General features: G+C 56.6%; 78 protein-coding genes, 1 tRNA gene and 2 pseudogenes (1 of these 81 cut by a window edge). 44 read left to right on the forward strand and 37 right to left on the reverse strand.

Annotated elements, in window-relative coordinates:
- The 6 genes from ACEN2J_RS08870 to ACEN2J_RS08895 form a co-directional block, all read right to left on the reverse strand.
- On the reverse strand, window positions 1–289 hold the start of the coding sequence (locus ACEN2J_RS08870) for a glycosyltransferase (protein ID WP_442105079.1). The gene continues 941 nt to the left of window position 1, outside the view; the window shows 289 of its 1,230 coding nt (coding positions 1–289); it begins with the start codon at window positions 287–289; the stop codon falls past the left edge of the window.
- 9 nt (window positions 290–298) lie between these two features.
- Complete coding sequence (locus tag ACEN2J_RS08875; RefSeq protein WP_442105080.1) at window positions 299–1,897, reverse strand: ABC transporter ATP-binding protein; 1,599 nt, start codon at window positions 1,895–1,897, stop codon at window positions 299–301.
- On the reverse strand, window positions 1,894–2,994 hold the full coding sequence (locus tag ACEN2J_RS08880) for an ABC transporter permease (RefSeq protein ID WP_442105082.1): 1,101 nt from the start codon (window positions 2,992–2,994) through the stop codon (window positions 1,894–1,896). Before ACEN2J_RS08880 ends, ACEN2J_RS08875 begins: the two co-directional genes overlap by 4 nt.
- Window positions 2,994–4,070, reverse strand: coding sequence for a microcin C ABC transporter permease YejB (locus ACEN2J_RS08885; protein ID WP_442105084.1), 1,077 nt, complete (start codon window positions 4,068–4,070; stop codon window positions 2,994–2,996). Before ACEN2J_RS08885 ends, ACEN2J_RS08880 begins: the two co-directional genes overlap by 1 nt.
- Before the next feature lie 25 nt (window positions 4,071–4,095).
- Entirely contained in the window at window positions 4,096–5,997 is a 1,902-nt protein-coding gene (locus ACEN2J_RS08890; protein ID WP_442105086.1) for an extracellular solute-binding protein, read from the reverse strand.
- Between the two features lie 190 nt (window positions 5,998–6,187).
- Window positions 6,188–6,706, reverse strand: coding sequence for a c-type cytochrome (locus tag ACEN2J_RS08895; protein WP_442105087.1), 519 nt, complete (start codon window positions 6,704–6,706; stop codon window positions 6,188–6,190).
- 120 nt (window positions 6,707–6,826) lie between these two features.
- Between ACEN2J_RS08895 and ACEN2J_RS08900 the strand changes: the two genes are divergently transcribed.
- On the forward strand, window positions 6,827–7,657 hold the full coding sequence (locus tag ACEN2J_RS08900; RefSeq protein ID WP_442105089.1) for a prephenate dehydratase: 831 nt from the start codon (window positions 6,827–6,829) through the stop codon (window positions 7,655–7,657).
- 66 nt (window positions 7,658–7,723) lie between these two features.
- Here ACEN2J_RS08900 and ACEN2J_RS08905 read toward each other — a convergent pair whose 3' ends face one another.
- The gene (locus ACEN2J_RS08905; RefSeq protein WP_442105090.1) at window positions 7,724–8,734 is read right to left on the reverse strand and encodes a helix-turn-helix transcriptional regulator; all 1,011 of its coding nucleotides are present in this window, start codon (window positions 8,732–8,734) and stop codon (window positions 7,724–7,726) included.
- Between the two features lie 140 nt (window positions 8,735–8,874).
- On the opposite strand from ACEN2J_RS08905, the gene ACEN2J_RS08910 reads away from it, so the two are divergent.
- Window positions 8,875–9,897 (forward strand): alpha/beta hydrolase family protein, encoded by a 1,023-nt coding sequence (locus ACEN2J_RS08910; protein WP_442105092.1) that lies wholly within the window; start codon window positions 8,875–8,877, stop codon window positions 9,895–9,897.
- Between the two features lie 42 nt (window positions 9,898–9,939).
- Here the strand turns inward: ACEN2J_RS08910 and ACEN2J_RS08915 are convergent, their stop codons facing one another.
- Both ACEN2J_RS08915 and nudC read right to left on the reverse strand, forming a co-directional pair.
- Complete coding sequence (locus ACEN2J_RS08915) at window positions 9,940–10,413, reverse strand: SRPBCC family protein (protein WP_442105094.1); 474 nt, start codon at window positions 10,411–10,413, stop codon at window positions 9,940–9,942.
- Between the two features lie 135 nt (window positions 10,414–10,548).
- A complete protein-coding gene (nudC, locus tag ACEN2J_RS08920; protein WP_442105095.1) occupies window positions 10,549–11,508 on the reverse strand; it encodes an NAD(+) diphosphatase in 960 nt (319 codons plus the stop codon).
- 252 nt (window positions 11,509–11,760) lie between these two features.
- Between nudC and ACEN2J_RS08925 the strand changes: the two genes are divergently transcribed.
- Window positions 11,761–13,668, forward strand: coding sequence for a bifunctional 2',3'-cyclic-nucleotide 2'-phosphodiesterase/3'-nucleotidase (locus ACEN2J_RS08925; RefSeq protein WP_442105097.1), 1,908 nt, complete (start codon window positions 11,761–11,763; stop codon window positions 13,666–13,668).
- Window positions 13,669–13,722: 54 nt separating this feature from the next.
- Here ACEN2J_RS08925 and amt read toward each other — a convergent pair whose 3' ends face one another.
- Together amt and ACEN2J_RS08935 are read right to left on the reverse strand one after the other, a co-directional pair.
- A complete protein-coding gene (gene amt / locus ACEN2J_RS08930; RefSeq protein ID WP_442105099.1) occupies window positions 13,723–15,039 on the reverse strand; it encodes an ammonium transporter in 1,317 nt (438 codons plus the stop codon).
- Between the two features lie 22 nt (window positions 15,040–15,061).
- Window positions 15,062–15,400, reverse strand: a complete 339-nt coding sequence (locus ACEN2J_RS08935; RefSeq protein ID WP_442105101.1) for a P-II family nitrogen regulator — start codon at window positions 15,398–15,400, stop codon at window positions 15,062–15,064.
- A 267-nt stretch (window positions 15,401–15,667) separates the two neighbouring features.
- On the opposite strand from ACEN2J_RS08935, the gene ACEN2J_RS08940 reads away from it, so the two are divergent.
- The 5 genes from ACEN2J_RS08940 to ACEN2J_RS08960 all read left to right on the forward strand — a co-directional run bounded on the left by ACEN2J_RS08940 (window position 15,668) and on the right by ACEN2J_RS08960 (window position 21,184).
- On the forward strand, window positions 15,668–17,875 hold the full coding sequence (locus ACEN2J_RS08940; protein ID WP_442105102.1) for a transglycosylase domain-containing protein: 2,208 nt from the start codon (window positions 15,668–15,670) through the stop codon (window positions 17,873–17,875).
- A gap of 420 nt (window positions 17,876–18,295) precedes the next feature.
- Window positions 18,296–18,757 carry a RidA family protein gene (locus ACEN2J_RS08945; protein ID WP_442105104.1) on the forward strand — a complete coding sequence of 154 codons (462 nt, stop codon included), beginning with the start codon at window positions 18,296–18,298 and terminating at the stop codon, window positions 18,755–18,757.
- 113 nt (window positions 18,758–18,870) lie between these two features.
- Complete coding sequence (locus ACEN2J_RS08950) at window positions 18,871–19,641, forward strand: glycerophosphodiester phosphodiesterase family protein (protein WP_442105106.1); 771 nt, start codon at window positions 18,871–18,873, stop codon at window positions 19,639–19,641.
- Window positions 19,642–19,698: 57 nt separating this feature from the next.
- On the forward strand, window positions 19,699–20,871 hold the full coding sequence (locus ACEN2J_RS08955; protein WP_442105108.1) for a GNAT family N-acetyltransferase: 1,173 nt from the start codon (window positions 19,699–19,701) through the stop codon (window positions 20,869–20,871).
- A gap of 10 nt (window positions 20,872–20,881) precedes the next feature.
- Entirely contained in the window at window positions 20,882–21,184 is a 303-nt protein-coding gene (locus tag ACEN2J_RS08960) for a 4a-hydroxytetrahydrobiopterin dehydratase (protein ID WP_442105110.1), read from the forward strand.
- Between the two features lie 42 nt (window positions 21,185–21,226).
- Here the strand turns inward: ACEN2J_RS08960 and rnd are convergent, their stop codons facing one another.
- Both rnd and ACEN2J_RS08970 read right to left on the reverse strand, forming a co-directional pair.
- A complete protein-coding gene (rnd, locus tag ACEN2J_RS08965) occupies window positions 21,227–22,384 on the reverse strand; it encodes a ribonuclease D (RefSeq protein ID WP_442105111.1) in 1,158 nt (385 codons plus the stop codon).
- A gap of 129 nt (window positions 22,385–22,513) precedes the next feature.
- On the reverse strand, window positions 22,514–23,002 hold the full coding sequence (locus tag ACEN2J_RS08970; protein ID WP_442105113.1) for a peroxiredoxin: 489 nt from the start codon (window positions 23,000–23,002) through the stop codon (window positions 22,514–22,516).
- A gap of 105 nt (window positions 23,003–23,107) precedes the next feature.
- Between ACEN2J_RS08970 and ACEN2J_RS08975 the strand changes: the two genes are divergently transcribed.
- Genes ACEN2J_RS08975 through ACEN2J_RS08985 form a run of 3 tightly spaced genes read left to right on the forward strand, consistent with a single transcriptional unit; the run spans window position 23,108 to window position 25,573 of the window.
- The gene (locus ACEN2J_RS08975; protein WP_442105115.1) at window positions 23,108–24,310 is read left to right on the forward strand and encodes an NAD(P)/FAD-dependent oxidoreductase; all 1,203 of its coding nucleotides are present in this window, start codon (window positions 23,108–23,110) and stop codon (window positions 24,308–24,310) included.
- Complete coding sequence (gene rsmD / locus ACEN2J_RS08980) at window positions 24,310–24,882, forward strand: 16S rRNA (guanine(966)-N(2))-methyltransferase RsmD (RefSeq protein WP_442105117.1); 573 nt, start codon at window positions 24,310–24,312, stop codon at window positions 24,880–24,882. Before ACEN2J_RS08975 ends, rsmD begins: the two co-directional genes overlap by 1 nt.
- 37 nt (window positions 24,883–24,919) lie before the next feature.
- The gene (locus ACEN2J_RS08985; protein ID WP_442105118.1) at window positions 24,920–25,573 is read left to right on the forward strand and encodes an HAD family hydrolase; all 654 of its coding nucleotides are present in this window, start codon (window positions 24,920–24,922) and stop codon (window positions 25,571–25,573) included.
- 59 nt (window positions 25,574–25,632) lie between these two features.
- Here the strand turns inward: ACEN2J_RS08985 and ACEN2J_RS08990 are convergent, their stop codons facing one another.
- Window positions 25,633–26,535 carry a porin gene (locus ACEN2J_RS08990; protein WP_442105120.1) on the reverse strand — a complete coding sequence of 301 codons (903 nt, stop codon included), beginning with the start codon at window positions 26,533–26,535 and terminating at the stop codon, window positions 25,633–25,635.
- A gap of 153 nt (window positions 26,536–26,688) precedes the next feature.
- Window positions 26,689–27,573 carry a type I methionyl aminopeptidase gene (map, locus tag ACEN2J_RS08995; RefSeq protein WP_442105121.1) on the reverse strand — a complete coding sequence of 295 codons (885 nt, stop codon included), beginning with the start codon at window positions 27,571–27,573 and terminating at the stop codon, window positions 26,689–26,691.
- A gap of 139 nt (window positions 27,574–27,712) precedes the next feature.
- Here map and ACEN2J_RS09000 point away from each other — a divergent pair, with 139 nt between their 5' ends.
- From ACEN2J_RS09000 to ACEN2J_RS09010, 3 genes are read left to right on the forward strand one after another with little or no spacing between them, the layout of a single operon-like run.
- Window positions 27,713–28,435, forward strand: a complete 723-nt coding sequence (locus ACEN2J_RS09000) for a competence/damage-inducible protein A (protein WP_442105122.1) — start codon at window positions 27,713–27,715, stop codon at window positions 28,433–28,435.
- Window positions 28,432–29,166: a GNAT family N-acetyltransferase gene (locus ACEN2J_RS09005; RefSeq protein ID WP_442105124.1), complete on the forward strand. Its 735-nt coding sequence runs from the start codon at window positions 28,432–28,434 to the stop codon at window positions 29,164–29,166. The genes ACEN2J_RS09000 and ACEN2J_RS09005 overlap by 4 nt, the downstream gene beginning before the upstream one ends.
- Window positions 29,163–30,200, forward strand: coding sequence for an OmpA family protein (locus tag ACEN2J_RS09010; protein WP_442105126.1), 1,038 nt, complete (start codon window positions 29,163–29,165; stop codon window positions 30,198–30,200). Before ACEN2J_RS09005 ends, ACEN2J_RS09010 begins: the two co-directional genes overlap by 4 nt.
- Window positions 30,201–30,350: 150 nt before the next feature.
- On the opposite strand, the gene fliP is transcribed toward ACEN2J_RS09010, so the two are convergent.
- The 4 genes from fliP to fliF are packed head-to-tail and all read right to left on the reverse strand — an operon-like array spanning window position 30,351 to window position 33,550.
- Window positions 30,351–31,070, reverse strand: coding sequence for a flagellar type III secretion system pore protein FliP (gene fliP / locus ACEN2J_RS09015; protein WP_442105127.1), 720 nt, complete (start codon window positions 31,068–31,070; stop codon window positions 30,351–30,353).
- A complete protein-coding gene (locus ACEN2J_RS09020) occupies window positions 31,067–31,339 on the reverse strand; it encodes a FliM/FliN family flagellar motor switch protein (protein WP_442105128.1) in 273 nt (90 codons plus the stop codon). Before ACEN2J_RS09020 ends, fliP begins: the two co-directional genes overlap by 4 nt.
- Complete coding sequence (locus ACEN2J_RS09025) at window positions 31,332–31,928, reverse strand: flagellar biosynthesis protein (protein ID WP_442105130.1); 597 nt, start codon at window positions 31,926–31,928, stop codon at window positions 31,332–31,334. The genes ACEN2J_RS09020 and ACEN2J_RS09025 overlap by 8 nt, the downstream gene beginning before the upstream one ends.
- On the reverse strand, window positions 31,928–33,550 hold the full coding sequence (fliF, locus tag ACEN2J_RS09030; RefSeq protein WP_442105131.1) for a flagellar basal-body MS-ring/collar protein FliF: 1,623 nt from the start codon (window positions 33,548–33,550) through the stop codon (window positions 31,928–31,930). The genes ACEN2J_RS09025 and fliF overlap by 1 nt, the downstream gene beginning before the upstream one ends.
- 121 nt (window positions 33,551–33,671) lie before the next feature.
- On the opposite strand from fliF, the gene ACEN2J_RS09035 reads away from it, so the two are divergent.
- The 5 genes from ACEN2J_RS09035 (at window position 33,672) to ACEN2J_RS09055 (ending at window position 38,290) form a co-directional block, all read left to right on the forward strand.
- Window positions 33,672–34,154: a flagellar basal body-associated FliL family protein gene (locus ACEN2J_RS09035; RefSeq protein WP_442105133.1), complete on the forward strand. Its 483-nt coding sequence runs from the start codon at window positions 33,672–33,674 to the stop codon at window positions 34,152–34,154.
- A gap of 13 nt (window positions 34,155–34,167) precedes the next feature.
- Window positions 34,168–34,551, forward strand: coding sequence for a hypothetical protein (locus tag ACEN2J_RS09040; RefSeq protein WP_442105135.1), 384 nt, complete (start codon window positions 34,168–34,170; stop codon window positions 34,549–34,551).
- Complete coding sequence (locus ACEN2J_RS09045; protein ID WP_442105137.1) at window positions 34,548–35,144, forward strand: MotE family protein; 597 nt, start codon at window positions 34,548–34,550, stop codon at window positions 35,142–35,144. The genes ACEN2J_RS09040 and ACEN2J_RS09045 overlap by 4 nt, the downstream gene beginning before the upstream one ends.
- A gap of 66 nt (window positions 35,145–35,210) precedes the next feature.
- Entirely contained in the window at window positions 35,211–36,080 is an 870-nt protein-coding gene (gene motA, locus ACEN2J_RS09050) for a flagellar motor stator protein MotA (protein ID WP_442105139.1), read from the forward strand.
- A complete protein-coding gene (locus tag ACEN2J_RS09055) occupies window positions 36,077–38,290 on the forward strand; it encodes a hypothetical protein (protein WP_442105141.1) in 2,214 nt (737 codons plus the stop codon). Before motA ends, ACEN2J_RS09055 begins: the two co-directional genes overlap by 4 nt.
- Before the next feature lie 324 nt (window positions 38,291–38,614).
- On the opposite strand, the gene ACEN2J_RS09060 is transcribed toward ACEN2J_RS09055, so the two are convergent.
- The 5 genes and pseudogenes from ACEN2J_RS09060 to ACEN2J_RS09080 all read right to left on the reverse strand — a co-directional run bounded on the left by ACEN2J_RS09060 (window position 38,615) and on the right by ACEN2J_RS09080 (window position 61,739).
- A complete protein-coding gene (locus ACEN2J_RS09060) occupies window positions 38,615–40,273 on the reverse strand; it encodes a ShlB/FhaC/HecB family hemolysin secretion/activation protein (protein ID WP_442105143.1) in 1,659 nt (552 codons plus the stop codon).
- A gap of 72 nt (window positions 40,274–40,345) precedes the next feature.
- Window positions 40,346–53,251, reverse strand: coding sequence for a hypothetical protein (locus ACEN2J_RS09065; RefSeq protein WP_442105223.1), 12,906 nt, complete (start codon window positions 53,249–53,251; stop codon window positions 40,346–40,348).
- A gap of 672 nt (window positions 53,252–53,923) precedes the next feature.
- Window positions 53,924–60,187 (reverse strand): annotated as a pseudogene (locus ACEN2J_RS09070) (leukotoxin LktA family filamentous adhesin); the annotation flags it as partial.
- Window positions 60,187–60,870 (reverse strand): hypothetical protein, encoded by a 684-nt coding sequence (locus tag ACEN2J_RS09075; RefSeq protein WP_442105145.1) that lies wholly within the window; start codon window positions 60,868–60,870, stop codon window positions 60,187–60,189. The gene ACEN2J_RS09075 and the pseudogene ACEN2J_RS09070, both read right to left, overlap by 1 nt.
- A gap of 116 nt (window positions 60,871–60,986) precedes the next feature.
- Complete coding sequence (locus tag ACEN2J_RS09080; RefSeq protein WP_442105147.1) at window positions 60,987–61,739, reverse strand: SapC family protein; 753 nt, start codon at window positions 61,737–61,739, stop codon at window positions 60,987–60,989.
- A 557-nt stretch (window positions 61,740–62,296) separates the two neighbouring features.
- Here ACEN2J_RS09080 and ACEN2J_RS09085 point away from each other — a divergent pair.
- Window positions 62,297–62,962: a hypothetical protein gene (locus tag ACEN2J_RS09085; RefSeq protein ID WP_442105149.1), complete on the forward strand. Its 666-nt coding sequence runs from the start codon at window positions 62,297–62,299 to the stop codon at window positions 62,960–62,962.
- Window positions 62,963–63,042: 80 nt separating this feature from the next.
- Here ACEN2J_RS09085 and ACEN2J_RS09090 read toward each other — a convergent pair whose 3' ends face one another.
- The 5 genes from ACEN2J_RS09090 to ACEN2J_RS09110 all read right to left on the reverse strand — a co-directional run bounded on the left by ACEN2J_RS09090 (window position 63,043) and on the right by ACEN2J_RS09110 (window position 71,118).
- On the reverse strand, window positions 63,043–64,524 hold the full coding sequence (locus ACEN2J_RS09090; RefSeq protein WP_442105151.1) for a tetratricopeptide repeat protein: 1,482 nt from the start codon (window positions 64,522–64,524) through the stop codon (window positions 63,043–63,045).
- The gene (locus tag ACEN2J_RS09095; protein WP_442105153.1) at window positions 64,521–65,645 is read right to left on the reverse strand and encodes a glycosyl hydrolase family 8; all 1,125 of its coding nucleotides are present in this window, start codon (window positions 65,643–65,645) and stop codon (window positions 64,521–64,523) included. Before ACEN2J_RS09095 ends, ACEN2J_RS09090 begins: the two co-directional genes overlap by 4 nt.
- Complete coding sequence (locus ACEN2J_RS09100; protein ID WP_442105155.1) at window positions 65,642–67,981, reverse strand: cellulose biosynthesis cyclic di-GMP-binding regulatory protein BcsB; 2,340 nt, start codon at window positions 67,979–67,981, stop codon at window positions 65,642–65,644. The genes ACEN2J_RS09095 and ACEN2J_RS09100 overlap by 4 nt, the downstream gene beginning before the upstream one ends.
- The gene (gene bcsA / locus ACEN2J_RS09105) at window positions 67,978–70,365 is read right to left on the reverse strand and encodes a UDP-forming cellulose synthase catalytic subunit (protein ID WP_442105157.1); all 2,388 of its coding nucleotides are present in this window, start codon (window positions 70,363–70,365) and stop codon (window positions 67,978–67,980) included. Before bcsA ends, ACEN2J_RS09100 begins: the two co-directional genes overlap by 4 nt.
- An 81-nt stretch (window positions 70,366–70,446) precedes the next feature.
- A complete protein-coding gene (locus tag ACEN2J_RS09110; RefSeq protein ID WP_442105159.1) occupies window positions 70,447–71,118 on the reverse strand; it encodes a hypothetical protein in 672 nt (223 codons plus the stop codon).
- Between the two features lie 453 nt (window positions 71,119–71,571).
- On the opposite strand from ACEN2J_RS09110, the gene ACEN2J_RS09115 reads away from it, so the two are divergent.
- The 15 genes from ACEN2J_RS09115 to urtE all read left to right on the forward strand — a co-directional run bounded on the left by ACEN2J_RS09115 (window position 71,572) and on the right by urtE (window position 86,319).
- Window positions 71,572–72,462 carry a GGDEF domain-containing protein gene (locus tag ACEN2J_RS09115; protein ID WP_442105161.1) on the forward strand — a complete coding sequence of 297 codons (891 nt, stop codon included), beginning with the start codon at window positions 71,572–71,574 and terminating at the stop codon, window positions 72,460–72,462.
- A gap of 48 nt (window positions 72,463–72,510) precedes the next feature.
- On the forward strand, window positions 72,511–74,748 hold the full coding sequence (locus ACEN2J_RS09120; RefSeq protein ID WP_442105163.1) for an EAL domain-containing protein: 2,238 nt from the start codon (window positions 72,511–72,513) through the stop codon (window positions 74,746–74,748).
- 160 nt (window positions 74,749–74,908) lie between these two features.
- Entirely contained in the window at window positions 74,909–75,730 is an 822-nt protein-coding gene (locus ACEN2J_RS09125; RefSeq protein WP_442105165.1) for an urease accessory protein UreD, read from the forward strand.
- A 9-nt stretch (window positions 75,731–75,739) separates the two neighbouring features.
- On the forward strand, window positions 75,740–76,042 hold the full coding sequence (locus ACEN2J_RS09130; protein WP_442105167.1) for an urease subunit gamma: 303 nt from the start codon (window positions 75,740–75,742) through the stop codon (window positions 76,040–76,042).
- Window positions 76,043–76,052: 10 nt separating this feature from the next.
- Window positions 76,053–76,241, forward strand: coding sequence for a HupE/UreJ family protein (locus ACEN2J_RS09135; RefSeq protein ID WP_442105169.1), 189 nt, complete (start codon window positions 76,053–76,055; stop codon window positions 76,239–76,241).
- Window positions 76,238–76,543: an urease subunit beta gene (locus tag ACEN2J_RS09140; protein ID WP_442105171.1), complete on the forward strand. Its 306-nt coding sequence runs from the start codon at window positions 76,238–76,240 to the stop codon at window positions 76,541–76,543. Before ACEN2J_RS09135 ends, ACEN2J_RS09140 begins: the two co-directional genes overlap by 4 nt.
- Complete coding sequence (gene ureC, locus ACEN2J_RS09145) at window positions 76,544–78,247, forward strand: urease subunit alpha (protein ID WP_442105173.1); 1,704 nt, start codon at window positions 76,544–76,546, stop codon at window positions 78,245–78,247. It begins immediately after the preceding gene.
- 9 nt (window positions 78,248–78,256) lie between these two features.
- Window positions 78,257–78,757: an urease accessory protein UreE gene (locus tag ACEN2J_RS09150; RefSeq protein WP_442105175.1), complete on the forward strand. Its 501-nt coding sequence runs from the start codon at window positions 78,257–78,259 to the stop codon at window positions 78,755–78,757.
- Window positions 78,738–79,391 (forward strand): urease accessory protein UreF, encoded by a 654-nt coding sequence (locus ACEN2J_RS09155; protein WP_442105177.1) that lies wholly within the window; start codon window positions 78,738–78,740, stop codon window positions 79,389–79,391. Before ACEN2J_RS09150 ends, ACEN2J_RS09155 begins: the two co-directional genes overlap by 20 nt.
- Window positions 79,388–80,017 carry an urease accessory protein UreG gene (gene ureG / locus ACEN2J_RS09160; RefSeq protein ID WP_442105179.1) on the forward strand — a complete coding sequence of 210 codons (630 nt, stop codon included), beginning with the start codon at window positions 79,388–79,390 and terminating at the stop codon, window positions 80,015–80,017. Before ACEN2J_RS09155 ends, ureG begins: the two co-directional genes overlap by 4 nt.
- Before the next feature lie 324 nt (window positions 80,018–80,341).
- Window positions 80,342–81,628 (forward strand): urea ABC transporter substrate-binding protein, encoded by a 1,287-nt coding sequence (urtA, locus tag ACEN2J_RS09165; RefSeq protein ID WP_442105181.1) that lies wholly within the window; start codon window positions 80,342–80,344, stop codon window positions 81,626–81,628.
- A gap of 66 nt (window positions 81,629–81,694) precedes the next feature.
- Window positions 81,695–83,638: an urea ABC transporter permease subunit UrtB gene (gene urtB / locus ACEN2J_RS09170; protein WP_442105225.1), complete on the forward strand. Its 1,944-nt coding sequence runs from the start codon at window positions 81,695–81,697 to the stop codon at window positions 83,636–83,638.
- A gap of 2 nt (window positions 83,639–83,640) precedes the next feature.
- A complete protein-coding gene (gene urtC / locus ACEN2J_RS09175; protein WP_442105183.1) occupies window positions 83,641–84,864 on the forward strand; it encodes an urea ABC transporter permease subunit UrtC in 1,224 nt (407 codons plus the stop codon).
- Window positions 84,861–85,607: an urea ABC transporter ATP-binding protein UrtD gene (urtD, locus tag ACEN2J_RS09180; protein ID WP_442105185.1), complete on the forward strand. Its 747-nt coding sequence runs from the start codon at window positions 84,861–84,863 to the stop codon at window positions 85,605–85,607. Before urtC ends, urtD begins: the two co-directional genes overlap by 4 nt.
- 16 nt (window positions 85,608–85,623) lie before the next feature.
- On the forward strand, window positions 85,624–86,319 hold the full coding sequence (urtE, locus tag ACEN2J_RS09185; protein WP_442105187.1) for an urea ABC transporter ATP-binding subunit UrtE: 696 nt from the start codon (window positions 85,624–85,626) through the stop codon (window positions 86,317–86,319).
- 6 nt (window positions 86,320–86,325) lie between these two features.
- On the opposite strand, the gene ACEN2J_RS09190 is transcribed toward urtE, so the two are convergent.
- The 5 genes and pseudogenes from ACEN2J_RS09190 to ACEN2J_RS09210 form a co-directional block, all read right to left on the reverse strand.
- Window positions 86,326–86,457 carry a hypothetical protein gene (locus ACEN2J_RS09190; RefSeq protein WP_442105227.1) on the reverse strand — a complete coding sequence of 44 codons (132 nt, stop codon included), beginning with the start codon at window positions 86,455–86,457 and terminating at the stop codon, window positions 86,326–86,328.
- Window positions 86,458–86,585: 128 nt separating this feature from the next.
- Window positions 86,586–86,831: pseudogene (locus ACEN2J_RS09195) on the reverse strand (multidrug ABC transporter ATP-binding protein); the annotation flags it as partial.
- Window positions 86,723–87,790 (reverse strand): ABC transporter transmembrane domain-containing protein, encoded by a 1,068-nt coding sequence (locus ACEN2J_RS09200; protein WP_442105189.1) that lies wholly within the window; start codon window positions 87,788–87,790, stop codon window positions 86,723–86,725. The gene ACEN2J_RS09200 and the pseudogene ACEN2J_RS09195, both read right to left, overlap by 109 nt.
- A 109-nt stretch (window positions 87,791–87,899) precedes the next feature.
- Window positions 87,900–89,126 carry a D-mannonate dehydratase ManD gene (gene manD, locus ACEN2J_RS09205; RefSeq protein WP_442105191.1) on the reverse strand — a complete coding sequence of 409 codons (1,227 nt, stop codon included), beginning with the start codon at window positions 89,124–89,126 and terminating at the stop codon, window positions 87,900–87,902.
- Window positions 89,127–89,135: 9 nt separating this feature from the next.
- Window positions 89,136–90,278: a Gfo/Idh/MocA family protein gene (locus ACEN2J_RS09210; RefSeq protein WP_442105193.1), complete on the reverse strand. Its 1,143-nt coding sequence runs from the start codon at window positions 90,276–90,278 to the stop codon at window positions 89,136–89,138.
- A 317-nt stretch (window positions 90,279–90,595) separates the two neighbouring features.
- Between ACEN2J_RS09210 and ACEN2J_RS09215 the strand changes: the two genes are divergently transcribed.
- The 7 genes from ACEN2J_RS09215 to ACEN2J_RS09245 all read left to right on the forward strand — a co-directional run bounded on the left by ACEN2J_RS09215 (window position 90,596) and on the right by ACEN2J_RS09245 (window position 98,670).
- Window positions 90,596–90,670, forward strand: a tRNA-Asn gene (locus ACEN2J_RS09215).
- 441 nt (window positions 90,671–91,111) lie between these two features.
- Window positions 91,112–91,591, forward strand: a complete 480-nt coding sequence (locus ACEN2J_RS09220; protein ID WP_442105195.1) for a YHS domain-containing (seleno)protein — start codon at window positions 91,112–91,114, stop codon at window positions 91,589–91,591.
- 17 nt (window positions 91,592–91,608) lie between these two features.
- Window positions 91,609–92,871: a CaiB/BaiF CoA transferase family protein gene (locus ACEN2J_RS09225; RefSeq protein ID WP_442105197.1), complete on the forward strand. Its 1,263-nt coding sequence runs from the start codon at window positions 91,609–91,611 to the stop codon at window positions 92,869–92,871.
- Complete coding sequence (locus ACEN2J_RS09230; protein WP_442105199.1) at window positions 92,868–94,487, forward strand: thiamine pyrophosphate-binding protein; 1,620 nt, start codon at window positions 92,868–92,870, stop codon at window positions 94,485–94,487. Before ACEN2J_RS09225 ends, ACEN2J_RS09230 begins: the two co-directional genes overlap by 4 nt.
- Before the next feature lie 154 nt (window positions 94,488–94,641).
- Window positions 94,642–95,979 carry a tetratricopeptide repeat protein gene (locus ACEN2J_RS09235; RefSeq protein ID WP_442105201.1) on the forward strand — a complete coding sequence of 446 codons (1,338 nt, stop codon included), beginning with the start codon at window positions 94,642–94,644 and terminating at the stop codon, window positions 95,977–95,979.
- A 1-nt stretch (window position 95,980) separates the two neighbouring features.
- On the forward strand, window positions 95,981–97,141 hold the full coding sequence (locus tag ACEN2J_RS09240) for an OpgC family protein (protein WP_442105203.1): 1,161 nt from the start codon (window positions 95,981–95,983) through the stop codon (window positions 97,139–97,141).
- The gene (locus tag ACEN2J_RS09245; RefSeq protein WP_442105205.1) at window positions 97,138–98,670 is read left to right on the forward strand and encodes a glucan biosynthesis protein; all 1,533 of its coding nucleotides are present in this window, start codon (window positions 97,138–97,140) and stop codon (window positions 98,668–98,670) included. The genes ACEN2J_RS09240 and ACEN2J_RS09245 overlap by 4 nt, the downstream gene beginning before the upstream one ends.
- 228 nt (window positions 98,671–98,898) lie before the next feature.
- On the opposite strand, the gene ACEN2J_RS09250 is transcribed toward ACEN2J_RS09245, so the two are convergent.
- The 3 genes from ACEN2J_RS09250 to ACEN2J_RS09260 all read right to left on the reverse strand — a co-directional run bounded on the left by ACEN2J_RS09250 (window position 98,899) and on the right by ACEN2J_RS09260 (window position 101,033).
- The gene (locus ACEN2J_RS09250; RefSeq protein ID WP_442105207.1) at window positions 98,899–99,534 is read right to left on the reverse strand and encodes an NrsF family protein; all 636 of its coding nucleotides are present in this window, start codon (window positions 99,532–99,534) and stop codon (window positions 98,899–98,901) included.
- Window positions 99,531–100,064: a sigma factor-like helix-turn-helix DNA-binding protein gene (locus ACEN2J_RS09255; protein WP_442105209.1), complete on the reverse strand. Its 534-nt coding sequence runs from the start codon at window positions 100,062–100,064 to the stop codon at window positions 99,531–99,533. The genes ACEN2J_RS09250 and ACEN2J_RS09255 overlap by 4 nt, the downstream gene beginning before the upstream one ends.
- Window positions 100,065–100,835: 771 nt before the next feature.
- Entirely contained in the window at window positions 100,836–101,033 is a 198-nt protein-coding gene (locus ACEN2J_RS09260) for a hypothetical protein (protein ID WP_442105229.1), read from the reverse strand.
- On the opposite strand from ACEN2J_RS09260, the gene ACEN2J_RS09265 reads away from it, so the two are divergent.
- Window positions 101,018–101,128, forward strand: coding sequence for a DUF4260 family protein (locus ACEN2J_RS09265; protein ID WP_442105211.1), 111 nt, complete (start codon window positions 101,018–101,020; stop codon window positions 101,126–101,128). The genes ACEN2J_RS09260 and ACEN2J_RS09265 overlap by 16 nt on opposite strands.
- 134 nt (window positions 101,129–101,262) lie before the next feature.
- A complete protein-coding gene (locus tag ACEN2J_RS09270; protein ID WP_442105213.1) occupies window positions 101,263–101,484 on the forward strand; it encodes a MerR family DNA-binding transcriptional regulator in 222 nt (73 codons plus the stop codon).
- Window positions 101,485–101,526 lie beyond the last annotated feature (42 nt).

Here is a 101,526-nt window from a genome sequence, read left to right on the forward strand (position 1 = left end):
AATGGCCAAAGATCACATCGGGCGTATAGCCGTGCTTATCGCGCAGTTGCAGGCAGGCACGCGCAGCCGTGACGCCACGGTCGGTCATTTGGATAAAGTTCCGCCCCAGCCGCGTGGCCTTGGGGTCCGGCAGCGGCACCTCATGGCGATAGCGCAACACAGGGATTTTGCTTGCGCGTTTATTGGTGGCATCGGTCAGGGCCCGGCAGTCATGCCCACGGGCCTGCAAGGCGGGGGCCAAGTACAAAAACTGGCCCGGAAAGTTTTGGTGAACGAAGAGTATCTTCATTAAACCGCCTTAAGCGTTGCCCTGCCCGAATGCCGCCGCCATCAGCGCCTTTGTATAGTCGCTTTGCGGGTTGTCAAACACCTGCGCGCCGATGCCTTGTTCTACCACATCGCCTTGTTTCATCACGATAACCTTATGCGCCAAGGCCCTAACAACCCGTAAATCATGGCTGATAAACAGATAGGCAAGCCCCTGTTTGCGCTGCAAATTGCGCAGCAACTCGACGATTTGCACCTGTACTGTCATGTCCAGCGCGCTGGTGGGTTCATCCAGCAGCACCAGTTGTGGCCGCAAGATCATCGCGCGCGCAATCGCCACACGCTGGCGTTGCCCACCCGAAAACTCATGTGGATAGCGGCCCATCGTGGCGGGGTCCAACCCCACCTCAACCATAATATCGGCAACCATTTGGCGGTGGTCCATACCTTTGGCGGTGCCATGCACGCCCAAACCTTCAGCGATGATCTGCTCAATGGTCATACGCGGCGACAGGCTACCATAGGGATCTTGGAACACCACTTGCATTTGCTGACGCAGGTCGCGCATTTGCTTGGCGGGCCAGTTCTGCACATTCTGGCCCATGAACACGATCGGCCCCTCGGACGCGATCAACCGCAAAATCGCCAGCGCCAGCGTGGTCTTTCCCGACCCGCTTTCGCCCACAATGCCCAGCGTTTCGCCCGCGTTGATCGACAGGCTGGCGGCATTCACCGCCTTTACGTGCCCCGTCACCTTGCGCAGAAAACCGCGATGAATAGGAAACCAGACGCGCAGGTTTTCGGTGCGCACAATCTCGGCCCCGCCTGTCGGGGCGGGTTCGGGGCGGCCTTGGGGTTCGGCCTCGAGCAGGGTTTTGGTATAGGGGTGCTGCGGGTTTGCAAAAATCTCGGCCGTAGGGCCGTGTTCCACAATTTCGCCCCCCTTCATCACGCAAACGCGGTCGGCGATGCGGCGCACAATCCCAAGGTCATGGGTGATGAACAACAGGCTCAACCCCTCGGCCCGTTTCAGCTCGGCCAGCAGTTCCAGAATTTGCGCCTGAATGGTCACGTCCAGCGCGGTTGTCGGTTCATCCGCGATCAGCAGATCTGGCCCGTTGGCCAGCGCCATCGCGATCATCACCCGCTGCCGTTGCCCGCCAGACAGCTGATGCGGATAGGCCCCAAGCCGACTTTCTGCGTCGCGAATACCCACCTTTTCCAGCAGTTCCAAAATCCGCGCGCGCGCCGCCTTGCCGTCAAGTCCTTGGTGCAGCTCCAAACTCTCGGCCAACTGCTTTTCAATCGTGTGCAGCGGGTTCAGGCTGGTCATCGGCTCTTGGAAAATAAAGCTGATATCGTTGCCACGCACGCGGCGCAAATCGGCCTCGGGCGCGCCGACCATCTGGGTGCCGTTATAGGTGACCGAACCCGAAACCTCGGCACTGGCGGGCAGCAACGACACGGTGGAAAGGGCTGTCACCGACTTGCCCGACCCGCTTTCGCCGACCAAGGCGACGGTTTCACCCTTGGCCACGGTAAAGGACACGCCTTTGACCGCTTGGACAAGCCGGCCATCCTGACGAAAGCCGATGGTCAGATTTTCAACGGCAAGAACGGTATCGGTCATTGAAAGGTCTTTCGCGGGTCAAAGGCATCGCGCACGCCTTCAAAGATGAACACCAGCAGCGACAGCATCGTCGCAAACACGCCAAAGGCTGTAAAGGCGAGCCATGGGGCCTGTAGATTTTGCTTGGCTTGCAGCGTCAGCTCGCCCAAGGATGGGGCCGAGGCAGGCAGACCAAAGCCAAGAAAATCAAGCACGGCGAGCGAGCCAATAGTGCCAGTGATGATAAACGGCAGCATGGTCAGTGTGGCAACCATCGCGTTGGGCAGCACATGACGAAACATGATCACGCGGTCTGAAACACCCAGCGCACGGGCGGCACGGACATATTCGAAATTCCGTGCGCGCAGAAATTCGGCCCGCACCACGCCGACAAGTGACGTCCAGCCAAACAAGACCATCAACCCGACCAACAGCCAGAAATTCATCCGCCAAATCGCGGCAACGATGATGATGATGTAAAGACTGGGGGTCGAGCCCCAAATCTCCAAAACCCGTTGAAAAATCAGGTCAACCCAACCGCCGAAATAGCCCTGTACCGCCCCTGCCGCCACCCCGATGACCGAGGTGAGGAACGTCACGATCAGCGCAAACGAAACGGACAGCCGGAAGCCATAGATCACCCGCGCCGTCACATCACGGGCCGTGTCATCGGTGCCAAGCCAGTGGTTGGCATCGGGCGGGCTGGGGGCGGCGCGGCCAATATCGTTGATGGTGTTAAAGCTGTAGGGGATTGGCGGCCATAGCACCCACCCCTTTTGCGCGCCCTCTAACGTGCCCGCATCAAGGGCGGCAAGCGAGGTATCAGGGTCGTCCAAACAGGCCTCTACCCCGCCCGATCGGATCAGGCAGCGCACCTCGGGGTCGCGGTATTTCGCCTCGGTTCGGAAATCGCCACCAAAGGCGGTTTCGGGGTAGAACTGCAAAAACGGCGCGCGAACTTCGCCGCGATAGCTGACGAGCAACGGTTTGTCATTCGCCAACACCTCGGCAAACATCGACAGCCCGTAGAGCACCAAAAGCAGCCAGAATGACCAAAACGCACGGCGGTTGGCCTTGAAATTGCGCCAGCGGCGCTGGTTTAGCGGGGAAAGAGCCATTATCCGCGCCCCTCAAAATCAATGCGTGGGTCGATCCAAACATACATCAGGTCAGACACGATCCCTACTAGCAAGCCCATGATACCAAAGGCATAAAGCGTGCCAAACATCACAGGGTAATCGCGTTCGACCACCGCTTTGAACCCCATCTGCCCCAAACCATCCAGCGAAAAGATCGTCTCAATAATCAGGCTTTGACCGAAAAAGATCGACACAAAGGCCGCCGGAAAACCTGCAATCACGATCAGCATCGCGTTGCGAAAGACGTGACCATAAAGGACGCGGCTTTCCGAAAGCCCCTTGGCCTTGGCGGTCATCACATATTGCTTGCCGATCTCATCCAGAAAGCTGTTTTTGGTCAGCAAGGTCAACGTGGCAAAGCTGGCAATGGTCGAAGCAAGAATTGGCAGCGCCATATGCCACATATAATCCAAAGCCTTACCCATCAGCGACAGATCCGAAAACCCCTCGGACGTCAGCCCCCGCAGCGGGAAAATCTTGTAATAAGACCCGCCCGCGAAGAGTACCAACAGCAAAATGGCGAACAAAAACCCAGGGATCGCATAGGCCACGATGATCGCAGCCGAGGTCCATGTATCAAACGCCGTGCCATCACGCACCGCCTTACGAATGCCCAGAGGAATAGACACGAGATAGGCAATCAACGTGGACCACAGGCCCAAACTGATGGACACCGGCATTTTTTCCAGCACCAAATCCGTCACAGAAATAGACCGAAAATAGCTTTCGCCAAAGTCGAACCGCGCATAATTCCACAGCATATCAAGGAAGCGCTGCAACGGCGGCTTGTCAAACCCGAACTGCTTTTCCAGCTCGGCGATGAATTCAGGCGGCAGACCGCGCGCGCCCAAGTATTCACTATTACCCGCGTTTTCGGAACCGGCATCGCCGCCGCCCGAAATCCCTTGCAGCGCGTCGCCGCCACCATCCAGTCGCGCCAAAACCTGCTCAATCGGGCCGCCGGGCACGAATTGAATCATCGCAAAGTTGATAATCATAATCCCAAGCAAGGTTGGAATGATCAGCAACAACCGCCGAAGGATATAGGCACCCATACTGCTTACCTGCCGTTTTTTATTGTTATTTCAACACGCCCGCAGCCTTTAGCGCGGCTGCTTTATCGGCGTTGTACCACCAGAACGTCAACTCGCCCAGCGCATAGGGCGGCAAGGTATCGGGGTGTTCAAATATATCGTAATAGGCGACGGTATGCTTGGCCTTGAACCACTGAAAAATGGCAAAACGTTCTGCCCGCATCACACGGTCAAGCGCCTTGGTCGCCGTGGTCAGGCTTGCCAAACTATCGGCGGCCAGCACCACATCTGTCATCCGGTCCACAGCAGGGCTTTTCAGGCCCATCGCGTTGAACGACGACACATCGGCCGTTTCTGACCCGTAATATTGCTTCAGTTCCGACCCCGAGAAATAGCCTGTCTGGTTGTGGGTTGTGATAATGTCGAAGTCATATTTCGGCGGGCGGCTGCGGTCTTCCATTTGGGCGTTATCCACCCGCGTCAACAAAGCATCGACGCCCAGCCCGCGCAGGTTTTCAACAAACGGGTTCACCACACGGTCAAAGCTGGGGCTGTCTTCCAAAAACTCTACCCGCAACTGTTCACCTTTGGCATTGCGACGAATGCCATCGTCACCCACGATCCAGCCCGCATCGGCCAACAGGGCCGAGGCCTTACGCAGATTGCCACGGTCAAGCTGGCGATCACCGGAAACCGGCGACATCACCGCCTCATCCGTCAGGATTGACGCATCGAGAAGCCCGTCATCAACAAGCGGCTGCAACAGAGCCACTTCCTCGGGCGACGGCGTGCCTTTGGCCTCCATAAAGCTGTTGCCCCAATAAGAATTGATCCGATCATAAATCCCGTAAAACAGGGTTTTGTTTGACCATTCAAAGTTGAACATCAAGCCAATCGCCTCCCGCACGCGGGGATCTTGGAACTTTTCACGGCGCAGGTTGAAGATGAACGATTGGCCGTTGGATTTGGACCCGTCGTCCAGCTCGGCCTTGATCACCTGCCCGCTTTGCACTGTAGGGAAGTCATAGCCCGTCGCCCATTTGATCGAGGACGCCTCGTTGCGGAAGGTATAGCTGCCGCCTTTGAACCCCTCAAACGCGGCATCGTAATCGGAAAAATATTCGATTCGGATTTTATCAAAGTTATTGGTACCCACGCGCAATGGATGCGCCGCGCCCCAATAGTCGGGGTTGCGCTTATACGTTATCGATTCGCCAACCCGCATGGAATCGAGCACATAGGCGCCGGTGCCGACAAACGGCGTCATGCTGCTTTCGGCAAGGTCCAGCCCTTCGGCCTCATACTGCGCTTTGGACAGAATCGGCATGCCGCCCACATCTTGCGGCAAATCACGCGTGGGAATGCCTGTTTTAAAGGTGTATTTCACGCGATGCGCATTCAGCGCCTCAACGGATTCGACCTTGGTCGCAAGGATAGTGCGAAAATCTGTCAGGCCTTTGGTCAGGAAAATATTGAACGAAAACACGACATCATCCGCGGTCATCGGGGTGCCATCCGAAAACTTTACATCGTCGCGCAGGTTGAAAATCACCCAAGAACGATCTTCGGGGTATTCGAGGCTGGAACACAGCAGGCAATAGCTCGCGCCGATCTCATCATCCGTACCTTCTAAAATCGCCTCAAACGCGGCTGAGGACAAGGCAGCAGACCGGCCCTTGATCGAATAGGGGTTCATGCTGTCAAACCCACCCGAGGTCCATTCCGAAATCTCGCCGCCTTTGGGCGCATCGGGGTTCACATAATCCAGATGCTTAAAATCGGCAGGATAATTCAGCTCGCCAAAGGTCGAAATCCCATGCGCGGTAATGGTCTCCGACCGCACGGCCACGGTCGAGGCCGCCAGAGCGAGGATAATCGCCCCGCCCATCAGAGCCGCCTTCACAAACGCCGGTTCGGCCTTGGCCACTGTTGTTTTCGCCTGCATCATCGTCTTCCTCCTGCGCGCCCCGATGGTTTCGGGGTCGTGGCATAGGGGGCCCCCAGCCACAGTGATCTTATAGCTTAGGGTCATGCTAGAATGTATTGACGGGCGGCAACAAGTTGCGATTGCGTGATCGTGCGCTCGAAATGCAAAAGGCCGCCCAAATGGACGGCCTTTCCAGGAATTTCGTGCCGAATTACGGCTGCGTTGCCAACCAAGCAATCAGGTTTGCGCGGTCGGTATCTTTTGGCAAGCCGGCAAAGCTCATCTTGGTGCCGGGCGCGTATTTCTTGGGATTGGCCAAAAATGCGTCCAGCTTGGCAGGCTCCCACTTTTCGGAAGACATAGCCATCAAGGCGTCAGAATAGCCAAAGCCTTCGACATGCGCTTTATCACGATCAACCACGCCGTTCAAATGCGGGCCGGTGCCGTTGCTGCCATCAACCTTGTGGCAAGCCTTGCACTTGGCGAACACTTTTTCACCTGCGGCAGCATCGGCCGATGCATACAGCTCTTCAAACGTTGGGCCTGCTGGTGCATCTCCCGCGGGTTCGGCTGCTGCGGTTTCAATTGTATAGGCTTGGGCTGCTTCGCCGCCATGGCCACCACCACCTGTGGTATAGAGCGCAGATGCGGCCCAGCCCCCAAGAAGGAATACCAGAAGCGAGCCACAGCCGGCCCCAACTACTTTGGTCATTGTCATCGTGTCGAACATGTCGCGCCTCGCATCAGCGTTCACTTTGATCGCTTCTAACCGCTTCCCCTGCCAAGTTTCAAGGTATAGTAGCGCGACCAAATGCCCTGATATCGAATTAATCGACGGAGATTGCCTAAAATGACCGGACGTATCGCCTTTCAGGGGGAATTGGGCGCCTATTCGCACGAAGCATGCCGTCAGGCCCGCCCAGACATGGAGGCCGTTCCCTGCCGCACCTTTGAAGACGCTATTGATGCCTGCCGGTCAGGTGAGGTTGATCTGGCGATGCTGCCCGTCGAAAACTCGACCTACGGGCGCGTGGCCGATATTCACACGCTTTTGCCCGGTTCGGGCCTGAGGATCATAGATGAGGCCTTTGTTCGGGTGCATATCAGCTTGCTCGCCATTCCGGGGGCCAAGATTTCCGACGTAAAGCGCGCGATGAGCCACACGGTTTTGTTGGGCCAATGCCGCGACTTTTTGAAAAGCCATTCTATCACGGCCGTGACGGGTGCCGATACCGCCGGTTCAGCCAAGATTGTGGCCGAGAAGGGCGAACCTTCGATGGGGGCGCTGGCGTCTGAACTGGCGGGCGAGATTTACGGTTTGGATGTTTTGGCCAGCAAAATCGAAGACCAATCGAATAACACGACCCGATTCCTTGTGATGTCACGCGAGGCCGATCATTCGCGCCGCGCGAGCAAAATGATGACGACCTTCACATTCCGCGTTCGCAACATTCCGGCAGCGCTGTACAAAGCGATGGGTGGGTTTGCGACGAATGGCGTGAACATGACCAAGCTGGAAAGCTATATGGTTGGCGGCTCGTTCACCGCGACCGAATTTTATGCTGATATCGAGGGCCACCCCGAGGACCCGAACGTAAAGCTGGCGCTGGATGAGTTGAAGTATTTCACCTCTGAACGTGACATTTTGGGGGTTTATCCTGCCGATCCACGACGGGATTGAACGGCGGGATTGATCTGTCGTCACGCGCCAGAGCCTCAATCACTGATCAAAAACGGGTGAAGACGCTTAGGTTGGGCCATGCGTATCGGGTGGCGCCTGCCGATAGGCCGCTGGCGATTTTCCGTATCTGCGTTGAAATTCGCGGTAAAAATTGGAGCGTGTCAAAAAGCCGGATTGGGTGGCGATATCGGTCACGCTGGTTTGCGACTCGCGCAAGAGTTTTGCCGCATGATCGAGCCGAAAGCCGTTCACATATTGCGAGATATTCATGCCCTTGCTTTGGTTGATCGCCGCCGACAGGTTGCGCATCGGCACATGCAGCCGTTTGGCAAGGCGCTCGATAGTCAGGCCAGTATCAAGATAAAGCTGCGATTCGATTAGAAAATCATGCGCGGCCTGTTCAAGTTGGTTTTCGTCGCTGGGGCTTGCGGCTTGGGGGGCTGGTCGTGCCTGCGCCAGCGACCCTGCGGTGACAATCGCCGCAATCATCAGCGCGATCAGCCCGACAGACCCATAGGAAATAATCTGCACCGCCTCCTCATTCCGGCGCAGGGCAAAGCTGACTGCAATGGTGGTATCAATCAGCAACATCGCGATCAGAAAGCCCGCAGCCCAGAGCATCCAGCGGTGCAGGCTGGGGGCAAGTTCCAGCCGCGCATGGATGAGGTGGTTCGGGCCTTTGCGCCAAAGCCAAAGGATGGCAGCGCTATAGCACGCATAGCTGGCCGCGATGGTACCGTCGAGCAAGCTCCAGCCAAAGGTTTGCATGGCAATTGCAAGCCCTGCGGCAAAGCCGAGGTGTAGTGGGATTTGGTGTTTGGCCGCTGGTGTCAGGCTGGCAAAGCCAAGATACAACAGCGGGCCGCCAAACAGCGGCAGCGCCCGTTGCAGCGGGATCAGCGCATGGATGCCATAGCCAAAGCGCAGCCCCACCAGCAAAGCACCCACCGCAACAATGCCGAAAAAGCCCGCAAACAGGTGGCGCGCGCGCGGTTGCCCAAAATCAACCCGCCACAGCAGCGCGCCTGCAACGGTGGCCAGCAAAAAGGTCAGGATCGGCAGCGGAAAAACCATCATTTCGGGGACAACCCTGTCCTATATCCGGTTTGACCTGTCCTTGATCCTGTTTCAGGACAGCCAAACAGGAGCCAACCTGTTGTTTTGTTTGGGGTACTGAAGGATGTGAAAGCCATAGACACACAATCGGAGCTACCGACATGAAATACAAGATGGCAATTACAAGTTTGGCGCTAATGGGGTTTGGCAATGTGCTTTGGGCCGCAGATCCCGAGCATACAGGCATGGCAGATTTTCAGATCGCGGGCGACAGGCCCTTGGATGGCTATGTCTGGTATCCAACTGCACAGGCCGATGGGGCCGTGGGCGCACATGGCAACCAGGTGTGGCAAGACCTGTCGGTCATAAAAGACGCACCGATCGTGGCGGGGCCGCACCCGCTGGTGGTATTTTCGCATGGGATGTTTGGCAATGCCAACAATCAGGCGTGGCTGGCGCAGGCGCTGGTGGCCAAGGGCTATGTTGTGGCGGCGGTGAATCATCCTGGCACGTCGAGTTTCAACAAAGACCCTGATCAGCGGCGGATGCTGTGGGAACGGCCAAAAGACATCTCACGCGTGATCGATTTTGTGCTGGGTGGCGCAGGCATTGGGGCGGCCGTTGAACCGGAGCATATTTTCATGGCGGGCCATAGCTTGGGCGGGTTTACAGCGATGGAACTGGCAGGCGCACGATTTGATTCCGCAACGTTCGATGCGTTTTGTACGGGGCATGTGGACGAGTTGGTGTGCGGAATTTTCGACGGCTGGGATGTGGCCAAAACGCCGGACGATCGGGCGCAGATGCAGGCCGATTTGTCGGACCCACGGATCGCGGGGTTTGCGGTGTTCGACTTGGGCGGCACGCAAAGCTTTTCAGCGGCCAGCCTTGCGGCGATCGCGCGGCCTTTATTGGTCATTGGCGCACCGGATAACATCCACGGGCTGGATCTGGATGTGGAATCGCGGGCGTTGGTGGCCAAACTGCCCAAAGGCACGCCGTATCTGGAACCCGCCAGCCTTGCGCATTTCGACTTTTTGGGGCTGTGCACCGCGCAAGGGTTGGAGCTGTTAAAGGAAGAAGAACCCGATGATGCCTTTGTGTGCGAAAAGGGCTTAGAAGAGCGCGCCGCCGACCATGCTTTGGTCGCAGATGCGGTTGATGCCTTTTTCGCAGGGCTATAAGACGTGTCGGGGTGGAGAAAGCCCTCCCCCCCGACAGCCCGTTTAGGCCTTGGTCTCTTGGCGGTAACGATCTTCGATATCTGCGCTGGTTTGGGCCAAACGAATTGCAAACCGTCGGGTCACCTTGCCTTTGGCCAGCTTTAGAGATTGCAAAAACAATCGCGCGGCCATGGTGCGGGGCTTTATCTCTAGATGAACCGACACGCGGGTGCGGTGAGGGCCCATTTCGGCCAGTTCAATGCCCAGAATCCCCTCGGCAGGCTGGGCCATGCAATCAAATTCCAAAGCGTGTTCTGGCTCAAACTTCAACAGCTTAAGCTCGACGCTACGCTTTTTGCTGTGATACAGAAAACCTATGCGCCACTCCATCCCCGCGCCGGGCTGGCGCATATGATCAAGCCGCACGACCTCTGCGCCGCGCCGCATCGCCGAGCGTTCCCAGAATTCAAAATCCGTCAGGTAGGCGTTCACAAAACCAACCGGGGCCTCGATATTTTCATGCGCGGTTAGTTTCATGCAAGTTCCTTTTCGTTTGACCGCACGCCAGCGTTGCAGGCGATTTTTAGAGGCTTACCGCCCGCAGTACAGCTTTTTCACGTCACATCGACCGCCGATGTGACGCATTGCACAGTTTTTATACAGTATGGCCCATTACTCTATTTTTCCAGCAAGCCAAAGGGTAATCAAATGATGCGCAATCGCGCCTTTACGGGCGGGGTTTATCGTGGGGTGCAGGCCCGCCATTACATCCATCATCTCTTCACGCGTAACCCACAGCGCGGATTCAAGCTCATGCGGGTCGATGGTAATTTTGTCACTGGTAGCGTCACCAATCAGGCCCATCATCAAAGACGCAGGAAAGGGCCACGGCTGGCTGGCAACATAGCGCACATCGCCAACACTGACGCCAGTTTCCTCTAACACTTCGCGGCGCACTGCGGCCTCAACCGTTTCGCCGGGTTCAATAAAACCCGCAAGGCAGGAATACATCCCCTCGGGCCACGCAGGCGAGCGGCCAAGCAGCACCGAATTGCCGTGCTGGATAAGCATGATGACAACCGGATCGGTGCGCGGGAAATGCTGGGCGGCGCAGGTGCCGCAGGCGCGTTGCCAGCCTGCGTTGATCGGGGCGGATTGCGCGCCACAAACGGCGCAAAAGCGGTGGCTGCGGTGCCAATGCAAAACCGCTTTGGCCGTCGCCACCAATTCCGCCGCGCGCGGGGAAAGCTGAGTCATAATGCCGCGAAGTTCCACAAAGGCGTGGGTGTCGGGCAGGCTGGGGTGAAATTGAGCCGAGCCATCAAAGAAGCCCGCCTCGACGGCTTCGGCCCCAGCCTCGGGTGACCAATCCGAAATATCTTGGGCAAAGCGGGCGATACCCTCATCAAGCCCTAAAAACACAGGCTCTGCCCCATGCGCCAAAACCGGATGCCCCGCAGGCATCCAACCCAGATCGGCGCCATTTACAACCAAAGGCTTGCCACGCCACACAGGCAGAACTTGGCCACCATTGGCCAAAAGCTGCGCCATTTTGTCGGCGTCACTGCGCAGCTCGGCGGCACGGTTCAAACCAGAGCCTGCAAAGGCCATTTCAACATCTGCGTGGGTCATATTTTCGCCTTGTAACATCGGTTTGACCAAAGGATCGGCCCGTTTACGACTTGATGCCATGTGTCGGCTGTCTAGGCAATCATTAGACTTTGGGCGATGGAATTGAGCGCGCATCGGCAAAAACAACTCAGGGGCGAATTAAAATTGAACGCACCGTCAGTTTTTGGCAGATCACCCTTGCAAATGTATGACATTTTTCTATTCAAGTCCAAAGACTAACACGGCAAACTGACGAAAACTGGAATACTAGTATTGATTGAATCACCTCGTTTATCAGGCCTCCCCTCGGCAGGAGTAGCGCAACTACGCATTTTGCAGACGACAGATTTGCACGCCCAAATTGTCCCATATGATTATTATGCTGACCGCACGGTTGAGGGTGTCGGCCTTGCACGGACGGCGGCGCTGGTCGATGCCTTGCGCGCCGGGGCCGACAATACGGTTTTGCTTGACAATGGTGACTGGCTGCAAGGCAGCGCCTTGGGCGACTATATGGCCTATGATCGCGGACTACGGGATGGTGATTTACACCCGATTGTCGCCGCGATGAACGCGTTGCAGTATGATGCAGCAGCGATTGGCAACCATGAGTTCAATTATGGCCTGCCGTTTTTGATGGCCGCCCTTGGGCGCAGCAACTTCCCCTTTGTTTGCGCCAATGCATTGGTAAAAAAAGGGCCTGATGCCCGCCGCGACACGCGGTTGTTGCCGCCCTATGTCATGCTGGACCGCAAGATACGTGACGGGGCGGGCGTGTACCACGCCATTCGGATTGGGGTGCTGGGGCTGTTGCCGCCGCAGATCGTGACTTGGGATGCGTCGGTTTTACGCGGGGCAATTCAATCGCGTGACATGGTTGAAACGGCGGCCGCCCTGATCCCCGAGATGAAAGAGGCGGGGGCAGATATTATCGTGGCGCTGGCCCACACAGGCATTGCCGAGGCACAGCATTATGACGGCATGGAAAACGCGGCCCGCCCTTTGGCACGATTGGCAGGGATTGATGCGCTGGTGACAGGGCATATGCATATGCTGTTTCCATCGCCCAAATTCGCGGGCATGGTGGGCGTGGATGCTGTGCGCGGCACGATTGACGGCACACCCGCGACAATGGCAGGCACTGGCGGATCGCACCTTGGGGTGATTGATCTGACCTTGCAGCGCGAGGGCGGCGCGTGGGTGGTGCTGGATGGGCAGTCGCAGGTTCTACCGATTGCAAAAGCCGATGCTGCGGGGGTCCACCCCTTGGTGAAATCGGTGCCGCGCATTTTGAATGTGGTGCGCAATGACCATGAGGCAACGCTAGATTATATGCGCTTTGCCGTGGGGCAAACCCGCGCGCCACTGCACAGCTATTTCGCATTGATCAAGGATTGCCCCTCGGTGCAGCTGATCTGCGAGGCCCAGCGCCGGTTCATGGCAACAAGGCTGGAAGGCACCGAACATGCCGCGCTGCCCCTGCTATCGGCGGCAGCGCCGTTTAAGGTAGGGGGCTGGGCGGGGCCGAACAACTATACAAATATCGCGGCTGGCCCGATGTATCAGCGTTCGGTCGCGGATATGTATTGCTTTCCCAACACGATCTGCGCTGTGCGCGTCAGCGGCGCCGACATCGTGGAATGGTTAGAGCGATCGGCGGCGCTGTTTCACCGCGTAGAGCTGGGCAAGCACGATCAGCCTTTGTTGAATGAGAGCTTTCCGTCCTATCAATTCGATATAATCCTTGGTCTGACCTATGAAATAGACCCGACGCAACCTGCCCGCTATTCCACCGCAGCAGAGCTGCAAGACCCAAAGGCACAGCGCATTCGCAACCTGCGCTATAACGGTGACCCTGTGGATATGGCGGCCGAGTTTATTGTCGCCACGAACAATTATCGCGCCAGCTTGAATGCCGCGTTAAGCGCGCAGCGGGTTTTGCAAATGGTCTATGAAGCGCCGGTCACGATCCGCAACATTTTGTTGAACGAGATCGCAAGCGCCTCGCCGTTGGATCCCAAGCCAGTGCAAAACTGGCGGTTGGCGTCGATGCCAGATACCAGCTTTGTGTTTGAAACCTCGCCCGAGGCGGTGCAGTTCTTGCGCGATCTGGGGGATGTTTCGGTAGAGCCTTTGGGCATAACCGAAACTGGGTTTGGCCAGTATCGGCTGCACGGCTAACATGCAAAAAGCCCGGGCATTGCGGCCCGGGCTTTTCGTGTTTTTAGCGCAAGATCAGGCGCGGAACTCGGGGTAGGCTTCCAGGCCCAGCTCGGCTTTGTCCAAGCCCATGATCTCATCTTCTTCGCTTGGGCGCAGACCCATGGTCACCTTCAGCACAGTCCAAACGATGGCCGAGACAACGAACATGAAGCCGGCAACTGCTGCAAAACCAAGGGCTTGTGCCGCAAAGGTTGTGCCTTCGGTGTAGAATGGCACCGCCATAGTACCCCAGAAACCTGCAACCAAGTGAACGGGAATAGCGCCGACCACGTCATCGATTTTGGCTTTGTCGAGCATGGGCACAACAACCACAGCGATGATACCGCCGATAGCACCGATCCAGATTGCACCAAACAGTGTTGGGTCAAGCGGGCCTGCGGTGATAGCAACCAAGCCAGCCAAAGCACCGTTCAGCAGCATGGTCAAATCGACCTTTTTGTACATGATTTGGGTCAGGACCATCGCAGCGATAGCACCGGCAGCAGCTGCCATGTTGGTGTTTGCAAAGATGATCGCAACAGCATTGGCATCGGCTTCGGTGCCCAAAGCAAGCTGGGACGCGCCGTTAAAGCCGAACCAACCCAACCACAGAACGAATGTCCCCAAGGTGGCAAGCGGCAAGTTGGAACCGGGCATTGGGTGAACACGGCCGTCTTTGCCGAATTTACCGATACGTGGGCCCAGGATCAAAGCACCTGCCAAGGCGGCTGCACCACCTGCGGCGTGAACCAGTGTCGAGCCTGCAAAGTCGCTAAAGCCTGCAGCCGACAACCAGCCGCCGCCCCACTGCCAAGATGCCTCGATAGGGTACATCAGGCCGGTCAGAACCACGGTAAAGATCATGAAAGGCCACAGTTTGATACGCTCGGCCAAAGTGCCCGAAACGATCGAAGCGGTGGTCGCGCAGAACATCAACTGAAAGAAGAAATCCGAACCGGTGGCATAGGCTGCATCGGCCGGGATATCGCCTTGAATGACAGCGGGGCTAAAGCCACCGATCACACCTGCAACGGTCCAAGCATCGCCCGGGTACATCAAGTTGTAGCCAACCAGCCAGTACATCAAAGACGCCACAGCAAAGAGCGCGATGTTTTTGGTCAACTGCATGGTCACGTTTTTCGAGCGGACAAGGCCAGCTTCCAGCATGGCAAAGCCTGCGGCCATCCAGAACACCAAAAAGCCGCCAATCAGGAACAGCAAAGTGTTAAAGATAAACGCGTTGTTAACGACTGGAGCCGCCTCGACGACCGCTGCCGCCTCTTGTGCCCAAACAGGCACGGCCGCCACAGTGCCAAGCACTGCTAGACCAAGAATTGATTTCTTATTCATCATGATTTCCTTCCCCCGCTGCTTAAAGCGCGTCATCATTGGTTTCGCCGGTGCGCACGCGCAGGGCTTGGCTGACGTCCAGCACAAAAATTTTGCCATCACCGATTTTGCCGGTTTTCGCCGTTGTCGCGATCGTTTCCACGGCGGCATCGGCAAGGTTGTCTGGCACGACAATTTCAAGCCGCATTTTCGGCACGAAGTTCACGGCATATTCGGCGCCACGGTAAATCTCGGTATGGCCGGACTGCGAGCCAAAGCCTTTTATTTCAGTCACCATCATGCCCCGAACGCCCAGAGTGGTCAGCGCCTCGCGGACCTCCTCAAGCTTGAACGGTTTGATTGCTGCGATAATCAGTTTCACGCGTTTCCCCTTTTCCTTGTACCTACCCGGCAAGCGCCCGGCTTTCTCTGGTTCCAAGGGCCTTATTTTGCAGGTGCAGCACAAGGTTCCACGCTGCCTTTTACAGGGCAGATTCAACAATATTGCACAATTTTTGCACTTTATTTAATATTTGCCCAAATAATGGGCGGAAATGGAGTCAGGTAAGGCCGCGTTAAGGCTTTCACAATGAGTCTTAGGCAGGCTATTCTATCGCCAATAAAACGTGAAAACGCGGAAGCAGTGCAGATGAGTAAATCAGGCAAACGGCCCTCTCCCTTGGTGGCGGATAGACGCTATAAGACACCTGCTGAGGGTAAAAAGGCGGCACCACCTCCGAAAACCAAGGCTGCACGCAAACCGGCGGCGCGACAAAGGACAGCGCGACGCGGCATTTCTGGTTGGATTGCGGCGCTTATTAGCCTGATCTGGCGCATGATCTGGGGTTTTGCTTGGCGGATTGGGGCGGTGGGCGCCCTTATTTTGGCACTGGTCGTGTTTTACTTTTACGCGCAACTGCCGCCTGTGGGCGATATGTTGGATGCGCGGGCGCGTGGGTCTGTTACCTTGCTGGACCGCAATGAAAAGGTATTTGCCTGGCGCGGCGAAACCTTTGGCGGATCGACAACGGCGGAAACCGTATCGAAATACTTGCATGACGCAGTTGTCGCGACCGAGGACAAGCGGTTCTACGGGCACTTCGGCCTGTCGCCGCGCGGCATCGCCTCGGCCATTCGCATTAACTTACGCGAAGGGCGCGGGCCTTTGTCGGGTAACGGCGGGTCAACAATCACGCAGCAGGTGGCGAAACTGCTGTGCCTCGGCGTGCCATATGACGCGACCACGTGGAAAACCGAGGCCGATTACGAGAGCGACTGTCGCCAAGGTGGCATCGTGCGCAAAATCCGCGAGGTGCCCTTCGCGCTGGCGCTTGAGGTGAAATATACCAAGGAAGAGATCCTGACGATCTACTTTAACCGCGCCTATCTGGGTGCAGGCGCGCGCGGGTTTGAGGCCGCGGCCCAACGCTATTTCGGCAAATCCGCGAATGTGGTGGACGCCGCCGAGGGCGCTATGCTGGCAGGGCTGTTGAAGGCCCCATCAACCTATGCGCCGACCAACAACCTGAAGCGCGCCCAAGACCGGGCAGCGGTGGTGTTGGACCTGATGCAAGAGCAAGGCTATCTGACGATGGCCGAGCATGAGGCCGCTTTGCGCAACCCGGCCACGCTATCCAAGGCCGCCGAGGCCCGCGCTGGCGGTTATTTCGCCGATTGGGTGATGGGCGAAGGCCCGAATTTCCTGACCAAGGACACCACCGAAGATGTGATTATGCGCACCACGCTGGACCAAAAGCTGCAAGCCGCAGCCGAGTCGGCGATGCATGCGGTGTTGGACAACAAGCTGCGGGATGGATCAAAAACCGAAGCCGCCGTGATTGTGATGTCGGCGGATGGCGCGGTTCGGGCTATGGTTGGCGGTCGGCACGCGGCCCCTCCCGGCAGCTTCAACCGCGCAACGATGGCCAAGCGTCAAACCGGCTCGGCATTCAAGCCCTTTGTCTATGCCGCCGCGATGGACATGGGCTATAGCCCCGCCGATTACGTTGAGGACACACCTTTGACGATCAATATCAAAGGGTCGGGGCCATATTCGCCGCAAAACTATACCAAGAAATATCTAGGCCTGATTACCCTAACCAAAGCGTTAGAGGAATCGGTGAACACGGCAGCCGTGCGGATATCCGAGGCGATGGGCCGCGATGTCGTGCGCAAAGTGGCGTCCGAGTTCGGGATTGAAAGCGATTTGGCGGCAGGCCCTGCCCTTGCACTGGGTGCGTCGGAATCGACCTTGTTAGAGATGACCGGCGCCTATGCGGGCATTTTGAACGGCGGGTCTTCGGTGCGGCCTTATGGATTGCTCGACTTGCGGCTGCAGGGTGATAATGTGCCCTTGCTGGGCCAAGATGGCGGCATTGGCGAGCGCGTGATTTCGCAGCAAGCCGCAGAATACCTGACCTATATGATGTATATGGTGGTGCAAGAAGGCACTGGCGGGCGGGCCAAACTGGGCAGCCGGCAGGCGGCTGGCAAAACCGGTACAACCTCGGCCGCGCGGGATGCATGGTTCATTGGCTTCACGGCCGATTATGTGGCCGGCGTGTGGATGGGCTATGATGATAACACCCCGCTGGCAGGTGTGACGGGCGGCGGTTTACCTGCCGAAATTTGGCATGAGGTGATGCTGCGCGTCCATGAGGGCCTGCCCGAACGCCCGCTACCGATGCTGATCCCAGAGCCACGACTGCCCCCCGGCACCGAAACACAAGCGCCCGACCCCAGCTACTACCAGCCGCAGCCCCAAGATACACAGCCCTCGGGCGCGGTGTCATCCCCACAAGACCCGCTTGCCGAGCGCATTTTGCAAGAGGTTTTGGGCATTTTTGGCGGGAACTAACCTACGGCGAAGGGGTGCCTCAGGACTAATCAAAAGACATGGCAGCGTTAGCGCTTTTGAAAGCCTTTGGCCCCGATTTGAGGACCGGACAATCACCGGCACCGGCACCGCGCGCACCGACACCGCGCGCCAAGCGGAACCGGAACGCCAGGCCGTGACGCCCCCAAGACAACTGCGCTGGCCTACCTGTTAAAGTCACTTCGTGGCCATTTCGGACTGGCCTTCTGCGTACTCTGAAGTCGGCAAAAGTTGCTGCCAACAAAAAGAGCCACACCAAAACCATGGATATACCCCGCACGCGGGCAAGCCCCGATCAAAGATACCATCGGAAAACGGGGCCAAAATGAGACCCGATGCATTTTGCGTTTCACCATGCGGTAAAAAACGGATAGGTTCGCCTAAACACTGAAAGGACCCTGCATGACGATTTTGTCCCGCCTCGCCGAACGCGGCATCACTTTACCAAACGCCCCAGCCCCTGCCGCAAATTACGTGCCCTATGTTTTGGATGGGACCACGCTTTATGTATCGGGCCAAATCAGCCAAGGCCCTGATGGCCTGATCAAAGGCCGCCTAGGCGATACGATGACAGCCGAAGACGGTGCCGCAGCCGCACAGCGCTGTGCCATCTCCTTGCTTGCGCAGGTGAATGCGGCCTGTGGCGGCGATCTTTCGCGCCTCAAGCGGGTGATAAAACTGACCGGCTTTGTCAATTCGACCGCTGACTTCATCGATCAACCCAAGGTCATCAACGGGGCCTCTGATTTCCTCGTTGATATTTTGGGCGATGCAGGCCGCCACGCGCGCTCGGCCGTCTCGGCAGCCTCCTTGCCTCTGGGCGTTGCTGTAGAGATCGAAGGTATCTTTGAGATCTCGGCCTGATCGCTACGGCATCATCTGTTTAAAAATATCCTCGGGGGGGAAGGTTTTGGCGACGCCAAAACCGTATTGGGGGCAGACAGCCCCCCTCCCCTGTCGACAAAAAGCGAAATCTCATGTCAACTTCTCTACACCCCGACTTTTTGACCAAACCAATCGCCCACCGTGCTTTGCATGATGTCACAGATGGCCGTCCAGAAAATTCACGCGCAGCCATTCGCGCGGCGATTGACGCGGGTTACGCCATAGAGATCGACCTGCAGCTTTCGCGCGATGGGCATGCCATGGTGTTTCACGACGACACACTTGACCGGCTGACGATGGAAACTGGCCCAATCAGCCAGCGCTCGTCAACCGAGCTATCCTACATCCCTTTGCGGGGCGGGCGGGAAAACATTCCCAGCCTAAAGCAAGTGTTAAAGCTGGTTGCAGGCCGCGTCCCATTGTTGATCGAGCTGAAGGACCAACAAGGCGAGCTTGGCCCGACCGATGGCAAACTTGAACACGCCACCGCGCAGGCTTTGGCCGATTACGACGGGCCAGTGGCGATCATGTCATTCAACCCTAACTCGGTGATCGTGATGGCGCGGCTCATGCCCAACGTGCCGCGCGGCATCACGACCTCGTCTTTTGACCCCGCCGATTGGCAGCCGATCGCCCCTGCGGTCTGTGACCGTTTGCGCGAAATTCCCGATTACGACCACGCCAAAGCCTGCTTTATCTCACATGAGGCGCAAGATTTGGACCGTCCGCGCGTGGCCGAATTGCGCAATCAAGGGGCCGCGATACTGTGTTGGACCATCACGTCACCCGAGGCCGAGGCCGCAGCCCGGGCGCATGCGAATAACATAACGTTTGAACAGTACCTCGCCCCCTTTCCAGCTTGAAACTTGGGCCAACGGCCTTAGGTGAATTCTGGTGTATTACCTATGCAGGACTGTGCCATGGCCGAGATTGAGATAACACTGCATGCCAGTTTTGCCGAAATCCCGGCGCAGGAATGGGATGCGCTGGCCTGCCCAGAGGCCACAAGCGGTCGCCCGATTGACCCGTTCACCACGCATAGTTTTTTTGTAGCCTTGGAAAGCTCGGGGTCAATTGGCGCGCGCTCGGGCTGGCAAGCGCGGCCGCTGCTGGCGCGCAAAGACGGCCAAGCCATTGCTGCCATGCCGATGTTCGCCAAATCACATTCACAAGGCGAATACATTTTTGACCAAGCCTGGGCGCAAGCGTTCGAACGTGCGGGCGGCGATTACTACCCCAAGCTTCAGGTCGCCGTGCCCTTTACCCCTGCTACGGGCCGCCGTTTTCTAACGCTATCCGGCTATGAAGCCGAAGGCACCGCCGCGCTGATTTCAGGCGCCACTCAAGTGGCCGAACAAAACAATCTGTCCTCGCTCCATATTACATTTTGCACCGAGGACGAGGCCACGCGCGGAGAGGGCATGGGGTTGCTGCACCGTATTACGCAGCAATATCACTGGCATAACAATGGGTATGCAGACTTTGACGGATTTCTGGCCGACTTGTCTTCGCGCAAACGCAAAGCTATTCGCAAAGAGCGCCAAACCGCCAACGGCGCGGGGCTTGAGATCAAAACCCTGACGGGCGACGATATTCAGCCCGCGCATTGGGAGGCGTTTTGGCAGTTTTACCAAGATACCGGTGCGCGCAAATGGGGCACGCCGTACCTGACCCGCGCCGCCTTTGACGCGTTTCACGACACGATGCGCAATGATATCTTACTGGTTCTGGCCTATGACGGGACCACGCCCATTGCCGGCGCGCTAAACTTCATTGGGCGCGATGTGCTCTTCGGGCGGTATTGGGGTTGTACCGCCGATTACCCCTGCCTGCATTTTGAACTGTGCTATTACCGCGCGATCGACTGGGCCATCGCCAATGGATTGCAAAAGGTCGAGGCGGGCGCCCAAGGCGACCACAAGCTCGCCCGTGGCTATTTGCCTGTGCCTGTGCATTCCCTGCATTGGATCGCGAATGAAGGTTTCGCCCGCGCTGTGGGTGAATATCTTACGGCTGAACGCAATGCTGTGACCGAAGATATCGACGTTCTGACCAGCTATGGCCCCTTTCGCCATATCCAATCCGAAGATTAAAGAGGCATAGATGAGCAAAACCCCCACCCTGAAATTACAAGACCGCAGCGTACTTACGCCTCTGTTGGCCAGCGGTTGGGCACTGCACCCCACCCGTGACGCCATCACAAAAACCTTTCAGTTTCGCAATTTTATCGAGGCGTTTGGCTTTATGACACGCGCAGCGCTGTGGGCCGAAAAATGGGACCACCATCCTGAATGGTCCAACGTTTACAAAACGGTAAGAGTCACGCTTATCACGCATGATGTAGATGGTTTATCCGATTTGGACATCAAGCTGGCAACCAAAATGGACGGCCTAGCATCCAGCTAGCCCCGCCATTTCATCTTGGCTTAAATACCTAAGAGCATTGGCTTACAGGCGCACAACTTTGATGTTGCTGCCTTTAGCCGACAGGGCAATTTCACCGCGGCACAGGCGCAAAGCATCTTCGCCAAAGGCTTCATTCCGCCAGCCCGCCAACGCCGGAACCTTGCGCTGCCCCGCGGCAATCAGATCAAGATCTGCGGCCGAGGCAATCAGTTTCGCCGCGACGCCCAGCTCCTCAGACTTTGCTTTCAGCAGCACGCGCAGCAAATCGGCCAGTGCGGGGTTTACCTGCACTTGGTCCTTTTTGGTATCGGGTTTGGGTTGGTCTTCGGGCTTGGCCTCTACCCCGGCTTTTACCGCCGCAAGCAGACCATCCGCGATTTCTCCACGCCGCGCCTCACGCAACAGCAACCGCGAGCGGCCCAACTCTTCGACATTGGTCGGCTTGGTCGAGGCCAGCTCCAACAGCGCGTCATCTTTGACCACACGGCTGCGTGGCACGTTATTGCCTTGGGCGTATTCCTCACGAAACTTTGCCAATTCTTTAACAATCGCCAAGAATCGGCCCGAGTTGGTACGGGTTTTGATCCGCTGCCACGCTTCATGCGGGCGCACGGTATAAGTTTCGGGGTCGGTCAGCACGCCCAGCTCTTCCTCAACCCATTTCTGGCGGTCGCTTTCGGCAAGCTGTTTGGCCAGAAATTCATAGATCACGCGCAGATGGGTCACATCGGCCAGCGCATAGGTTTTTTGCGCCTCGGTCAGCGGGCGGCGCGACCAATCGGTAAAGCGGCTGGTTTTATCAAGCGGTTGATGCGCGATTTTGCGAACCAAAGTTTCATACCCAACTTGTTCACCAAAACCGCAAACCATCGCAGCGACCTGGGTATCAAACAGTGGCGTTGGAAAGCAGTTGCCTTCGACAAAGAAAATTTCCAGATCTTGCCGCGCGGCGTGGAACACTTTGACCGTCGCCTCATGGCGAAACAGGTCATACAGCGGTTCCATTGACATGTCCGGCCCATCAATCGGATCGATCAATACCGCATCGCCCTTGTCGCCGGGCAGGGCCATTTGAATCAAACACAGCTTGGACCAATAGGTGCGTTCGCGCAAAAACTCGGTGTCGATTGTTACATAGGGTTCAAGTTTGGCGGCCTCACAAAAGGTGGCCAGCTCGTCTGTCGTTGTAATCGTGCGCATCGTGTTCCTGCTGAAAGCTATTGGCACGGGGTCATCCCGCAACTTTGCTATAGGGGGCCAATGCAGCAAAAGAAAGCCCTGCAACGCAAAGTCGCAGGGCTATCCTGTCATCAAACTATTATTTTAGCCTTAGATCGCGGCCAAAAGCGCCTCACCACCCGAGATTTCGCAAGCGCCAGGGCTTTCTTCAAGGTGCAGAACCTTTACCACGCCGTTTTCGGCAAGCAGCGCATAGCGTTTCGAGCGTGCCAGCAAGCCTGCTGGCGGCGCGTCAAACGCCATATCAAGTGCGGCGGTAAAGGCCCCTGCCCCATCGGCCAGCATGGTAATACCAGCAGAGGTAGCGCCCGTCACGTCGCCCCAGGCCTTCATCACAAAGGGGTCGTTTACCGACACGCAGATCACCTCATCCACGCCTTTTGCGGCAAAGGCGTCTTTGGTGCGGATAAAGCTGGGCACATGCGACGAATGGCAGGTAGGGGTATAGGCGCCCGGCACAGCAAAAATCACCACTTTGCGGCCTTTTGTCAGATCCGCTACGCTAACTTGTTCAGGCCCTGCGTCGCCCAAACGCAGCAAATTTGCTTCTGGTAGTGTATCGCCTACAGAAATCGTCATGTTGTTAAACCTCGTGCGTTGCGTTTCCATCACTGGCAGATATAGGCTGCCAGCGGTTGCCCGACCAGTGTTTATCTGCGCGGGTGCAGCGGTAAAGGGCCAAGAATGAAGCATACAGTTGTGATTGGGGCCGGTCAGGCCGGCGCGTCTTTGGTCGCCAAACTACGGGCCTTGGGCGATACGGGGGTGATCACGCTAATCGGCGCGGAACACCTGCCACCCTATCAGCGCCCGCCCTTGTCCAAGGCCTATTTGCTGGGCGATATGCCGGTTGAGCGGCTGTTTCTGCGCCCCGAGGCATTTTATGCCGAACACAACATCACTTTGCGGATGGGGCAACCCGTTGATGCGATTGATACCGCCGCACAGACGCTTCGCCTGGGCGATGAGGTGCTAGCCTATGATGATTTGGTGCTGACCACAGGGTCGGTGCCGCGCCGCCTGCCCGCCAGCATTGGCGGCGATTTGGCGGGCGTATTTACCTTGCGCGACCTATCGGATGTTGACGCGATGCAGCCCTATTTCACTGCAGGCAAACGTGTGGTGATTGTCGGGGGCGGGTATATCGGGCTGGAAGGCGCTGCCGTTGCGGCCAAGCTGGGGCTGGATGTGACGGTGGTTGAAATGGCCCCGCGGATTTTGCAGCGCGTGGCCTCGGCCGAAACCTCGGATTTTTTCCGTGATTTGCACGCCGCGCATGGGGTTAAGATTATAGAGGCAACGGGGTTAGAGCGGCTGATCGGCGAGGACCATGTGACCGCCGCACGCCTGACCGATGGCCGCGAATTGCCTGCCGATTTCGTGATTGTCGGTGTGGGCATTACGCCTGCCACCAACTTGGCACAGGCGGCGGGCATTGCGATTGACAACGGGATTGCGACCGATGCTTTTGGCCGCACCTCGGCCCCGCATGTCTGGGCGGCAGGGGATTGCGCCAGTTTTCCTACGCATGCTGGGCGGATGCGGCTGGAATCGGTGCCCAACGCAATTGACCAAGCCGAGTGTATCGCCGCCAATATTTTGGGCGCGGATAAGGCCTATATGCCCGAACCGTGGTTTTGGTCGGATCAGTTTGACATCAAGCTGCAAATTGCAGGGCTGAATACCGGATATGACAGTATCGTCACGCGGCGCACGGATGGCGCGGTGTCGTTCTGGTATTACAAAGGCGCGCAGTTGCTGGCCGTAGATGCGATGAACGACCCGCGCGCCTTTATGGTGGCCAAGCGCTTGCTTGCCATGGGAAAATCGCCCGATACTGCGCTGGTTGCCGACCCTGAAACCGAGCTGAAGGCGCTGTTGAAATAATGCGGATTATTGGCGGCAGCAATCGCGGCACCCATCTGGCCGATATTGGCAAGGGCGATGCAGAGGCGCATTTGCGCCCCACCTCTGACCGCGTGCGTGAGGCAGTGTTTAACCTGCTGATCAACGGGCGGCTGGATGGCGGGCCGAACCCTGTGACAGGCGCGCGGGTGCTGGATTTGTTTGCAGGCACGGGCGCGCTGGCGCTTGAGGCGTTAAGCCGAGGCGCGGCCCATGCAACACTGGTCGATGATGGCAAGGCGGCATTGGCCTTGATAAAGCGCAACCTTGAGATCACCCGCCTTTCCGCCACCGTTCTACGCCAGAATGCTACAAAACTGCCGCCCAATACTGCCGCACCTTTTACGCTTGTCTTCCTTGACCCGCCCTATAGCAAACAGCTGGGTGAGGCCGCGCTAAGTACTGCAATCAAAGGCAATTGGATTGCGCCCGGCGCGGTTGTGGTGTGGGAGGAAAACACCGCCATTACCCCGCCAGCGGAATTTGCAAAGCTGGATGCGCGCAAATACGGCGATACCACTATCACCATTCTTAGGGCACCCCATCATGCGTGAGGCGGCCCCAAATGAACCAATGGCGAAAGGCCACAACATGACCCCCAAAGCCATATTGTTTGATTGTGACGGTGTACTGGTCGATAGCGAGGCCACCGCTTTTGATCTGCTGGCCGAAGATCTGGCCGCGCATGGCCTGCACCTGACCCGCGCCGAGATGGAGCAAAAATTCCTTGGCGGCACAATAGGCGGGCTGTTTACAGCGGCACGCGGGCTTGGCGCCGATTTACCCGACAACTGGGTCGATGATTTCTACGCGCGGATGTATGCGCGGCTGGCGCAAGGCACAGCGCTGATTGATGGCGTGGTTGACGTGCTGGACACCTTGGATTCGGCAGGGATCACCTATGCGGTGGGGTCAAATGGATCAGACCAAAAGATGCAGATTACCTTGGGCCAGCATCCTGATGTTATGGCGCGGTTGCGGGGGCATCTTTATTCTGGCCAAGCGCTGGGGTGCCCGAAACCCGATCCGGGGTTGTGGCTGCATGCCGCCCGCGCGCTTGGCGTTGAACCTGCCGACTGTGTGGTGATTGATGACAGCCCGACAGGTTGCACAGGGGCGGCCCGCGCGGGTATGCGCTGCCTTGGGCTGGCCGAGCATGACGATGGCGCGCGCCTGGCGGCCACAGGTGCCGAAGTGATCCGGTCTTTGCGCGACATTCCCGCTAAAATCGGGCTGATTACCTAAGAAAAAGGCCCGCAAGCAAAAAGCTTCGGGCCAATTTCAAATTTCAGCTAATTTAGCACTTAGAACGCCGACAAGATTGCCGAGCTAAGCGCGTTATGCCGTGGGTTCATCGCCGTATCGGCAACGCTGTTCAGCGGAATCGCGTTCGAGCTAGAGCCAATCGGAACGCTGAGGCCAACGCGCAGCGAGTTCATATGGCCTGCACCCGTCACATTGCTGCGGGCAAGCTCTACCGACACGTTGGTGCCTTCGCTCATATGGGACGACATATCAAAGCTTGCGCCAAGGCCAAAGGTTGTGACGCTACCCAGAGTGCTAAGGTTGCTATCGGTCAGGCCACCAAACACAGTCACGCTTTGGCCCATGCGGTAGGCCCCTGCAATACCAACAAAATCCAGATCAGCCGAGGAACCGCTGCCCGAAACCGTGCTGCGCGCCAAGCTCCCGCCAAGTGTCAGTTGGTCAGACGCAGTGAAACGGCCCATGATGCCGTAATCTTTCATTTTAGAGCCAGCCGCCAAGGCCTTGCTGGTTTTGCTATTGCCAAAAAAGGCGGAAACCTTTGTCGTTTCGACATCGTAGCCGCCCATCAGACCAATGGAATTGACCGAACGATTGCCCGCCAGACCCGTCACATCCACGCTGGCACGTTCACCATAAGCGCCCAGATTGAAGCCATTGGAAAACTGGTATTTGCCGTTCACACCGCCGACAAGTGCGCTGACTTTGCCGGTAAGGCCGTTGGCGCTGCCGCGAAGGCCCGAGATATCGCCACCAAAGTGCAAGGCGTTGCCATTGTCATAGTCGAAACGGCCATCAATGCTGGGGGTGTGAATGTTCGATCCGCCCATCACGTCGTTGTAACCATAGCCAACCGTAGCCGTACCGTTCAACGCTTGCGCTGCGACCATGGCAGGCAAAGCCATCGCCACAGCGGCGGTGGAAATTAGGATGCTCTTCATTTTACGCGCCTCAAGATGTTATTCTTTTTATGCTGAAATAGTCTCATACGACACGAAACGAAACAAGAGTCTGCGCGAACACAAATGCTTCAAACCGACTAAAAGTGCCTATTTTAACACGCGCTTAACCCGCCCAAAGGGCGCGCGCGGGCCTTAAGCCTCAAACGCAGCCTTATAGACTCCACCCGGTGAATTCGTGAAAATCTCGGCGCCGGTGGCAGTGACACCGATAGAATGTTCATACTGGGCGCTTAGTTTCCCATCGCGCGTAACCGCAGTCCATTCATCCGACAGTACCTCGGTTTCGGGGCGGCCCATGTTGATCATTGGCTCGATGGTGAAAATCATACCCTCTTCCAGCACGGCAGTCCTGTCTTCGACCGAACGGCGCAGGGTTGAAATTTTGTTGCCCTGCGCATCTTTGCGGAAATTGGCGTAATGCAGCACGTTTGGCGGCGCATGGAACACGCGGCCAAGGCCGTGGCCACAGAAATCACGCACCACCGACAGGCCATTCTTTTCCGCATAAGACTGGATCGCATAGCCGATATCGCCAAAGGTATTGCCCGGCTTTACCGCCTCAATCCCCAGCATCAGGCTGTCATGCGTCACCTTCATCAGGCGTTGGGCAAAGGGTTTTGCGGTGCCTGCCACATACATCCGACTGGTATCGCCGAACCAACCGTCCAGAATAACCGTAACGTCGATATTCAAAATATCACCGTCCTTCAGCACATCATTGGCCCGCTTGGGAATTTTCGCCCCCGGAATGCCATGGCACACCACATGGTTCACCGAAATACAGGACGCATGTTGATAGCCCCGATACCCGATCGTGGCCGAGGTAACACCGCGACGCTCGACTTCGGCGTTAATGAACGCATCTAGCGCACCGGTGGTTGCACCGGGCACAACCAAAGGGCCGACCATATCCAAAATCTCGGCGGCAACCTGACCCGCCGCGCGCATGCCTGCGAAATCCGCATCTTCATAGATGCGAATGCCGTCTTTTGTCATCCGTCCGCGTGTATCGTCCAAAACCCGTGCCTCATCTTGATATATTTACACTAAAATAGGCTTATCGGGACAAAATGGCCAGAGGGTGTGGCAAACTGAGTTTGAAACCGCCCTACCCGCGCCTTATATCAAGAGGGGAACAACCCCAGAGGAGCCGAAAATGCCCAACCCGACTGCCGCGATGCTGGTCATCGGAGATGAGATTTTGTCGGGGCGCACCCGTGACAGCAACACGCATTTTCTAGCCGGAGAGCTGACACGCCACGGCATTACATTGGCCGAGGTGCGGGTCGTCTCGGATGATCGGGGCGCGATTATTGCGGCGGTGAATGCGCTGCGGGCGGGGGTGGATCATCTGTTCACCTCGGGCGGAATCGGGCCGACTCATGACGATATCACCGCCGAGGCAATTGCGGCGGCCTTTGACGTGCCGATCAGCAAGCGGGCCGATGCCATGGCGCTGTTGGCCGCGCATTACGACCGCGCGGGTATGCCGTTTAACGAGGCGCGGCAACGCATGGCGCGTATTCCTGATGGGGCCACGCTGATCGATAACCCGATCTCTATCGCCCCCGGATTTACGCTGGGCAATGTACATGTCATGGCCGGCGTGCCTAATATTTTCCAAGCCATGGTTGCCAGCGTTTTGCCCAACCTGACCGGCGGCGCGCCATTGCTTAGCCAATCCTTGCGGGTTCATCGCGGCGAAGGCGAGGTGGCCGAACCATTTGGCGCACTTGCGGCCGCCTATCCCGATCTGTCGATGGGGTCGTATCCCTTCACCCAAAATGGCGCGCATGGCACGAATTTGGTCATTCGCGGCACCGATGCTGGCCAGATTGACGCTGCGATGATCCAGCTTGCGGCGCTATTTCCCGCATGACGCCCGCGCAAATCTATGACGTGCTAGAGCATACTTGGCCTGCTGCCAGTTTGCGCAGCACTGGCCCATGGATGATCCGAGAGGGTGCTGGCGGTGGGCAGCGCGTTTCAGCAGCGACGGCCGAGGCGGCTGTGACAGATAACGATATTGCAGGGGCCGAGGCCGCCATGCAAGCTCTTGGCCAAGATGCCCTGTTCATGATCCGGCATAGCGATATTGCGTTAGACCTGTTGCTGGCCGCGCGGGGCTATGTGCTGCATGATCCGGTGGTTGTCTATGCGGCCCCTGTCGCGGCGTTGGCGCTGCCGGCACCTACCGCTATGTCGGCCTTTGCCACTTGGCCTCCCCTTAGCATTGCCGCCCAGATTTGGGCAGATGCGGGCATTGGGCCAGGCAGGCTGGCCGTGATGGACCGTGCGAAAGGACCAAAAACCACAATTTTGGGGCGTGTGAATGATCGGGCATCAGGCGTGGCTTTTGTGGCTTGCCATGCGAATGCGGCGATGCTGCACGCGCTAGAGGTGTGCCCGAGCCAACGACGGCAAGGTTCCGCCAACAACATCATGCGGATGGCGGCAGGCTGGGCACAAGATCAAGGTGCGGAAATGCTTTGCCTTGCTGTCACGCAGGCAAATACGGTGGCCCGTTCGCTCTATGCTTCCCTTGGAATGGAAGCTGTGGGACAATACCACTACCGGAAAAAGCAACCCAAAGAGGCACCGGAGCAGTGACACGCCTAAAGGCCCTAACGAAACGAATTGCGCCGTTCGCCCCAGCTTGGGCGTGGGCTTCTATCGCGTGCTGGTTCCTCGGCACGGCGGCAGCGCCGGCCTTTACGCTTGAATTTCCGGGCCCCGCAACGCCGACCTTTGGCCCGACCACCACGCGCGACAGTTATGCAATGCCGACAAGCGCTTGGAGCCCCCAAGCGTTTTCGACGCAGAGCATTGACGGAATGGTCGAACGCGCAGCCTGGCAAGTGGACACACCCAAGCTAAGCAGTCTTGATCTGATGCAACCTTTGCGCGCACAACTGTTGGACGCCGGATTCAAACCGGTTTTTGAATGTGAGACGATGGTTTGCGGCGGGTTTGATTTTCGCTTTGCAATCGATGTGTTGCCGGAACCGCAGATGCATGTTGATCTGGGCGATTTTCGCTTTCTGTCGGCCGAGCGTCAGGTCGCTGGCGAAACCGAGGCGGTTGGCGTGATCGTCAGCCGTTCGGCCAACAAGGGCTTTGTTCAGGTCACGCGGGCGATGGCGGATGCAGGCCCGCCCCTCTTTGCCGCGACGAACGGCATGGGCGAAGGGTTCGAGCCTTTGACCGGCGAAACAGTAAACCTTACCGCCCCAAACCAGCCCCCCCTTATTCCCCCAGCCGATGGTGCATCGGATGGATTGCAATTCGTGACCAAAGGCTCGTTGGTTCTGGACGGGTTGGATTTTGGCAGCGGCGCCGCAGATCTGACCGAGGGGCGCTATGCATCACTGGCCGCTTTGGCAGAGTGGCTGAAGGACAATCCGAACAAGATCATAGCGCTCGTCGGCCATACCGATACCTCGGGTGGGCTTGATAGCAATCTCCTTATATCTAAACGCCGCGCCGCCTCGGTTCGCGCCCGGCTGATTGAGGCATATGGCATTCCGCCCAGCCAAATTGAGGCCCAAGGCGTTGGGTATCTTTCGCCGATCGCCAGCAACCTGACCGAGGAAGGCCGCCGGATCAACCGACGGGTTGAGGCTGTTTTAACCTCGGTTCAGTAACCGATTCTTGCTTTCGAAGTCGCGTGAATACTCTCACATTTTAGGATAGCACTTCGGCGCGCGACCCGCATTTTCCTAAGCTTTGTATACCCCCTAATTGCCTCCTAAACGAGCACCGAGGGCGGCACGAAAACGGGACAGGTCCAGATTTCATGAAAAGCTCCTTACCAAAGCGCTGGAAACCAAAGCCCAGCCATCAGCAACCACAAAGAACGCGAGCTTAAATGGCATTGAGACGACCGCTGGGGGAACCATCATCATTCCCATCGACATAAGTACGGCAGCTACAACGAGATCAATAATCAAAAAAGGTAAGTATATCAAAAAGCCAATTTCAAAGGCTCTTTGGATTTCAGACAACAAAAAAGATGGCACCAAAAGCGAGAGAGATGCATCGACCGGTGCCGAGACTTGCACCGGCCGCATCGCTTGCATGGTAGAAAAGGTTTCAGGATCCATTCTCGCAGCCATGAAAACACGAAATGGTGCGATTGTTGACGTCATAGCCTCTTCGATTGGGATCTTATTTTCAGTAAGCGGCTGAATGCCTTTTACCCAAGCTTCTGTGAAAACCGGTTCCATCACAAACCAAGTTAGGAACAGCGCGAGGCTAATGATCATCATGTTTGGTGGCGATTGTTGCAGACCAATAGCTTGCCGTAGAATTGACAGAACCGTAACGATAAACGGAAAACAGGTAACCATAACCGCAATTCCGGGGACCAAACTTAGTACTGTGACCAATGAAAAGAGCTGCACAACCCGCCCTGAGAGGCTAGGGCCTTCGCCAAGTTCCAGTGTAAACTGCTGGGCCAACGCCGGAGATGCAAACAGCAAGAGCGCCAGCGCTACGCCCAGCAACCTTGTCATGATAAACCTCCGCGCAGGTTTGCCACCTCGGTCAGGCGAACGGCCAAACGACCTGCATTTTCGCCTTCCATTTCTTCGAGTTCACCGCGTGCGATCAAACGATCCCCGACCCAAAGCTCTACCGGGTCATCAACGCGGCGATCTAATGCCAGCACGGCATCTTTCTGAAGTTTCAACAGCTCTCGAACCTGCGGACGGGCGCGGCCGACCGAAATTGTGATTTCAATCGGCACTTGGCTAAACGGGTTTGCCTCTGAAAGATCATCCACTTTTTGTATCCTTTGTCATAAGCTTGAAAAAATCCTGCAAGGCTGATTTTGCTTCTGTGATTGCCCCGTCAAGATCGACCCGGGTTTCATTTTCGCCAAGCAGCAAGAACACCTGCCCTTCACCAAGGGTGGGCTCTTCTACGAGGGAAAGAGGGGGGCAGTTTGCCTGCTGGATGAGCGGTTCGATTGCATCGCGGCTTGCGGGATTGAATAAAATTTTAATCGGGGTGTCTGCGGCGCTTTCAGCCAGTGGCAACAAGGCCTGAAGAACCGTAGCTCCCAAGGCTGTTCTTGCTACTTCTGGCAAGAACTGACCAACGAGTTCGGTCAAGAGAGGTTCGAGCGCACGCAGAACATGCACGCGCGCCTCGTGGTAGGTGAAGCTAAGAGATTGCAAATTATGTGCTAAATCAGCAGCAAGTTGACTTTTCTCTTCGTTCTGCGCCGAAACTGAATCGTCCCATCCTGCAGCATAGCCTTGCTCGTATGATACAAGCCTGGCCTCATCGAGCGCATCCAAATCTTGCTGCTCTGCCTCAACTTTAGGGGTGCCAGCGGCCTCGAATACCTCAAGCTGTAGCGGCGGCATTATGCTTGTTCCTCTTCTTCTGTCTCCATCCAGCCACGCAGAATCTCGACAGTCTCGCTTTGCCGCTCATCAATCAAGCGGCGCAGACGATCCATCGGGTCTGACGGTTTTCCATCTGCATCAAAATCTTTCGATACAACTGGCAAATCTGGCAAATCATTGTCGTCAATTTCACCGGTCAAAACACGTGGGGTACTTGTTTCACGCGATTCAGCCGTCACCTCTTTTGAAGGCAGGGCCAAAGCGCGATCAGCGCCGATTGAACTTTCGGCGGGCTTGGCTGTTGCCGTAAGAAGGGGGCGCACGACGAACAAGCCCAATATCAGCGCGACTACGGCCAAAACTGCCACCTGAATTATGGATAAAAGATCTAGCGGCCCAAATATGGACAGCATACTGGCTTCAGCAACGGAGCCGACATCGGACAGGGGTTCAAACTCCAGCGATTTCAAGACAAGAGCATCCCCTCTTGCCTCGTCCAACCCCGCCGCCGATGTCACCAATTCGCGCAAAACCGAAAGTTCTTCTTCACTGCGAGGTTGCCATGACGTTGTACCATCCGCCGCGGTGACTTGGGCACCATCAACAAGTACCGCAACCGAAATTCGGCGCAATGCACCAGGGCTTTTCAGAATTTCCCGCTGCGTTTCGGAAACCTCAAAGTTTACGCGCTCGCGGGTCTCTGTCGAATTGCTTTTGCCTTCCCCCCCATTCGCCGCATCACCTGTCGGCAGATTTGACGCAACAGTGACATCGCCAGCAGGTTGCGTCGCAGAATTGCTGCGCTGTTCCGAGTCTGATGATATTGCGACCCGACCTTGGGGATCGAACTTGCGCTCTGTAATTTGTTCACGATCTGTCTCAACCTCGACAGAAACCTCGACCACAGCTTTGCCAGGGCCAACCCGTGCAACCAAAAGTCGTTCAATATTTCTTTTCAGCTCTTCCGCACGAGAATCAGCACCAAAGCTTGGGCTAGTTGCGCCTTCGCCCGAGGCGATAAAACCCGCAACGCTATCAATGACCGACACGTCACTTGGCTGCATCCCCGAGACAGCTGCCGCAACGAGGTGGCGTATGGCATTCGCTTGCGTCTCAGAGAGGGTGCCGGAAGTCGATGTAACTGTCACGCTCGCCGTCGGCTGGCGATCACGCTGAAATGGCTGCGATTGCGACTGGGCGATATGGACGCGCGCCGTACGAATCGCTGGGGCGGCAACAATGGTTCGGGCAAGTTCACCTTCTTTTGCCCGCCAATAAGCGGCATCAAACATCTGCGAGGTTGTGCCAAAGCCGGTCAGCCCGTCAAGCAGCTCATAGCCAGCAGCGCCCGTAGCAGGAAGGCCATCGGCGGCCAAGACCATCCTCAACGAATCTCTTTGGGTCGCATCAACCCGAATCGTATCGCCAACAACTTCATACGCCACACCGCGCTGATCCAACGCGCGAATGACCTCACCCGATGCACTGTTATCGAGGCCCGCATACAGCAATGCCATTCCGGGCGTTGCGGCCATACGTGAAAGGCCAAAAATAGCCAAAAACATAGCGAGGGTAGCACCAACAATAACAATGCGGCGGCGCAGATTGAGGGATGACCAAAGCGAAATCAGGTTTTGCATACGAGTTATTTCCTTTCAGGGCTTCTGCCCCTGTCGCATTCAGGTTTCGCGGATTGGTCTTAACAATCGGTTAGTGAACATCGGTTTATATGGAATTTAGATTTAATTGACGGAGACACCGATGGCAGACGCCAAAACCCCAAGTGAAGACGAACCACCAAAGAAGAAATCAAAGCTGCCGATCCTCATTGGTTTGGTTTTGGCGCTGGTTCTTGGCGGCGGCGGATTTTATGCAACTTGGTCCGGCATGATTCTCGGCGAGTCACATGAAGAACCGGTAGCCGAGCCAATCGGGCCACTGCCTAACATTGCCTTTGTGCCAGTCGACCCCATTGTAATTTCGCTGGGGCCGGGTGCTACGGCGCGGCACCTTCGGTTCACGTCTCAGCTTGAGGTAAACAAACCTGCGACCGAAGATGTCACGCTTCTCATGCCGCGGATTCTAGATGTCTTGAATGGGTATCTTAGAGCAATCGACGTGGCCCAACTGGAAGATCCGTCAGCTCTGGTTCGCATTCGCGCGCACATGTTGCGCCGCATTCAAATCGTGACCGGTGAAGGCCGGGTGCGCGATATTCTAATCACCGAATTCGTTTTGAATTAAGTTAGGAAAGAGCATGCAATTTATAGCAGATATTCTTTTGGCGTCAGGCGCCTTTGGGGCCGCAATCTACTGCTACATTCTGGCGCAGCGTCTTAAAAAACTCCAGACGCTTGAAACCGGAATGGGGGGCGCAATTGCTGTGCTATCCGCTCAGGTGGATGACATGACGCGCGCGCTGGAAACGGCACGTGGGGCTGCGGATCGGCAGGTAAAATCACTTGAAACAATGACCCAGCGGGGCGAGGACGTTGCCGGGCGGCTTGAGTTATTGTTGGCATCAATGCACGACTTGCCCGAAGAACAAAAAGCCCCCCCTCCCCCAGAAGCCGAGCCTGAAAAGCGATTGCGTTTTGTACGCCGCAAATCAGCGCAGGACAACTTGGAGGCGGCAGAATGAGTATGGGATCCAATCCTAAGACTGCGCGCCGTAGTGGCCGAGGAACGCTCTTTATCCTTGCTATGCTGTTGGCATTCTCTGGCGCGTTGCGTTTGGGTGATGGAATTGGAATTGCCATTGCGCGGGCGACAACCCCCGAAAACGGCGCGCAAGCCGAACACTCGATGCCGGCTTTGGATTGCCCCCTGCCTCCGGCCGCCTTGGCAGAAGCCCTTTCCGAGCGAGAAGCACGTGTTTCAGCCAAAGAAACCGCATTAGAGGATCGCCTAGCAGCGCTTGCTTTGGCGGACCAAGCCATTGATATTAGGATGAAAGCTCTTGCCGCGGCAGAAGATCAGTTGAGTGAAACTTTGGCCCGTGCGGATGGGGCATCGGAAGAGGACCTGACGCGCCTTACAGAAGTGTATCAGTCAATGAAGCCGAAAGAGGCCGCAGCCCTGTTTTCAGCTATGGCACCAGAGTTTGCAGCAGGTTTCCTAGGCCGAATGCGCCCAGAGGCTTCGGCGGCAATTTTGTCGGGAATGACTCCTGACGATGCCTACGCGATCAGTGTTATTTTAGCTGGTCGAAACGCAAACGTGCCCAAGAACTAACGCATCATCAGGCTTTATTAACCCGTCTCTGTCACCCTGAAATCAGATAAAAATCAGGAGCGTGCAATGTTTGGCATAATAGGTCTCGTCGTCATATTTGTGATGGTTTTTGGCGGGTATATGCTCGCCGGAGGGAAGCTGGGAATCATTCTTAAGGCTATGCCATTTGAGATGGTGATGATCGGCGGGGCGGCGCTCGGAACGTTCTTGCTTTCGAATGACTTGCCTTCGGTTAAACAAACCGCAAAAGATATTGGTAAGGTTTTTAAAGGCCCAAAGTGGAAGCCCGCCGATTACCGAGATCTATTGTGTTTGCTTTTTGAGTTGGTCCGCATCGCCAGAACCAACCCCGTCGCTCTAGAGGAGCACATTGAAAACCCCTCAGAATCTGCTGTCTTCAGTCGCTACCCCAAGATTCAACATGACCACGAATCTGTCGAACTGATCTGCGATACATTGCGCGCAGCGTCGATGAACTATGATGACCCGCACCAAGTGGAAGAGGTGTTGGACAAGCGCATGGAAACCAATCAGCATCATGCAATGCATTCAAGCCATGCACTGCAAAGCGTAGCTGACGCCCTGCCCGCGCTCGGGATCGTTGCGGCCGTTCTTGGGATCATCAAGACAATGGGTGCATTGGACCAGCCACCCGAGATTCTAGGTAAAATGATCGGTGGCGCATTGGTTGGAACGTTTCTAGGTGTTTTTCTCGCCTACGGCATCGTGGGTCCGTTCGCTACGCGTGTCAAAACGGTGACTGAAGAAGACAACCACTTCCACATACTGATTCGAGAGGTGCTGATCGCAAACCTTTACAGCCACCCGCCAAACATATGCATTGAGGTTGGGCGCCAAAACGCGCCACACCATGTCCGTCCAACTTTTGGCGACTTGGAAGAAGCGATGCGCGCACTAAAGCAAGACGCGGCATGAAAGCTTTCCTTATACTCTTCTTCGTGTGGTTCGCGACCGCATCTAATTCACAAACTGTCGTTGTACGTTCTGGTGAACATGATGGGTTTACGAGGTTGGTTGCTTCTTGGCCAAGCAACAAAGAATGGCGCTTGTTTCGAACCCGTGAAGGGTATGATCTCGTTATTGACAGCAAAGACGTCCAGTACGATCTTGCTGACGCCTTTAAGCGCATAACGAAACGACGCATTGCAGAAATGAATGCGCAAGCTGATACACTTCATATAATGCTGTCGTGCGAATGCTATGCCGCGCCAATTGCATTGCAAGCTGGTGTGCTGGTTGTCGATATTGTAGACGGCTCCCCGCCTGATGGATCAGCCTTTGAACTGGACAGAGATGGGCGGACTGCAGCTCCCCTGTCTAGCTTAGAAATTGCGCCAGAAACGACTAGAACAACGGACAATCCCGAAGAAAAACAACTATCAACAGACGTCGCCAGCGCAATTAAAAACGCTGCGCGGCACACACCCAGTCTGCCTCCGACTCGCATTTTGGCGGCAGAACCATCTCTAGACCATGTAAGAAACGAACTGTTACTGCAACTTAGTAAAGGCGTTGCGGCTGGCGTAGTTGATGCCGTCGACAAGATAAAAAGTGATGAGCAGGATCGCGAAGGACATGCGTTGGAAAAAAACATTAGAATCAAACGCGAAATGGGATTGGTCGCTGGCGCCAGCAGACCGAGCGAGGATGAGATGACTGCCGCAGGGAATGCTTGCATACCAGATGACAAACTCAATATTGGCAACTGGGCAGATCCTTCAAATGTGGCGGCTGAATTTGCAAATAATACCACAGGGCTCGTAGGAGAATTCGATCACCCCGAGGCTGATGCGATTTCTAGGGCTATGCGATACTATTTATCTCTTGGATTTGGGGCCGAAGCTCGTCAAATAGCAAGTGGGTTCAAGAGCTCCCCAGCGCAGCGTGCTCTACTCGAAACGCTTTCATATATCATTGACCTTGAGATCCCACCCGGCTCGGAATTCGCAGGTATGGAAAATTGTGACACCAATGCCGCCATTTGGGCTGTCCTTGCGAAACAAGAGCTAAAGCCACTCAACCACATTGCGATCCCTGCAATGCTAAGAGCGTTTTCTGCATTTCCCACCCATTTGCGCCGTCAGCTTGGCCCAGGATTGGCCGAACGATTTTTAGCTGCCGAAGACTATCCAACCGCAATGGCCGTTAGGGATGCAATGATGCGTACGGCGCAAGAAAACGATCCGCCGCAAGCTATGCTCAATGCCCGCATTCAATTGGCTGAAGGAGACATAGCATCGGCTGAGGTGCAGCTTTCGCAATTGGCAGGAGCTTCGACCCCAACCGGTATCGCAGCCACAATTGCGCTAATTGAAACACACGTTAATGAAGGGAGAGAAGTAACGCTCGACCTGGCAGTAACCGCCGAAGCCCTGCTGAAAGAGGCACAAGGAGGCACAAACGAGACTGGGCTGCGCGAAGCTCTTGCACTTGCTTATGCTTCACAGGATCGTTTTATTGACGCATTTAAACAGGTTGATAAATACGATCCAAAAGCAAAGCAAGTCTGGGAAGTGCTTGCCAACCATGGCTCGAATGACGCAATTTTAACGATTGCCACTTTACAAGCTGAACAAGAAAAACCTCAAATTACAGATCAGACCCGTCAAAAAATTTCTCGCCGCTTGTTAGATTTAGGTTTTCCAGACAAAGCCCTGCTATGGCTAGAGGCAGGATCAGAACGAAACGACGAAGGCCTGGTGTTGGCGGCCGAAGCACAGCTATTACTCGGTAATAATTTGGAAGTACTTAGCCTGCTCGAAGGACAAGAAAATGAGAATAGCAATAAATTAAGGGCACGCGCGTTAGCCAAGATGCAGACGGCCGATGCAGTTGACCAGCTCGCACAATCTGGCCAAGAAAATGAGGCCAGCATCGCTGCACGACAAAAGCGCGATTGGCCAGAGCTTATGACGTTGAACGAGAGTGGAATCTGGCGCGATGCTGCGGCGCTAACAGAAGCATCACCAAAAGTCGACGTTTCTACAACCACAGCGCAGACGGCGCAACAAAGTGAGTCCGAGGTTAAAGGCCCATTGGCTCGAACGCGCGACACACTTGCGGAAAGTGAAAAAGCGAGAGCAGTGTTAAATCAGTTGCTTTCATCTCAGCATGTACCGAATTGACCAATCAATAGTCTGAGATTGACATCCCCCCGTTTAGCACACGACGAAGTTGCTCTTTATCGTATATCTATGCCGCAAGTTGTTTTGAGGGATGGTCAAATGGCACAATCATCATTGAAGTTCTATGGCCCACTCAGATGTGTTATACTTCAAAATCAGGGGCCTACAATTAAATCGACCATGCAAAACTGCCTTTTAGCGCCACCAAAACGCTGGTCCACTCGGACTATCCGAGAATACTTACTGCAAGCTTTAGGGGTCTAGGCGACCGCAACACTGCGTCACTTGACCCCCCAAAATACAGTTTTTGTTAGCCGCTGAAAGTTAACGTGCCACTGCCATCAGTGTGCCTGAAATCACGAAATCAGATTGATTGGTGAGAGATTTTTTCAACGGAACGGCCAGCGACAACCCAAAGCTGGTCTTATCATCCAGAGAGAAGTTGACCCCCACACCTGTAGATACCAATGTCGTGGACTTCGGAAAGGTCGAATAAACCGCCCCCACATCCGTAAATGCAAAGGCATCAAAAGACGTTTCTTTGAAGGGTATTTGGTCGTGCAATTCCAGCCGGCCATAGAATCCACTGTCTCCTGCGATACCATCAGACGGATATCCGCGCACCGTTGACGGTCCCCCGATCTGGAACAGCAGGTTGCCCGGAACAAGCTTTGCACGCGTATGTTGCCAAGCTCCACTACCGATAAACGTCAGTCCATTTTCAAACCTGTATTGACCGTTCACAGACCCTGCGAGCAGGAAGATATCACGGGACGTTCCTGCAAGGACGTCTTTGGAGTTCGCAAACACTGCCTGCACCTGAGTTGCCATTGACCCTTTATCGCCCTTATACGACATGCTCACACCAGGCGCGTATTTGATCGTACCCGAGTCAACAAGTGGAACGCCTGCCGACCAAGACTTGTTCTCGCCGTAAAAGGCAGACCCGGTCCCAAGGACGGTCCATTTGTCATTCAAGAAAAGCGGATGGGTCACAGAAAGACTAGCAGACTGCGACGCCCCCGTGATTTTAAGAATTTTAGTAGGACCGCTCACAACGGTGACATCAGATGCCGTATAGCTTGCTGCAAGTCTGGTGCCGCGCGTGTTGATCGGGAATTCGTATCGTGCAGTGCCTGACATGCTACCTTCACTTGTGGCAACGTAGGCCAGAAATGTATCATCCCGGCCCATAATGCCATAGCGGCGATAGAGGAAAGAGGCCTGCAATTCGCCAGTCGATTCAACACCTTCGTTATCAATATAGAACTGGAGTTCGTCTTGGGGCGGCTCGGTAATGCCCAAAAGCAGATCCGTATAGCCGAATTCTGCACCCGGCTGAAGCAACAGCCGCAACTGTGCACGGTTCGTCCGATTGAACAGTTCAATATCACTTCCGGCAGTCGGGACATCGACGGTCGTGCCTTTTGAAAGCCGTACGCTGCCAAATATATAGTCATTTTTTGACACATGGTCACCGACCAAAGCGACATTGCCAACTTGGCCTTCGACCAGCCGAACCTGAAGATTACCATCAGCGAGATTTTGGGGGGGCAAGATGGCTGCCGCTGTCACGACCCCTTTTTCTGCGTAAAGATCATTGACGTCGCGCACCAATTCCGAAATCTGCGAAAAGTCGACGGCTTTAGATCTGTATTTTACAGCAATCGTTTCCAATTCTGCATCGCTCAGAAACGCTGAAGGCGGCGCAAACGTAATGGATTTAAGCACGACTGTCGCGCCGCCCCGCGGCGGCAAGTCACGACGGTTCAACGGATCGGCGACGACTCCTGGGCCGTCTTGCTTAACGGTCGTGGCTTGGTCAATCGCATCAAGTCGGTCGATGTTTTGGTCTGCCAGTTTCGCTGACAAGTCCGCCGTTGGCGCGGCGTTAACCATTTGAGCATATTCGAACTGCACCCCCACAAGGACACACCCGACCAAAGCGGAAGAGACTGAAAGACGCCGGAAGCAAGATCTCATTGGGTAATCCTTATAGTATTCAGAGGTCGGCAGGGCGACGTTATGGGCGACTTTTCTTTTTATCATTTTAAATCAACGGCTTTGCCGTAGCAAGACAGCCGGCCCATCGCCACGCACGAAGACCATATATTCGACCCCGTCAATGACCACGATTGTCCCGTCCAGTTCGGCGAGTGCAGTGCCGTCGTTGGGAGTTAATGTCATCGACCCAAAAGATTGGATAAGGCTGTCGTCGGCCTGTAGAAACTGTCTGACAGTATCGCGGGTCAAACTGATCCCGTCTAATGGCGATGGCAGAATATCCGTGACCCTGGCAGTCGCGTCGTAGTTCACGACAATTCCATTCGTCGACGTCGCATTCCCATCCAGAGTCAGGCCAAAGGCAAACTTTGGAACATGGACTTGCACATTGCTGCCCGGCTGCGGCAGAGGTGTGCGGTTATCGACATTGATTGTCTGGATTGGCGATGTCAGCAACAAAGTCCCCGGAACAAAGGCGCTCTGGATATCGACCTTAGTGGCCGTTGTCGTAAGGGTCGTATCGACCACCCTCAATTCGTCCATCACAATGGCAGCCGCAACGACCTTCTTCAGGTTTGCTTTTGTGGCAACGGCCCCATCCGCACCTGTCAGGGTCAGCATCAACGGGCCAAGGCCGCTTGGGTCCTGCGTGACCTTTTCTGCGCTGATCTTATCAGCCCGCAGCGTCAGAACCTCAGCGACTTGCAGATCGTCGACATTCAGCTCGTCTGTAGCTTGCAAGCGCATATTGCGACCACGAATGGTTTTGATGCTCAGCGACCCCGGCAAACCGCCGGACCCTGCCGTATCGTTCACATCACCAACGGCTATCTGGGTGTCGCCCGTGATATTCCTCGTCGATGTAATGGTTGAATCCACGCCAGCAGTGATTACCCCGAACGAGACCCCGTTGCCAGAGATGACCGAAGATCCGTTGGCATCGATATCGCCCCCGCCAACACCCCCAGCAACCGAAGTCAACGCGATATTGCCGATATCCGATCCAAATCCGGCTGTCGACAAGCTCTTAAAGGTCAGAGCGTCTTGCGCGATAAAGGTCTGGCTGCCACCGCTTGTCGCGTTTTTGATATCCATCTTACCGGTGCCCGTCACGCGGATGCTGCCCGCTTTCTTCGTAACAGCTGCCAATGTGATGTCGCTCAGCGCAGCGACGTCAATCGCTCCGTCCATCGCGGTAGCCTCAAGTGTGTTGGTCATGATGCGCAGCGGATTTGCCGCCACAGTGACGGTATTATCCTTTGCGGTCTCATTGGCCTGCGTCTTGTCGCCGATACCCAGACCGGCAAGTATTTTAACGCCGGCGTCAGCCGCCATCGCATTGATATCAAACAGACGGCCCGCCAGCGTACCCGCGAAGACCTGCCCGCCTGCCGTGATGGAAACCGCATCAAGAAGCGTGCTTGCCGACGTAATGCCCGTAACCAGCGCATCCCCAACGGTATCGATTTGGACTTTGCCCGCAGCAAACAAGGCCACGCCGTTCAGCATCTTAAGAGAGCCGGCGTCTATGGTGACGGCCCCTGCCCCCGATGTTACAGCGCCGTTGCCGGTAATAATCTGACGGCCACCGGCTGTCAGATTGATGTCACCTGCCGTCTCGACCACGCCGTCAACGGTGCTGTCGCCTGCGGCAAACAGATCGATCGTGCCGCCAGCCGTTGATTTCGCTTCGCTGACCGCAAACGTGAAACCGATGGGGCCGTACAAGTTGATACCGTCTTTGGCGTTTGCCTTAATGGTCCCGCCCAGATTGACGCCCACATTCAGTCTGTTCGTACCGGTTCCGATAAACCCAAGCGCAGCGGTCAAATTGACCTGAGAGCCAAGGATATTGATCAGCTTATCACCATTTGCGTTGATCAAAGACCCAGTTTTGGCATCAAGTGTGACGTTTTGCGGTGAATAAACCGTGTCGATAAGACCGTCACCCGCAAAAAGACCGTCACCCGCAAACACAAGGCTGACGCCATTCTGCGCACGCGCGGTGGTCGTCGCGCCAATATTAAGCGCGAGGTTCAGCGGTGTTGTTGTAGAGCCAATTCCGCCTTGGGCAGATTCCAAGATCAAGTTGCCGCTCGAGATGAACCCGCCGCCCGTTTGGATCGCCTTTGTCGGGCTTGCCGAAAACACGCGGCCAGGGCCGCCCGAATTCGCAATGTCGTCACGCACCTTGATGCGGGTTTCTCCTTGGGTGGAAATCGCACCAAGCAATGCCCCGGTTTGCGACGCCAGGAACGCCTTACCGATATCCGAGTCGATGGCACCGGTTGGGGTGGCAGTCACGGTCACGTTCAGCTCTTCAGTGGCGTTAAAGTTCAACGGCCGCTTGCTCAGAACGGTCAAAACGGTGTTGTCAGCCGCCACCAGACCCGCAGCAGCAGCCGTAAAGAACGCCTGCTGAATCGGGGTGAGGTCAACGAATTTCGCGCCCAACGGAATATCAACCGTCGCAGGTATCACAAGGCCGGCAACCGCCGTCTGATACGCTGCAAATGCAGCTTGATAGCTGGCCAGCGCATCATTGTATTTCTGGATCGTTGCAGGCTTGGCCGAGCTTGGCGGGGCGACCGGAATTGCGACGGACCCAACCGTCAACAATAGGTCTGACCGTTCGGCAGCGGCCAAAGCCACCTTTTGATCCGCCGTCAAAAGTGCCGGATCAAGGCTGGACCGGATAGAGACGCCCGGATTTGCCGTACCGGCGGCTGTTTCACCAACCCCCATTTCGGCAAAGATTTCAACAGTTCGTCCAGACACGTTCGGGTCTTTGATAACCGGATTTGTACCCGTCACAGTTTTCAGCGCACCTGGCGCGATAGAGAACGCCAGCTGACGTTCTGTCCAGACGGAGCCGACGGTCAGGTCGCTCTCCTCTGCTGCGGTCGCATTGTATTGGTAGTTTTCAACAAACACGTTCGCCAGATCATCCGTGGTCGGATGTGCCGCCTTGAAGTCGGCGGTCTTTTGCGTCTCGACAGTCTGGATATAGCTGTCGACCCCCGCATCAAACAGCACCTGAATTTGCGCTGCAGTCGCGGCTGGGTTCGTGTCGATAAGGGTCTGGCGATACTCAGAAAGATCCGCTGCCGAGACTTTGTATTCGTAGTTCGCCAGATAGGCATTTGCGGATGTCGCCCCCACCGTGGCGTTCAAGTTGCGGTATTCGGCTGTCTGAACCTGATTGTAGTCATCAATCTTGGCCAAAACCTGCCCGTCAACAGTTGGGTCCAAAGTAGCGCGCACTTGCGCTGTGTATTCTGTGCTAAGGGCCTGATATTTGGCCGAAAGCGGATCAAGAACGACAGAGTTTGTTGTCTCATAAGTCTGGATCAGAGTTTGAACCCCTGCATCCACCGCAGCCGTTACTGTCGCATCCTTGGCCGCCCAAATCTGCTCGGCATAAAAACTAGACAACGACTTATAGGTCGCCGATGTCGGGTCAAGCGTGACCTCGAAGGTTGGGTCAAACACCGTTGGATCAGCCTGCGTAGAGCGGATCGCCCAATACTGGTTGTACTGCTTGGTTTTGATATTCTCGTAGGCGCGGATAGTTTGCGCCTGCTTGGCTTGGTTATTGCCGCTTGTGATACCGTCCACCGCATAAGTGGCGCCAGTGTCCGCATCAACCGCTGTCCGGCTGGCGGAATCTTCTAGCAGGCCAAGGCTGTCCCAATAGCCCAACAGCTGGTTGTAGGTCCGCAGGTCAATCGTCTCAACCGGGTTGTTATCAAGGATCTGACCGGTCGAGGCCAAGGTGACATCTCCGCCCAACGACAAGACCTGATTGACCAGCATGGTGCCATCAGGGTTGCCACCAGCGGCCCACTCGCTTGACCGGATGCCGATATCGCCTGCGGCAACCGCCGTAAGGCCCATATAGACATTTTGCGGCGCCTCACCGAACGTCCGAAGGGCCGGATCGCTGGTATAGCCAGAATTGACGTGCAGCAAACTGTTATAATCCGCCGTCGAGCCGATAGACCCGCTGAGCGCAGAAAGGGTGACTTTATACCCTTGCACCAATGACGCAGGGTCGGCGGCAAGGATAGACCCAAGCGCAGACAGCTCGACGTTACCTGTCGTCGGTGAATAGGTGCTGCTGGCCGCAGTCACCTGACCCACACGCAAATCGCCGCGCCCAAAGACCGAGACGTTCCCGTCACCGGCATTGGCATTAAGTATGCCCTGCGTTCCCGCAGCCAGTTTTGTCATATTGACGAAAATCGCCTTGGACGTAACCGGCGTGGTCGCATTGGCATAATCAAGCCCCCCGACCGAGCCGGACGCATTCAACGAGACAGACTGTGCCGTGATAAGCCCGGTATCGGTGCCTTTAAAGATCGACTTACCGGCACCCGTAACATTGATATTAACATCGCCACCAAGGCTTTTGATGTCACTGTTAATGATAACGTCACCAACGGAATCCACCGTGATCGACCCGGTATCCGAACCGATGAACGAGATTGCGATCGGATTGTCAGCCTTAAGAGAGTGGGTCGTGATCGTGGTGTAGGTTTGGTCTTTTTGCATGTGGACGTATGTCGTCTTTGACAGGAAGCAAGCGACCGAACATGTATAATAACGGCCGGTCTCATAGACGCCAGAGTCGGACGTGATGTAGGTAAAGTCGTATGTCTTCAAGTCAACTGCGCTAAGGGTTGAATTGGCGACCTCTGTCGTGACCGAAGGTGTCACGACCACACCGCTGCTGCCGGTCGTAATCGGGGTATTTGTAACCGAAAGCGTTACGTTCTTGGGCGAGACATAAGTACCATCTGGAAGGCGACCAACGCCCTCAGAGGTGGTTACCGCCCCATTATAGAACGTATCTGTGTCGTAGGTAACCAAGTTAAAGAACGTCGCGCTTGAACTGTTTGTCTTCTTGGTCACCTGCTTAAATTGTTCTGCCGTGGTCCAGACGTACCGCTGGTCTGCGGTCGTCGTATAGGTTGCATTGCGGTCGCTGCCTGTGTTCGTCATTGCAGCGGTCAAATCAGCGGTTGTTTCAAATGTACCCGTGGCGTTGTTGATAATCCGGCCGGTGACCGGATCAATCGTGCCGTTGACCACGGCGACGCGCACCTGACCTGCGGGCGTTGCTGCATCCGGGTCATAAACGCGCGAATAGACCGAATGTTTGACGTTAACCGTCACCGTATCTTGGCCCGCGGTCGGTACAACACTGACCACATCGGTGATGTCGATAATGCCTGCCGTACCGCGCAGCTGCGATGTGTTTTGGTCATTGAACACGGTCGAAACAACGTCCGACCCTGTGTTGAGCGTTTTCAGAACGACAGCGGTACCGCTGGCATTGTTGATGTCGATAGTGCCAAAGCCGTCGAGCACCTTGAGCGCGCCAGAGCCTTTGGCGGTGTTCATGATCTGACCATATAGCTGGATATAGCCACCATGAACGCTGGTCCCGTTCACCTCAAACACCTTGTCGGCGGTGTTGTAGTTCGCGCCAATGGTGCTGGTGTCGCTTACCAGTTGGTAGATGCCGTCGCCGACTGCAGTCCAATTCGCGACGCCCGCTGGGCGATTGGCAGGGTCCATGTAGTATTCGGCTTGGGCTTTGCTGAACTCAAGCCGGCCGGTGATCGAGCCGTCAATCCAGTCTTTAATGTTGACCTGCTTGAAGGCACCGCCCCCGATATCAAAAGAATAGATCGGGTCTTTGGCCGAATTGGTGGTGATCGCAAGGGTGTAATCGGCAACTGCATCGGCCAATTCAGTGGGGTTAATGCCACCGGTCGGCATAACCAAGTTGATCGTCTGACCTGCGGTATTCGGCAAGGCGATGGTCGAAGATGGTGCAACAACCCCGACCAAAGACGCACGATACGCCGCAATTGCTGCCGTAACCTGAGGATCCGTCAGGCCGATATTTCCGACTGCGTACGTGGTCAGAGTAGGCGTTGCTGTAAGGTTCAACACGTTGTTCACGATTCCGCTTTGGATCGTGCTGTTGATGTTGATGTAGCGTGCCGCAATAGAAATGCCGCCATTGGCCAATATGCCAGGCCCCGCTTCGGAGAAGCGTTCGGGATCGTTAAACTGTGCAGGGTCACCACCGATGTGGTTGAATCCGTTCACATAGCTGGCGACGAAATCACCGTTCTTGGCAACAATTTCAACCGATCCGGCATTGATTTGGCCCCGGACATAGATGTTGCCGGCGTCACTGATAATTCGCACCGCACCTGTGGTATTTTCCAGCACTGAACCGGTGTTCAGAATAATATCAGGCCCGACGTAATTGCCTTTCAGATGCTGAAGCCCCGAGGCGGTGTTATGGAACGCCGAGTCTTCGGGATTGTAATGCGACAGAATTTCGACCAGCGGCCGCGACGACACCAGACCTGTCTTGACCTGGAAGGCCGTGTCAAGCTGCGTACCGCCATTCATCGAATTGATGTCGTCAGCGCTGTTTACCAGCGCGCCGTTGAAACGGACGTTTCCGGCATCATAGGTCGGAATGACAAGGTTATTCAGGACCAACGATGCGGCGGTGAAGTTTTCCACCAGAATTCTGGCATCGCCCGGGGCTGCAAGTTTCCCGCTGGCGCCGCCGATCAAAGTATCTGCATTGATAAAGATGTTGCCCAGACGGGCGACCGTGTCAGGCACAATGATCTCGGGGGCGGTCGGGCCGACGATGGTGCCAGACCCGTTGATCGCATTGTAGTTGTTGGTACCAAGCGACGAATTCAGGCCAGTCAGCAATTTTTCAAACGCCGCGACAGACGTCGCAGACCCAAGCGGAACAGTCGCAGGCGCAGCCGCCCTGAGCGTCGTAACCTTAGCATTTATTGACACGAAATAGGTCGAAAGCGCGTCCTTTTGCTCGTCCAGCGCTGCAACCGCGCCTCCGGCAAAGGCCAGCGCGCCGTTATTCGCAAGAACGCCTGTATCGCTTCTATTCAGGGTCGCAATTGACGCCGTAATCGCGTCTCTGGCAGCCCCGGCAGCGGCTCTGCCTTGCAGAGTTGCTGCAAAGCTATCGATGCCAGATTTGGCATCCTTTGCCTTTGTTGCGGCAGTCGTCGCCGCGGCCGCCATCTCGGTGTTATTCGTGGCGATCACGCCCAGATTGGTATCAATGGCCGATTTGGCGGTGCCAATCGCCAGTTGAGCGGCCGTTTGGGCGGTCGGATTGCCCTGCGCGATGGCCAGCGCCAGCGCGGATTGTTGCGCCAAAAGAATGCCGCGCTGCGTCACGATATTTGTCTGTGCTGTTTCATTCGCGGTCTTAAGAGTCCCGACAGAATTAGCAGCAGTTTGCCCGTCTTGGATCAGGGCCGTAATGGCGGCAGCCGTACTTACGTTAGCGGCATTATAGGCCACTGCCGCAGCATACCCCGGATCAGTAGAAGCGGGAACCGCAACGGCATAGGTCGAGAACGTTTTCACGGTGCCCAAGGCATTGCTCAGGCTGCTAACGGCGCTGTCTACGCCGGCTTGCCCCGTATTGTAGCCTTTCAAAATTTCCGCAGCAATGTCAGAAACCGTCGAATTGAACACCCCATCTGTCGCCGTAACAAAGCTGGCATTGGTCGTGTTGATATTGGTGGTATCAATCACAGCCGATTGGGCAGCTGCGTCTTTTTGGGAAATGCCGGTATAGGAGCCGAGTACAAAGACACCAGCACTATAAGACCCCAACCCAAGGGACACCAATTTGTCCTGCAAGAATTTGATTTCATTGGCATAGGCGCCTGCCGCGATGACATCTTTATCATAGACGTCGAGCAAGTTTTGCAGCTCGGTCAATCGGTTAAGGATCTGCGTTCCGACCGCTTTTTCCCCAGTGATCGTGATCTTGATATTATCGGTCAGAGTCGGGTCGGCGATACAGGCGGTATTGGCGACGACACAGTAATTGGTGCCATAAACCTCTTGCTGGAAGTCAGTTTCGGCATATTTGATCTGAACGGTTTTAAACCGTTGCAGGCCGGTATCGACCAACCCGTCAACCTGAACAGTCCCGCTTCCTGCGATGCGCGAGGTTCCACCATGATAATCGAATGACACGTCATCGCCACCAAAGGCGTTCGAGACAGCACTTGCAATAGCGGCCAGCGCTTCGCGGTAGATGTCTTTCCCGGTCCCGACTGCGCTTGCGGTGATGTCGCCACGATGGGCGCTGATAGTGATGTCGCCCGCAGCATTCACGCCCTTTTGTGCCGTTGCACCGCTGTCTTTGACAACAACATAGGACGCGTTCGTAATGATGGCCGTCGGATCTGGCGACGCTGGAATCGGAATTGCCGTGTTGTTGAAAATATCAAGTGTCGCATTAACCGCGAGCTTGGCATTAAAGCCTGTAACATCTTTGCCTGCAGCATTGGCAAGATCCAGATCTTTGCCAGCCGACAGGTTAATCGAGGCGCTGCTCGGTTCGGACCCGTCAACCGGGCTAATCCCGTCCGAGGCTTCAAGCCGAACACTTTGCCCGATAGTGACCGAATTGTCCCCAGTATAGTTCACATCCGCTTCGCCCGACGGGGCGCCAGCCAAACCATATGTCGTGGCAGAACCCCGAACATCGATGTTAGCCGTTCCCCAGGCTGCCATCAGAATGTCGCCCTTATCGACGATGACGTCAGAGTTGTTCCCAACCGACACTGTTGTATTCGCGAAAGCGTCCAACAGGATATCAACATTGGCCAATGCGATCGCACCGCCAGAGTCGATTTTTGCCTTTTGCTGTGCCGTAATATCGCTGTGCGCCGACATGGTCAGATCTGACAGAGTCACCCCGCCGATTGGCATCAGGTGAACCAAGGCGCTTTCTCCAATCGACGCATTGGTCTTGCGATGATTGAGGTTCAGTGTAGCACCACCCGCTGGCAATGAGGCCAGCCCGCCCGACGTTGAATCCACGTTCCACGCGCCTGATGGCAGGAACGTGTTTGTGGTCAGGTTATCCGCTGCAATCCTTAGGTTTGCGGCGTACAGGTTGATGTTATTCCCAATATGGGCATCTACATCGCTAAGAACCGTGTGGTACAGCTCTGCACCGCTGCCGCCCGCAAGAGAGGCTTGGGTGCTATCAACGGACCCTGCAAAATTGGTCTGATGCAGCGCCGATATATCGGTCGTACCGGTCACAGTCATGTTGTACCCGCCTGCGGTTTGGTCCGCGCTGGCAAGGGTGCTGCTGATCGTTTCGGTTGTCCCCGATGCGGCCGAGCCTGCAACAAGCCCGCCGCTGCCTGCGACAGTCACCGCTTTGTTGGTATCTGTGCTGTTGGCGTCAATGGTCAACGACCCGGCCTCAAGGCTAACCAGGTCATTCAGGACGGCTTGGGTTGTCGTATTCGACTTGGCCTTGGACGTGTTAAAGCCAGCCGCAACAAGCCCAACAGCCAGACCGGAGGCATGCGAATCCTGATTGGTCGTAGAGGTCGACGCGATATTGACCAAACCCGTCGCCTTCAGCGTGCTGCCTGTAACCAAGGCGATAGCAGAAGAGGTATTCTTGGCGTTCGAAATTGTGGCACTTAGCCCCACCAGCGCCCCGGCAGAGCCACTTGACGCCGCTTTGACCTTGGCCGCGTTCAGGTTTGTCGACACGTCGATGCTGCTCGCATCAATCGTCGAGCCGCCTTTGATTGTAGCACTCACCTTAGCCGCGACGGTGGAATCGGCCAGCGATCCGCCTGCAGCAAGCAAGCCAGCCACAGCAAAGCCGGTGGCTGTAGTATCGGCCTTGGCGATTGCCTCGGCGCTGACATCAACCGCACCGGACGCTGTGACATGAGAGTTGTCGATGGTCGCCGACACAGTAGGCGACACGGTTGCCGTGGTCCCCGCGCCCTGAAGCGCTATCCCAACACCGCCACCTGCCGCCGTCGCGTCTGCAACCACGTCATCATCTGATTTGGCCGAGACCGAGACCGACCCGCTGTTAATTCTGGTATTCTGGACAGTGGCATCAATCACACCACCGATTTCGGCAATGGCCACCGATGCGCCAACGCCTGCGGTGCCACCGATAGAGACACCAAGCCCGACGATATCAATCGCGCGGGATGCATCTGCATTCACGGCCACACCGTTGGTGACAAGCATGTTTTGCGCCTGCACATAGGCCTTGGTCCGCGACCGATCCTTGATCACGGCAGCATCCGCGCTGACAGCAACAAAGCCACCCGCAGCACCGGCAAAGGTGCGTGCCTTAATGCTGTGTTCTGTGCCCGCGTTGACGTTAACAGAAGCGGACGTAACCGAAGCCGCCGCCCCATTGATCTGGGCCGTGCTGCCCGTATCAACTGTGATAACGGCGATACCGGCACCGACAGCCGCACCACCGACCGCAAACGCACCGGTTTTCAGATCGATCGCCAGATCATCCGAACTGGTCACACCAACACTTTTGCCTGCGTTGATCGTTGCACTGCCAACGCTGGCAGACGTACCCGCAGGAACGGAAAGCGCGGCAGCGGCCCCCGCCACGTTAATGCCAGCCCGTTTGGCCTGCGCATCAGAGCTGATTTGTTTGACCCGGTCATCATCGGAATCCTGAAGCAGGTTATCCACTTCAGAATTATTTGCCTGATCCTGAGCGTCAGAATTGACGCCGTCCATGTTCGCCACGCCGTCGCTGGACTCGTCCAACTCATTGTCGGCCTCGCCACCGGGGGCGACACCATCGCCATAGCTGTAAATCGCAATACCTGCAGCCAGCGCAAAAGCCCCGCCAGAGCCACTGGCGACCAAAGAGTCGCCCGCCTTGTTGGACAGGCCGCTAATGAATACATCGCCTTTTGCATTCACGGTGGCGCCATCTTGGACATAGGCCGCTGTGGTCGTTTTAAAGATACCCACGTCAACCGCACCCGACAGCCCAACAAGGCCTGCCGAAACCGCACCGGCGGCCACGGATGTGACTGTAGAATCGCGAGCGGTGACAGAAACGTCTTGTGCAGACGTCGCGCCAGCATTGCCGCCTTCGGTATTGACCTGTGCACTCGCACCGACAAAGGCCGAGGTGGTGACGTCCATCAGGTTCAACGACAGAACACCCGCTATACCCGCATAAAGGCCGCCTGCCCCAGACACCACAAGTGTCAGCGCCGCTTGGGTCGAATTCGCTTCGACATTTACGCCGCGCGTGCTGCGGTATGCATCAAAGCCAGCACCGGTATAGATATTATGGTTGACGGCCCTCTTGCCAAAGCCCGTCACTTGCGCGCCAGAGGCGATCGAGGCTGTAATGGTCTTGTCGACAAGAACCACCCCGACGGCGGCACCAATACCAGCCGTGCCACCAACGGCGACCGACCCCGCCAGCATTGCTGTGCGGGTTATATCGTCGGCGATCACGTCGACATTGCCTTGTGCGACAACCTTGCCGCCCAATGTGGCCGTTGTTTCCGTTGTCAGATCAACGGCAGACCCGCTGCCTGCCAAGGCGGCAACGCCGCCGCCAGCGCCTGCAACAGCCCAAATCGCAAAATCTTCGGACGCTTTGGACGATACGCTCACATTGCCCTGTGCCGCGACATCGGACGTGCCAACGATGGCCCGTGTTTTGGTATCGACAACCGCCGCGTTTACGCCAGCGCCCCCGCCGACCGACCCACCGATAGCCACAGCGCCCGAGAAGCCCAAAACATAGACGTCACTCGCGGCGGCCACAGTTAACGATTGCGCGTCATCGGCGGCCACTCCGGCCATTTTATTAATCTCAACGCCGTTTCCGACAGAGGCTTTGGTATCCATCGTGATAACAGGCACGCTGGCCGACAAAGACACAGCCACGCTACCTGCCGCTGTACCTGCGACCGCCATTGAACGAACAGCACTCGTGCCCAAGGCATTGACAATCACACCGCGGCCTTGCGCAGTGACAGGCGCTTTAAGCCGGTTTTCCGTCAGCAGCATCAGACCGGCTTTGCGTGCATCGTCAGAAGTGCGCAGCTTGTCTTCATCCGCGCCAGCACCTGCCGCCGCAACGGTCGAATGGTTAACGTCTGCCGCTTGGAAGCTGTTCGTACCGGTGAACGCGCCAAAGGACGGCGTGTATCCCGTAACATAGGCTTGGTCAGCCCCCTTCCCAAGCGCCGTAACTTTGGCACTATCGTCCACATTGGCCAGCGTCGTGGCGTTGATAACAGTTACCCCGACCGAGGCCCCGATACCCGCTGATCCGCCGCCTGCAATGGCACCATCCAGCATGTCGATGCCAGTATCATCACTGGCCATAACGGCAACGTTGCCGTAGCTATAAAGATCGGCGTTTTCGCCGACATTTGCTGTGGTCTTGGTGGTGACCGCATAGACCGAAACCGCACCGGCAAGCCCCGCCGATCCGCCGATTCCGACACCCACCGCAATCGCAGAAAGCGCTTCTGTATTGGCGGCATCAACGACAACATTTGCAGATCTGACCAAGGCCGATTGGCCAAAGGCCGCTTTGGTGGTTTTGTCGATTACGCTGACCGCAACCCCTGCGCCAGCGCCTGCACTGCCGCCACCCGATGCGGCACCGCCAATGGCATCCAGCGTCGTGACATCGCTCGCCGACAGAGTGACCGACCCCGTGTTATAGGCATTCCCGACTTTGGCAAAGTTGCCGACCACCGCTTCGGTGGTTGTATCCAGAACGTAAACGCCAACGCCAGCACCCACGGCATTGCTGCCACCAGCGGCCCCTGCTGCGGCGATAGTTAGGCCTTCTTCTTTGGCCGTCGCAGAAATAGTGATCGCATCATCTGTATTGATTTCGGCCCGATCTGCCGTGCCGGTGCCATCGGCCATAGCGGCGCGGGTGACGTTATCGACCACCACAACTGACGCAGAGGCGCCGATTGCATTCGACCCACCGCCAGCGGCGGCACCCGCAAGGCTAAAGGTGCTAAAGTCATTGTCGGCAATCAAATTGACCGCGCCTGTCGCAGTGACATGCGCCCCTGCGCCCATCAGCGCCTCAACTTGGTTGTCGCCGGTGATGACTGTCGCCACACCGTTCAGCGCATTGTTGCCCGCAAATGCGACAGCAACGCCGAACGCCTGAATATCCTGCGAGGCCAGCGCGCGGCTGGTAAACAGACGCGCATTCGAGATGATCGCCCGATCGGCAAGCTGGGCGATCGTCGTCCCGCCACTGACAATAACCGAACCGGCAATGCCAACGCCGTTGCCACTGCTCAGGGCTATTGCGCCAGACAGGGCCTTGGCCAGAAAATCGTTGTTCGCCTCAATCGTAACGTCACCAACACCAGCATTTACCGTCGTGGCCGCAGTGGCTGCTCCAGCAAGGCTTTGACCGACGGATGCCTTGACATCATCGGTAAAGACCATAACCGCGAACGACCCGGTGATCGAGTTTTTGGTGCCCGCAGAGCCGCCGACAGCCTCGACATAATAGTTATTGGCACCAAGTAGTTGCCCAGTGCTGAGCGTTGTTTTAAGGGCGTCCAGATCAGAGAATGTGAACGTGGTCCCTGCGTCAACTTTATGGGTCAACGCCTTCACTGTCACCCCGCCAGAGGCAATCGTCGTTCCACCCCCGACTGAGGCAGTGTAGTCTTTATCAGATACGACAACCGCAATCGACGCGCCAATCCCTGTTCCGCCCTTAGAGACAGAACCGGCCAAGGCCTTGGTGGCCAGATGGCTGGTATTGTCAGCCGTGACCGACACGGCACCCGCAGTTGAGATTGACACATTGTCGCCGATGACAGCACTACTCTCGCCGGTCGAAATCCCCACCGCCAAGGCACCCGCGACAGACACCTTTTTGCCAGATGCGCCTGCAATGCCCAATGCGGTCAGTTTTGTCAGATACGCGCCATCCACGTTCTCGCGTGATGTCGCAGCCAGCGTGACCGCCGAAGCATTGGTGATCGTCGCACCCGAGGTGATCAGTGCCGAGGTTTTGTTGTTGATGATCCCAAGGCCCACACCAATGCCGACACCGATATTGCTGGCCGAATTCACGGCAAGCCCGCTGCCCGAGGTCGCAACACCAACCTTATTGGTCGCGCTGACGCCCAAAGCACCTGTCACATTGACAGTCACATCCCCAAGGGTCGCAGAAACATTGTCCTGCGCTGCGGCAATACCTGCCGCCGCTGCCACAGTAACCTTGGACCCGCCGGATTTCCCATCACTGCCGCGTTGGGAATCCTTGGTTTTGTCCAAAGACGTGGCGCTGGTTGACGTTCCGCCGGTGCTGCTATTCTTCTTTTCATCCGCCGCGTCGAATTCGCCGCCTTTGGCAGTGGCCGTCGCGGTTGCATCATAGGTGCGGTCGGAACTGGCCGTGATCTGCAACGACCCCGCGGTCACGCCACGGTTTAAATGGGCGGTTGTCAGCGAGGTGTTGTCCAGAACGCCATCAGATGCGCCGTTGCCCAGAATAACCGCCGCAGACGCGCCAATACCGACTTTGCCAGACTTGTTTTCGCCTGTCGACGTGGCCGTATTCGCGCCTTTGTTCGAGGCGCGGATCACAACCGCGCCAGCCCCCATCGACAAAGCATTGCCAGAGCCAATACGAGCCGTGGTTGTCTCATCCAGCATGGCAAGGGCCACGGAGGCATCAACGGCAATACCGCCTGCGGCACCTGCCGAGGCTTCTGTCACCGTTGTTATGTCAGACGCGGCATCAACCGTCAGGCCTGTGCCGTTGGTCAGCGTTGCGCCGTCCAGTATCTCGGCCACGGTCGTCGTCGTGATAAAGTTCAAACCGACAGAGGCACCTATACCAACCTTGCCACCAGACGTGGCCTGATCGCTTGGCGCTGCGGTGGCGGTCGCCTCCATCTTCTCTTCGGCTTTCAGGCTGGACGAACCTGTGCCTGCATTTACAATCGCCGCGCCGGAAATTTTTGCCGTTGTTTCAACATTGATCAAGTTCAAAGCCAGCGATCCGGCGATCCCGACTTTGGTTCCGCCTGCGCCTGATGTGGCCTTGGCCAAGAACGTATCTGTCGGCACAGCCGCGCCCTGCATCGCACTTACATGGACGCCGTTGGCCGCATGGGTGCCTGCGCCCAAATAGGCAGTGTTCTTTTCAGTCACCACGTTCACCGAAACGGCAACGCCGATTCCGACCTTTGACGTGCCACCATCGGCACCCGCAACGGCAGACCCATCCGACGTTGCAGACCCGTTGGTGTTGTTAGCAGACGCCACAGTCAACGCGCCACCAGATGTTATGTTGATCCCATCAGGGACAGCCGCAGTCACGTTCGATTTCTGGACATTGACAGCCACCGCAGCGGCGACCGAAACCTTACCCTCAGACGTCTTGGCAGAGCGGCCGCTTTCGTTTCCGGCCTCGGCTGTAGTCGCATCTTGCTGTGTTGTATCACCGACACCAGATGTCTTTTGCTTGCTGGCCCCGGCGGTCATTTCTTTGGTTGCGGTTTTGTCAACGCTGTCGCCCGTGCTGGTCGGGGCGGCATCCGCGTCATCGCCCTCTTTGGCGCCTGCCGCACTGGCGGTCGCATCAAGCGTCGAACTGGACACGCCAATCGCACCAAAGGTCACATCCGCCGCAGCCGTGGTCGTCGTGATATTGCGCTGCGTGGTCGCAAGGACCTGATCATCCACCAAGGCCAGCGCAAGCGATGCGCCAATGGCAGCTTTCGCCCCAGCAGCGGCAGCTTTGGCCGATGTCGTGGTCGTCGAACCTTGCGCGGCGGTCACTGTGACGTTGCCAGTGTTGGACTGCGTACCGCCGCTGCCCAAACGGGCCATTGTCGTATTATTGACCATCGACAGCGCCAGTACCGGCGTGATCGACACGCCACCTTCGGAGCCAGCCTCGGCGGTTGTGGTCACGGAATGCACGGCATCAGCAGACAATGTAAGAGCAGCAGCCCCCGTGACCGTGGCCCCATCGGACAGCTCGGCCGTGGACCGGTTGGCCACGATGTTGATCGCGACTGAGGCCCCGATACCAACATCCCCACCGCCGCCGCCGTCTACAGGCAGGGCCTCGGCTTCGGTTGCGGTCTGATTGTCCGCGCTAAGGCGGACATCACCGCCGCCAGTAACCGTCACGGTAGACGTTTTTGCAATAGACGCAACACTTTGCGTGTCGATCAAATTGATCGCAACCGACCCTGCAATGCTGACCTTTCCGGCCCCCGCACCCGAGGTAGCGCTTGCTTTATAGCTATCGGACAGGGTGTCTGTGCTGGCTGGTGCGGCCATCAATTTGGCCACGTCAAGGCTTAAGGCCTCAACCGTCAAACCACCAACAGAATGCGCCGCAACGCCCAAGGACGCATCGTTCTTGGACTTGACCACGTTCACGGCAACAGCAGCACCGATGCCAACCTTAGACGGCTCTGGCGTGTTGCCGTTCGCATCTTTCACACCAACTGCCGAGCCTGAAGCCGTAGCCTCGCCGGTTGTGTTGCTTGCCGTGCGCAGGGTCAGGGCCCCGCCCGATGTAATGACCACGCCATTTGGCACGCCAGCCGTGACAGTCGCATTCTGCACGTTAATCGCGACACCCGCCGCAACCGTGATTTTGCCCTCTGACGTCGACGCAGAGTGCCCGTCTTCATCATTGACCTCGGCAGTGGTCGCAGCCTGCTGATCGGCGTCACCAACGCCAGAGCTTGTTTGTTTGGTCGAACCTGCGGTCAATTCGCTTGTAACAGCAGTATCAACATCAGCAGGCGCACCGGCTGGCGTATCGCCTGCATCATCTGCGGGGGCCGCACCAGAGGCGCTGGCCACAGATTCGAGCGTCGACGACGATGCCCCATAGGCATTGAACGTCACAGCCCCCGTGGTGGCCGTTACATTCCGATCGGTCGTCGCAAGAACGCGGTCATCGACCAACGCCAATGCCAAGGACGCACCGATTGCAGCCTTGGCCCCGGCGGCATCAGCCTTGGCCGATGTTGTCGTGGTCGATTGTTGGGCCGCGGAGACAGTCACATCACCCGAATTAACCTGCGTGCTGCCTGTGCCCAGACGGGCCGTCGTTGTGTTGTTCACCATCGACAGCGCCAGAACCGGCGTCAGGGAAACGCCCCCCGAAGAGCCAGCCTCGGCGGCAGTTGTCACCGCATGGACCGCCGTGGCCGACAAAGTTAGGTCGCTGGACCCAGCAACGGTGGCGCCATCGGACACCTCGGCCTTGGACCGGTTGGCCACGATATTGATTGCGACCGAGGCGCCAAGCCCCAATGTATCGCCCGTAGCACCGCCATCGGCAGGCTTCGCCTCGGCTGTGATTTCGGTTTCATCCTCTGACGTAAGAGAGACTGCACCACCTGTGATGGTCAGCGCCACGTTTGGCCCAACTGTCGCCGTACTTTGCGTATCAATCAGGTTCAATACCAGCGACCCAGCAACGCCCACATCGGCAGCACCAGCCCCCGAAGTTGCCGTCGTTGAAAACGCGTTTCCGGATTTCGCGGACAAGCCATTGTTAGACAAAGCAGACACTTGCACCGCGCCAGCGGTCACGGCATTTGAAATGATCGCATCATTTTTGATCTTGGCAATATTGATACCAACCGCGACGCCAACACCGGTTGTCGAGTCTACAGCGGACCCGTCAGCCGTCAGGATCACACTGTTTTGGGAACTGCTGGCAACACGCAGATCGCCGGAAATGGTGCCCGAGGCTGTGGCGCGGTACGCCGACGTCGTCGTCGAGGTCAGATCAGAAATTGCAAGCGCACCAACGACAGAGATATTGCCTTCGCTCGTGCTGGCTTCGTCGCCATATTCGGCACCGCTCAGGAAGGTCGCAGCCTGTGATCCGGCGGTCGGCTCGGCGGCCCCGCCCGCAGCGGCAGCAGCGGTCACGGTGATATCGGTCGATGACGATGCGTCAAGCGATAGGCTGGCGGCGGACAGATCCGCGCCGCCCGTAATTTCGGCGGTTGTGACAGAGTTGACGACACTGACACCAACGCTCGCGCCAAAGGCAGCCGCCTGCGGCGTCGCATTGGCGAAGGAAATGACGGTGTTGGTCGCGGTCAGGTCAATGGCATTTGTCGCGTTGACGGTGGCAGTGTCGCCAATGCGTGCGATTGCCGTGCTGTTGATTGTGGAAACCGCTACCGCGCCATCGGCGGCACTGTTTGCAGGCGCCAAAGACTCGGTCGGAATATTGGAATTAACGTTAGATGACGCAGCAAGATTAACGCTGCCAGCGGTCAAAGCCGTCGTTCCGCCAACATCAACCGAGGCCAAAGAATTCGTCACAACAACGCCGATTGGCAGCGGCACCAAGGACAGATCGCCATTGGCCGTAGCCGTAGCGGTGGCCGAGAATGCAGCACTGGCATTGATCGTGGCATTTGTCAGTGTGATTGTCGCAGTCGCCGTGGGCAATGCCACCAGCAAGATGCCATTATTCGCCGTCGATGTTGCGGTTAGCGTGATGTTGGCACCGCTTAGAACCGGGGCCGTGCCTGCACCTTGGCCAATGATGATCTCGGCGGTTCCGCCGTTGGTCCGAACAGCCGTCATGGTGACGTCGCCCGTGGTTCCAGCCGTAACTGTTGATCCGTTGGCCAACGTAATCGTCGGCGCCTCGATCGTGATGCTGCCGGCCGCCCCGCCGCCATTGGCCGAATCCAAAATACCGCCCGCAGCGATCGTGATAGAATTGTCGGCCTGCAAGATGATATTGGCGCCCGCGCTTACGATATTCGCCGCGAGGCTGAAATCATCCGAGGCACCCGACTGCGCGACAACACCGCCGATTTGCAGATCATAAGGGTCAAACAACAGCGTGCCCGCGGCCCCGGAATCGGTGGCCAGATTGACCTGAACCGCACCGATATACGCGGTCTTGCCGCTCAGCTCGACAAAACCACCATCGCCATAGCCGACACCGGCCGAGCTGAACTTTGCCTGATCTTCGGTCAGCAGCGTCTTGCCTGCTTGAACAATAATCTCGCCGCCAGACGCGCCGTCACCCATGCCATCCGCCAAGAACTCGGCTGTGGCAAAAATAGTTGTATCCCCGCCAGACGTGACCGAGATTTTGCCGCCATTGCCCGTAGACTTTGCACGCACATCAGCGCGACCACCAAAGCTGACATCACCCGCCGCCACGATGGCAATTTGCCCCCCACGGGAAATCAGGGCACCGCCCTCGATCAATCCGGTCGAGTTTACGGTCGAGTTGAATTTAAGCCGCTGGCCAATATCGGCGCCTGTCAAAGGCCCCGTATTGCCATTTACAAAAACCGTCTGGCCCTGAAGGGTGATCCCGCCCTCGGCGTTCACTTCGCCCGAGATAGAGATCACACCATTTGGCGACATCGGAATTTCGCCGCGCATCAATTGCTGTGCGACAGCATTGTTAACCGTGCCATCCGCCCTAACAATTTTGTTCAAGAATTCCTGCGTCGGGGTGTTCACTGTCAAAGAGCCGACATTAACCTTGCCCGATTTACCAACGATAAAACCGTTGGAGTTGGCGAAATAAATGTTTCCGCCGATCTTTCCATCTTTGAAAGAATTCAGTTCGCCGTTGATGACAACCGCGCCATTGCTGACGATGTTGACAAGGCTGCCGGCCTGATCGGGAACATATAGGTCTACGCGCTGACCCGCCGCTTCTTGAAAGTCGGAAAACGTGTTAAAACCAACGCCGGCCGAAACCGTGTCGGTGCTGATCTTGGTGTGGTTTCCGGTCGTGCTGATCCTGGTCTTGGTGCGGCCATCTGCAACAATATTGTTAACGGCCAAGCCGTCCAGATTAACCGCCTGCGCCCATGTCATCTCGGGCGGGACCACGGCAAACAATGACCCCAGTACAATTGGACTAACACCAGCCATTAGGCTGGTGACACGCGATGTGGCTGTTTTGGTGAACTTGACGGCGCTTTGGTCAAAAGATTGGTCGCTCCGATAATTTTTCATCAGAAATTTCCATCTTTAATTCTAAAAATATCCGGCTGATCAGGATTGACCGAATACAACAGCGCCAGCCCCGTCGGGGTTAGCGCATTGTTTCCTTTGCCATCGTCTTGAAAAGTGCCTTGCAACAATAGGATCGACGTGTGCCCTTCGGCGTCCGATCCCCGAAACAGCAGCACGCCGTTCGCAACAACCGTTCCGGTCTTGACCGACTCCGCAGGATAACCTGCGGTTAAAAAATGGCTGGTCAAAACGTCCCCATTGGCGACCAACATCGCATCCGTGATCGCGGGGTCCGTCTCAGAGTTCCATGACGCGCCAACTTGGATCAGCCCCTTACTCTTATATCCAAAAATATAGGAGACTTGGGCCGTTCCACCGCCTTCTAGCAAATCGGGAACCTTGACCGACAAAAGCTTTGTCCGCTCGATGACATTCTCGCTGACGGTGATGTCATCATCGCTTTTCCCAAAGTCGGCTGCGATTGCGGCGCGGACAGCGGCCTCGTCCATCCCGAACTGGGCCGATCTAAAACCGGCCACAGAGGCGACGGCTGCGGCCTCGGTGATCGCCGCCGGTGCTGCTTGCGCAAGTCCCAGCGTCGGCGCCAGCCCCATAATGGCAGTCAGGGCAACAACACCAAGCGACGCGCGAAACTTTGTGGTCGAAAAACAGCAAGCCGACATAGGAACTCTCCAAAAAATCAATTACTTTTCTGTGAGCTCCACAACAGCATGACAAAACGCTGCCCCAAATTACGAGCCTCACAACAACCAGAAAATCGTAACATTACAAAGAGGTATCAGGCTTTTTTCAGGCCTGTCTTTTCAGGTTCGGCGGAAGCGCCTTCCAGTTGGCGCCCCAATCTTGCGATCGCTTTCAAACTGAACAAATGGCAATAAATAGCTTTCAAAAAGCCCGCCTGATGCAGTTCATGCAATGTCTCGGCGGACAGCGCCGCAAACGCTTCCTCATCTACGACCATCAGGCCGTGGACGCTTGTTTTCTCGCCGTCCGGCTTGACCGCATCCAAGGACACAGCGCGCAACAGATCTACCTCTTGGAGTTTTTTCGCGAACAAATCTGTCCGCTCTGCCGATGTTTTATAGCTTTGCGACAGGGTCAAAGCCCGCTCGAGCGTCTCTTCAGAGGCACCCGTTTTCGTGAAAAACCGGTCACCCTCTTTCTCGTTCAGGCCCTCATATGTATCATCGACACATAGAAGTGAATCGCTGCCCGCGACATCACCCACGATAAACGGGTAGCGGCGCAGATAGGCGGGGGCATACGCCCCGTCCCACAGCCCGTCTTTGGATACGAACACATTGTTGCCCGGGGTTAAGCCCGTCACGAAAACAGCCGATGGCCCAGCCGCGCCCGGCAAGAACGCAATTGGAAGATCGCCCATCGCAAATTCAAACTCATCAACAAGCGCGGGGATTAGGTTTGCATCCTGCGCAAAGGCCAGCGGTTTTTTAGGGACAGAAAGGCGCAGGTTTTTATGGGCCTCCGTGTTCAGAGGAACCACATTTTTATAAAATAGAGGATTGGACATGTTCTGTGGAATCCTTGCTGAAAAGTATAATTTTTAATCTGTTTTTTTTACACTATGCACATTTGCGTAAATTCTCAACCTTTTTAATGGTCTCGCCACACATAGAGGCCATTGCAGAGGGCGCCAAAACCGCGATCCCCACCACAATTGGTGGCAGGCCACTCTTGCGCCGATACATGTTCGCTTGGCGGTGTTGAAAATCTTTCCAATCAGCGGCGCGGGTGCGCTGACCTCGCCCTCGCCGCAAGGTTCGGTATTCATTCGATTAAAGCAGCGCGAGGGCCTCGCCCAAAGGCGATCAGCATGATGGTTTTCGTTGTGGAATTCTGCATTTGCAGCACCGTGCCGTGTCAGGCCCTTGCAGGGGCAGAAACACCTTCTGATCAAGTCGCGCGTTTGGCCAATAGATGGTGACATCAGGCAAATGCAAATGCCTAAACACTACCTTATTTTTGCCTAGCATTGTCTAGATCTCGCCCTTCAAGCGCCAAACTTGGTTGGCAAATCTGCTCTCATACGACGGGGTGAACAAGGCCTCGCACAAACAGGAGCATATTGTGACACCTTTTTATACAATTCGATTTCCCGCAGCGCTTGCATTGGCATATGGACTTTCTGGCTGTGTCGGCGGGTCCGATACCTATGCGGCAGCAGTGACCACTGCCACTGCCACGAGCGGGGCAGCCGCAACCACAACAGCCGCCCTGCGGTCTGCAAAGTATGACGAGGACGGGTTTGACACTCTGGCCGGTGAAGCGACCGCAGTTATTCGGCGTTTCGATATGTGGAAACCGGCAGAGGCTGCGTCTGTCCCATTGTCGGGTGCGGCCACTTACAATGGTATCGCGGCCTTTGGCGATAATGCCAGCTTGACCCAAATCAATGCTGGTGACCCCGATGCACTTGCCTCGATGGCGTTGAACGTCAATTTCGGAACCGCCCGCGTCACCGGGTCAATCTGGGGTTTTCGCGGCAAGGATGGCAAAGTGGGCGATGGCAGCATCGCGCTGAAAGGTTTGCAAGACTCGACGTCTGTAAAAGCCAGTGGCAGCTCTACCATCTACTGGGGTGATGTGGACCAAGACGTAACAGTGAACATTGATGGCTTTTTCCTAGCCAATGAAAAAGCCATCAAAGGCACCATGGCAAACACGCTAGAAGGCCCCAGAGGCCAAGATATTCAGCAAGGCGGCGTTATTATTCTTAACCGCGACACGGAGTGACCGGTCGCGCCGACAGCATCAAAAACCGACACCTTGAAAACGCCGCCTGATTGGGCGGCGTTTCGCATTAAACAAAGCGGTTAATATGCGGCGTCAAGGGCGGCCGCGGTTTCTTTGGTAGCCAAAGCATTGTGCAAGACCTGAAACTGTTCACGCGCACGGGCACGGTCCCCCATATTCAGGTAGGCATAGCCGCGCAACAAAGCCAAATCACGCCGCAAACTGCCTTGACGCTGTTCCAACGCGTTAAAATACTCAATCGCGGCGGCGTATTGCTTTGAATTATAGGCGATGATACCACGTTGATCGAGGATGATGACCTCAACCTCATAACGCTGTTTGTCCGTAAGATCTGTACGAGAGGCAATATCGGCGGCACTTTCGGTCATGTTGCGCTTCAACATCGAAAGAACCAGCCCAAACCGTGCATCGCGTGACACTGTAGCGCCAAGCCCTGCCTGTGATGCGGCCGAGAAAAACGCAATCGCCTCAAGTGAGCGATCCAGATTATAGGCGCACCACGCCCGCTCATATGCCAGATCCATTGATCCCGGACGCGCAGAAAGCGCCAAGCAGTCGTCGAAGCGGTTGCTGTCTTTTGCTGCGCGCGCCTGGTTCAAACGACTATCCCCTGTGCGCGGCAAAGACGAAAGCGGGCTGTTAGATCCGGCAGACTGTAGGATAACCGGTTGTTGTTGCGGCTGCGGGGGGGCGACCACGACTGTGCGCGTCGGGGCCTTGGCCGCAGGTTGCGTTGGTGCCTTTGCGGGGGCCACAACGGCAGGCGCAGCGACTGGTGCCGCGGCGGCAACTGGGGCCGCCGTGCTGACAGCCCCACGGCCAGCCAAAAGCCGTTGGTTTAGCGCATTGAACGTCGCCGCATGTGCGGGAAAGCGCTGCTTGGCAACATCGACCAACCCGGTCAACTGCACATCGGTGGTGACGGTTTCGGCCTTTTCAATGGTCGCGATGATATCGGGAATTGTGGTGCAGGTGCGCACGGTTTGGTTATAAGCCGCAAGCGCGCGCGACGGATTGCCCGAAGCCGTCTGTAACGCAGCGAGGTTCCATGCGTTATTGATCCGGTCACAGCGAAACAGCGCCGGGACACGCTTGCCGATGCGCAACGCTTCTTCGGTATTGCGCGCATTTACGGCACGATCAAAGGAATCTTGGGCCTCGACCAGGTCGAACTGGCGCGTCAGATCGGCGGGCGGCACCCATGCGGGATAACGCGCTTTGGTGGCCTGCATAACACGGCGCACGCCTTCGATGTCGCCCCGCGCAAGCCGTGCATAGATATCTGCAACCTCTGTCGTTGGTTGCGACGGCGCCAAGTTGCCCAAATCCGTTGGGGGCTGCCAGCCCGGAAACTCTTGTTTCAGGCGGCGCACTTCGGCATCAACGGCGGCGGTATCTTTGTTTTCGGTATAAAACCGCAGGGCGCGCAGGTCTTCGTTGGTGGGCGCGGCTTGTGCAAAGGCGGCGGCACCAAGATGCATTGCACCCAAAAGAACAAAGCCAAACATTTTAGAGCGTGAAGAGAGGGAAAACTGTTTCATATCGGCACACATTCGGGCGAAGCAGTGATCTGAACGATCAGCGCCATAAGGTGAAGGGTTGCAGGATAATAGGCCTGATCGGTTGTCCGGTAAAAGGGAATAGTAGATCCGATGCCTTTGGATTTGATGCATTCCATCAAAGCCGGCAGCGCACCATATCCAACATGGCTGCTTGTCTCTAGCACTGCACCGGATCTGCGATCAAACACAGTGACGGATTTACCGCCTGCAAGCTTTGCGCGATCACGCGTTTCAGCGGCGCGGTAGACCGCCAACTGGGCGGCAACAGCAGGATGGTCTGCGTTGTCAGACCAGATCAGGAAAAGAGCGACGCGCATTGCCTCATACCCGTTGCGATCTGACTGTTTGGCCGACACGAACAAGCCATTGGGACCAATGCCGATCCAATCCGGCATCGGGCCTTCACTTGCAAGCATCCGCATAATCTCAATCCCGTCGCCAGCGCATTTCGAAAGCAACGGGGTATCTGTGGCAAGTGCGACTTCGCGCATTGCAAGTGGCATGTAATAGGACAGATTGATGTCTACGGCGCCATTTTCGCTAAAGCCTTGGGCGGCAGGCAACATCAGCGACCGACCAGAGTTGTCAGGCGACGGCACCACGCATTTGGCCACAAGATCAGTGGCGATAGCACGGGCGCGGTCAAGCATGATAACATTGCCTTCGCGCTGGCCACGGATCACCAAAGCCCAGCAATAGAACAGATCACCATCGCTGGCATTGTTCAGATCGGGCACACCCCCGTTGTCCGCAGGCAACCACCGCCACGCCAGCAAAGCATCCGAACGGATCGCCAGATTGTCCTCGGTCCAGGCGAAAATCAGGTCAAAGGCTGCCGTATCCCCAAAGAGTGCTGCCAACAGCAACCCGTAGCCTTGGCTTTCCGAGTGGCTGGCGCCTTGCTGCATGGCATCAACCACACGGCCATCCGCCGACAGATACGCCGCTTTCCACGACGCCCAAGGGGCAGCAAGCGGATTGCGAGGGCCACTGAAAAGAAGGGCATCAGTAGAACTTTGGGCCAAGGCCTGCAGGGGCAGCAAGCCCGAAAAGACAGAGGTGAGTGTTGCGATTTGTCGCAAAGCCATTCTGCGGTTCATCGTTTACGACGTCCTCTTGTTGTGATGATGTAGACCAGCGCCAGCCCGACCGACACAAATGTCAGCAGCATCAAAAGCGCATCGAAATAAAGCGGCGACCATGAGGCGTAATTGCCCGCGACCGTCCGGAAATTCTTCACTGTCAGCGGTTCAAGCATCCAAGGCGCGGGCGTTGAGTTACGCCAGCTCTCCCATTTACCATCACTGGTCAGAATAGAAAGCCTGCCTCGGGGGCCTTCGGGCGAAAGCCGCGCTTGGGCCAAAGTGGCGGCCAAGGCTTGCGGGTCGCTTTGCGGGCGCACCATCAGCCAAACCTCTTCGGGGGCGGCATCGCGCGGGATAAACAGCACGGCATCTGCGTGCCTGCCCTGCAACCAAATCCCCAGTGGCCCGTCATTGGGAATTGCAAGTTGCCGCACCTGAAGCCCCGTATTCTTTGCAAATGCAATTGCACGGTCGAACAGGCCCTGATCGATTGGAACATCCACGCCATTGGCATCTACTGCGCTGGTTCGATCGTCGAACAATTGCAGCAATTCGCGGCGACTAACCCCAAGATCGTCAAGGCTCAGGCCGACATCGTTTGCCTCTAACGTGACATGCAAGGACGCGTCAGACATTGGCTTGGTTCCGGCAATCGGCCGCAAGGCCGCCGCCAGAATGGCCGGGAAATAAGTAACGCTACGGTTGGTCAACGCTGGAAAATCAGCGCTGATCTGATCGGGCTGCATCGCGAGCATCGGGCGCGCCAAATCCAACATCCGCATCTTGGGCGAGGGCGGCACATACAAAGTAGAGTCATTGCCGATTGTGACAATCGGGGCCGAATTCTGCGCGCAAGGCTGATCGGCCGGATCCCCCGGAACAACGGTCGCGAAGGTCAGCAGATTGGCCCCCGGATGCAAAAGGTTTGCACGGAATCCAACATCCAGCGTTGGCTGTTCATTGCCGCCGTTAATATCCAGCGGCAACATGCGAATGGTCGTGTCATTCAGCTTAACCAACATCAGCGCGCTTTTTGGCAGGCCATTCAAGAACGAATAATTTAGCCGCAACATGCCTTTTTGCGTGGCCAACAAAAGCCAATCATCCGGCAAGCGGAACGTGATGTTTTGCTCGGTATAGTGGTTGAACGCCTCTGTTTGCTCAAACCCAAGATCCTTCAAGGACGTGACCTTATCAGGTGTCAGCAGCGCGTTATCTTCCAATGGCTCGGGGAATGGCAGCACATCGTCAAGCTCGGGCAACGCACCGTCATACCCCATCGTCAGCAATAGCACTGCAGTACCATCGCCGCCGCGCCGAATATCAACGCTTGGCTGGACCCCATGAAGCACCGTGATGCGGGCCAATGGCGCCGTGCCATTGCTCACGCCATACGCATCTTCGGGCGCAAGGATGATAGGGCTACTTCCACGCAAACCGGCAAGACGCGGTGACAGCAAATTCAGAATTTGATCGTTGCGGCTGTCAACGGCCGGAACGCCATCAAAGACCAGATCATCAATCAAGCGCACCGGCAGGTTGCCCGACATGGCCACCTGTGCCCGCAGCGCCATCTCCATGCCGACTGCATCAATCGGCAGATCGCCTCGGTTGATGCGCACACCACTGGTATTGGTGTTAATCTCGGTCCAGACATCAAAAGTTGCTTCTGGGCCGCAGTAAATGCGGTGCGTATGGCGCAGACTGACCACAATCTCGTTACGGCCATCAACAAACAACGTTGCCGGCAGGAAAATCCGTGTGAACCCATCAAAGGCATCCGGACGGACCGACAGGGCCTCAACGCCGTTCACGCGGATCAGCATTTGGGATTGCTCAGGCAGAACGTTGATAGACACGCGGTAAGACAGCACAACGCGTTCGATAGCGGCGGCCTGTGGCAGATCGATATAAAACTTCTCACTTTGCACTTCGCCGCTAAGGCGAACAATGCCGTCCAACGTCGGGTTTCTGGACGTCAGAGGCAACAGAACGCCGCCACCTTGTTCATCGGCATTCGGATCTTCCGTATTGGCGCCGCGCTCAAAGCTTGGAAGCGTCAGAAAGGCCTCGTCCTGAATTTCTTGGGTTATCGGCTCGTTAACAGGTGCAACTTCAGGCGTGGTGCCGTCTGGGGCAGGAGTGTCGGTGCCCGTAGCAGTGCCTGTATCCGTAGCAGTGCCGGTGTCCGGGACCGTAGCAAGTGTCCCAGATGGCGCGGCCAATACGGCATCAAAGTCAATCAAAGGGGCATCATTGCCCTGTTGCGCAGACACGGGGCTGCTCAACAACAGCAGCAGCAACAGGCCAAGTTTCGCAGCACGGTTAAGAAAAGGTTTACAATCTATCATTGGCCTACCCGCCCAGTATTCGCCGCAGTCCGGGTTTGCTTGATACTTGCTTCTTTGGCAGCTTGTTCCAGCCTTGCCGCGAACTGGGCCTCGCGGGCGGCCCGCGCCTCTGATTCCAGATCAACACCAAATGCCAGCAGATGCGCAGGCTTTTCGTTGGATGGCGGCAGCTTGCTTAGCATCGCACGGCGGCCTGGCTCACGCGCCAGATCCCGCAGCAATAACGGCAAACCTGTGACAAACAGGTATAGTGCATAGCCGAAACCGCCCCAAATACCTTTGATTTCTTGGCTCGCCTGCCGATATTGACGCCAGTTTTCGCTGTCACCAAAGATCATAAAGGCCACGGCGGTTTGAACCTTCATATCTTGATCCGGCTCTAGGAACAGGCCAAGCATCTGGCCTCCGTCTACATTTTGGATAGACACGATCCGTGCAAGGGCTGGCGTCTCAAGATGCGGGCTTTCGTCAAAATGGGCGCAGAAATAGACCGACTTGCCCTCGAGATGCGCCGCAGGAATGGGATGCTTGGTTTCAATAAGAATGCGTATACCACCCGTCGACGCATCGACGATTTTAACCGGAATCGTGTTTGCGCTGTCTTCGTCAACCCAAAGCGTTGCAGGCATGTTCATTTTGACACGCGGAGCCGACCGGCGCTGCTGCTTTTCCGCAACCGCGCGGTACGCCAATGAAACCAGAATAAAGTTGAAAATAGCCCAACCGCCCACAACAATAAGAACCGTGTGGTCGCCAGGAAAGGCAATCCAACGCACGATCAACGCAATCACGCCCGCGACTGTGGCCAGCCACATAAAGGTAAGCGGGCCGTGGATCGGTGAGATATAGTCTTCTGCCAGCGTCTCATCCTTGGCGGTCACGTTAAAGCTGGCACTGCGCGGGCGCAGGATCGTTTTTAGCACGGCCTTGGCCAGATAGGGCGACTGTGCAACCTCATAGACTTCAGAAATCAATGGCCATCGCGTTCGTTTATACAGCGCGTTTTGCACCAAAAACGCCGCGCCAAGGTAGCTTAGCATATAGGCCAAAACGTCGGAAAACGTGGCCACGAAAATCTCGATCCCAAAGAAAAGATAGACCAATGGGGCGTAGATATAGGTGAGGCGAATAATCGGGAACACCCAAAAGCTCATCGAGTTGATGTAGCACATGCGCTGCGGCAGGGTTAACCCTTTGCGGAACAACGGATTTTTCAGCATCAACATCTGCATCATGCCCGAGGCCCAACGGCCGCGTTGCTCGATAAAGGTCGCAAAGGTTTCAGGCTGCAAACCTGCAATCATCGCGCGGTTAACATAAAGGCTTGTCCAACCGGCAGCGTGAATTTCCAGCGCTGTTTCAGCATCTTCGGTAATGGTTTCACCAGCGAAACCACCCACACTATCCAGCGCCGCACGACGCAGCACAGCCGCCGATCCACAAAAGAACGCGCCGCCCCAACGATCAAGGCCGCGGTGAACCTCGGTATAGAACATCTCGTTTTCAGGCGGACATTGCGGGCTCAACTCTAAATTGCGCTGAATGGGGTCTGGGTTGATGAAAAAGTGCGGTGTTTGGACCAAAAACAGCTTTGGGTCCTCTTTAAAGTAGCCAACAGTTCGGGCCAGAAAGTCGCGGGTCGGCACGTGGTCAGCATCGAACACGACGACCAACTCGCCATCCAAATCTTCAAGCGCCGCTGACATGTTGCCCGCTTTGGCGTGCTCATTTCGCGCGCGTGTGGAATACTTGGCACCCAGTTCGGCACAAAGCGCCTGCAACTCGGCCCGCCGCTTTTGCGACTTTTCTGCAAGCTCGGGGTCGTCAGAATTGCAACGCTGGTCGGTGCCGCCGTCATCACACAGCACAACCGTGCGCAGATGGGCCGGATAAATCATATTCAGCGCCGCAGCCAATGTGATGCTCAGCATATCAATTGGTTCGTTATACGACGGGATCAAAATATCAACAGTCGGCAGTTCATCCAAGGGAACTTGCTCGGGAAAGGGGCGCTCGGTCGGATCGGCGATCACAAAGGCGTTCAGCAAAAATACGGCGATCGAATAGGTTTCAACGATCATCAGCAAAATGGCGATCACAAAAGAAACCGTCAGGCCTGCCTCGGGCAATGTTTCAAAAATGCGCCAAAACCAATAGCGCAAGACAAGGACCGTGGCCGTTGCCAAAATCAACATCCGCGGAAACAACTGGTGTGAGGCGGGTTTAAGGAACGCGATAAGGCCAACGGCTGTAAGCCCGATAAAAGCCTGTCCGCCTGTAGAGGTGGGCACGCTGATCAAGACGACAATTGGAATCGCAATCAAGAACCAAAGCAAAAGCACCGGTCTGTTTTGCAGTTCCCTGTTTAAATTTTTCTTTTTCATACTACTATCGTCACGCCTCTAACCTGTCTTTGAAGGGGGCCCTCATAGGCGGGGCCCCTCATAAAAATAGAGTCAAATAATTTAGAACCGAGAGCCAGCCAGCCGCGAAATGGCAGCCGGTGAATTGGTGCCATACGAGTCATTTCCGCTGACTTGGTTGTCCAAGATGGGGGCCAACGCGTCACTTGCTGTGCCGTTCACACAGTTGCGCAGTACCAAATCCAAAACGCGGGTTCCAGAAGGCACCGAGCGCGCACCACTGCCCAAACGCCGGACGGCAAAAACACAGGTGGTATTAGGACCAGCAACGTATTCTTGCCATGCATAGGCGCCCTGCCCGTCATTACCGCTGCGCAAGCTGCCGCTATCAATCTTGGTAAAAGGCGATGGGATATCGCCAAAACGCTCAAACAGCTTTTTAAGATCAAGCCCTTTGCTGACCTGACCTGTGCTGCCGTTATTCGCGTTCAGCCACAAGAAATTGTCGCCCTTGAGCGTCGTGCGGTTTTCAAGCCCGACCAACTGCTCATAATCGCCGTTAGCAGTGCGTTGCAACATCACCATAGATCCAGGCGGTTCAGCCCAGATGTTGCTTAGATTGCCGCGCACAAACTGCGTTTCGGGCTTTGGGTCAGCAATCCCAATTTGGTCAAACAACGGGACGGTTGTACATGCCGCCATAGTTAACGCAATGGCCAAAAATGACCGATTAAACAGCGCGCGAGCACCGGAACGATGGGCGTTAGGAATCATTGATCCCTCCCCTAAAGTTAGCGGGTTGGTTGTTATGTTCATTGTATCATCTTTGTTCGAAACTACTGCTCATCGCAAATCGGGCCCAATTCGTTGGACTTCTCGACAATGCAACGCTCTTACTTTGCCCAGTCTCGCCTCAATTTGCCAGAGTTTTTAATCGCATTTTTATTTTCCGTGTCATTATTGTCAGGATTGTGGCAGCGCTAACTGCACCGCCCTTGTTTTTAGGCCTTTGCCCCCAATTCCCCGCCTTACCTGCCTTGGGTTTGCCTTTCTTGCCCAGTGATTGCCACAATTCGCCTTGGTTCTGCCGCAGCCCTCACAGTGAAGCCCCAATCGATGCACAATCACGCCATATTGGGATGATTAACAGTTTGGCATGAAGGTTAAAGCACCGCTAACCAAGTTTGCAGTGCCGAGACCATCACCCAGATAACAGGCGGACTTGTGATGACATTGGTAGCAGCAAACACTCTGAACGGCGCGAACCACTTTGGCGGTCGTTTCTTTGCACCAAGCATGGCACAGAAAATTGCGACGGTGATCGAAGATAAGGTGCGCGCACCTTACATGATCGCCCTTGCAGCATATCTGGTTGGCGCAAGCATCACCGACGTTGTTCCAGCAAGTTTTGCTTTCGCCGCTGGTGTTGTTGCGTTTATGGCTGCGGTTGGCTTTGATGCCATTCAAGGCGACGCGGTTTCCACCCCTGTAAACCCGCTGGCTGCACGTTTGGCTGCAGCGCAGGCCAAGAATGACGCACTTGCCGCTGCTTTGCAGGTTGTGCAGGCCCGTCTGAACCAATCGGCTGCAGAGCGCGAAAGCCTAGCAGTTGAGCTGAACATTGACCCGCTGACCGGCCTGCAAAACCGTCGTGGCCTTGATGCTGCATTCGCGCAGCACGGCACAGATACAGTTATGGCCTTGCTGGACATTGACCACTTTAAGAAAATCAACGACACCTTGGGCCATGACGCTGGCGACCGTGTATTGCGCGACTTTGCAACCCGCCTGCGCGCTGCCCTGAACGATAGCCTGCCTGTTTACCGTATCGGTGGCGAAGAGTTTGTGGTTCTGTTCCCACAGGCTGAAATGGAAACTGTTGCAGCACTGTTGGCCGATTTCCGGGCCGACCTGAAAACCTCTAACGTGGTACGCAACGACGACGCGATCACTGTTTCCTTCTCGGCTGGCTTGGCGATGGTTGAAGATGCGGCACAAACTTTCGACGCTGTTTTCAAGCAGGCTGATGAAAGACTGTACAACGCCAAGTTGACCGGACGCGCTAAAACTGTATTTACTGATGAAGTTGCCTGTGAAGCGGATGCCATCGCAGCCTAAGATCTGCATGGTATACCGTCGGATCAGGGGCAAAAGGGCCTAGATCAGATGAAAGACGTCATGGATGAGGCGCTGCCAGTTGCGAACCTAAACCCGGCGATGGGTGGCCCGCTAGAGCCAATGGCGGGCATCCTGTCCTTGATGAGCGATCTGGTGGCATTGACAGATAACGACGGGTTCATCACTTGGGTCAATTCCGCCTTTGAACGTCGCAGCGGCTATGCCTTAGACGAAGCAATTGGCCGCCATATCAGCGACATAACCATTGGACATGCCAGCGACCGTACAACTTTTGCCGATGTATCACGGGCGTTTGCCAAAAGAGAGGCGTGCAGTGGCGAGACAACCTACGCCTCGAAAAACGGCATTATGTATAGAGTCAGCTTTGACCTGAAGCCGATGCAAAACGAAATGGGCGTGCCAACCGGCTTTTTGTTCATGCACCGCGACATCACAAACCAACGCGAACTTGAATCATCGCTGCGCAGTGAGCGATATTTTTTGACCAGAATGATCGACACAGGGGTGTCTGCGGTCGCGGCCTTTGATTCGGTCGGGCGCTGTGTGTTTGCCAATTCCGAGGCCCGTGACATTCTGGATAGCCTAACTCGTGCAGAACGGCTGTGCGCCGCGTCTTGGCCGCTTCGCAGGATTACCGCCGAGCCGCTTGAACTAGACGGCGAAGGCAGCAAAGCCGATGACGAATTTGAGGATGAGCCCGAAGAGCTGCCCTTTGCGCGGGTTATGCGGACAGGCAAACCGCTGCATGGAATGGTCATAGAGCTGCTGGTGCCGGGTACGGCCCGCCGGGTCTTCTCGGTAAATGCGGCCCCGCTGCGCGACAGTGAAACCGCCGCAAGCGTTGTGATGGCCCTAACCGACATTACGGCCCGGTTTGAGGCCGAAGCCGCACGACGACGCACAGCCATTCAGGCCCAGTTTGATGCACGCCATGATGATTTGACCGGCCTGCCCAACGGGCGGTATTTTAACAGCGCGCTGGCCAAAGCAGTGGCTCCGTTGACGGTTATCTTGATCGACATTGACAACTTTCGCAGCATTCGCTCGGTCCTTGGGCGGCGGACGGGCGACGCGTTGCTCTGTGCGTTTGGCGAACGACTTGCGCAGGTCCTGAACGCACGCGGCTTTTTGGCGCGTAGTGAGGGCAATGCTTTTTCCGTTCGTCTGGACAGTGCGACACCCCAAGCCGTTGAGGATTTAGCGCAAGAGTTCCGCAATGCGTTGCAACATGCGTTTATCCTAGAAGAAATCACCGTCTATGCCACAGCCAGCATGGGCATAAGCTATCACGCGGCGGGTTCGGTTGGCGAAGCGGGCGCGAATAATAGCCTGCTGCGGCAAGCCGAAATCGCCAATTTCGCCGCAAAAACAGCAGGCGGCAACCGGCTGGCCTATTACAACACAGCGATGGATACCCGTTTGTCGCGACGCAACGTGATTGTCCAAGCCTTGCGGCGTGCCTTGCAAGAAAACCAGTTTGAACTGGCCTTTCAGCCAAAATTTGCCATGCCGTCCGTCTTGGGCGCGCATGGCGTTCCCCTACAACTGATCGGGTCCGAGGCCTTGCTGCGTTGGAATGCCCCCGATTTGGGCCGCGTCAGCCCGGAAGAGTTTATCCCGATCGCCGAAGCCGCTGGTGTAATCTCGGATATTGATTTTCATGTGATGGGTATTTTTGCCCGTCAACTGGGCCGTTGGCGTGCCGCAGGGCTGCACGCCCCTGCCAGCATTAACCTGTCTCCGCGCAGTTTTGAAGATTGCACGCTCGCGCCGCGGCTGCTCGAATTGTTGGATGGCGAAGGCGTTGCAGCCGAGACAGTCACCGTTGAAATCACCGAAACCTCGTTAATATCCATGTCCGAGGCCGCGCTGGCGAATATTAACCAATTGCGGCAAGCAGGGGTGCATCTGTCGATTGATGATTTTGGCACGGGCTATTCTTCGTTCAGCTATCTGCAAAAGCTGATCGTATCCGAGATCAAGATCGACAGAAGTTTCATTCACCTGCTGACAGCCGACGACAATGGCGAAGACACCGAAAACTATCATGGTACGCGCATGATTGTGCGCAGTATTTTGGCGCTTGCCCGCACCTTGGGCATTCGTGCCATAGCGGAAGGCGTGGAAAACGCAGAACAACTTGCGTGGCTGCAACAAGAGGGCTGCCATTCCATTCAGGGCTTTTTGGGGGGCCGCGCCGTCAGCGCCGACACGTTTGAGCGCACCTATCTGCACCGCCCAAACGAAGCGAAACCGGCCCCTTAAAACGCAGCAAGATCGGATCTCAATTTCGCCTATGTTTTGATCAATGCCGATTAAAAACAAATCATACGCATAAATTCTTTGCGAAACCTGCATCAAACCCCAGCATCCCTGCTGCCTACTGTCATCAGCTATCCTATGCCAACAGGCAGGAGTACGCGCAATGCAGATGGCGGCCATCAACACGAGTATGCAGCGCAGCCACGGGCAGGCGGCGGTTCGGTTTGCGATGCACGCCGGCACAACACGGTTGCAAGATTTACATCAAAGCGGCAGCGGCAAGGCCATTATGCCACGCCGGTTTGATGGCACCGCAGAGGTGGTTTTCCTGAACACATCGGGCGGGATTACCGATGGCGACAGCCTGCGTTTTGACATGCAGATTGGCGCAGGTGCGCAAGTGACGGCGACCACCCAAACCGCCGAACGCGCCTATGCCAGCCGTGGCGCTGCGGGCGTGGCTGCGGTCTCGGCGCAGGTCGGCCCTGCGGCGCGGCTCGACTGGTTGCCGCAAGAAACCATCCTGTTTGAAAACTGCCATTTACAGCGCGATACAACCATCGATCTGGCCGCTGATGCCACCTGCCTGCTATGTGAAAGCGTTGTTCTGGGCCGCCATGCGATGGGCGAAGAGCCCAAAGACGCGCGCCTTACCGATCGCCGCATGATCCGGCGCGACGGGCGGCCTGTGTGGGCCGAAACCGTGCAGATTGATGCGAACTTTCTGGCACACCACAGCCCCGCTTTACTTGGCCCCGCGCGGGCCTATGCCGTGATTGCGCTGATATCAGCGAATGCCGTTGATGCGCTTCCAGCCTTGCGCGCGGCGCTGGATGTGCCGGGCACACAGGCTGCGGCCTCGGCTTGGGGCGGTAAATGTGTGCTGCGTATTTTGGCCCGCGACAGCTGGCCGATGAAGAAACAAATCGCCAAAGCCCTTGGGGCGTTGCGGGCAGGCCCCCTGCCCCGCGTCTGGCAAATGTAGGACCCTGATATGAACCTAACCCCCCGTGAACGTGAGAAACTTCTTGTATCGGTCGCTGCAATGGTCGCCCGTAACCGCCTTGCGCGTGGCGTCAAGCTGAACCACCCCGAGGCGATTGCCCTAATCACCGATTTCGTGGTCGAAGGCGCGCGCGACGGGCGTTCTGTCGCCGATCTGATGCAAGCCGGTGCGCATGTGATCACCGCCGACCAATGTATGCAAGGCATCCCCGAGATGATCCATTCCGTGCAGGTTGAGGCCACCTTTCCCGATGGCACCAAACTTGTCACCGTCCATCACCCCATTCGCTAAGAGGCCCATCATGAAAACACTTTTCACCCTGTTCGCCCTGCTGCCAACCGCTGTTTTCGCCCACACAGGCGACCACAGCCACACCAGCTTTTTCGCCAACCTCCGGCATTTGGCAACCGAGCCTGACCATCTGGTGATGCTGATCGCAGCGATTGCCGTGGCGATTGTGATCTATCTGCGCAAAGGCCGCTCACAATGATTCCCGGGCAGGTTTTCCCAGCCGAGGGCGAGATAGAGATTAACGCGGGCCAGCAATCGGTGGTGTTAATGGTGGCCAATACCGGCGACCGGCCTGTGCAAGTGGGTAGCCATTATCATTTTGCCGAAACCAACCCCGGTCTGCACTTTGACCGCACAGCGGCGCACGGGCTACGGCTGGATATAGCCGCCGGCACCGCCGTTCGGTTTGAACCGGGCCAAAGCCGCGAAGTGCGCCTGACGCCGATCTTGGGTGCGCGGCGTGTGTTTGGCTTCAACGGCCTCGTTATGGGAGATTTGTAAATGTCCACTCGCATTGCCCGCGCCGACTATGCCGCGATGTATGGCCCCACGACGGGCGATCGCCTGCGTCTTGGCGATACCGATTTGATAATTGAAGTTGAACGCGATCTGACGACCTATGGCGAAGAGGTGAAATTCGGCGGCGGCAAGGTTATTCGTGATGGCATGGGCCAATCACAGGTGTCGCGCGCAGGCGGCGCCGTGGATACGGTGATCACCAATGCGCTGATCGTTGACCATTCCGGCATCTACAAGGCCGATGTGGGCCTGCGCGACGGGCTGATTTACAAAATCGGCAAAGCGGGCAACCCCGACACGCAGCCAAATGTGAACATCATCATCGGGCCGGGCACCGAGGTGATCGCAGGCGAGGGCCGGATTTTGACGGCGGGCGGAATGGATGCGCATATCCATTTCATCTGCCCACAACAGGCCGAAGATGCACTGCATTCGGGCCTGACCACGATGCTGGGCGGCGGCACTGGCCCCGCGCATGGCACGCTGGCCACAACCTGCACCCCCGGCCCGTGGCATATCGGCCGGATGTTGCAGGCATTGGACAGTATTCCGATGAACTTTGGCCTGTCGGGTAAAGGCAACGCCAGCCAGCCCGAGGCTTTGGTTGAAATGGTCAATGCGGGTGCTTGTGCGTTGAAACTGCACGAAGATTGGGGTACCACCCCCGCCGCGATTGATTGCTGCTTATCGGTCGCGGACGATATGGATGTGCAGGTGATGATCCACACCGACACGCTGAACGAATCCGGTTTTGTGGAAAATACGCTGGCCGCGATTAAGGGCCGCACGATCCACGCCTTTCACACCGAAGGTGCGGGCGGGGGCCATGCGCCTGATATTTTGCGCGTTGTCGGGCATGAAAACATCATCCCATCCTCTACCAACCCCACGATGCCCTACACCGCCAACACGGTCGAGGAACACCTCGATATGCTGATGGTCTGCCATCATCTTGACCGCTCTATCCCCGAAGATGTCGCCTTTGCAGAAAGCCGAATTCGCCGTGAAACGATTGCGGCCGAGGATATTTTGCACGATATGGGCGCGCTTTCGATCCTGTCATCCGACAGTCAGGCGATGGGCCGGATTGGTGAGGTGATCACCCGTACGTGGCAAACTGCACATAAAATGAAGGTGCAACGCGGGCGGCTGGACACCGAGACTGGCGAAAACGACAACATGCGCGTGCGCCGCTACATTGCGAAGTATACCATCAACCCCGCGATTGCCCACGGGATTTCAACCCATATCGGCAGTATCGCCGAAGGTAAGCGCGCCGATTTGGTGCTGTGGAACCCTGCGTTTTTCGGCGCCAAGCCGGAAATGGTGCTGATGGGTGGCATGATCGCCGTGGCGCAAATGGGCGATCCGAACGGCTCTATCCCTGTGCAGCCGATGTATTCGCGCCCGATGTTTGGCGCGTTGGGGCGGGCGATGCAGGCCAGCACGGCCACCTTTGTTTCGGCGGCTGCGGCGGGTGACGTGGCTGCGCGTTTGGGGCTGCAAAAAACGGTTCTGGCCGTTCAAAACACCCGCAATATTGGCAAGGCTGATATGATCCACAACGCCACCCGCCCACAGATTGAGGTGAACCCCGAGACCTATGAAGTGCGGGCCGATGGTGTGTTGCTAACCTGCGAGGCGGCCAAAGAACTGCCTCTGGCGCAACGTTACTTCTTGTTTTAAGGGACTGATATGATTGGAAACCTTACCGCGCATATCGTGCACCGCAAAGCCGGTTCTGCTTTGGACGAGTCTGTCACGCTCGACTATGCCGAACGGTTTTTGCGCCGAAAACGGCTGGTCACCAACACGGGCCGCGCATTTCTGATTGATCTGGCCGAGACCACCAGCCTTGATGATGGTGACGCGCTGGAATTGGCGGATGGCACGAAAATCGGTATCGCGGCGGCGCTGGAACCGGTGGTCAAAGTGACAGGCGACCTGCCCCGCCTTGCGTGGCACATCGGCAACCGCCACACGCCGTGCCAGATTTGCGCCGACCATTTGGTCATTCGCCGCGACCATGTGTTAGAAGCGATGTTAAAGGGTCTGGGTGCGCAGATGACCATTGCGATGGGGCCGTTTTGCCCCGAGGGTGGTGCCTATGGCCATGGCCGCACGATGGGCCATGACCACGGGCCTGAGCTGGGTTCAGGTATCAAAGACCATTTTCATGCCCACTCTCACAGCTAACCCGCTGGATCGTTTGCGGCTGGTGCAATGGCTTTCGCCCAGCTTTCCTATTGGGGCCTTTGCCTATAGCCAAGGGCTGGAGCAGGCGATCACCGATGGCGCGGTCACATCGCCCGAGACGCTGGAAAATTGGGTGCGGGCCACGCTGAGCTTTGGCTCGGGGCGGATGGATGCGATTTTTCTGGCCCATGCCCGCGCGCCCGATGCCGATATTTCGGCGCTTGCCGATCTCGCCTGCGCCTATGCCGCCAGCGCCGAGCGGATGTTAGAAATGACAGAACAAGGCCGCGCCTTTGGCCGCACGATTGAGGCGCTGACGGGCGAGGCGCAACCCGCCCTGCCCTATGCCTTGGCCGTGGGCTATGCGACGCGGGATTTGCAGGTCTCGACTGAGGAAGTTTTGCAAATCTGGCTGCAAGGCCTTGCTGCACAGCAAATCGCGGCAGCGGTGAAATTTATGCCCTTGGGCCAGACCAGCGGCCAAACGGTGCTGGCAAATCTGGCCGCCACTATTTTGGCACTGGCGCAAACCTGTGCCACCGCCCCGCAAAGCGCCCTAAGCAGCACCAGCTTTGGGGCCGATATGGCGCAGATGCGGCACGAAACTATGGATGTAAGGATATTTCGATCATGAAAAGCCCAAATGGCCCGCTTCGGGTTGGTATCGGCGGCCCTGTGGGCGCTGGCAAAACCACGTTGACGGAAAAGCTGTGCGCCGCACTGGCCAATCGCTGTTCGATGGCCGTTATCACCAATGACATCTACACGCGTGAGGATGCCGATTACCTGATGCGCGCCCAAGTGTTGCCTGCCAACCGCATTCGCGGTGTCGAAACGGGGGGCTGCCCGCACACCGCCATTCGCGAGGATGCCAGCATCAACCTTGCCGCGATTGCCGACTTGCGTAACGAATTTGACGACCTCGACCTGATCTTAATTGAATCGGGCGGCGATAACCTTGCCGCCACCTTTAGCCCTGAACTGGCCGATCTGACGATCTATGTGATCGACACGGCGGCAGGGCAGGATATTCCACGCAAACGTGGGCCGGGGGTGACACGGTCCGACCTGCTTGTGGTCAATAAAACCGATCTTGCGCCCTATGTCGGCGTGGATTTGACGTTGCTAGAGCAAGATACAAAGGCCGCGCGCAAAGATCTGCCCTTTGTACTGGCCCGTTTGCGCAGTGGCCAAGGCGTGCAAGAGGTGATCGACTTCCTGCTAGCCGAGGGCGGGCTGCCGCTGAGCGAGTCGCTATAGCCCAAGATGTTGTATGGTACGCGCCCATTTCTCTGTATAGTAAATGCACAATTTCTGCGCTGCAGCATCGATATATGCCCAAAAAATAACCAACACCTCTGATGTGCCGAAAATTTAGCCGAAAACCCCAGCCCTACGTTGAAGAAGCGATGCACTTGGCCTTTGCTACAGGTGCTCGGGCCACCAACGGCCAAGGCAGGTGTGCGGCAGGGAATTGCTTGGACGGCGTCCCCACCGCACGGGTGCAACAAAAGCTGCTCTCTTAGTATGGCCATTCCTTGCAAAAAGGAAAAGGCCGCAGAGAGCCTAATAGGGAAGTACAAAATGAAATTATCCAGACGCGCATTTTTGGCCACCAGCATTGCCGCATTTACCGCGCCGGTTGTGGCATTTGCCCAAGAAGAAACCATCAAAATCGGGGTGTTGCATTCCCTCTCGGGCACGATGGCGATTTCGGAAACCACGCTAAAAGACACGATGCTGATGCTGATTGAGGCACAAAATGCCAAAGGCGGCCTCTTGGGCAAAAAGCTGGAGGCGGTCGTGGTTGACCCAGCCTCCGACTGGCCACTGTTTGCCGAAAAAGCGCGTGAGTTGATTACGGTTTCCAATGTTGACGTGATGTTCGGTTGCTGGACGTCCGTAAGCCGCAAATCGGTTCTGCCAGTGATCGAAGAGCTGAACGGCCTGTTGTTCTATCCTGTGCAGTATGAAGGCGAGGAATCGTCGAAAAACGTATTCTACACCGGTGCCGCGCCAAACCAGCAGGCTATTCCGGCGGTTGACTACTTCCTTGACGAACTGGGGATTGAAAAATTTGCCCTGCTCGGCACCGATTACGTCTACCCACGCACCACCAACAACATCCTTGAGGCCTATCTGATGTCGAAAGGCATCGCCAAAGAGGATATCTTTGTGAACTACACCCCATTCGGCCATTCGGATTGGTCGAAAATTGTGGGCGATGTGGTTGGCCTTGGTGCTGATGGCAAAAAGGTTGGCGTTATTTCCACCATCAACGGCGATGCAAATATCGGCTTTTACAAAGAGCTGGCAGCAGCAGGTGTAACCGCGGATAAGCTGCCTGTTGTTGCCTTCTCGGTTGGTGAAGAAGAGCTTTCGGGTCTGGATACCAGCAACCTTGTTGGGCACTTGGCAGCTTGGAACTACTTCATGTCGGCAGATACCCCTGAAAACGCGGCGTTTATTGCCGATTGGAAAGCCTTTATCAAAGACGACAAGCGCGTAACCAATGACCCGATGGAAGCCCATTATATCGGCTTTAACATGTGGGTAAACGCGGTCACCGCAGCGGGCACCACCGATGTTGACGCCGTATCAGACGCGATGATCGGGCAAACCTTCCCGAACCTGACAGGCGGAATGTCGGAAATGCTGCCGAACCACCACCTGACCAAGCCTGTGTTGATCGGTGAAATCCGCGCCGATGGCCAGTTTGACATCATCAGCCAAACCGACCCTGTTCCCGGCGATGCCTGGACTGATTTCTTGCCAGAATCGGCGGTGCTTGAAGCCGATTGGAAAGACCTGAAATGCGGCATGTATAACACCGAGACCAAAACCTGCGTTCAGTTGACCTCGAACTACTGACCTACCCGGAGGGGGCCGAACTGGCCCCTTCCCACCCCCAATTCATGGAAAATTCATATGCGGGTTTTGCCCTTTGTTCTGGCCGTTCTGGCTTGGGTGTTTTTTGGCGCCCTAGCCACTGTACAGGCCGAAACCGCCCAATCGGTTCTGACCACGAACACTGCTTTGGTGGAAAGGGCCTCGCGTCAAACCATTTCACCGGTGATCGCGGCGCTGGTAGACAGCGGCGATGAAGCTGTGCCTGCGATATTAGAGGCATGGGCCGATAAACGGTTGGGCCTGCGCAAGGCCGATGCGGTTTATCTGCTGATCACGGCCGAGGGCGACAGCTATGCGACCCGCAGCCTTGATGGCCAAGATTTGGGCCTTACGCCAAAATCCGAGATTACCGAGTTGAAGCCAAACGCAGGTGTGCGCGGCTTGATCGCAACCGCTCTGGTGCAGTTTAACCTTTCGGCCAAAGACGCAGGCAAACGCGCGGCGGCGCTCGATTCCATCGCGACAGACCCTACCCCCGACGCTCTAACGCCTCTGCGCGCCTCAATTGAGGGGGAACCAGACGCTGCGCTAAAAGCCCAGAAGCTGCGTCTGGAACGCTTGCTGACCTTGCGGTTCGACCCCGATTCAGCGGCGCGTGTTGCCGCTATCGAAAGCTTTGGCGCGGATACGCAGCTCGATTTGCGCGCCGCCCTGAACCCTTTGTTGTCGACAAAGCGCATCGCCGTTGAAGGCGCCCTGCCCGATGGCGCCAACATTGCGAACACCTTGAAAATGGGGCCAGACTTTACAGCCGTTCAGGCCTATGCCTTGCTGGTTGATGCGGGCTTGGTGCCTGCACGGCTGACAGTCGCCGATCAACGCGCAACCTTGTTGAGCAACCTGAAGGACGGGTTTGTCGGCGGCGTGCCCTTGGCCGAGTTGAACACCCAGGCCGCCCGCGACCGCGCCTATACCGCGCTGGAAGAGCAAGGCATTGCACGGATTGCCGCAACCGAAGACGAAATTGCGGCCACGCTGGGCAAGTATAAATTCCTTGATATCTATGATGAACGCGACGCCGCTGTGACCGATGCGGCACGTGACGCCCTGCGCGGCATCGACGAAAAAGTAGGCTTTATGCGCGCCGCCGATTTGGCGTTGGATGGGCTGTCTTTGGCTTCCATTTACTTTTTGGCCGCTATTGGCCTTGCCATTACCTTTGGCGTGATGGGCGTTATCAACATGGCGCATGGCGAGTTTATCACCATCGGCGCCTATACTGGCTATGTCGTGCAGCAATGGATCACCGATTACACCGTTTCAATCATCGTGGCCCTGCCGTTGGCTTTTGCCATCACCTTTGGCCTTGGTGTCGCGATGGAGCGGCTGGTGATCAGGTTCTTGTATAAACGTCCGTTGGAAACACTGCTGGCCACCTTCGGAATTTCCATCGCACTGCAACAAATTCTAAAAAACATCTTTGGCACACAGGCCCGCCCGCTGACGTCTCCGGCGTGGTTGGATGGGGCTTGGGTGCTGAATGATGTGGTCTCGATCAGCTATATCCGCGTGGCGATTTTCGTGCTGGCGCTGCTGTTTCTGGGCGTATTTCTGTGGATTATGAAGCGCACACGACTGGGCCTAGAGGTCCGCGCTGTGACCCAAAACCCGACAATGGCGGCAAGCATGGGCATCAACCCAGACCGCATCAATATGCTGACTTTTGGCATCGGGTCGGGCATCGCAGGCATTGCGGGTGTGGCGATTGGGCTGTTTGCCAAGGTCACCTCTGAACTTGGCAGCGATTATATCGTGCAAAGCTTTATGACAGTGGTTGTGGGTGGCGTTGGCAACATCTGGGGTGCGCTGGCTGGGGCCACGATGATCGGCGGTTTGCAAAAAACGATTGAGTGGCTGAACCCGTCCAACACACTGGCCGCCCAGACCTATATGATCTTGTTTATCATCCTCTTTATCCAATTCCGCCCGCGGGGCATCATTGCCCTTAAGGGCCGCGCGGCAGGAGATTGATCATGCTTTTCCTTAAATCCAAACCCTCATTGGTCGTCGTTATTGCAACTCTTGTGGTGTTCTCGCTGCTGGTCACGGTCCTGTCCGAAGGCTATGGCACCGGCGCGCTTTCCACCTCGTTTATCAAGACCTTAGGCAAAACTTTGTGCCTTTGCCTTGCGGCGCTGGCGATGGATCTGGTCTGGGGCTATGCGGGCATCCTTAGCCTTGGCCACATGGCGTTTTTCGCGCTTGGCGGCTATATGATCGGCATGTGGCTGATGTATGCACGGACGGCGGAGATTGTGACAACCGCCCTTGCAGGCGGGCTGCCTGCCACCCCCGCCGAAATACAAGACGGGATTACCAGTCAGATTTTCGGCGTGGTTGGCACGTCGGATTTGCCGTTCATCTGGGGCTTTGCCCATAGCTTTCCACTGCAAATAATGCTGGTGGTTTTGGTACCGGGCCTTTTGGCGCTGTGCTTTGGCTGGCTGGCGTTTCGGGCGCGGGTGACGGGGGTTTACCTGTCGATCCTGACCCAAGCGATGACGCTGGCCTTGGCGCTGTACCTCTTTCAAAACGATTCCGGCCTACGTGGCAACAACGGCTTGTCAGGCCTGCAAAACCTTCCGGGCCTCTCTGACATCAGCCAAGGCAGCTTGTCGATGTGGTTCTTTTGGGCTTCGGCTGCGGCATTGGGTTTGGCCTATGTGCTGATCACTTGGATCGTGTCGGGCAAGTTCGGCTCGGTCATCCGCGCCATCCGCGATGATGAGGCGCGTGTGCGGTTTCTGGGCTATTCGGTCGAAGGGTATAAGCTGTTTATCTTCACCCTCACGGCCGTGATCTGCGCCCTTGCAGGCGCGCTTTACTACCCCCAAGCTGGTATCATCAACCCGGCCGAACTGGCCCCCACCGCATCGATTTATCTGGCGGTTTGGGTGGCAATTGGCGGACGTGGACGGCTTTACGGCGCGGTCATTGGCGCGGCCTTTGTGTCGCTGCTGTCGAGCTGGTTCACCGGCGGGCGGGCTCCGTCTATCCCGCTAGGGTTTGGCACGCTGAACTGGGTCGATTGGTGGCAGGTGCTGCTGGGCCTGTCGTTTGTGCTGGTCACATTGTTCGCGCCCAAAGGCATCGGCGGGCTGTTTGACAGTCTTGCGGGCTTGCGCACTCCCAACCGCCGCGGTGCACCACTCGGCCCCGATGATGGCAGCTTGCAAGAAAAAGAGGCCCTAAAATGAGTGCATTGCTAGAGGTTTCCGGCGCTTGCGTCAGCTTTGACGGCTTTCGGGCCATCAACAACCTGACCTTCACGATCGGCTCGCAAGAGCTGCGCGCGATCATCGGGCCGAACGGCGCGGGCAAATCCACCTTTATGGATATCGTCACTGGCAAAACCCGCCCCGACAGCGGCAGCGTGATGTTTGGCGAAAAATCTACATCCTTGCTGAAACTGTCTGAGGCCCAAATCGCGCGTATCGGCGTTGGCCGCAAATTCCAGCGCCCCACGGTGTTCGAAGACCAGACCGTCACCGAAAACCTGACCCTCGCGCTAAAGGCCGCGCGCAGCCCGTGGCGGGTTTTGATGTGGCGCAAGGCCAGCGCGGATGTGGCGCGCATCGCGGATTTGGCCACACAGGTCGGGCTTGGCAGGCATTTGGACCGCAAATCAGGTGAGCTAAGCCACGGCCAAAAGCAATGGCTGGAAATCGCAATGCTGCTGGCGCAAGAGCCGCGGCTGTTGTTGGTCGATGAACCCGCAGCAGGCATGACACCGGCCGAGCGTGAACTGACAACCGCCCTGCTGGTAGACATTGCCAAAACCCGCGCAGTGGTGGTCGTCGAACATGATATGGAATTTGTGCGTCGCCTGAATTGCAAAGTCACCGTGCTGCATGAAGGTGCGGTTTTGGCCGAAGGCTCATTGGACCACGTGACCAAAAACCAACAGGTTATCGATGTCTATCTGGGGCGCGGCGAATGAAAAATGGATCAAAAACATGATTGAAACCAAAGGCCTAACCCTGCATTACGGCAGTTCTCAAATCCTGCATGGTATTGATTTTTCTGCCAAAGCGGGTGAGGTGACCTGCATCATGGGCACCAATGGCGTTGGCAAAACCAGCTTTCTAAAGGCGTTGGCCGGGACGCACCCAAGGTCGGGTGGCAGCATTGAATTGGCGGGCAAACCCTTGGGCCTGCACCGCCCGCAAGACATGGCGCATATGGGCGTTTCCATCGTGCCACAGGGACGGATGATCTTTCCTTTGCTAACTGTGCGCGAAAATCTGGAAACGGCGTTTTCCGTTTTGCCCAAGGCGGAACATGCCATTCCGGACGAGGTATTTGAACTGTTTCCAGTTTTGCGCGAAATGCAAAACCGGCGCGGTGGCGACCTTTCGGGCGGGCAGCAACAGCAATTGGCGATTGCCCGTGCGATGATCATGCGCCCCAAGGTGTTGCTGCTGGATGAACCGACCGAGGGCATTCAGCCCAACATCATTCAGCAAATCGGGCGGGTGATTGAATACCTAAAGGGCAAAGGCGATATGGCGATTGTGATGGTCGAACAATACTTTGATTTCGCCTATGGGCTGGCCGATCAGATCTATGTTTTGCGCCGTGGCGAGGTGGCGATTAAGGGCGCAAAAATCCAGCTGGAACGTACGCAACTGCGGGCCGAGGTTTCGGTTTAAGCGCCTTCAGTCGCCGCCGATAAACCCGCCTGATTGGCGGTCCCACAGCATCGCATAAAGGCCGCCTGCCGCCAGCAATTCAGCATGTGTGCCTTGCTCGGCAATTTGGCCCGCCTCAAGCACGATAATGCGGTCCATTTCGGCAATCCTAGACAGCCGGTGCGGCCTTTGCTGTCGGTCAACTCAAGGATGAATGCATGCGCGCGGGTCTCGAGGTCATAAAACCGTAAGATCAGGTTGACCAAGGTTGATTTTCCCGCACCCGATGGCCCGACCAACCCCACCTTTTCACCCGCGCCAATCGTTAGGTTGATGCCGTTCAACCCACCACGGCCTTTGCCATAATGGTGCTGCACACCTTGGTTCGAAATCTGACCCGCTGTGACCTGCAATGCAGGTGCATTCACGTCAAACGGCAGGGTAAATGGCTGGCTAATGGTACGCAGCGCCTCACGCACAGAGCCGACTTGCTCAAAGATCGACCACACCGCCTGCGAAACCCAATCGGCCATCGTGGTAATCCGCAACGACAGCGCAACCGCAGCACTGACCAAGCCAATCGTCGCCCCGCCTTGCATCCACAGCCAAATACCATAGCCAACAAAACCGCCATGATAATGCCTTCCAGCCACACCGTTATGGTGCGCAGGCCTACGCTGATTTGGCGCGCAGCAAACAGCGTGACCCGTGTTTCCTCTAACCCTTTCAGGTGTTCGGCCTCAATATCCTCGCGGCGGGCAAACAGGCTGACGGTATCAAAATTGGAAAACGCATCCACAACCCCATCCAAAAGCGCCGATTTTGACGCCATAAAGGTCTCCATCGCGAGGACCATGCGCGGGATAATCACGACCATCAAAGTGACATACAGAATCAGCCAAACCAGCAAAGGCAGCGCCAGCCGAATATCGGTATCCGCCATAAAAGTGACAACGCCGACCATATAAACAAGGCCAAAGGCCACCGCGTTTAACGAATGATAAATCACATTCGACGCATAATTACCGATAAGGACCAACCGCGATGCCGTGCGGCCAGCCAGATCCTCTTGGAACCAACCAACCGATTGCTTGATCAAATGGTCATGCGCGCGCCAGCGGACCAAGTTGGCCGCGTTGCACTGCAACCCGATGTCTTTTACCGCATGGCGGGCAAACTGTGCGATGGGGCGGATCAGCACGACCATCACCCCAGCCCCAAGCAGGCTGGCGCGGTGGGTCTGCCAAATCTCGGCGGGTGGCGTATCGGACAGCATATCGATCAGCCGCCCCGCATAACCGATCAGCCACACCTCAATCACCGCCGAAAGAACCGTGACCAGCACGCTAAGCCCCAACACCCAGCGCAGCGGGTAAAGATGCGACCGCAGATATGGCCAGACCTGCCCCGCAGGCGGTGCGCCGGTGCCGTGGTCATAAGGATCGGCTAGGTTAAGCGCAGCCCGCGTGATGCGGTCATAGGGTTTGAACATGGCGCAATTGCCGCGCCCAATGGTTTTGGGATGCGGCCCTTCCTGAAAGAATATGGGACTGCACCGCGTTGCGGCGCAGATTTAAGTTTTTACGCAGCAGCTAGGCCTGTCAATAGTTCCACATCGTGCCGTCTTGCAGGCGCACAACAGGGTGGCTGCCGGGTTTATAGCTGTACCGGGCGCCTTCTTTTTCATCGAAATCAACGCCAAGGCCGGGCGCATCACTGACATAAACCATTCCGTTTTCCATCCGGTGATCAGACGGGAACAGCGCGTCACATTCAGGCGTCCCGAGCACGAGATATTCCTGAATCCCGAAATTGGGTGCCCAAGCATTCAGGTGCGCCTGCGCCGCCATGCACAGCGGCGAATGGCTGGGCGCGCCGTGAAAACCGGTGCGCACATGGTGCAGCCCTGCCAGATCAACGATGCGTTTGGTAGGCGTGATGCCGCCCGCATAAGTAACCGCAAGGCGGATAAAGTCGATTAACTCATTCTCAATCAACTTGTTGCAATCATAGACCGAGTTGAACACCTCACCAATTGCCACGGGCACGGTAGAATGCTGGCGCAGCAGGCGCAGGGCGTCTTGGTCTTCGGCAGGGGTCGGGTCCTCTAACCAATACAGGCCAACGGGTTCAACCGCCTTGGCAAATTCGGCCGCCTCTCGCGGGGTTAGGCGGTGGTGCACATCGTGGAGGATTTTCAGATCGGGACCAAACCGCGCCCGAATTTCGGCCAGCGCGCCGGGCATATAGCGCATATAGCGCTCGCTATCCCAAATCTCGACCTTGGGGCATATACCACTGAAATCGCTGATGTAATGCTTACCCTCACCCTTGTTTTCCGGCACTGCATAGCTGGCGCTTGGCATGCCCGGAATGCCGCATTGCACGCGCACGGCCTTATAGCCCTGCTCGACGTAATGCGAAATCGAGTCCATCAGATCCTCTAGGTCCGATCCGGTTGCATGGGCGTACACCAATGCGCCATCACGGCTTTTTCCGCCGAACAGCTGGTACAATGGCATGTTCGCCAGCTTGCCCTTAATATCCCACAGCGCCATATCAATGGCGCCGTAAGCTGCCATCGCAATCGGGCCACGCCGGAAATAGGCGCCACGGTACAAAAACTGCCAAATATCCTCACTGCGGCGCGGGTCCATGCCGATCAACGCGGGGATAAGATAGTCTTGCAAATAGGCGGCGGGCAAGGTTTCGCGGTTGTTCAGCGTGGCATCGCCAAGCCCGTAAACCCCTTGATCCGTCATAATTTTCAGCGTGACGTAATTCTTGCCCGGACCGCCCACAAAGACTTTTGCACCCGTGATTTTCATCGCCGCCCCCTATGCTTTCAAGTCTGACAGGTCGGTCCAATTGTCGGCCGAACGGATGATTTCAATGATCTGCTGATACTGGCTGCCCTCGGCAAAGGTCGGATAAGGCGCGACGCCCTCACCCGAAATATCGCGCACGAATTCGCGCGCAAGATAGTGCCAGCATTGCTCGGTCTCGCCCGACACATCGGCAATAGCGTCGGTGATATGCTGCGGAAGCGGCAGATCAACCCACTGTTTATCGGCCCCATAAAGCGAAAGCTGGCCGCTGCCGTAATGGCCCCTCAGGTAGATTGCGCCCTTGGTGCCGTAAAAGACAATGTGATCTTCGCGGAAACGCGGCACCAAACCGCCGTGTTTGAACAGCACGGAAACCGGGTTTTCGGCAAACGGGCTCTCCATCTGTGCCATCACGGTATAGGACCACTCAACATTGCTGTCCCCCCATTTTAGCGCTGGGTCCGTCAGGTCTTTGGGTATGAAATTGCGCCGCGTGGCAAAGTTATGCACGCCCTCGACAATCGGCGCGCGGCCCATATCATCGCGCACCTCGCCATTGATCCGCAGAATTTTCTCGCCCACGACCGAGGCCACAATCGACAAAGTATGCGTGAAGTTATTGTTCAACCGACCGCCACCCTGTTCGGCGCGGTGCGACCAACCAAAGGGAATCTCACGCTCGAGGTTGAAATGCGAGATGCATTCAACCTCGGTGGGTTCACCAATCGCGCCAGAGGCGACCAATTCCTTTGCGTGCAAAACACTTGGCGCATAGCGAAAGCTAGCAGCATAGGCCGTCTTGATGCCTTTTTGCTGCGCCAAGCGGTACAATTCCTGTGCGGTTTCGGCGCTATGGGTCATCGGCTTGTCACAAAACACGTGGCAGCCAAAAGCAATAGCCTGCTTGATCGGCTCATAATGTGCGCCGCCGGGTGTTGCGATGGATACGATATCAGGCTGGCAATCGGTCAAAGCGGCTTGCCAATCTGTACCCGAATACGGGATCGCCATTTTGGCAGCCACTTCGGCCACAACACTGGGAGTACGGCCAACGATGCCAACGACATCACAGCCCGCAGCCCGAAATGCATCTGCGTGACCCTGCCCCGCAAAGCCGGTTCCAGAAATCAAGACCTTCAAACCGTGGTTCATAAACCTGCCCTCCAAATTGGTTGACTAGTATGGTAATTGCGATTGAACCGCATGACAATCTTGAATTGCCAGTCGGCATCCAACAGCCCAGAGATTCTGCTGCCCGCACGCGCGCTATACCTATAGATCGCGGCTTGGATGCCAACACAGACATTACCGAAAGGTTTTTAGGCTGAGCGTTTCTAATGACTTACTTGCCAAAACACTGCTTTCCTTTGCACCAATACATGCCATCTTGGTCCTGTGAATTATTTCCTGAAAACTTGCAGAAAGGTTCTGGACGTCCGCGAAACAGCTTGCTATACGCCTCGAAGTGTTCCGGCGTAGCTCAGCGGTAGAGCAAGCGACTGTTAATCGCTTGGCCGTAGGTTCGATCCCTACCGCCGGAGCCAATTTCAACATAAGTTGTTGAAAAAACCTAACGAAGCCATAGTTTGGCTTCGTGGGTAAGGCATTGTACCGCTGCCTTTCATCCCTGTCCAAACGCAATCGGACACCAACATACATCCTCAGACGCAATCGCCTGCCTGCCAGCGGATCATCCGCCCTTTGCTTGCATGTAAGTCCATTGGCCAGTGCGATACGCACCGCAATCTTTGCAAAATTCGCCTGTCCGGTTCAGTTCCATAGGTCATCTCCTGTGTTGCAGGGAATGTTAACAAATGAGCGGTATCAAACCGCGGCAGCTCCTCTTCGTCACATCAGATCACGACAGCGTGATTGGCTGTCACACATGTAACATAGGCCGCCCCCCAACGAACTGACCGAAGCATAACAAAAGGATGGTAACCATGTTCAAAATGACAACCCTCGCCCTTGCTTTTAGCATTGGGATGATCGGCACGGCCTTTGCTGGTGAGCAATACGTCGATAAAACCGGCTTTGCGGTGTCGGGCTATGACGTCGTGTCTTATTTCGATTTACCCCAGTCCCAGATTGGCCAGCCGCAGCAATCCCCGCTGGCGGGCAAATCATCCATCACAACCGACTATAACGGTGCAAAATTCGCATTCGCTAATGAGGCAAACCGTGATCGCTTTTTGGCCAATCCTGCGGAATTTGCACCGCAATACGACGGCCACTGCGCTTATGGCGTTGCTCAGGGAGGAAAAGTCCCCGGTAATCCAACATTGTGGCGCATCGTTGACAATAAACTCTATCTGAACATCACCAAAAATGTGGTCGGGTTTTGGGAAGCGGACATCCCCGGCAATCTGACCGAAGCGAATGGAAAATGGGGCGACCTAGAACCCAAAGAAGCGTCTCATGCCAAAATTCCAGACTTTTCATCTTCGGCTCCTGTCGCGAATTGATTGGACACGCAAAAGCGATGACTGCAACACCTGCCTCTGAGACCACCGCGCAGACCCTTAAGGGTCTGCGCGTCCTTGATCTGTCGCGTATTCTGGCGGGACCGACGGCGACCCAGTTACTTGCTGATCTGGGTGCTGAGGTTATAAAAATCGAGCGCCCCGGCAAAGGCGATGACACGCGTGGTTGGGGCCCCCCTTTTATGACCGATGCGGCAGGGGCCGACACGCGCGAAAGCGCCTATTACCTGTCGGCGAACCGTGGCAAGCAATCCGTCGCCATTAACATCGCAGATCCGCAAGGGCAGGCGCTGATTGCAAGCCTTGCGGCTAAGGCCGACATTTTGGTAGAAAATTTCAAAGCCGGCGATCTTGCGCGCTATGGGTTGGATTATGCGACGCTTGCCGCCATCAATCCACGACTGATCTACTGTTCAATTTCGGGCTTTGGCCAAACTGGGCCGAATGCGGACAGGGCGGGATATGACTTTTTGGTCCAAGGCGAGGCTGGGCTGATGAGCCTGACCGGAGAGCCTGACCGCCCGCCGATGAAAGCGGGGGTGGGCATCGCCGATTTGATGTGTGGCATGTATGCGGTTGTCGGTATTCTGGCAGCGGTTCAGGCCCGCCATAACAGCGGCCAAGGTCAGCATATCGATATTGCCCTGATGGATACCCAAGTGGCCATGCTGGTCAATCAAGGGGTTGCACATCTGACCGATGGGCAAATCCCACCACGGCGGGGAAATGACCACCCGACGATCGTGCCCTACGGCACGTTTCCGGCCAGCGATGGCGATTTTATTCTGGCAATTGGCAATGATACACAGTTCGCCCGCTTTGCCGAATTGGCCGGTGCGCCGGGCTTGGCACAGGATGACCGCTTTGCCACCAATGCCGCGCGCGTGCGCAACCGTGCCGTTTTGATCGGCCTTGTCGCGGGCCTGACAGCGGGCAAAACGGCGGCAGACTGGCTTGCTGCTTGCGCGGCGCATGGCATCCCTGCTGGCCCGATAAATGATCTGTCACAGGTCTTTTCCAGCCCGCAGGTGGCCGCACGGGGCATGAAGGTGCAAATGCCGCATCCGACCGCGGGCAAAGGCACTGTCGACTTGATCGGGAACCCGTTGAAACTATCTAAAACACCTATCTGCTATACCAAGGCCCCACCCACGCTTGGGGCCGATACACATGCGGTTCTCCAAGACCATCTTGGCCTTGGCACGGCAGAGTTGCTTGCCCTACAAGACGCAGGCGTGATTGAAGGAACACCCCTCGAATGACCTCTATTCTGACTGGGGCCGATATCATCGGCCAATCGCTTGCAAACGCTGGCGTCACCCACGCCTTTGGCATCCCCGGAGGCGAGGTGCTGGCGGTGATGCAAGGGCTTGATGCTGCGGGCCTTCGGTTCATGCTGGTCAAACACGAAAACGGCGGTGGCTTTATTGCCGAGGGGCTGTGGCACATGACGGGCGCGCTGCCCGTTCTGGTGGCCACGTTGGGGCCCGGTGTCGCCAATGCGGTGAATGTGGTGGCCAATGCGATGCAAGACCGTGTGCCCATGATCTTTTTGACAGGCTGCGTCGATGCGGCCGAGGCAGAAACCTATACCCATCAGGTTTTTGACCACCAAGCGATGCTGCGTCCCGTGGTCAAAGGCAGCTTTCGTTTGACGCAGGGGGCAGTCGCTGTCGGCATGGCCAAGGCGATTGCGCTGGCGCGTTCGGGCCAACCCGGCCCTGTGCATGTTGATGTGCCGATTGGCGTGGCCGAGGCGTTATCGTCTGAAACCGTCCTGCCCCCGATTGCCAGCACACCCGCAGGCCTACCCCCTGTAACAGCCCTGAACGCGGCGCTGGCAGTGCTTACGCAGTCAAAGCGGCCCTTGGCCATTGCCGGTGTTGACGCCGTGAATGACGCGGCTGGCCCCGAGATCACCCGCTTTTGCCATGACCATAACATCCCCTTGATCACCACCTACAAAGGCAAGGGGCTGATGGATGAGGCGGATCCGCTGTGCCTTGGCGGTGCAGGGCTGTCGCCCAAAGCAGATGGCATTTTGATGCCGCTTATGGCGCAGGCCGATTGCATTTTGTTGCTGGGATATGACCCGATCGAAATGCGGATCGGTTGGCGTAACCCGTGGAGAAACGGGCAAAGCATCATCGAAATCACCGGCCAAGCGCGCAGCCACGGCATGCACCACGCCCAGCATGTGTTGATCGGTAGCCTAAGCGAAACCCTGCCCGCGTTGCGACACAGCGCCCCGCCGCGCTGGCCCGATGCTGCGCCCGCCACCGCACGCGCAGCCCTTGCCGCAGCATTTTCCGCGCCTGCCCATTGGGGGCCGCATCAGGTCTTTGATACCTTGCGCCGCGTCATGCCGCCCGAAACGGTCATCACCGCCGATAGTGGCGCACACCGCATTTTGGTCAGCCAGATGTGGGACAGCCCCAGCCCGCGCGGCATGCTGCAATCATCGGGCCTGTGCACGATGGCCTGCGCAGTGCCTTTGGCCGCTGGGGCCAAACTGGGCCGCCCGGACGTGCCGGTTTTGGCCTTTGTCGGCGATGCCGGGCTGGAAATGGGCGCGGGAGAGCTGGCCTCGCTGACGGCGCATGGCCTGAACATCGTCATCTGCGTGCTGGTGGATGACAGCCTGTCCTTGATCGAGATGAAACAACGCGGCACACAGCGGCCCAATCTAGGGGTGGATTTTGGCGGCCCCGGCTATGCTACCGATTTCCCGACCCTTGCCCGCGCGTTCGGCGGACACGGCGTCGCGGTCACAGATGCCGATGCCTTGGCATCCGAGGCGGCTGCCGCCTTAACGCGCGATCAATTCACCCTGATTGCAGCGCATATTCCCCGCCGCGCCTATGACGGTGCTTTTTAGGGCATTTTCAGGCCGAACAATCACAGGGTGGTGTGATGTGTGAAACAAACGCCCAACCTTGTAACAATGCACGCCCCCCTCTCGAACCGCAATTTGAACACCCTGCACGCCGGCGCGTGCAGGCCGGTATTTTGTTATGAAAAAAGGTTTGCCAATGCCAAAGTCTGACGATCTCTGTGGTATCGAAACGTCGCTCTCGGGTGCCGTTATCGGTGATTGGAACAACGTCATTCACGGTGTTTTGTCCCACTCTGCCAGCACGGGGCCAAGCCTGAACCTTGTTCTTGCGGCCGCCCCTGATTTCGCCTTGGGGCAGGCCATCCGCGGGCTGTCTTGCCTTTTGCTGGGCAGGGCTGAAATGGTCACCATCGCGCGTGAGGCCCATGCGGCGGCCATTACCGCAGCACCCGCTACCCCGCGCGAAATGGCCTTTGTTCACGCCTTGGGCGATTGGTTGGCAGGGCGCCCTTCACATGCGGCGGCACGGTTGCAAATTACGTTAAACGAAAACCCGCGCGATGCCTTGGCGATGAAAATGGTCCAAGCGCTCCATTTCATCATCGGCAACCCCCGCGCGATGCGGGCCTCTGTCGAAGGCGTCATGGGCGCATGGGCCGACCACCCAACCCGCGGGTATCTGCTGGGCTGTCACGCCTTTACATTAGAAGAAACCGGCGAATATGCCGCCGCCGAAAAGGCGGGTCGTGATGGCATTGCCCTTACGCCGGATGATGCTTGGGGCCTGCACGCCGTCGCCCATGTGTTTGATATGACGGGCCGCGCGCGCGAAGGGCTGGAGTGGTTGACAGGCCGTGACGCGTCATGGGCGCATTGCAACAACTTTCGCTTTCACGTTTGGTGGCACCGTGCGTTGATGCATTTGGATCTGGGTGAATATGACACCGCCCTTGCCCAATATGATGCCGATATTCGCGCCGAGAAAACCGATGATTACCGTGATGTGTCCAACGCTGCGTCCTTGCTGTCGCGGCTAGAGCTGGAGGGCGTCGATGTTGGCGACCGCTGGCAAGAGCTGGCAAATCTTGCCGAGCATCGCGCCACAGATGGCTGCCTTGCCTTTGCCGACCTGCATTACATGCTGGCACTTTGCGGCGGGCAAAGAGACGCCGCCGCCACCGGTCTGATCGCGCGGATGCAGGCCAATAAAGCCGATGACAACGAGGCGGCCCGCGTCACGGCCCACCCTGGCCTACACATCGCCAAAGGGTTGCAAGCTTTTGCAAATGGTGAATACTCCGGCGCATGGCAGCATTTGCGCGCAGGCAAGTCAGACCTGCAATCTATCGGCGGCAGCCATGCGCAGCGCGATATTTTTGACCGCATCACCATTGAGGCCGCCGTCCGTGGCGGCAATCTGGATGCGGCAGAAACCCTGCTGCGCGACCGTTTGGCGCGGCGCGGCGGTGCCTTGGATGGCTATGCCGAGGCGCGTCTGTCCCTTATTGATACCGCACGCCTGAAGGTGGTTTAAGATGATCAAAGTATCGCGCCCCCGCGACCCCCGGCTCGATTTCTTTCGCGGAGTAGGGATGTTTATAATCTTGATCGCCCATATCACCGACAACCCCTACACCTTGTGGATCCCCGCGCGGTTCGGCTTTTCCGACGCGACCGAGATGTTTGTGTTTTGTTCGGGAATGGCATCGGCGCTTGCCTTTGGTGCCGTGTTTCGGCGCGCAGGTTGGGTGATGGGTTTGCTGCAAATCGTCTTGCGCATTTGGCAGGTCTATTGGGTGCATTTGGGCGTGTTTTTCGTCACCTTGGTGTTGATGCTGTTGATAAACACCAGCGGCGTCTTCCCCCGAAATGAGGTGAATGCGCTGAACTTGTTGCCATTTCTAACCAATACGGGACCCAATCTGATCGGCCTGTTCACCCTGACCTATGTGCCGAATTACTTTGATGTTTTGCCAATGTATCTGGTGATCCTTGGGCTTATTCCTTTGATTATGGCACTAGCGCGGATCGATGTGCGCTTGCCGCTTTTGGTTAGCGTCATCCTTTGGCTTGCGGCCAACGCGGGCCTGAACCTGCCTGCGGAATTGTGGTTCACCAAACCATCAACACGGGCGTGGTTTTTTAACCCGTTCGCGTGGCAATTGGTGTTTTTCACCGGCTTTGCCCTGATGTCAGGATGGCTGCCACAGCCCCCCGTGCGCCGGTCGCTCATCTGGCTGGCGATCGCCGTTGTGCTGCTGTCGGTGCCGTTTGCATGGTATAAGATTATCGATGTCTCTGCGTATGTGCGCGCGTGGCGCAGCGACTGGGATCTGCTAATCAACAAATCCAACTTTGGCCTGCTGCGCTATGTGCATTTTCTGGCGTTGGCCTATTTGGCATGGGTTGCGGCGGGGCCGGGCGGCGCAAGGTTGCGTCAAACGGGATGGGCGGCATTTGCCATTGGTCAGATCAGCCGCGTCGGCCAGCAATCGCTGGCGGTGTTTGCGGCCTCGATGGTGATGGCGCGGGTTTTGGGTGCGGTGATGAACCTTGCCGGCAATAGGCCGCTGGCCGTTCTTGCCGTGAACCTTGCCGGCGTCGTTATCATTATCGCCGTTGCCCGCGTGACAGCGTTTTTCAAGGCCAAACCGTGGAAAAATGCCGCCCCCGCCACCCGAGGGCAACAGGCATGACCGCCGCGTCGCGCCGCCAGTTTTTGGGCCTTTTCGGGGGGCTTGCAGCATTGGGGTTGCACCAAGCGCAGGCGAATGGGCGTGCAGGGCTGCGCTTTGGCCCCACAACAGGCTTTACCCCCGAAACGGTTACCGCACGCGCACGCAACTTGGCGGTAAGCGCCTACGTGCCGCCACCCTCGGTCAGCACCGCGTGGCGAAACCTGTCTTATGATACGTTTCGGGGCATCTGGTATGATACGCGGCAGGCCCTTTACAGGGATCACCCATCGTCCGTACAGGCCGAATTCTTTGTGGCGGGGCTGTTTTTTCGTCATAAAATTGGCCTCCATGCCGTCGAAGGCGGCCAATCGCGCGAGGTACAGTTTGACCTTGCCAATTTCGACACCACCGACACATTCCCCGACCTGCCCGCCGAGGGCACGGGCTTTGCAGGATTTCGGGTGCTGGGCGAGACCGAGGCGCAAGGCAGATTTCAAGAATATGCCGTGTTCCAAGGGGCCAGCTATTTCCGCGCAATCGGGCGCGGCCAAGCTTACGGGATTTCCTCGCGCGGTTTGGCGCTGAACACCGCAGGCTCTGGCCCCGAGGAATTCCCGATCTTTCGTGAATTCTGGATCGAAGCCGCCGCGCCAGACGCTTCAGCCGTCACCATCCACGCGCTGTTAGACAGCCCCTCCGTCGCGGGGGCGTACCGGTTTGACATCCGCAAAGGCGATGTCACCGAAATGACGGTCAGCGCCCGCCTGTTCCCACGGGCTCAGCTAAACAGCGTTGGCATCGGCTCCGGCACATCGATGTTTTTGTTTAACAACATCAACCACTTCCGTTTTGATGATTTCCGTGAGGCTGTGCATGACAGCGACGGCCTGCTGATGCTGAATGGCATGGGCGAGACGATTTGGCGGCCCTTGAACAACCCCAAAAATATCGAAACCAGCATCTTTGTTGACAGCGCTCCGCGTGGCTTTGGCCTGATGCAGCGGGCGCGGAAACCCGGAGATTACAACGACTTGTCCGCACATTATGACCGTAGGCCATCACTGTGGGTCGAGCCCTTGGGCGACTGGGGCAAAGGCGCTGTGATGCTGATAGAGATCCCGACCGACAAAGAGATAAACGACAATATCGTCGCGTTTTGGCGGCCCCAGAGCCCCCTTTTTGCAGGCACCGAATATCAGTTCGACTATCGCCTTCACTGGTGTGCGACGGCGCCGGTCGAAGGCGCGGTTGCCCCTGTCATCGCCACACGCACCGGCGCGCGGGTGTTTGAGGATGGCCGGCTTTTTACCGTCGATTACGCGCCCCACCCCGCGCTTGGCGATGATCCGGCCCGCATTGAGGCGCGCGTATCAACCAGCCGTGGGGCGATCAGCAGCCCGATCGTGCAGCACAACCCTGCAACAGGCGGTATGCGGCTGGATTTCACCCTTAAGGGCGACCCGAACGAAACTGAATTGCGTGCCGAACTGTGGCGCGACGGGCGACCGGCAGCAGAGGTCTGGCTCAATCGTTGGATTAGCCGGTGATGCTGTTATTGTTAGACATGGCAGGCTTTGACGCCGCCGCTTTGCCCCCAAAGTTTCGACAGTAGCAACAGCCCGACCACCCCAATTAGCCTAACACAGATCAGACGCTGGACAAGCTGTGATCCGTCGAGCCAGCTAGACTTTGTCCTGCACTTCAAGGGCCATTTGATCCCCCAAAGCTGGTCAGCGCGGGCACTGGTCTGGTTTGAGCAATTCTGATGCCCCAACCTACCAGCGTAAGACCCGCGACCCGACGAGTGCACTGGTTGCCGCGACGGCTAAAATAGCAAGCCCGTACCAGGTTACGTAAAAAAGCGGGCTGTCTTCGGTGCAATACATCGCATAGACCGCCGCGCCAAGGCCGCTGCCCGCCAGCCCCGCGACAAACCCCGTAAGGGCTGGAACCGTGGTGGCCCCCTGCCGCAACGTCGTCAAAATGACAATCGCCGGAACAATCGACAACACCGGAATGGTCAAAAGGCAGGTAAACATGCTTTTGCCATAGGTCGCCATCAGCCGCGCATCAGGTGGCGTGGTGATATAGGCCCATGCCATCAGCCCCAATGCCACACAGGCGATCAACAAAAGCAAACCAAGGCCTGCCCCTTTGCGCCCGTTCGGGCGCGCCAAATTCAGGGAAACATACAGGCCCGCAAAACCCAAAGCGCCCGTCACCAAGAACCGTGCCAGCGATAACGGCAATGTAAGCGACTGCATCAAATCCGGCCGAAACCCAAGCGTCAGCCAAAGCGCAAGCGCCGACAGCGCCAAAGCCACCGGCAATGCCATCAAAAGAGTGTTTCGCAATGGCCGATGTCTGCGCCGATCTGCCGCCAACACCCGGATAAAATCATCCGTTTTCATTTTACATGCCTTTCCGCCAAGGCGGTCAACGTCTTTAAGGCGCGGTGCAACGCCACCCGAACGGCGCCTTCAGTCATATTCATGGCCAAGCCCGTTTCGGCGGTGCTGGCCCCATCTAACCCGATACGCGTCACAATATCTGCCGATTTCGGGTCCAACATGCCGATCATCTTTGCCATATCGGCCGCCTCGGTCAGATCTGGCCCGGTGTCGGCCGCCAACGCATCGGCGAAATCCTCAATAGGGATGTCGATTCTGTTGCCACGTGCCCGAAACGCATCCACCACTTTGTACCGCGCAATCGCATATAACCAAGGGCGGGCAGGTGTGTCAGGCTTCCACGTATGACGTTTTAAGTGGATCGCCAAAAGCACCTCTTGCATCACATCCTCACAGCCCGCGTCGCCCAAGGCCGAACCTTTTGCCCGCACAATTCCCCGCAAGACCGGGGCGACGGCCTGCAAAAACAGCTTGTATGCGCTGTCGTCGCCAGAATTTGCTGCGGTCAGCAACCGCCCCCAATCATCCATCAAAACGCCATCCGTGCTTTCCAATTCGCGGGAAGATCCGAAATGTTACATCCTTAGACCAACAACATGTGCAACCCTAAGGGGGTAGCTACGTGCAGGGGTCTGGCAAAGGCCACAACGCATCAATAACCAACGCGTGCAGCCTTAGCCCACGACACGTTATTTGCCAACCGACGACACAAAACGCCAAGTAAATGAACAGTGATTTAAGACGCCAGAAATTGGGGAGCCTCCTAGCACCGCTTGCTAGCGTAATCCTCGCGGAACGGTCGGGTGCACGCAACAGTCACAAAATGCTCAGGATCTCGACGCTTCGTGAACAGCTAAATATCGACTCGGTTGGCGAAAGCGTACCACTCCTTGCCGAGAGCGTCATTGTCGTCAAGCGCACCCAGCTTGACCGGAATAAGGCGTTCATGGCGCGGGAGGCTCCACAGCGGTGCTCTGCGGTCACCACCAAACGCACGGGAGACGACCCTCCGCTATGAAAGGCGTCCCCGTGCCGGACGTTCAGGCGGTCCGACTATCGTCCTTAGGCAGCATAGCTGACATTTGCTGCGGCGCAGACGGTCGTAGGTTTGCACTGCAGTTCTCAGGCTGGGCAGTCTTTGACATAGTCCGCCAGACATCGGCACAGGCGGTCAAACACCCGCGATATTTGCGGCTCTTTGCGCAGGTCCGGATGGGTGCCAACCCAAATTCCCAAAGTTGCAGTGACCTCGGGCAGAACGGCGACCAACTCCGCATCGCGCGCCGCTCAATTGTGGCGGATTATGCCTCCATGGCCTCAACCGAGGCGCGCAAGGACAGGGCCAATGCGTTGGGCGTCAATCCGGAGGGCGTTCGCAGGAACAGCGTCCAGCCAAGGTCGCGTTCAAGCGTCTCAATGTGGCACCGCGCGGCCTGCGACTGGCCGCCCTTGCCGTGATTGGGGTCATTATGGGGCGCCGCGCTTGATCTCCGCCTCAATCATCTGGATCGCGCATATCGGTCTGGATCGTATGCATGGCTATGGGCCCAAATTGCCCAGCGGGTTCCGGCAAACCGATCTTGGGGTGCTATGAGCCTTGCCAAGGTAGAGATAGTTTTACGCAAAGAGGCGAGACGGTCCGCCTTTCGTTGATCATAAAAACCTTCTTGACCTACAGTGCGCTCTAACCCGTAGATGTTTCTGCGTCTTGACGAGAATCGGATTGTTATGAAGATCGGGGAACTTGCGAAACGTTCGGGCCTAACCGCTTATACTATCCGCTATTACGAGCGGATCGGCCTGTTGCCCTTTGCGAATCGCGATGCTGGGGGACAGCGCGACTATGATCCCTCGATCTTGGTCTGGATCGAGTTCTTGGGCCGCTTGAAAGCCACCGGCATGCCGATCAGGGAAAGAGCTATGACTGAATCTGGTGTTTGGGCGGTTTGAAGGTTGGCGGCGTATCTGGTTGAATTGTTGTTGCGAGACAGC

Origin of the sequence: Pseudorhodobacter sp. W20_MBD10_FR17 (genome assembly GCF_052119765.1) — a bacterium.
Taxonomy (GTDB): domain Bacteria; phylum Pseudomonadota; class Alphaproteobacteria; order Rhodobacterales; family Rhodobacteraceae; genus Pseudorhodobacter.

Excerpts from the sequence above, each read along its gene's own strand:
- ACEN2J_RS09100 (WP_442105155.1), bottom strand. The coding sequence starts at position 67,981 with ATGATAGATTGTAAACCTTTTCTTAACCGTGCTGCGAAACTTGGCCTG.
- fliF (WP_442105131.1), bottom strand. The coding sequence starts at position 33,550 with ATGCAAAACCTGATTTCGCTTTGGTCATCCCTCAATCTGCGCCGCCGC.
- manD (WP_442105191.1), bottom strand. The coding sequence starts at position 89,126 with ATGAAAATCACGGGTGCAAAAGTCTTTGTGGGCGGTCCGGGCAAGAAT.
- urtE (WP_442105187.1), top strand. The coding sequence starts at position 85,624 with ATGATTGAAACCAAAGGCCTAACCCTGCATTACGGCAGTTCTCAAATC.
- ACEN2J_RS08990 (WP_442105120.1), bottom strand. The coding sequence starts at position 26,535 with ATGAAGAGCATCCTAATTTCCACCGCCGCTGTGGCGATGGCTTTGCCT.
- bcsA (WP_442105157.1), bottom strand. The coding sequence starts at position 70,365 with ATGAAAAAGAAAAATTTAAACAGGGAACTGCAAAACAGACCGGTGCTT.
- ACEN2J_RS08900 (WP_442105089.1), top strand. The coding sequence starts at position 6,827 with ATGACCGGACGTATCGCCTTTCAGGGGGAATTGGGCGCCTATTCGCAC.
- ACEN2J_RS09135 (WP_442105169.1), top strand. The coding sequence starts at position 76,053 with ATGAAAACACTTTTCACCCTGTTCGCCCTGCTGCCAACCGCTGTTTTC.
- urtA (WP_442105181.1), top strand. The coding sequence starts at position 80,342 with ATGAAATTATCCAGACGCGCATTTTTGGCCACCAGCATTGCCGCATTT.
- ACEN2J_RS08875 (WP_442105080.1), bottom strand. The coding sequence starts at position 1,897 with ATGACCGATACCGTTCTTGCCGTTGAAAATCTGACCATCGGCTTTCGT.
- ACEN2J_RS09245 (WP_442105205.1), top strand. The coding sequence starts at position 97,138 with ATGACCGCCGCGTCGCGCCGCCAGTTTTTGGGCCTTTTCGGGGGGCTT.
- ACEN2J_RS09025 (WP_442105130.1), bottom strand. The coding sequence starts at position 31,928 with ATGCCGCCGCTACAGCTTGAGGTATTCGAGGCCGCTGGCACCCCTAAA.
- ACEN2J_RS08940 (WP_442105102.1), top strand. The coding sequence starts at position 15,668 with ATGAGTAAATCAGGCAAACGGCCCTCTCCCTTGGTGGCGGATAGACGC.
- ACEN2J_RS08890 (WP_442105086.1), bottom strand. The coding sequence starts at position 5,997 with ATGATGCAGGCGAAAACAACAGTGGCCAAGGCCGAACCGGCGTTTGTG.
- rnd (WP_442105111.1), bottom strand. The coding sequence starts at position 22,384 with ATGCGCACGATTACAACGACAGACGAGCTGGCCACCTTTTGTGAGGCC.
- ACEN2J_RS08975 (WP_442105115.1), top strand. The coding sequence starts at position 23,108 with ATGAAGCATACAGTTGTGATTGGGGCCGGTCAGGCCGGCGCGTCTTTG.
- ACEN2J_RS08970 (WP_442105113.1), bottom strand. The coding sequence starts at position 23,002 with ATGACGATTTCTGTAGGCGATACACTACCAGAAGCAAATTTGCTGCGT.
- urtD (WP_442105185.1), top strand. The coding sequence starts at position 84,861 with ATGAGTGCATTGCTAGAGGTTTCCGGCGCTTGCGTCAGCTTTGACGGC.
- amt (WP_442105099.1), bottom strand. The coding sequence starts at position 15,039 with ATGAATAAGAAATCAATTCTTGGTCTAGCAGTGCTTGGCACTGTGGCG.
- ACEN2J_RS09125 (WP_442105165.1), top strand. The coding sequence starts at position 74,909 with ATGCAGATGGCGGCCATCAACACGAGTATGCAGCGCAGCCACGGGCAG.
- ACEN2J_RS08960 (WP_442105110.1), top strand. The coding sequence starts at position 20,882 with ATGAGCAAAACCCCCACCCTGAAATTACAAGACCGCAGCGTACTTACG.
- ACEN2J_RS09220 (WP_442105195.1), top strand. The coding sequence starts at position 91,112 with ATGATCGGCACGGCCTTTGCTGGTGAGCAATACGTCGATAAAACCGGC.
- nudC (WP_442105095.1), bottom strand. The coding sequence starts at position 11,508 with ATGACCCACGCAGATGTTGAAATGGCCTTTGCAGGCTCTGGTTTGAAC.
- ACEN2J_RS09150 (WP_442105175.1), top strand. The coding sequence starts at position 78,257 with ATGATTGGAAACCTTACCGCGCATATCGTGCACCGCAAAGCCGGTTCT.
- ACEN2J_RS08885 (WP_442105084.1), bottom strand. The coding sequence starts at position 4,070 with ATGGGTGCCTATATCCTTCGGCGGTTGTTGCTGATCATTCCAACCTTG.
- urtC (WP_442105183.1), top strand. The coding sequence starts at position 83,641 with ATGCTTTTCCTTAAATCCAAACCCTCATTGGTCGTCGTTATTGCAACT.
- ACEN2J_RS09060 (WP_442105143.1), bottom strand. The coding sequence starts at position 40,273 with ATGAGATCTTGCTTCCGGCGTCTTTCAGTCTCTTCCGCTTTGGTCGGG.
- ACEN2J_RS09065 (WP_442105223.1), bottom strand. The coding sequence starts at position 53,251 with ATGGGCGCAGGGGCGCATGTCACTGCGACAGGCGCGGTCAATTTGATT.
- ACEN2J_RS08945 (WP_442105104.1), top strand. The coding sequence starts at position 18,296 with ATGACGATTTTGTCCCGCCTCGCCGAACGCGGCATCACTTTACCAAAC.
- ACEN2J_RS08895 (WP_442105087.1), bottom strand. The coding sequence starts at position 6,706 with ATGTTCGACACGATGACAATGACCAAAGTAGTTGGGGCCGGCTGTGGC.
- ACEN2J_RS09240 (WP_442105203.1), top strand. The coding sequence starts at position 95,981 with ATGATCAAAGTATCGCGCCCCCGCGACCCCCGGCTCGATTTCTTTCGC.
- ACEN2J_RS08905 (WP_442105090.1), bottom strand. The coding sequence starts at position 8,734 with ATGATGGTTTTTCCGCTGCCGATCCTGACCTTTTTGCTGGCCACCGTT.
- ACEN2J_RS09115 (WP_442105161.1), top strand. The coding sequence starts at position 71,572 with ATGACATTGGTAGCAGCAAACACTCTGAACGGCGCGAACCACTTTGGC.
- motA (WP_442105139.1), top strand. The coding sequence starts at position 35,211 with ATGTTTGGCATAATAGGTCTCGTCGTCATATTTGTGATGGTTTTTGGC.
- ACEN2J_RS09055 (WP_442105141.1), top strand. The coding sequence starts at position 36,077 with ATGAAAGCTTTCCTTATACTCTTCTTCGTGTGGTTCGCGACCGCATCT.
- ACEN2J_RS09255 (WP_442105209.1), bottom strand. The coding sequence starts at position 100,064 with ATGGATGATTGGGGGCGGTTGCTGACCGCAGCAAATTCTGGCGACGAC.
- ACEN2J_RS09230 (WP_442105199.1), top strand. The coding sequence starts at position 92,868 with ATGACCTCTATTCTGACTGGGGCCGATATCATCGGCCAATCGCTTGCA.
- rsmD (WP_442105117.1), top strand. The coding sequence starts at position 24,310 with ATGCGGATTATTGGCGGCAGCAATCGCGGCACCCATCTGGCCGATATT.
- ACEN2J_RS08985 (WP_442105118.1), top strand. The coding sequence starts at position 24,920 with ATGACCCCCAAAGCCATATTGTTTGATTGTGACGGTGTACTGGTCGAT.
- ACEN2J_RS09200 (WP_442105189.1), bottom strand. The coding sequence starts at position 87,790 with ATGTTCAAACCCTATGACCGCATCACGCGGGCTGCGCTTAACCTAGCC.
- ACEN2J_RS09090 (WP_442105151.1), bottom strand. The coding sequence starts at position 64,524 with ATGAAACAGTTTTCCCTCTCTTCACGCTCTAAAATGTTTGGCTTTGTT.
- ACEN2J_RS09140 (WP_442105171.1), top strand. The coding sequence starts at position 76,238 with ATGATTCCCGGGCAGGTTTTCCCAGCCGAGGGCGAGATAGAGATTAAC.
- ACEN2J_RS08915 (WP_442105094.1), bottom strand. The coding sequence starts at position 10,413 with ATGAAACTAACCGCGCATGAAAATATCGAGGCCCCGGTTGGTTTTGTG.
- ACEN2J_RS09075 (WP_442105145.1), bottom strand. The coding sequence starts at position 60,870 with ATGTCGGCTTGCTGTTTTTCGACCACAAAGTTTCGCGCGTCGCTTGGT.
- ACEN2J_RS09250 (WP_442105207.1), bottom strand. The coding sequence starts at position 99,534 with ATGAAAACGGATGATTTTATCCGGGTGTTGGCGGCAGATCGGCGCAGA.
- ACEN2J_RS09045 (WP_442105137.1), top strand. The coding sequence starts at position 34,548 with ATGAGTATGGGATCCAATCCTAAGACTGCGCGCCGTAGTGGCCGAGGA.
- ACEN2J_RS09110 (WP_442105159.1), bottom strand. The coding sequence starts at position 71,118 with ATGATTCCTAACGCCCATCGTTCCGGTGCTCGCGCGCTGTTTAATCGG.
- ACEN2J_RS08950 (WP_442105106.1), top strand. The coding sequence starts at position 18,871 with ATGTCAACTTCTCTACACCCCGACTTTTTGACCAAACCAATCGCCCAC.
- ACEN2J_RS09130 (WP_442105167.1), top strand. The coding sequence starts at position 75,740 with ATGAACCTAACCCCCCGTGAACGTGAGAAACTTCTTGTATCGGTCGCT.
- ACEN2J_RS09155 (WP_442105177.1), top strand. The coding sequence starts at position 78,738 with ATGCCCACTCTCACAGCTAACCCGCTGGATCGTTTGCGGCTGGTGCAA.
- ACEN2J_RS09210 (WP_442105193.1), bottom strand. The coding sequence starts at position 90,278 with ATGAACCACGGTTTGAAGGTCTTGATTTCTGGAACCGGCTTTGCGGGG.
- ACEN2J_RS08955 (WP_442105108.1), top strand. The coding sequence starts at position 19,699 with ATGGCCGAGATTGAGATAACACTGCATGCCAGTTTTGCCGAAATCCCG.
- ACEN2J_RS09040 (WP_442105135.1), top strand. The coding sequence starts at position 34,168 with ATGCAATTTATAGCAGATATTCTTTTGGCGTCAGGCGCCTTTGGGGCC.
- ACEN2J_RS09120 (WP_442105163.1), top strand. The coding sequence starts at position 72,511 with ATGAAAGACGTCATGGATGAGGCGCTGCCAGTTGCGAACCTAAACCCG.
- ACEN2J_RS09000 (WP_442105122.1), top strand. The coding sequence starts at position 27,713 with ATGCCCAACCCGACTGCCGCGATGCTGGTCATCGGAGATGAGATTTTG.
- ACEN2J_RS08880 (WP_442105082.1), bottom strand. The coding sequence starts at position 2,994 with ATGGCTCTTTCCCCGCTAAACCAGCGCCGCTGGCGCAATTTCAAGGCC.
- ACEN2J_RS09190 (WP_442105227.1), bottom strand. The coding sequence starts at position 86,457 with ATGGACCGCATTATCGTGCTTGAGGCGGGCCAAATTGCCGAGCAAGGC.
- fliP (WP_442105127.1), bottom strand. The coding sequence starts at position 31,070 with ATGACAAGGTTGCTGGGCGTAGCGCTGGCGCTCTTGCTGTTTGCATCT.
- ureG (WP_442105179.1), top strand. The coding sequence starts at position 79,388 with ATGAAAAGCCCAAATGGCCCGCTTCGGGTTGGTATCGGCGGCCCTGTG.
- ACEN2J_RS09095 (WP_442105153.1), bottom strand. The coding sequence starts at position 65,645 with ATGAACCGCAGAATGGCTTTGCGACAAATCGCAACACTCACCTCTGTC.
- ACEN2J_RS09225 (WP_442105197.1), top strand. The coding sequence starts at position 91,609 with ATGACTGCAACACCTGCCTCTGAGACCACCGCGCAGACCCTTAAGGGT.
- ACEN2J_RS09235 (WP_442105201.1), top strand. The coding sequence starts at position 94,642 with ATGCCAAAGTCTGACGATCTCTGTGGTATCGAAACGTCGCTCTCGGGT.
- ACEN2J_RS09270 (WP_442105213.1), top strand. The coding sequence starts at position 101,263 with ATGAAGATCGGGGAACTTGCGAAACGTTCGGGCCTAACCGCTTATACT.
- ACEN2J_RS09035 (WP_442105133.1), top strand. The coding sequence starts at position 33,672 with ATGGCAGACGCCAAAACCCCAAGTGAAGACGAACCACCAAAGAAGAAA.
- ACEN2J_RS09080 (WP_442105147.1), bottom strand. The coding sequence starts at position 61,739 with ATGTCCAATCCTCTATTTTATAAAAATGTGGTTCCTCTGAACACGGAG.
- ACEN2J_RS09005 (WP_442105124.1), top strand. The coding sequence starts at position 28,432 with ATGACGCCCGCGCAAATCTATGACGTGCTAGAGCATACTTGGCCTGCT.
- ureC (WP_442105173.1), top strand. The coding sequence starts at position 76,544 with ATGTCCACTCGCATTGCCCGCGCCGACTATGCCGCGATGTATGGCCCC.
- ACEN2J_RS08910 (WP_442105092.1), top strand. The coding sequence starts at position 8,875 with ATGAAATACAAGATGGCAATTACAAGTTTGGCGCTAATGGGGTTTGGC.